The following is a 110,251-nucleotide window of genomic DNA, read 5'->3' on the forward strand; positions in this document are numbered from 1 at the left end:
CCACGAACATCACCCACAGCGGCACGCTCACCCACAGCGCCGCGACTGCCAGCGATGCGACCGACACCAGGGCCACGCCGCGCAGCCAGGTACGGAAGGAAGGTGTCACCGACAGCGCCGTGCAGGCGCTGACCGCATAGCCGATGCCGACCGGATTGACCTGCCACAGTCCCAGCCCCAGCACGGCCATGCCGGTCACGTACCAGGCCAGACGCCGTGACGGCCCGAAATACACCTGCGAGTGCAGATAGAGGAATACCGGGATGCTCAGCGCGGTAGGCGCGAACCACGACCAGGCGAAACCGCTCGCGCTCAACGGCACCAGCGGCAGCAGCACGATCCAAAGCGTCTGGCCAAGCGCCGCGCGCAGCACGAAGGCCGGCGAGCGCAGCTGGCTGTACAGCGAATCCGACGTGGGCTTGAATGGCAGGCGCATCACACGTTCGACGCGAGCTTCGGCGTGGTCGTTTCATTCGCCATGGGGGCCTGCGGCTTCGACTGCGGCAACGGCGCCGTGACCAGCAGCACCGTGCCGCGCCCGCGCGGCGACTCGATGCTCAGATGTCCACCGAGCGCGCGCACGCGCTCGCGCATGCCGCACAACCCGTTGCCGTCCGAGACGACGCCCCCGCGGCCATCGTCGCTCACGCGCAGACGCACCGAATGCACGTCGCGCTCGATTTCGATCCGCGCCTTGCTTGCCTCCGCATGGCGAGCGATGTTGGTCGCGGCCTCGCGCAACACCAGCGACAGGCCGCGCTCAATCTCGATCGGCAGGTCCGGCGGAGGTGCCGAGTACTCCAGATGCACGCGGGTGGACTCCAGCAACAGGCGCGCCGACGCCAGCTCGGCAGCCAGATCGGTGGCGCGGATGCCCGTCACGGCCGAACGCACCTCCGCCAGCGCGTGGCGCGCCACGCGCTCGGCCTCCGTCACTTCTCGCCTGGCTGCCTCCGCATCGCGGTCGAACAGTTTGCGCGACAGCTCCAGTTTCAAGGTGATCAGCGACAATGTATGCCCGAGCAGGTCGTGCAGATCGCGGCCGATGCGCTCGCGCTCGGCGGTGGCGGCGAGGCGACGCACTTCTTCCTGCGAGAGCTTCAGCGCCGCATCCCTTTCGTGGGCCAGGCCTTCGACGTAAGTCACGGTGGCGATGATGATGGTCATGCACGGCACCGCGACCAACACTTGCCAGGGATAGCCGACGTACTTCGCTACCGACATGTACATGACATTGAGCACCGCCAGCCGGATCAGCAGCGGCGCGAACCGCGTCTTGCTGGCCACGCTGTACGACACGCAGCCGTAGATGAAATACGCCATGCCGCTCGGATACCAGGGCGCCAGGGCGGTGCTCAGGATCGCCTGCGCCAGGGCGTAGCGCGGCGCGATGCGCCGCGACGCCAGCATCGCCTTCGCGAACAGCAGCAGGAACAGCGGATAGGAAACCAGCGTGATCAGTATCCAGGTCCGGCTATAGCCACCGCCCATGAGCGGCGTGATGAAGACCCATACCGACCACAGCAGGTGCACGCCTTCGGCGCGCACCGATTTGCCCTGCTGCTGAATCGCAGCCACGCGCGAATCCGGCGCCGGCGTGAGCCAGGAGCGGAGCAGACTGAACATGGCGGTGACCCTCCCCACAGGTCGCGTGACAGCCGGCATGCTACTTCAACCGTACCGGCGCAGGCGGCGCGCGGCGATGGCCAGGAAACCGGCTGTGAAAGCCGCCAGTACGGCCAGATGCGACCAGATGGCGCCCTGCCCCAATCCCACCGCGGTCAAAGCCAACTGGTTAAGGTGATACGCCGGTATCAGGGATGCGATCTGCTGTACCAGCTTGGGCATGAGCGACAGCGGGAACCACAGGCCCGACAGGAAGGCCATCGGCAGGTAGATCAGATTGACGATGCCCGGCGCGCCGCTGCCCTTGATCAGGGTGCCCAGCATCAGGCCCATCGCACAGAACGGTAGCGAACCCAGCAGATTGGTGGCGAACAGCGCGGCCATCTGGGTCGGCGTCAGCGCCACGTGCGCAACCAGCGTCGCCAGCAGCAACAGGATGCAGGACACCACCGTCGCCGCCATCATGGCCATCACGACCTTGCCCATCAGATAGGCACCGGGCGGCATCGGCAAGGCGCGCTTGAGCGTGAGCAGTCCGTTGTCGCGTTCCATCGACAGGGCGAGGCCGAAACCGAACAGGCCCGGCGACATCACGCCGAACGTGCCGTAAGCGGCGAGCAGGTAGCGTGGCGCGTCGGCACCGTTGGCGTGGCCGAGCAGGATACCGAACATCAGGTAGAACGCGGTCGGCAAGATCAAGGTGGGAATCATGAAGCCCGGGTTGCGCAGGTAGCGCAGGCACTCGGCGCGCGCTTCCTGCAGGTAGGCGCCGAGAATGCGGTTGCGATCCATCACACGGGCGGCCGGCACAGCAGGCACGGCGGTACTCGAAGAGAGGGCGTTCATCAGGCGGCCTCGCGGGTTTCGTTGGGCGCCTCAGCGGCGCGGGTGAGTTCGGTGAAGGCTTCGGCGAGGCCGGCGCGCTGCACTTCCAGCTCGCGCAGCTGCGCATCGGCATCGAACAGGCGGCGCACCAGCGCTTCCGCGCGGTCGGTGGAAAGCCACAGGCGTTCGCCTTCGTCGCGCGCTTCGGTCACTTCCGGCCAGGCGGCGACATCGGCCGCGCGCAGATGCGTCGCGCAGCGCACGCGCTTGAGCGCCACGCGCGCGCGCAGGTCGTCCACGCTGCCTTCGCTCAGCACGCGTCCGCGCGCCATCACGCAGACGCGATCGGCCAGCGCTTCGGCTTCCTCCAGGTAATGCGTGGTCAGCACCACGCCGGCGCCCTCGGCCACCAGGTGGCGGATCGCGCTCCACAGTTTCTGCCGCGCTTCGATGTCCATGCCCACCGTGGGTTCGTCCAGGAACAGCAGCTCGGGCCGGCCGCACAGCGCGAGTGCGAATTGCACGCGGCGCTGCTGCCCGCCCGAAAGCGCCGCGTAAGGACGCCGCAGCAGGTCGGCCACGCCGGCCAGTTCGGCGCTCTCCTGTTCATCGCGCGGCGCAGGGTAGTAGCTGGACGTCAGCCGCAGCAGTTCGCCGACGCGCAGCGTAGGCGGCAGCGCCGCCGATTGCAGCATCACACCGATGCGGCGGCGCGCCACGATCCGCTGCGGATCTTCGCCGAACAGTTCGACGCGACCGGCATCCGGCCGCGTCAGGCCGAGCAACATGGAAATGGTGGTGCTCTTGCCGGCCCCGTTGGGACCGAGCAGCGCGAAAATTTCGCCGCGATGCAGCATCAGATCCAGGCCGTCGACGGCGGTGTGATTGCCATAACGTTTGACGACCGACGACAGCTGCGCGATGAGTGAAGCGTTCGTGAGCATGGTCTTTCCTCCTTTGCCGCCATGCTAGGCAGGGCAACGCTTATCGGGCATTCGCGCGCGTCAGCCAGCGCAGGTGACAGGCGTCACCCCCGGGGTTACGGCGCCGTCGAAGGCGCGTTATCCTCGGTGAATCGTCGACGCACCGTTGCGGTACGCGACAGGCACGATTGAGCGGGAACTTGCGGATCGCCACCGGCGAATCGTCGCCGGCGCCCGCCAGGCATTCATCGCGATGTTGGCAGGCGCGCCATTTCCCCATGGCCCTGCGTACCTTGAGGAGGAACCATCATGGGTGTGATCGATCAGCTGCGCGAACTGCGCGATTTCGGCGGCGCGCCGCAGACCACCGGCCTGGACGACGCCACGATCGTGCAATTCGCCGCCAGCCAGCCGGAACTGGCACAGGCGATCGGCGAGGCGGTGGAACAGCATCGCGCGCTGCGCACCGAGCTGGGCGATTTCCTCAAGCTCGACGAAGCCGAGCAGCTGCGCCAGGCGCAGAAGGGCTTCGTGAATTTCTATCCCGACGACGGCATCAACCCCTATCTTCCCGCGGCCGCGCGCGGCCCGTGGATCGTCACGCTCAAAGGCGCGGTGATCCACGACAACGGCGGCTACGGCATGCTTGGTTTCGGTCACAACAACGAGGCCATCCGCCTCGCCATGAGCCGTCCGCAGGTGATGGCCAACGTGATGACGCCCAGCGTTTCGCAGATGCGCCTGGCGCAGGCTCTGGATCGCGAACTGGGCCGCAACCGCGGCGGCAATCCATACGCACGTTACCTGTGCCTCAACTCCGGCTCCGAGTCGGTCTCGCTGGCGTGCCGCATCGCCGACGTCAACGCCAAGGCGATGACCGAACCGGGCGCGCGCTATGCCGGCCGCACGATCAAGCGCATCGCGGTGAAGGGCGCGTTCCATGGCCGCACCGAGAAACCGGCGCTGTACTCCGACTCCACCCGCAAGACCTACCAGCAGCACCTGGCCAGCTATCGCCACGAAGACACGCTGATCACCGTGGCGCCTTATGACGTGGCGCAGCTGGAAGCAGCCTTCGCCGACGCCGACAAGCACGGCTGGTTCATCGAGGCGATGTTCCTCGAGCCGGTGATGGGCGAAGGCGACCCGGGCCGCGCGGTGACGCCGGCGTTCTACAAGGCCGCGCGCGAGCTCACCGAAGCGCACGGCTCGATGCTGCTGATCGACTCGATCCAGGCCGGCCTGCGTGCACACGGCGTGCTGTCACTCACTGACTACCCCGGCTTCGAGCAGCTGCCGGCGCCGGATATGGAAACCTTCTCCAAGGCCCTCAACGCCGGCCAGTACCCGCTGTCGGTGCTGGCGGTGAACGAGCGCGCCGCCGGCCTGTATCGCAAGGGCATCTACGGCAACACCATGACGGCCAACCCGCGCGCGCTCGACGTCGCGCTGGCCACCCTGCACGAACTCACCGACGAGGTCCGCGCCAACATCCGCGAGCGCGGCAAGGAGTTCGTCGACAAGCTCAACGCGCTGAAGGGCGAACTCGGCGGCCTCATCACCAAGGTGCAGGGCACCGGCCTGCTGTTCTCGTGCGAGCTGTCCGGCGACTTCAAGTGCTACGGCGCGGGCTCGATCGAGGAGTACATGCGCGAACGCGGCGTGGGCGTGATCCACGGCGGCGTCAACTCGTTGCGCTTCACCCCTCACTTCAAGGTGACCAGCGCCGAGGTGGACCTGGTGGTCGCGCACGTGCGCCAGGCCTTGCTGAAGGGACCGCGCAAGGCCAAAGCCGAGGCGGCCTGAGCGCCGGCCGGGCGGCGCCTTCGCGGCGCCGTCCTTAACGCCGGGCCAGCGGATCCGCCCTCCCCCCTGGCGAAGTTTTGTGACCGGCATAGACTTGCGGCGCCGGCACTCGCCGGTCACTCCAGGAGGGTACCCGCATGTTTTCGCGTTTCAGCCTGATCGCCGCCAGCGCCGCCCTGGCCCTCGCCGTCTCCACCGCCGCCGCTGCCGCACCGCAGGCCAAGAAGGAACTGACGCCGCAACAGCAGCGCATGGCCGACTGCAACAAACAGGCCACTGGCAAGAAGGGTGACGAGCGCAAGGCCTTCATGAGCAGCTGCCTCAAGGGCGAAGCTGCCGCGCCGGCCAAGATGACCCAGCAGGAAAAGATGAAAGCCTGCAATGCGGACCCGAAAGCCAAGACGCTCAAGGGCGACGACCGCAAGAAGTTCATGAGCTCGTGTCTGAGCGACCACGGCACCGCAGCCAGCCCGTAACACGTTCACGGACCCGCTGCCGCAAGGCGCCGCTTCGCCGAAGCGGCGCCTTTTCTTTTGGGCGCTGCGCTCCTGAGCGACAATCCGCCGTCGCCCATTGCGCAGGAACGCCCATGAAGCTCGTCGAAGTCCGCCATCCCCTCATCCAGCACAAGCTCGGCCTGATGCGTCGCGCTGGCATCAGCACCAAAGAGTTCCGCGAGCTGGCCTCCGAAGTCGCCGCCCTGCTCACCTACGAGGCGACCAAGGATCTGGAAACGGTGGACAAGCACATCGACGGCTGGGCCGGTCCGCTGACGGTGCATCAGATCAAGGGCAAGAAGATCACCATCGTGCCGATCCTGCGTGCGGGCCTGGGCATGCTGCCCGGCGTGCTGGACCTGATCCCGGCCGCCAAGGTCAGCGTGGTGGGCCTGCAGCGCGACGAGGAAACGCTCAAGCCGATCGCCTACTACGAGAAGCTGACCGGCCGCATGGACGAGCGCATCGCGCTGATCGTCGACCCGATGCTGGCCACCGCCGGCACCCTGGTCGCCACGGTGGACATGCTCAAGGCAGCTGGCTGCAAGCGCATCAAGGGGCTGTTCCTGGTGGCAGCGCCGGAAGGCCTCAAGCGCATCGAGGCGGCCCATCCGGACATCGAGATCTACACCGCCGCCATCGACGAGCGGCTCAACGAACACGGCTACATCCTGCCGGGCCTGGGCGACGCGGGCGACAAGATCTTCGGCACCAAGCAGCTGCCGGGCGGCTGAGGAAACGCTTAGTCGCACCCCGGTGCACACCTGAAGCGCACCGGGGTGCGAACCCACTTCGCAAATCTGTCGCAAATACTTGCTAGCCTCCGCCGACGAAGGATCCGTTCGGATCCCATCGAGGGAGTGGGTCAATGGAAGTCAAACATGCCCGGCGCGCCCTTTGGGCCGCGCTGCTAGGAATCGTGTCGATCGCCTCCGTGCAGGCAGCGGATCTCAGCATCAGCCAGTTCCGCGTGCGCGGCCCGTCAGGCGGCAACGACGAATTCGTGGAGCTGTTCAACGCAGGCGCCACGTCGCTGGACCTGTCCGGCTACAAGTTCAATGCCTCCAATAACGCCGGCACCACCGGCACGCGCCTGACCTTCCCAAGCGGCACGTCGATCGCGCCGGGCTGCCACCTGCTGCTGACCAACAGCGCGAGCGGCGGCTATTCCGGCAGCGTCGCGGGCGATCTCAAGTACAGCACCGGCGTCACCGACGATGGTGGCCTGGCGCTCCTGGATGCCAGCGGGCAGCTGGTGGACCAGGTCGGCCTCTCTGCCGGCTCGGCCTACAAGGCCGGCACGCCGCTGACCTCGCTGGGCAGCACCAATGCGGACAAGGGCTACGGCCGCAAGCTCAATGGCGCCGGCCTGCCGCAGAACACCGGCGACAACCAGACCGATTTCGTGGTGGTGACGCCGACCGCGCCGCACAACGCCGCCAGCGCCTGCGCGGTGATGAATCTGTCGCTGTCGATCGCCGACGCCACCGCCACCGTGCACGGCGCCGCCAACATCACCATGCCGTTCACCGTCACGCTCAATCAGCCGGCTCCGGCCGGTGGCGTGAGCGTGCACGTCGCTACCCAGGACGACACCGCCACGGTCGCCGCCGACGACTACGAAGCGGCGGACACCACCCTGACCATCGCCGCGGGCCAAACCCAGGCCAGTTTCAATGTGGTCGTGCACGGCCGCACCACGGGCACCGCTGACAAGGCCTTCCTGGTCAAGCTGGACCAGCCGACCGGTGGCGCCACGCTGGCCCGCGACAGCGCGATCGGCGCGATCCTGTACGACATCCCGGTCGCCGCCGAGATATGGCAGATCCAGGGTCGCGAGCAGACCTCGCCGCTGCTGGGCAAGTCGGTCACCACCACCGGCAATATCGTCACCGCGGTGGGTCCGGCGGGCTTCACCATGCAGACGCCGGACAGTCGCGCCGATGCCGATCCGCTCACCTCCAACGGCGTGTACGTGTTCACCTCGTCCAAGCCGGCGGTCGCCATCGGCGACGTGGTGGACGTGGATGCGAAGGTCGACAACTACTACCACCTGACGGAACTGAAGAACGCCAAGGTCACCGTGACCGCGCACGGCGCGACGCTGCCGAAGGCCGTGGTGTTCGGTGCCGGCACGCCGTCGACCGATCCGAACGCGCTGTCCTGCGGCGCTACCAACTTCCAGTGCTTCGTGGGCATGCGCGTAGTGATCGAGCACGGCATGATCAACACGGGCAACAAGCGCTTCAGCACCCAGCCGTTCGCCGAGGTGAGCATCACCGCCAACGGCAAGCGCTCCTTGCGCCAGCCGGGCGTGCGCTTCGGCGTGCCGGTGCCGGCCGGCGTGGATCTGCCCAACTGGAGCGGCAATCCGGAAGTGTTCAAGATGAACACCGCCGACTTCGGCGCGGTGCCGGCCAATACGCCGTTCGTCGCGGGCACCACGTTCCGCGCCGAGGGCGTCATCTCGTATGACTTCGGCGCCTACACCTTCATCCCGACCAAGTTCGAGGTGAAGTACGCCGCACCGATGCCTCGCGCGGTGTCGCCGACGCCGCCGCTCGCCTTGCGCATCGGCGCCTTCAACACCGAGCGCTTCTGCGACAGCGAGTTCAACACCACCTTCACCTGCTCGGGCGACAGCAAGGAGCCCACGCCGGAGCAGGTGGCGCTGAAGACCCGCCGCCTGTCCGCGTATATCGGCAGCGTGCTGAAGCTGCCGGACGTGCTGTCGGTCGAAGAAGTGAAGAGCCTCGCCGTGCTGCAGGGCCTGGCCAAGCAGCTGGGCGACGACTATCCGGTGAAGTACGACGCCTATCTGGTGCCGGGCCATGACCCGAGCGGCATCAACGTAGGCTTCCTCGTGCGCAGCGATCGCGTGCGCGTGCGTTCGGTGCAGCAGCTGGCGGCGGACGAAACCTGGAACGACAACGGCAACACCGCGTTCGTCCACGACCATCCGCCGCTGCTGCTGACGGCCGAAGTGCGCGGCATGCGCTTCCACGTCATCTCGGTGCACCCGAAGGCCCGCACCAACGTGGACAAGGACAACGCCAGCGCCGTGCGCGATCGCCAGAAGCGCTTCACCCAGGCGGTGTCGCTGGCCAGGCAGGTGCAGGATCTGCAGAGCCGCTACCCCTCGCAGCCGCTGCTGGTGGTGGGCGATTTCAATGCCTACCAGTTCAGCGATGGCTGGGTGGACGTGGTCGGCCTGGTGTCGGGCAAGTACAAGGACAGCGAGAACCTGCTCAAGCTCGGCCAGAACATCGTGCGCCCGTCGCTGTGGAACGCGGTGGAGTCGGTGCCGGAGAACGACCGCTACTCGTTCCTGTTCACCGAGAACTTCGGCGAGATCCAGGGCTATACGCAGGCGGGCAGCGGCAATTCGGGCCGCCAGGTACCGACTGTGCAGGTGCTCGACCATGCCCTGCTCAACCGCGCCGCCGCCCACCGCTTCCTGCGCATGCAGTACGGCCGCGCCGACATCGATGCGCCGGCGCAGACCGAGGCTGATGCTGCCAATGCCACGGACTGGACGAAGGCGATCGGCGCTTCCGACCACGATGGCTTCGTGGTGGATCTGTTCGCCCCGGCGTTCTTCGATCCGCACGGCGAGCACGATCGCGGGCATGACGACGAGCATGGCCACAACGGGAAGGGCATCGGAAACGGCAAGGGGCACTGATCCCTGCCCGCAGTAACGAAAAGGCCGCGCCCGGCAACGGGCGCGGCCTTTTTCATGCGTCGATGCGCAGGTTGAGGTGAGCGCAGCGAACCCAATCTACGCGGCGGCCGGAAAACCGCGCTCAGCGGAAACGGTCGGTCGCTTCCAGCAACTCGTACGCGATGCCGGGCTCCAGCGCGGAGTGGCCGGCGTCCTGCACGATGCGCAGGTCCGCTTCCGGCCAGGCACGATGCAGATCCCATGCGCTGCGCATCGGGCAGACCACGTCGTAGCGGCCTTGCACGATCACCGCGGGAATCTTGCGGATGCGCTCGACGTTGCGCAGCAGCTGGTCGTCATGCTCGAAAAAGCCGCCATGCACGAAGTAATGGCATTCGATACGCGCGAAGGCGAGCGCGAACTCGTCCTCGCCGCTGGACGCTATGTGATCCGGATCTTGATAGAGATGGCTGGTGGCGCCTTCCCACACCGACCACGCACGGGCCGCGTCCACACGCACCTTCGGGTCCGTGCTGGTGAGGCGGCGATAGTAGGCGCTCATCATGTCGCCGCGCTCGGCTTCCGGAATCGCCGCGAGATAGGTCTCCCACGCATCCGGATACAGCGCGTCGCAGCCCTTCTGGTAGAACCACTCCAGCTCCCAGCGCCGCAGCATGAAGATGCCGCGCAGCACCAGTTCGGTGACCTTGTCCGGATGAGTCTGCGCATAGGCCAGCGCCAGCGTCGAACCCCATGACCCGCCGAACACCTGCCAGCGCGCGATGCCCAGGTGCTCGCGGATGCGCTCGATGTCGGCGACGAGATCCCAGGTGGTGTTGCCGCTCAGCTCCGCGTGTGGGGTCGACTTGCCGCAGCCACGCTGATCGAACAGCACGATGCGGTAGGCCTTCGGATCAAAGAAGCGCCGGTAATTCGCATTGATGCCGCCGCCCGGGCCGCCGTGCAGGAACACCACCGGCTTGCCGTCGGGATTGCCGCACTGCTCGTAATAGACCGTGTGCAGCTCCGACACCTTGAGCATGCCGGTGTCGAACGGCTCGATTTCGGGGTACAGCGTGCGGCGTTCCTGGGCCATGGCGGCGTCTCCGGCAAGGGAATCAAAGCGCGAAGGCTAGCACGCCCCCGCCGCGCCGCCGCCCCGCCCGCTAGAGCAGCTTGCCCGGGTTGAGCAGCCCCTTGGGATCGAACACCTGCTTCACCCCGCGCATCAGCGCGATCTCGGCGGCGCTGCGCGTACTGCCCAGATAGGGCCGCTTGACGAGACCGATGCCGTGTTCGGCGGAAATGCTGCCGCCGTGGCGCTGCAGCGTATCGGCCAGCAGCTTGGTGACGTGTTCGCACTGCGCGATGAAATCGGCGTCGGCCATGTCCGCCGGCTTGAGCACATTGATGTGCAGATTGCCGTCGCCGATATGGCCGAACCACACCACTTCGATATGCGGATACCCGTCCGCCAGCAACGCCTGGATCTCCGCCAGGAATGCCGGCAGCGCGGCGATACGCAGGGAGATGTCGTTCTTGTATGGCTTGTGCGGGGCGAGGCTTTCGGTGATGCCCTCGCGCAGGCGCCACAGCGCCGCCGCCTGCGCTTCGCTCTGCGCGATCGCGCCGTCGCTGATCCAGCCTTCGGCGACGCCCTGCTCGAAAGCGGCCAGGGCGGCATCCTGCGCGGCCTCGTCCGCCGCGTCGAATTCGGTGACGACATAGAACGGATGCTCGCCGTCGAGTGCGCGCTGCGCGCCGTGCGCCAGCACGTGGCGCAACGCCACGTCGGTGAAGAACTCGAACGCCTGCAACGACAGCCGCGCGCGGAACAGCGCGAATACCTGCATCAGCGCGCCCATGTCCGGCAACGCCAGCAGCATCACCTGCGACGGCGGCGGCGGATCGGTCAGCTTCAGCGTCGCCTCCACTACCACGCCTAGCGTGCCTTCGGAGCCGATCAGCAGCTGGCGGAAGTCATAGCCGCTGGAATTCTTGATCAGGCCGCGGTTGAGCTCGAGCAGTTCGCCGTTGCCTGCCACCACTTTCAACCCGGCGATCCACTCGCGCGTGTTGCCGTAGCGAATCACGCGGATGCCGCCGGCATTGGTGGCGATGTTGCCGCCGATCGAACAGGAACCGCGCGCGGCGAAATCCACCGGATAGAGCAGCCCATGCGTGCGCGCGGCCTCGTGTGCGGCTTGCAGGGTGATGCCGGCCTGCACGGTGAGCGTGCGGTCGATCGCGTCGAAGTCGAGCACGCGGTTCATGCGCTCCAGGCTCAGCACCAGCTCGCCGTTGGCCGCGACGGCGCCGCCGGAAAGACCGGTGCGGCCACCCGAGGGCACCACGGCCACCGCGTGTTCGTTGGCCCAGCGTACGATCGCCTGCACGTCGTCGACGCTGCCCGGCAAGGCGATGGCGAGCGGTGCCGGCGTCCATCGGCGAGTCCAGTCGCGCCCGTAATGTTCCAGATCCGACGGCTCGGTGAGCAGGCGCAGGGACGGCAGGCGGGCGGCCAATTCGGCCAGGGCGGCGAGAGGCGAAGCCGGGGTGGGCGCGGTCATGGCGACTCCGTGAGCGAGTCGTCCAGCCTGCCAGTACGAGCCGTTGCGGTCCAGTGCTGCGGTGCCGCATAGTGCGGCCTTGCGAACCTCGTCCGGCGACCCATGAAAACCTCGTTCCCGAAAGAAGACATCAAGGTCCTCCTGCTGGAGGGCGTCAGCCAGAGCGCCGTGGAAACCTTCCGCCGCGCCGGCTACAGCCAGATCGAGTTCCATGAGAAATCCCTGCCCGAGGCCGAACTGAAGGCGCGTATCGCCGAGGCACACATCGTGGGCATCCGCTCGCGCAGCCACCTCACCGCCGACGTGCTGGAGCACGCGCGTCGCCTGATCGCGGTGGGCTGTTTCTGCATCGGCACCAACCAGGTCGACCTGGAGGCCGCACGGTTGCAAGGCGTGCCGGTGTTCAACGCGCCCTACTCCAACACGCGCAGCGTGGCCGAGCTGGTGATCGCCGAGGCGATCATGCTGTTGCGCGGCATTCCGCAGAAGAACGCGCTGTGCCACCGCGGCGGCTGGACCAAATCGGCGGCGGGCAGCTTCGAGGCACGCGACAAGGTGCTCGGCATCGTCGGTTATGGCCATATCGGCACCCAGGTCGGCGTGCTGGCCGAGGCGCTGGGCATGCGCGTGATTTTCCACGACATCGAGACCAAGCTGTCGCTGGGCAACGCGCGCGCCGCCGGCAGCCTGGACGACCTGCTCGAACGCGCCGACGTCGTCACCCTGCACGTGCCCGAAACGCCGGCCACGCGACTGATGATCGGCGCCACCGAGCTGGCCAAGATGCGCCAGGGCTCGGTGCTGATCAATGCCTCGCGCGGCACGGTGGTGGACATCGATGCGCTGGCCGCTGCGCTGAGCGCCAACCACATCGCCGGTGCGGCGGTGGACGTATTCCCGCTCGAGCCCAAAGGCAACGACGATCCGTTCGTGTCGCCGCTGGTCGGCATGGACAACGTCATCCTCACGCCGCACATCGGCGGCAGCACGCTGGAAGCGCAGGACAACATCGGCATCGAAGTGGCCAGCAAGCTGGTGCGTTACAGCGACAACGGCTCCACCCTGTCGGCGGTGAACTTCCCCGAGGTGACCCTGCCCGAGCATCCGAACAGCCGCCGCCTGCTGCACATCCACCGCAACGTGCCGGGCGTGCTGTCGCGCATCAACGAGCTGTTCTCCGCCGGCAACATCAATATCGATGCGCAGTTCCTGCAGACCGATTCGCAGGTCGGCTACGTGGTGATCGACGTGTCCGCCGACAAGCAGCAGGCGGCTGCGCTGAAGGATCAGCTGGCGGCGATCACCGGCACGCTGCGCAGCCGCGTACTGTATTGAGCTCGCCTCTTATCGAAGCGGCCGCGCCCACGGCGGCGGCTTCGTCGATACGCCTCCTTCACCGCCTCCGGAGTTACCGTGGCGCCGCAGGGAGCCACCGCCAAGCGAACCTCGCAGGGGCCGCGCCATGAGCAAAGTCGTCGTGCCGGACCGCATGATCGAGATCGAGATCGTCTCCCCCGGCGGGCCGGAGGCGCTGCAGCCGCGCACCGTCCCGGTGCCGGCGCCGACGTTGGGCGAAGTACTGATCAAGGTCGCCGCGGCGGGCGTGAACCGGCCGGATGTGATCCAGCGGCAGGGCCGCTACCCCATGCCGCCCGGTGCGCATCCGACACCCGGCCTCGAGGTGGCCGGCGAGGTGGTGGCATTGGGGCAGGACACGAAAGGCTTCGCGCTGGGCGACCGCGTCTGCGCGCTCACCAACGGCGGCGGCTACGCCGAATATTGCGTCGTGCCGGCGGGACAGACGCTGCCGATACCCGATGGCATCGACGCGGTCCATGCCGCCGCGATCCCCGAGACCTTCTTCACCGTGTGGGCCAACCTGTTCCGCATCGGCCGCGCCACCAAGGGCGAGCGCGTACTGATTCATGGCGGCACCAGCGGCATCGGCACCACGGCATTGATGCTATGCCGGGAATTCGGCATCACCGCTTTCGCTACCGCCGGCAGCGAGCACAAATGCGCGGTGGTGCGGCATCTCGGCGCGGAAGCCATCAACTACCACCACGAGAATTTCGCGCTCGCCGTGCTCAGCAAGACCGACGGACACGGCGTGGACGTAATCCTGGACATCATGGGTGGCTCGTATTTCGAGCGGAATCTGGCGGCACTGGCCCGCGACGGCCGCCTGGTGGTGATCGGTTTCCTCGGCGGTACGCGCGCGGACGAAGTGGACCTGCAGGCGCTGGTGCTCAAGCGCGCCACGGTGACCGGCTCCACCATGCGCGCGCGCAGCACGGCCGAAAAGGCCGAGATCGCCGCCGACCTGCGGACCCGCGTGTGGCCGGTGCTCGCCGCCGGCCGTTGCCTGCCGATGATCCATGAGGTCTTCTCGCTCGCCCGCGCGTCCGATGCGCACCGGCTGATGGAAAGCGGCGAACACATCGGCAAGATCGTGCTCAAGGTGGCTTAGCCGAGCACCGCACGCAGCAGCGCCAGCCAGGCCTCGGGCGCAGCGAACGCGAGATAGAGCGCCAGCGCCTGTCCGGCCATCACGCATGGCAGGCCGATCCGATAGACGCGATGCACGCGGCCGTCCACCACCAGGTCGCGCAGCAAGCCCAGGCCGATCAGCACATCCACATAGGCGTACCAGGTATTGGCCGGCACCAGCGCGCGCGGGAAGCGCGCGAACGCGGCAACGGTCAACCCACAGGTGGCGATCAGGAGCAGCCGCCGGTGGAGATCCGGCTGCCTGCGCCAGCGCAGTGCGAGGCCGAACGCCACCGCGAAGCTCAGCATGTCGTTGAAGGAAATGGCCAGGAAGGCATCGTGGACCGGTCCCTGGCGCACATGCCACTGGCGCATCGCCAGCGCGGTCGCCACGCCCAGCACCGGCAACGCCGCACCCAGGCTCGCGCCGAACATGCCCAGCCGCCGATGCAGGCGCAGCGCGCGCCCGCGCACCAGTCCGGACTGCATCAGGAACAGCAGCACCCAGCCGGAGAACACCAGTGCGTGCACGTGCAGGATCCACGGCAGCGGCTCGGCTCGATGCAGCAGCCGATCGCCCAGCCCGCGGCCGAATCCGTATCCGACGACGGCCAGGATCAACCAGGCCATGCCGAAATAGAACCAACGGTCCAGGACCTTGCGCAGGCGGCAGGCGGCGCTGCCGCCAAAACCGACGGATGGATTGGCGGCGATCGGAGCAGGAGTCTTCATGTAGCCTCGCGAAGATCGGGGATGCCGCACCCTCGCCAGGCCATGCGCTCAAGTCCTGAAACGGGCCTGAAATCGCCTTGAAGAACTCTGAAAGCGCACGACACCGACACCGCATTCGACCAAGGAGAACGCGATGAAAGCCAGCTGCAGCCATCTCGATGGCATCCGCGATGTCATACCCAGCGCCGCCGGGTGCGAGGAATGCCTGAAGACCGGCAGCCCCTGGGTTCATCTGCGCATCTGCCGCACCTGCGGCCATGTCGGCTGCTGCGACGACTCGCCGGGCAAGCACGCGACGGCACATTTCCACGCGACCAGGCATCCGATCATCGAGGGTTACGACCCGCCGGAAGGATGGGGCTGGTGCTACGTCGACGAGGTGATGTTCGATCTCTCGGACCGCAAGACGCCGCACCCAGGGCCAATACCGCGCTACGTATGACCACCGCGCTCCCGGCGAGCGTCGTGCGCGCAAAAAGAAAGGCGCCACATGGGCGCCTTTCGAAAACATCACCGTAATTGGTCGGGGCGGCCGGATTCGAACCGACGACCCTTTGCCCCCCAGGCATCAATGCTGACGTGCCTATCTTGCTGATTTATCGAAAGAATAGGCATTTCTATGCGCCAGAAAAGTCATCCAACGCGATCTAATCCGATCAATGGGTTGCAATGCGATAGGGTGCAAGCCTCACGCCGCCAACCGATGCTCGTAATACGGTCGCGGCCTGTCGTCGAGGATGTCGTAGAGCGCCTGGAGGTCGCGCGGATCCGGGTTCAGCCAAGCGTCCAGGTGCTCGGCCTTGATGGGGATGATGCAGCGGTCGTGGCCGGCGGCCAGAACTTCCGGCGGCGGATCGTCGGTGATCGCCGCGAAGGACCATAGCTCCCCGCCCGGCCCCTTGGTGTGCGACCAGAGGCACGCCACCAGCATCTCCTGCGGCGGGTTCGGGGTGAACTCCAGAACGGCGTTCTTCCCGTCGCGATCCACGTTCTCATAGAACTTGGTCACGATCATGATGCCGTGGTGGTAGCCGAAGAGCTTGCCCCAGGATTCCTCGAGCTTGTCGCGGCGCGCGTTGTACGTCCCGGGGTACTTGCGCTCGATCGCCTCCGTCCAGCCAGGCAGCCGGCACTGGTAACGCATGGGGATGACGCGGCGCTGGCCGGTCTTGGCGTCAGCGATCAGCACCGGGGCATAGCTGCCCGGGTAGATGCGGGAATCCTTCGGATCGGGCTCCGTGCGCCGCAGGTCCTCCAGGTTGCGCTGTGCGGCCTTCACCTTGTTGCCGGCGATGCGCTGGTCCTCTGCGGCCTTCTTGGTCGGCTTCGGGCCGGCCAGTACCGCCTCGGCCTTGGCCAGGCGCTCCTGTTGGGCGGCCAATTCCGCCTCCAGCTTCGCCCCCAGATCCCGGTCTCCCTCGGCGACGATCTTGGCCAGCTCGAACCCTTCCTCGCCTGCAGGCTTCCGGAAGGAATCGCGCATGGCCTTGGGCAGCTTCGTCCAGCCGCCGTCCTCGCGCTTCTCCCAGAAAAGCCGGACGAACTCGTGGATATCGATGACGGCGCCGAACTCCCGGACGAACTTGCCGTAGTCGGCTTTGATTTGGGCTGAGTAGCACATGGTGCGTGCGCAGGCAGGAGCGGAGCCATCAGGCTACACCCGGCATTAGCCCCGCGGAATCGTCTGCCAGTGGGATGTCGCCCATCGCTTAGCGGCCGCCATGGGCTTGGCCCGGTCGAAGCCGTAGCGGTGGATGCTGTATGGCGCGTCGATGCCCAAGCCCTTGGGGCAATGCCACAGGCTCCAGCCACCATCGAGGCGTTTCACGACCTTCACAAACTGGACGGTGCGGACGGGGCGGATCAGCCGGCCAACGATGGTGCCGGTATCTTGCAGCCCGCACCCAACCGTTTCCCACTCGATTTCGACTTCAGGCGCCATCGGCCCAGGCTACGCCGGCACCGTCTCAGCACCCGAGAGGGGCGCCCCGGTCATCGGCTACCGCGCCCTTCCCTGGGCGCCGCCTGGACTCGCGAGGCGGGATGAGTGTCGCTGGAGCGCCTCACGGCGTGCCATAGGACGATCCTGAAAGCGCTCGCTTAGAGCAGGCTTGCCAGGTTGTCGACATCGCCAGCGCAGTTTGTGGCGGTAATGGCGTGGCGGATGCTGACGTTGGCCAGGAAATTGGCATCCCAGGGGATCATGGGGATAGTCTCCCCGGTCTGGCCGCCGGGAACGGGCACCTGGGTGAGCGGCTCGCCAAGAACGGCGAGGACGTGTTCCTTGGCTAAAGCGTCGGCGCCATGCGCCGTGATCTCGGCCTGCGTGCTGTTGTGCCGGAACTCGATCACGATCTCCTTGCCGGCTACGCAAAGCTTGGTGCTGCCGTCGGCGTTGGTCAGTCGCGCGGACGTGTAGTACGTCAGCCCGGCGTTGTTCTCCTGCCATGTGCGCTCGACGTAGACCGCGACGTACTCGCCTGTATCAAGCTGCACCGCAAGCTCGCATGGGTACAGTCCAGGAGCCGAGATGTCGGTGGAGTTGGGGTCGCGAAGCGGTGGCTGCGGATTCACTTTCGTGTATGCCATGTCGTTCCCTCAAGTCGGTTTCAGGTTGTGATGGCCGATATAGCGCCCGCGCTCACGGCCGGCGAGGAACACGCTGTCCTCGCAGGTAATGTGGATCACTTCGCGCTCGCCGAGATCCTCCACCGCCACAACACGCTCGTGACGGTGATCACCAAAGTCACTAACAGGAATGATGCGACCGGATAGCTCTTGCGCCCACACCAGCGTTTCGTCGCTGCAAAGGATCGGCGCGCTCGTCGAGCAGTCCAGTGAAATTCCGCTCTCGGTAATGATGCGGACGCACGGAGCCAGCTTCCTCACCGCATAGGTAACCATGCCGGCGCGGCGCCGGAAAGTAGCGGCATCCTCTACCAGTTCAAGCATGTCGCCCACGGCGATCGAACCGGCCTCGCCATGTCCGGGCAACCAGCTGTCGACGGTAACGCAGTTTCCGCCCCCTGATCCGCCGCCAGTTCCGCTTGTCGGATACGTCACCGACGCTTTCCCAAGATATAGGCGTCCATTATTTGCTAATGCGGTGATGTTGCTTGTCGTCGCCTGAAGCGTCTGGCTACCGCCCGTCAGAAGCGGGTCGTCGTAGTACAGGTAGTACGAGACTGTCGTCCCAGCTGAACCCGATACCGTAACGCTTGATGCGTTGTACGAAACAGTGTTGCTTCCAGCCTGAAGGGTAGAAGCCGATGCGCTTATCGTGGCTGACGTAGTCGTCGACGTGTAGCTAAAGCTGAGACCAACCCACCCGCTGCCGTAGTTTGCAAAGCTCACCACTGGCATGTTTCGCTGATCGCCGATCTGGGCACCGCTGCCAGGTACGCGCGTATCGTTGACGGTCACTGCTACGCCATTGAAGCTTCCGTAGGTGCTAGCCCCGGTTACATGAAGCGTCAGGATGGCCGTAATTGCATTGGATGGAACCGTCCCTGATGCAACTACGCCAGTCCAACTCGCAGCAGACGATGAAGCGCTTAGCGACGTGATGTAGCTTCCGTTTCCATCCACAAAATCGATATTGATGCTGCAAGTCGTGCCGCTGTTGGCGTAGATCATCGCAAATAGGGATAGCTTATCGCCGGCCTTCACCGCAAACGCTCGATTGGACTGCACATATCCATTGCCAGACGCGTTATTGAATATCTGCACGCATTGCTTGCCGTAGATCGGCGTCGGGCTGGTGACAAGAGAGAAATTCGATGGACTCGAAACAGGAGACCATCCTGGAATCGCTCCCGATGACGTCAGCGGAAGGTTGAACATCGAGTTGTCGATGTTCCATTCCGCGCCAGTTCCTTGCGGCTGCATGGATCGAATAAACGTCGCGCCGTCTGGCACCTCATCGACCGAAGAAGGCTGCGCGTTCCACTGCACATTGTCGAATGTGTAATAGCCGATGTTTCCCGTTTTGTATCCGACGCCAGGATTTATCTGGCAAAACGCGGCATTCGAAGGCGCCACACCCGAGACCGTAAGGACGACATTTCCGTTTCCGACAAGCGTCTGCCCGATGGTTGACGTGATGTCGTTTCCGCTCACGTCCTGCCACAGCAGGCGCACGCAAGCCGTGCCCGTCGGTGAGCCGACGCCGCGGCACTGAAGCGAGCCCTTAATCACCTGCCCAGGCGCCACAGGGCAGCGATAAGCATTGCGAAGGAAGCTCGTTAACGTGCTGTCCTTATGGACCATGTAGTTGGACGTCCCACCGGTCGGGCCATTGCCTCCCGTCTCCGCATACCAGTTCGCGGCGTCCGGGGAGTTGTCGCACGTCCACCCTGTCATGCCCTGCTCAAACTGCGGATTGACGATTCCGACAAGCGTCTGCGTTGCGGTAACGTCGGCGCCTGCCTGTGCTGGCTTCAAAGAATCGACAGACTGACCGCTGCTGTAATTGACTTGGTTGGCAGCAGTTACGAACAAGCCATTCAGCTTATCGAACCTGGCCGACCAACTATTCAAAGTTACAGGCGAAGACGAGCTGGTATTAGTCGCGATGAGAAGGACGTAAGCAAGCGCGTAACTGGTGCCAGCTGGCACGGCGACTTGGTTGAGAGCGAGTCCAGAGTATGCGCCCGTCGCAGTATTCGGGCCTGTCGAAGACATGCCATTCGAAACATCGCCGCCGGTAACCACCGCGCCTGCCGAGTTGTAGAACAGTAGTCCGATAGCCTGCGTCCATCCGACCGTGCTGCCATTGCCTCCGACGGTGTCCGTACGCACATCGCCGCTGATGGAAAGAAGTTGTCCAGGCGCCACGTATATGGGGGAAGATACGATGCGGCAACCCACGGTGAAGCCCGCAGCCAATGAATAGCCCTGCTTTACGCTGATCGTCAGGTCGTTCGATCCGACATCCGGAAGCGTTGAGTCACGACCAGCGACAAAAAAGTTGCTGTCGTTCTGCAACATGTACCAGCTATCGCAAACAGGCTGCCCAGTCGAAGTAACAACCGACGGAGCATTGATGTTGTTCAACTCGAAGGAAGGGTTGGGAACAAAATTCGATCCGGACGCCGGGGATGCGTATTGCCCTGCCAACTGGTCGTACAGCTTAGGAGGCGCCAGAACGTCTGACGCACCAAGCACATGGCTGTATGCAGTGACGGAGGCCAGGCTCTCCATCGCTCCGCCGAATACGTTGAAGCTCAGGAACTTGAAATAGACGGTGTTGCCGCGCTTACCCTGGTCGTATGGAAGCCGAAAGATCGCCTCATCAATGCGCACGAAAACATCGTTCGATACATGAGCCTGATTCGTCGACCCATAACCGCCGCGGCGCAGATAGCTCAACTGGTAGGACAGCGTTCCGGTAAGCGTGGCGGTTTGAAAGGCGATGAATTCGCCACCGGACGCACCGCCGACGAATGCGAGTTGTCGCCAGTTATCAGCATCGGCCGTGGTGCCGCTGACCAGCTGGCCACGCAGCAACGAGACACGCGCCGTGTTCGTGGTATCTGGATCTGCCCCTGCAGGAAGAGATGCGGTCAGGGCGCCATATCGTGCCGCTCCAGTGATTCTGCCAACCCTTTGGTAGGTCGTGTTGTCCTCGGATACCCATACGTCGCAGCCTCCCCAGAACTGACCGATACCAGCGACGGCTATCCAAGTCTCGAATCCGTTAGGGGTGAGCATGCCTGGGGCATTAAAGATGACAGGCGTCGATACGCTACCTGGCGATACATTGTAGTCCTGCGAATACCCGCCACTGTTCTGCGGCGCGTACTGCGGCGCGTGCGCGATGCCGATAGGAAGCTCCTCGGCCTCGAACTCCATGAAATCGTCCTGCTCCGTGACGCTAGTAATGCGGACCAACTCGCGATTAAGGCCGACATTCGCGTCCGTCAGCGTGACGATATCCATTGGCTCCAGCAGCATGTACCGCATGTCGGTGCGGAAGTGGTACTGCTTGCGGATGTAGAGGTCGCGCTGCAGGGTGAGCTGCGCCACATCTCGAGCGACCTGCGCGCTGGTGATGCCGTTGACCGAAATGCTTGACATCGGGAAGGCGCCGCGCGCGTCGATATCAGCTTGGTCCTTAGCTTCCTGCGAGACGGTGTTGTAGCTGTTGTTGCGGTCGTTGTATTCGATGCGGACAGAGTTATGGCACTGCTCCAGCTCTTTCTGGTCCAGCTCCACGCCGCACTCGCTTCCGTCCTCGTATAGGAAGTCGTTCGGGCCGAGGTCATAGATAGGCGTCACGTTCGGCGTGTAGGTGCCGTAGGTGCCCGTGATGGCTGTGTCGCCGTACGGCAGCAGCATGAGCTGGTTGTAGCTCCACACCGGCGCGAAGTTGCACCACTTCGCCATGTCGTTGACGAAGTCCGCCGCAGTGCGCTGCTGATCCTCGATCGGCGATAGGAAGAGTCCTCGCGCCAGGCAGTAAGCACGCAGCTGGGCCGTGCTTCCGAGGTAGCCTCCGAAGCCGGCGCCGTGAACGGAGTCGGTCAGGTAGTCGGTGAGGATGTCGCTTGGCAGTGCGTCGTCCACCACGCCGGGGTTGTAAAGCTGAAGGCCCTTCACCTCGAAATTGAGGTTGGGCAGGCCCGTGCTGCTGCCGAGCTGGAGCGACGACGCGGCGGCATAGGCGATGCCGTTGTAGGCGATAGCCTGGGACGAGTTGTAGCTCGTCAGCCACGTCCAGGGCGCCTGCGGCGTGGTGCCGTTGAACAGCGTGAACCCAAGGTCGCTCAGGCTGTGCAGCTCCTTGTCTTTCCACACGGTGCCGACGCCGTTGATCGGCCCCTCGGCCAGCAGAAGGATGACGCCCGTGGCGTAGGTGTAGCTGGTGGATGTCTGGCTGCCGCCGCCGCCCTTACCGCCGCTGGACTGCTTCTCCGTGTGCGCGGTGGCGACCCAGTTGCCATACCAGCCCAAATTGCCGGCGACGCGGTTCTTGCCGTAGATGAGCGGCAGGACCGGCCCAAAGGTGCTTGTCTGCACCTGAAGGGCGGATACTGCCTTGGTGCCCTGGCTCTTGGCTTTCTTTCCGCCGAACAATCCGCTCACGGTTCAATGCTCCAGTAGGAATGCAGGCGATCGGCGTAGCTGGTGATGTCCTCCTCCCAGCAGCCTGTCTGGATGTAGGCGTGGACCATCGTGGTGGGCGACGTGAGGATGCCGCTGTGGCTCACGGTGCGGCCGAAGCGAAACAGGACGATGTCGCCGGCTCGCGGCGCCTCCTGGGGATGTGCCCAGGTTTCGAAGTTGAGCAGGTAGCGTTCCTCGGAGCGATGCAGATGCCACTCCACTGGATACGGCCGCGGGTCCGGCACCTCGAACAGCCCAAGGTCGTGGAAGACACGCCACGTCAGCATCGCGCAGTCCACGCCCACGCCTTTGATGTCGCCCAGATGGTGATAGGGCGTTCCGCACCAGCTGCGGGCCTCGGCGACGACGCGCTCGCGCCAGTCAGGAGTTCTGGTAGGTGCCAAGGCCGCGCTTCGCTGTGGTAGAGGATCCGCTGATCGAAACGCCCGTGCTGCCGCTATCCGACGAACTGCCGGCGACGCCTGGGCCGCCCTCCAGCGCCGTCTCGGCGACCGGCACGTAGGGCATACCCTTGAAATGGCTCTGGTTGCCGTAGGCGGTGCATGCAGCCTGCGTGCGCAGGCATCCCTGGGAGACGTTGAACGTGTCGCCACTGGCGGGGACGTTGGGCAGCGGGTACGCCAGATAGATCACGCCACTCACGTTCTGCTTGATGGAGCGTGTCACGCCCGCATTGGCACCGGTCAGGAACTTGATCTTGCCCAGGTCGAACTGGTGATCTGTCAGCCCCGATGCCGTTGGCTGCAGCTGCGTGCCGCCCGTGCAGGTGCCCGAGAAGGTCACCGAGGCGACGTTGAAGCCGCAGCCCCCGTCGCCAAACGCGTTGTTGCATTGCGGCTGGATGATCGTGCGCGGCATCGCGATGGCGAGCTTGCCAACCATGCTCTTCACGGTCAGCGTGACCTTCCCTGCTATCGACTTCGGCATGGACACGTAGCCCAAGAACCAGCCGCAGATGCCCGGCGAGGTATCGCCCCAGGTCGACATGACTAGCTTGTCGATCTGCACCGTGGCTCCGTTGAAGATGCCGGCGGCGACAGCGGTCACCAGGTTCGCGCCGTAGAACGAAGTCGACCCATCGTCATACAGCTCGATGTCGATCTGGTCAGGCATCGTGCCCGTCTTCTGCGATGTGCCGAGGCGCGACCACTTCTGCGTGTGGCTGTAGGTGTTCCCGCCGTACGTGATGTCGACATCCGCCGACGTGAATCGGTACACGACGCCCACGGGCGTGGTGATTGTAAGCAAGTCGGCGCGCAAGATCGGTCCGCCGCCGAAGAGGATGTTCTGGAAGGCGGTGGAGACCTGTTTCATCAGAGCTTCACCGACTGGAACGACAGGGATTTCATGGACCACATGTTGATGTGCTCCTGGCCGAACTCCGGGTTGTCCTGAAGCATCCGGCAGAGGAAATAGAAGGTGCCCGACCACGCCAGCGCGGCGCCTGATGCAGGCGCCGTCGTGAACTGGATGACTCCGTTACTGCCCAGCGTGTACGCCGATGTAGGCGTTCCTGCGACCGTCACCTGGCTGATGGCATTGGGCTGCTGCACCGGCTCGCTATAACCACCATAAGACCGCACGAGCTGGAAGTTCTTGGTGCTGCCATCGCCCGTGCCGAATCCCTGGCTATTGGCCGTGTTGTCCTCGGCGTCCGTATACAGAAACGGGAGCGCCATGCCCTGAAGCGAGTTGAGGAAGCCCATCATCTGGGCTACCTCGGTGAAGCCGCCAAAGCTGCGCAGGACGTTGATGTCCACCGACCAGTTGTAGAGCGGGTAGCTCATATAGGCGATGCGCGTCTCCTTGCCGGAGAGCGTCGATTGCACGCCGGTACGCCACACGGGTTTCCGCTTCGTCGCGATGGCAAGGCCCGGGAAATTTGGGAAGATGGGATAGGTCATCGCATCACATCCTGGTCACGGCGGAGTTTTTCGTAGCGCCGTTGGCATACCGAGCCAAGGTCGCGCCGCCACCTCGGCGCAGCCATTGCTCCAGCGAGCGACCATCGAGAGCGCTGATGTTCCAATGGTGCTCATGGACGACTTGCTGTCCGCCACCAGAAGCCGTCACCCCCTGCGGAGACGCTGCGCCACTGCGGACGAAGTCAGCGATGTGCGCAGGCAGCACCATTTCGTCCTTGTGAATCTGCGCGATCTGGTCGGCGGGAACGCGGTCCCAGCCGCCGGCTGCCGAAGCCATCGGCGCGTAGCTCAGGGCGGTGGCCATCATTTGCGCACCGAATGCCGGCGCCCCCATATCGACAGGCCATGGGGCGCCAGAGAAGGACGCCGTGCCCTGAGCGCCAGCAACGCCTGCCGCGCGCGCGACAGACGCAGCGTTTGCCGTGGCCTCCGCGATCGAGTTCGCCGTGCGCTGCGCCTCTTCGGCCGCCGACATGGTCGCCTGCGTATTGAGCGATATGGACAGCTTCTCCGCCTCAGCGGTCACCCAGCGTTTCAGCGGCTCCTCGATCGCCACCTGGATCATCGTGGATCCGATGCCCTCAGCGATGTTCAACATGCCGCTGCGCAGCGTCTGGCCCTGGAAGAGCATTCCACGGACCGCGCCAGTCAAGGAGCTGGCCATATGGTTGGCCGTCTGCGTCCATTCCCGCTGCACGTTGGCGTGGTACTGCTTGTCCATCTGGTCAAGCTGCGCGGTCGCCTGCTGCTTGGCCCGTACGATCTCGGCATCAACCTTGGCCTGCGCCACGGCGTCCTGCGCATCGAGCGAGCGCTTCGCCTGCAAGTACTGCAAGTCGATGGCCAGCTTCTGGGTGATGAGGTTGCGCTGGATTCCCAGAAGCTGCTGGGCGTTGATGTTGCCCTCCTGGTACTCCAGCTCGGCGGTGCGCCGCCCTTCCTCAATGGCTCCCGTCTGCTGAGTGCGCTCATCAGCCAGCTGCTGCACGCGCAGCTCGCGCATGCGTGTGTTGAACTCTCGCGTATCCGTTTCCTTCTGGCGAAGCGCGGCGGTGTAGCGCGAGGAGTCCTCCCCGTACAATTCTTTCGCGCGCTCGACGATCTGCTCATCCAGCTGCAGGCGCTGCTGGCTGTACTGCTGGGTCTGCGCGCGCTTCTGGGCGAGTTGATTCATCTCTCCAGCGGCCTCCTCCTTGGCCTCCTTCGCCGCCTCTCGCTGCTCGCGACGGGCCTCCGCGTCAGCAGCGCGCTGAGCGCGAGTGGTCGTATCCATGTCCTGATACTTCTTGTCGATCTCGGCCAGCAGCTCGGCCAAGCGCTCGCCACCGACAACGGCTCCGCTGAACGGGTCGAACTCGACACCTTGGACGCGCGAATCGCTCGGGTTGGCCTTGTGGATCGCCGCAAGTTCGTTTTCCAACTCGATCGTCTTCTGCAGGCGCAACTGCTGCTTGTCCAGGCCGCCGAAATCCGCGTCATATTTCCGCGATGCGTCCTTGCCCTCTTGCTGAGTGCGCTGGCGATCGGCTTCGGCTTGGGCCGCTGCTGACTCCTTCTGCATGTCATTCCGCATAGAGGCCAGCTTCGCCTTGAGCTGCGTCTCCTGCTCCTCCAGCTTTTTCAGGAAGGCGCCTCCGCCTGCCTCTCCCCAGGTCGCACGCTCGCCCGCAATCTGGTCCTGGACATCGGTCAACTGCTTCAGGAGATCGTCATAGTTGCTTTGCAGCGTCGCCTTGCGCCCAATGCCGCTGATGGCATCCCACATGAACGACGCGTCCTCGCGTACGGTCTTCATGATGCGATCCAGCGTGCCCAGGTTGTCCTCGACCTGCTGCGCGCGCTCGTGCATCGTGTCCGCGTACATCTTCATGGCCTGAGCTGCAGCGCCTTGCGCGTCCCCCTGCTTCTCCAGCTGCTCGATCTCATCCAGCTGTGACAGAGTCAGGAAGTGGTACTGCTCGTCTAGCTGTTGAATTGCCTTGACCGGGTTCTCCTGCAGCTTGACGATGGCCTCGACGCATTTGTCCATGCTCTGGCCGGTGACAGTTGCCATGTCTGCCGCCGCCTGACCCGCCTCCATGAGCTGGGCGCCGGAGAATCGACCGGTCTCAGCGAAGCGCATGAGGGCCTCGCGCGACTGTCCATAGGTGACGTCGACCCCGGCCAGCGAGTTTGCCATCGCATCGAACTCGCCCTGGGTAACGCCGAGATAGCCACCCGTGGCGACCAGCGTCTTATAGAACGCCTCGCTCTGCTGCTCACCCTCCAGGATCGCCTTGCCGAACTCATAGACCAGTGCGCCGGCGCCGATGGCCGCGAGGCCCGTAGCGCTGAAGGCGTACTGCAGGAGGTTCATGCGATTGGCGAGGGTTATCGTTGACCCTTCCAGACGCGTCCAGTTGCCGCGCGCAGCCTCGCCGGCCAAGACACCCATCTCGCGCGCGACGGCGCCCGTCATGACGCCTAGGCGACCCGTGGCGGCGGTCTGCTCGTTGGTGGCAATGGTGGTGGCCTCGGCCGCCGTCGCGGCGGTCGCTTCGGCACCGATGAACTCGGACATCTGGACCATCTGCGCGTTCTGCGCGGCAACGGTCTCGGCGATGGATTTCGTGGCCCGACCGGACGCGGCAGCCATGGCATCCGTGGCCGCGGCGGATTCCACCGTGGCGCGCGCGGTGGCGTTCATCGCCTCCTGCTGCGCAAGACTCTCCTGGACCATGGCGTGGATGCGCGCCGACGCCTCCTGTGCGCTCTCTCCAATGGCCTTGGCTGCCGCTGATACCGCCTCCCCTGCCTTCTCGGCGGCGTCACGTTCTGGCGCAGCAGTGGCGCCACCGAGTTCGCTGTGGAACCCTGGAGCACCTTGTTGGTGATGTTGTTCTGCTCCTGGGAGTTCACCAGGATGACGCTGGGCGACAGGCGGTAGTTGTCCCACATGGACTTGAGCATCACGTCGATCTCGTTGACCGTGCCGCGGCCGGACGAGGTGAACACCGCACCGTTGAGGTTCTTCACGTACGCGCCGCTGGACGGCTTCAGCGCGGTCGTGAGCAGGCCATCGTACGCAGTGTTCTGGTTGCGGCTGCTGTCCGCAGTCACGGCCGTGGCCGCCTGGTTGCCGGACGACAGCGCGGACGAGAACGACGCGCTCGGAACGGTGGTGATGGTCTGCAAGGTCTCGCTGCCGGCAGCGCCCACGTACCAGGCATAGGCCACCGCGCCGTTGACGGCAGCGACGGAGGCGGTCAGCGTCTGTCCCGAGGTCACAGCCTGGGTCGCGTTGGCGGACTTGTTCGAGCTGCCACCGTTCAGAGTGAAGGTCTGGCCGTCCTGGCCGGTCACCGTCTTGCTGGTGGCAACGCCGCCGGCCGGGCTCGAGTTGAGGTAGCCCTCCAGCGTCAGCGCCACCACAATCACGCTGTACGTGGCCGCCGGCAGAGAGGCGCCAGTGCCCGAGGCACTCAGCGTCGGCGTCGGCGCGGTGCCGAGAGCCAGCGAGGCGTTGCCGCCCAAGATCGCCGCCTCTTCCTTCAGCATCGCCTTCTGGAGCACGCGCACCGAGGTGCGGGAGCGCTCATCCTCGAAGTTCTCCGAAGCACTGGACGCTTCGAAGGTCAGCGCGCCTTCCTCGCCCATCGTGGCGTAGGTGGCCGCGGCGTTGTTGGTCGAGATCTGCATCACGCCGGCGCGCTGGCCCTCCGGCACCCAGCCCGAGCTGTCCCAGCCGGAACCGATGATGCCGCTGACGACCTTCCAGTTCGTCGCGGTGCCGCCCTTGCCGCGCACGCGCGGGATGCGATTGCCCAGGATGGTGATGACCGGATACAGGTTCTTCGCCGGCGCCTGGAGGTCGTAGTTGACCAGGCCGGCGGCCGTGGTCACGGTGTTGCCGGCCTTGGCCAGCGGGTTGCCGTAGCTGCCCTTCAGCAGCGAGAGGGTTTCGTCGTTCATGCCCATGGGTCAGCTCCAATAAAAAAGCCCGCGGATGCGGGCTTGGGGTAAAGAAAAGCCGCCCAGGGGCGGCGCGGTGTCGTCGGGATCAGTGGCCGATGCGTGGACTCGCGTACGCCGCCTTGGCCAGCTTCTGCGCCGTGGCAACGTGATCGATCGAGCCGTCGGCCTTCTTCACCGGCTCGTTGTCGAGGTTGGCGGGGGCTTCTGCGAGGCCGACCGACTTCTCAACCGGCACGACCTTCGCGACGCCCTTGACCGCGGCGGGCTGTTTCAGCCAGTCCGCGTACTGCTTGGTCAGTTCGGCCATCTTGGCGAGCGCATCGTCGCGCTCGGCCGTCATCTTGGTGAGCGACTCGGACGCGGTGGCCAAGTCGCCCTGGGCCTTCGCAAGATCGGCGGCAAGCCCGGCCACCTTCTCCATGGCGCCCGCGCTGTCAGCGATGCCCAGCGCCTTCGCGAGGTCGCCGCTGGCCGCCAACTCGAGAACGATCACCTCCTCGGTGTCCGGCTGGATCGCCTCGGCGACCTCTTCGGCGGCCATCGCCAGGAAGGCGTCAGCCACGGGCTTCAGTGCGGCGCGCAGCTGCGCCGGCACCTTGCTGCCATCGCCCTCCCACGCAGCCTCGTCCTCGGCGCAGTCGGCGATGTTCGCCAGGGTCTGCAACGTGCATGCGAAGTCCGCGACGGACCACAGGCCTTTGCCCAGCGGCTCCTGGCCTAGAAGCACCTTGATGACGTTGCCGGCGGTCTCCGCGGCTTCGTTCTTGGCGAGACGCTCGGCCTGCGCGGTGAAGTCCTTGGCGACCGGATCCGCAGCGGCGGACGGCGGCGCGAGCTTCTCCAGAACCGCGGCTCGCTCCGCCTCGGTCAGGTCGGCGGCCCATTTCGCCAGCGCCTCGCTGTTGTCCACGGTGGTCTCGAACTTGCGCAGCTCTTCGGCGCCGTCGGCTTTGATAACGGTGAAGTTCGCCGACGGGCCGCACGGAAGATCCACCAAACTGATCTCGTTCGGTTCGGCGGTGTAGCGCTTGATGCCCTTCTGGACGGAATCGTCCCACTTGTTGGCGTAGCGACCGCCGATACTGAAGCCGGTGTAGACGACGTCCTTGTCCGGATCGACGTGCGAGACCGACCATTGCAGCGAGGCCATCTGGTCCTTGCGGGTCTCCACCGCCAGGCGCACCAAGTCGCAGTTGTCCGCCAGCGCACGCAGCTGGGCGAAGCTGGTCAGCTCCTGCCCGCGCGGCGTGTAGTACAGGTTGTAGCCGACCGGGTAGTCCTTGTTCCGGCCGAAGGCCTCCTGAGCCACCGGGCTTACCGGCTGGTTCGGAGACATCCAAGTATCGGGCGCCACGCCGCTGATGAAATAGCGCGCAGCCGCGGTGAGTCGCCCCCACGGGCTATCGCCGCGCATCTGCGCCGCCTGCTGCGACAGGTCGCGCGTTTTCGCTCCGTCGGTCAGCTTCGGCATGCGTTAGGTCTCTTTGGCGCGCAGGGCATCGACCTGCTCGCGATAGAAGTCGAGGATTCCGGTACTGCTCGGCGCATGGAAGGAGGCGAATGCTCTGCTCAGGCAATCCACCTGGTCGTCATGCTTGCCGTTCGGAAAGACGCGCATCTCGTCGATGACCGCCTGATTCCATGGGCCGCGCACCATGAGGACGTTGCCCACGTTTACCTGTGCCGCCAGGGGCTCGGCGCGGAGCGTCTTGCTGCCTGTCTCAGGGCTGCTCTTCACGCTGTAGCCAGCCAGCTTGCGCGTCAGGTACTGCACCTGCGACTTGCCGGCCTGGCCGGGATCCTGCGGCAGATGCACCTCCGTTTCGAAGCCATCACGCGACGCCGTCGCCGTGATCGTGGCCTCCACGTCTTCCGCGGATAGCTGGTCGCGCACCATGTCGCCGATAACGAAACGACCGTCCGTAAGCTGCCCAAGCAATCCGCCGGCAGTGGGATCGCCACCGTCCGCCGTTGCGCCCAAGTCCCAGCCGCGCGCCCAGGTAACTCCCGCTGGCGCGGCTTCAATCACCTGGATGCGGTCAGGCTTGAACAAGCCGCCGGACAACGGCGCCGGCCGCTGCTGGTACAGGGCCGACCATTCACGCTCGCCAACGGTGCGTTGAATCTGCTGAAGCACCTGCACGTCGTACTTCTGCGGCCATAGAGCCTCGCCGCGTGCTCGATGCGGCTCGTCCTCCTCCGCAATGGCCGGAAGGCTGAGCACACGCCAGTCCTCGCCCGTCGCCAAGCAGCGGCCGACGAGGTCGTCCTCGTGCCATCGCGTCATGATGATGACGACCGCGCCGTTCTTCTCCAGGCGCGTGTAGGCCGTGGATCGGAACCAGTCCCATACGCGATCCCGCATGACCTGCGATTCGGCTTCCTCGCGATTCTTGTGCGGGTCGTCGATGAGCAGTATGTCGGCGCCGCGGCCGGTCAGCGGGCCGCCAACGCCGACGGCGTAGTAACTGCCACCGGACACGGTCTGCCACCGGCTGACAGCGCGGTTGTCCTGCGCCAGTCGCGATTTCGGCCAGAGCTGCTGATAGATCGGCATCTCCAGTACGGCGCGGGCCTTGCGGCCCAGGTCGTCGGCGAAGTCACCCGAATACGTGGCCGATATGACAGAGGCGGTGGGCCGCTGCGTCAGCAGCCACGGGGCGAACCGAACCGACGCCAGCTCGCTTTTCCCGTGCCGCGGCGGCATTGAGATGATGAGCAGCCGGCATTGCCCTGTCGCCACATCACCCAACGCGTCCGCTATCTGCCTGTGGTGCCAGCTCGCGGCGTAAGTCTGGTGAGTCAATGTGGCAAAGGCCACCAGCGAACTCATTGCCGCAAGTCGCAGCGCCTGGACGGGCAAGCTCACGGCTTGGAGTCCTTGCCCAGCAGCGCCTGCATACCCTCACGCAAAACAGCGGCGGCTCGCTCGGCCGACAGGTCTTCGTGCTTGATCGGACCACCATCGCCACCCGTCAGTGCCATGCGGTCGCCGTACTCCTTCGGGTGCCATTTCGCCAGCAGCTTGAGACGCGTCTCCACCCGCAACTTGCGATGGCCGAGCATGTCGCCGTGGCGAATCTCGCTCTGCCCGTTGCGCTCGACGATCTCGACGCCTTCCTCCGGCGTATCGGCAATCGTCAGGCACTCCTGAGCAAGCTTGTCGGCGCCGGCCGCGCGCGCCTCGTCCATCAGGTCGGCGATAGTCTCGTCTTCCTGCCACCAGTTCCGCACGGTGTACCGTGAGATGCCTAGCTCGCGGCAGATGACCGTCAGTGGGACGCCATCGGCCAGGCGGTCGCAGATCTGCGGCACCAGCGTGGCGCGGTCGTGTTGCTGAACGCCGGGCATCGGTTACTTCCCCAGCCCCCGAATTTCGCCCAGCTGCCGGTTGCACTGCTCGAGCGCGTCCTTGCGCGCCTTGGCGACGCGGACGGCTTCGGCCACGGTGCGTAGCTTCGGCTGCTCGATAGGGCACGGCGCGGTCAGTTCGTCCGGCACAGCCACGTACTTCGTGACGGTCTGAGTCACGACGCGCGGCGTCACCACGGCGGGCTTGGTCGGCGCACAGGCAGAAATGGCGCCAAAGATCACGACACACGCGCACAGGGCCGCACTACCTATGGTGAAGCACTTGATGAACTCGATCAGTAGTCGGAAAGCGCGGGGCATAGCTCCTCCTCGGCCGCCTTGCAGGCCGGCGTATTGAGCGCGGCCTGGTAACGTGCCTGCCAGTTGGCGGCTTCCTGCTTGGCCTGGGCGGCCTGCTTCTGGATCAGCTCCACGGCCGCGTCGACTTGCCCCTGGATGACGGCCGCTTTCATCGCCTCGATGTGGGCGTTGGCGTCGATCTGCTTCAGCGCGGCGGCGGACTCGTCGACCTGCGCGATGGCGGCGGCGCGGTTCTCCATGGCTTGCGAGATCAGCACCTGATCCTTGGCGGACTGGTGCGCCTCGCCGCGGCTGTAGGCGTACCAGCCGCCACCGAGCAGGAGGCCGGCCAGCACCAGCATCGCGGCGCCGTAGGCGTAGAGGCGAACCGGGATCACTGCGCACCGTCCTTGTTCGCCGGCGCGGTGACGGTTATTGCCGTCGGCTGGAGGCTGTCCTGCTGCACCACGCGCGCCGCCGCCGCCGCCGTGGACGACAGGAGCGCCCCCATAGCCATGCTGAGCTTCAGCCAGGCCGGGATCGACGGCAGCCAGTCCGCCGGCAGCCCGACATACGCCGTGGTGAGCGCGCCGAATGCGGCCGACAGGATGGCGAAACGAATCGACCAGAGCCGATGCCACTGGCTGGCGTTGCTGATGAGCTTCACTTGAGCCTCCGCACCTGTTGCATCTCGTGGATGTCCTGCGCGTTGCGCTCGGTCTGCACTTTCAGTTCCGCCATCTGGCGCGTCAGGCTCGGCACGTCGGCGAGCTGGGCGTTCAGCGTCTGGAGCTGGGAATTCGTGACTGCCTGCTTTTCCTTCAGGTCGTTGAGGAGAGTCGTCTGGTCCTTGATGGCCTGGCCCTGTTCCGCCTGCTGGCCGGTGACGGACCGGAAGATCCAGGTCAGTGACCCCAAGAGCGCGGCAGCACACGCAATCACCACCCACCGCTCGATCGGACCGAGCCGGAAGTGGATGTGCCCGTTGTTGCCGCGGCTCAGGTCCATGTCGCTCACGACACCACCGCTGACCGCGCGGATGCGTAGCCGCCTGCCCCCATGCGACGACACCACCAATAGCCATTCCAGTAGCGCATACGTGGTTTCATGCCTGCACCCTCAGGTAGTCCATGATCATCACCCGTGCCATCTCCCAGCCATGGCACACCACGGCGTGGTAGCGGTTCGCGCGCAGCTCGGCGATCCACGACTTCTGCTCGTCGCTGACCGTCGCGCCTTTGCGCCGCTTCAACTCGATGTACAAGCCACAGAAGGGGCCGCGTGGAACTGGCAGGCACAGATCAGGCACGCCCGACTTAACGCCCTCGGCCTTGAGCTTTCTCGCCACCACCACGTTGCGCATGCCGCCGTTCGGGATCGCATACAGCAACCGAAGCTCGGGCATCTGTCCCGAAGCCATCGATGCCCACCGCATCAGCGCCACCTGCTCAGCGTGCTCGGTCGGCGTCGTGTTCCGACGCGCGCGCGCGATCTGGGCCGTCATCGGGCGTTCCTCCACGCGTACACCGCGAATGCGACCAGTACGAGCGGCCAGAAGATCGACAGGATGATCGATACGCCGATGCTCGGTTGTACCCCTCGCATGGCGGTCTCGATGTCCATGGACAGATACCAGATGAGAATGACGACCGATGTCACGGCGTAGATGGTAAGTAGCACGCTCATACCTCCACCTCCACCACCACCGTCATGGCCTTGGGCTCGGCCGGCGGGTCGAGCTTTTGGAGTTGCCAGTCGAATGCGGCGAGCCATGCGCCATCGGCGAACTCGACCTCATAGTCCACTGTGCGTCCTTCGATCACCCTGACAGCACCGGCGCGCACTACCTCGCATTGCTGGCCGACGCGTGACTGGCAGGCTGGATGCCACGGCACCACGTAGATGGCCAACTCCCCCACCTTGAACCGCAGCCCGCTCATACCGCACCTCGCGCAGCTTTCCACGCGGATAACCAGCGGTACGCAGTCGCGCGGTTCACGCGAAATGCCCTGACGACCTCGCGCCACGTTGGGCGACTCGACCGCGCATCGCACCAGTCGGCGAAACGGATCGCCATCTCGAAGTTGGATTGCGCGCCGGAGCGAAGCTCAAGGACTTTCATGGTTTACCTCTGCGCTTGTGCCGAGCATGTCCGCGATCTCGTCGAGGTGCTTGCGCGCAACATGCTCCGGCGCCGGTGCTGGCTTGGCCGGCTTCTCCTGCTCGATCGTGCCGGCGATGGGCTCCGGCAGGCGGCCGCCGCGCATCACGTACTCGGCGGCCAGGTCGTACGCCTCGCGCAGCATGCGGTCCGCCTTGGTCTGCTCAGCTCGAGCGAAGAGGTAGCCGTCGAGGAACGCCCAGACTTGGCGGGTGAACGGCGAGCGCTCGGCCGACGGGTGGCGGATCTCATGGCGCACCCTGGCCATGCTCGGGATGCCGAAGGCCAGCGCACGGAACCGCGGCGCGCTCGGCGGCCACTCCGCGCCGGTCTCGACGGTGGCGCTCAGCCCTGCCGCGATCTGCGCCGGCGTCAGCCCGGCGAGTGCCGCGGACCACGTATCGCCCGCGCTGCCTGCAGGGTCGCTGCCGTACTGGCTCACCCAGGTGTGCCCGAACATGTGCGCCATCCGCAGCCAGAACTGGTCAAGGACTGACGGCGACGTACGTGCCTTCGATGACGTCGCCTCCGGCGTGCTGCTCGCGTTCTTCGCGGGCGCGGCGCTCGAGGATGCGCTGCTCGACCTGTTCAGCAACGCTGAGTTTGCGGCCTGTGCTGCGGTTTGCATGGGTGGCTCCGTTGAGCGGCTGGGCGCTTTCTGCGTGCCGGCTTCGTGCCGTCGCAATGGCCCAGGCAAAGGGTTTGGTTTTGCCGGCGGCGATGCCTTCGGCGGCCGTGTCGGCGAGTGCCTCCGGTGTGACGCCTTCGGCCAGTGCGGCGAGAAGGTCCGGATGGCTGGGGTTCGAGTGCGCACACCCGGCTTGGCGCATCAGCAGGCACGCGCGCCCCGCGTCGGTTCGGCCTGTAGCAACCTGCGTGCTTGCCTCAGTACTACCTACGTAGTTATTGGGGTATGGGGTTTGGGGAGCTTTCGCGCTGGGTTCTTGTTGGGTTTCTTCCTGGAAACCCAGTGGGTTTTTTTCCTGAAACCCACTGGGTTTTTCTTTGCGCGGCCTTCCGCCCCTCTTTCCGTTCTCCCTGGCGGCGTCGATCTTGGGTGCTGCCTTGACCAGTTCCTTCTCGATCCGGTCATGGACCCAGGCGCCATTGCGCAGGTCGAAGAACTCGCGCAGGACGAAGTCCACGGCATCGCGCTCCCGCTTCGACTGGCAGCGCCCGACGGTGTAACGCTTGTCGTCCGGAATCGCCCGCTCCTCGGCGTAGTACCAGTCCATGAGGCGCGTGTAGGCGCCGTCCTGCTCAAGCGTGAGCAGTAGCGTCTTGGCCAGGTAGTGCGCCGGGTAGCGGTTGTAGTAGTTCATGGAGGGGATGTGGCGCCCTAGGCCACACTCCCCCCGAACACCATGGACCGCCACAGCGGCGTGGGGCTCAGATGGCGGCGCCTACTGGTGCCATAGCCGATGCGCTGGATGATGTTGTTGCGGGCTGCGCGCTGGAAAACAGGACCCCAGGCGCGATCATCGGCCGGCGAGCCGTATCCCATCCGGTCAGCCTCGGCCGTCGCGTCCTCGCTGATGAACTCCTCGTGGGTACGTGCGTACCGGCACAGGAAGACGTAGGCCAGTTCCGGCCACGCGTCGTCCACATGTTCCGCGTGGGTGATGGCTCGCTGCATGCCCGCGTCACGCTCGGCGCGCGCGGCGGCAAAGTCGATCGGTTGCATGTTCTGCTCCTCGCGCTGCTGCGCGATCTGCTTGCGGATGGCACCGACCACGGGCTGCCAGCCGGTGAGGTCCAGCTCCAGCGGAGGCAGGTCGTGGTCGTTGATGCGGGTCATGCCGCTACCTGCAACGCGGCGTTGCGGTCCATGCGGGCCTGGATGGCTGCCATGGTCTTGACCGCGGCGATGTACTCGCGCTGCAACTGGGCGGCTTCGTCTTCCGGGGAGATGGGCTGCGGGTCGGCATAGCCGGCGTCGCGCATCTCATAGGAGGCCAGGATGTGGATGCCGGCCTTGCGAGACTCGCGCCGAATGAGGCGCAGCTCGCCGAGGTCGAGCTTCTCGCGCTTCTCGGTGTTGAGGCAGGCGGAGAGCTTGCGGCCGGCGTCGTCGGCAGGCATCGCGGGCCACAGCATGCTGCCCACCTTCTTGTAGCCGCCGAGCGCCATCACGGTGTCGCGGATGGCATCCTCGTAGGTGTCGTGGAACAGCGACGGTTGCGCTGGAATCATGGGTTTACACCTCGTTCCCACAGCGTGGGACTGCGTGGGACAAGCTCGTCAGGGCAAAAAAGGGGGCATGAACCGTGAGCGAAAAAGACGAACCGATGCCCGACAAGCCGAAGCCGCCGGAACCACTGGTATGGGAGTCGGTGCCCGCGAACGATCCCGAGTGGGTCGCGGACGTGGTGCCGCTGCAGAGGCAGGAAGCCGAGCCGATGGACGACAGCGCGCCCACGGACTAAGCCGCCCTCGCCCGGCGCCGGCGCTCGATCGCAACGCCAAGGAGTCCGCAAGTCACGCAGACGAAAACCTGGAGGGCAACAAAGGTCCGGAAGTAGTAGACGGAGTACGCGAGCAAGCCGTAGCAACAGACCAGGCTTGCTTTCCAGGCTCCGTCAAGAAAAGCGCCGATGTCGGCGTGCGTCTCTGGGCTCATTCAGGCCGCCCTCTTCCGCGACTTCGTCTCTGGCCGCACCCAAACCAGCAGCATCGGGTCGAGCTCTGGATCGGCTTTCGCCATGCGGTCGGCCAGGTCGCGCCCGATGCCGCGATTGCCATTGCAGATGCCGGCAATCGTTGAGTACGGGATGCCCAGCTCATCAGCGACCTTTGCCGGACCGCCCTTGCGGTCCACGTAGTTCTGCCAGTACGCGCGGGGGTCCGAGGTGCTCATGTCCAACCTATGCGATTCGAATTGCTACGTACTATGCGCTTCGCATAACGGCATTGCAAGCCCTTCCGTACGCTCGGAGACATGCTCAGAAACAAGGCGTAGCAACGTGTCTCAATCCGTGAATAGGGTGCAGGCGAATCTCAGGGCGCGGCGAGACAAGCTGGGCCTATCGATCGATGACATCGTGTCCGAGCTAGCCTCCCGCGGGATCGTGAGGGCCTACCCCACGGTCGCGGGCTGGTTCAACGGATCGCGGGGGAATCGCTGGAATATGGACGAGCTGAAGGCGCTGCTGGATGTCCTGCAAACCGATCTCGACTCCATTACGGAGGGCGAGGTCGAACTTGTGGAGGAAAAGATCCCGGCGGCAACCGCCCGCGCGATGCGTGGGCTCACTGAAGAGCAGCAACAGGCAATCTTGGCGATGGTCAAGACCATGCAGCAGCAGAAGTAAGGCCCGCGACGGCGCTGCGGGTAGTCTTGCGCCAAACCAGCGAGGGGGAATCATGAAGCGAATCATGTTCGGGCCACTGCTTGTGGCGATGCTTGCCGGATGCGTGACAGCTGGCACCAAGGTGGATCCCAATGTCGTGGCCGGATTCAAGCCAGGCGTGACCACGCTAGCGGATGCACGCGCCGCGCTCGGTCCAGCTAACAACACGACCACCCTGCCCGACGGTGGCACGGTCCTGATCTATGCCTGGACGCACGCAGCGGCCAACGGCGCGAGCTACATCCCGATTGCCGGGCCGTTCGTCGGCAAGTCGAACGCGCAGACGCAGTCCGCCACGTTGTTCTTCGACAAGGACGGGAAATTCGTGCGCGAGACGCACTCCGAGGGCCAGACGACGGCCTCAATGCACTGACAGGAAGACCAAGAGACCCCGCGTCGGCGGGGTACACCAGGCCCGCTCCGGCGGGCCTTTTTTTGTCCACGAAGCTTAACGTCAGTTAACTGAACTACGCGCATCGCATAATTTCCTTGCGGAAGCTATGCAAATCGCATTGACAGGTAGTTATGCGAAGCGCATAGTCACCCCATCGCACACCGCAGGGGTGAACACGATGAGCCAGACCTTCCAGCAACGCCGCGCCATCCGGGCCTACTGCGCCCACCAGCGCACCGTACGCTCTGAGCACCGCTCCAACGCCAACGGCACGGTAGTCACTTTCCCGACAGCGCCGGGCATCCCAGGCAGCGAGCCGCAGCCCGCGCAGCTGGTGAACTCCATCCCCTTCCTGCTCGTCGCCGCGATCTTCGCCGGCTTCGTGCTTGGCCTGCGCATCGCGGGGTGGCTGTGATGAGCGTTGATTACGCCCGCGCTTATTACGAGGGACTGGCAGCTCAGGCGGCTGGACGTTCGACAAGCGCCCTCATCGAGACCCGCGTGTCATGCGATAGCGACCTGCGCGAGCTGGAGTACGTCGAGCGCCAAGAGCAGCTCATGGACTCCGACCGCATGGTCGAGCTGATCGAGGCCGAGTTGGCCGAGGTCGATGCGGCAGAGATTCGCGAGCGCTACTACCAGCTGGTCGCGACGCTGTGCCGCGCGGAGTGGTCGCTCAACGCGATTGCCGCAGGCTCCGATCCGCGCGCCCTGCTTCCGCGCAGCCGCGACGCCTTCCGCAACCTGCTCCGGCAGACACGCGAGGCCGGGCAACTGATGGAGCGCGCCGTCGAGGAGGAGTTGCGGTCATGAGCTGCCTCGCCATCTCCGAGCTTCCCGCCGCCGAACAGATCGCGATTTACCGCGCGAGCGTCGAGAAGACCATGCGCTGGATCGATTCCCTTTCCATGCCGGCCGACGCGGGTGAAACGACCCCCTGCGCGGAATCTGCAGAGGCCGGCGCCTTTTCTGTGGAGGAAGTGGCATGAGTTTTCAGCCGATATCAGAGCGCATGATCCATGGCGGAGTGCAGCGGCGCTACAAGTTCGCCAATGGCTACGGCGCAAGCGTCGTGCGCCACATGTACTCGTATGGTGGTGGAGAGGGCCTGTGGGAGCTGGCCGTCACCGACCGCGATGGCAATCTCTGCTACTCGACGCCCATCACCGATGACGTTCTCGGCTACCTGAGCGACGCCAAAGTCGATGAATGCTTGGCGCGTATCGACGCACTTCCGGAGGCTCCGACGTGACCCTCCCCATCATCACCCGCACGCGCCGCCACAGCTGGCAGGGCTGCCAGCCCAAGACCAAAGACGAGCGCCGCGCCGCCTGGGCTGCGAAGTACTACGCCCACGGCTACCACCACCGCATCCCCGAGCCGCGCATCCGCGCGAAGACGGGCAACTGACACCAACACCGCGCACGCCGGGTTTCAGCGTGCAGAGGATTCCGATGGAAACGTCCCTGATTCCCCTTGAATCAGTCAATGCGCTGGAGCTTTTCACTGGAGGAAATTCGCTCGACGACCTGCTGGCGCGCATCCGGCAGGAGACGGCAACCATTGTCCCGGATGTATCCACGGACAAGGGCCGCAAGGAGATCGCGTCCCTGGCTTACAAGGTGGCGCGCAGCAAGACAACGATCGATGACGCCGGCAAGACGCTGGTAGCGGAATGGAAAGCCAAGTCCGCTCAGGTAGATGCCTCACGCAAGAAGGCTCGCGACTACCTGGATGCGCTCAAGGATGAGGTGCGCAAGCCTCTGGACGAATGGGAGGCTGAACAGGAACGCATCAAGCAGGAAGCCATCGAGGCCGAACGAAAGGCCATCGAGCAGGCGGAGGCCGAGCGCCGCGCCGAGATCGAGCGCCGCGAAGCGGAATTGCGCGCCCGTGAGGAAGCCATTGCCGCCAAGGAGCGCGCCGAGGCCGAGCGCATCGCCAAGGAAAAGGCCGAGGCTGAGCGCAGGGCGCACGAGGAGCGCATCCGCAAGGAAGCTGAGGAGCGCGCCAAGCGCGAGGTGCAGGAGGCTATCGAGCGCGCGGCTCGGGAGGCTGAGGAAGCCAAGGAAGCGGCACGCCTCGCTGCCGAGAAGGCCGAAGCGGATCGCCTTGCCGCCATCGAGCACGGGAAGGCTATGGAAGCCGCGGCCGCCGAACGCGAGCGTTTGGCCGCCGAGCGCGCCGAACGCGAGAAACAGGAGGCCATCCGCCAAGCCGAGGAACGTGCGCGCCGTGAAGCCGAGCAGCGCGAGCAGGCCCGCCTCGCCGAGGAAGCACGCCTGCGTGCTGAGGAGGAGCGCAAGACCAGGAATCGCGCACACCGGGCAAAGATCAACAACGAAGTGATGCAGGCCTTCGTCAAGGCTGGCGTCGATGAGGAGTCTGCCAAGGCTCTCGTGATCGCCATCGCTGGCGGCTCCGTTCCCCACGTCACGATCAACTACTGAGGCCGCCATGAATCAGCAGATTTCCCGCGTCGATCCGATGAAGCAGCAGGCTGTTGTTATCAACGGTGACCGCAGTCTTACTGCCGCAGATCTACGCACCCAGGTCAACCTGATTCAAGACGTTATGCGCTCCATCATGCGGCCCGACGTGCATTACGGAATCATCCCCGGCACGAAGAAGCCATCGCTGTACAAGCCGGGTGCAGAGGTTCTATGCGTCACCTTTCGCATTGCCGACAAGTACGAGATCGAGGATCTGTCGGCCGAAGGCATTGCCCACTATCGAGTTCGGTGCGTTGCCATCCATCAGCCATCCGGCATGGTACTTGGTGAGGGCATGGGCGAATGTTTCTCTCACGAAGAAAAGTACAAATGGCGCCGCGCCGTCTGTAAAGAGGAGTTTGAAGCGACGCCGGAGAACATGCGTCGCATCAAATTCAGCAAGTACCAGGGCAAGGTCGAGAAGCAGGAGCAAATTCGCACAGAGGCTGCCGATCAAGGGAACACGGTTCTCAAGATGGCCTGCAAGCGCGCCAAAATCGCAATGGTGCTGAATGTCACCGCGGCATCCGACATCTTCACCCAGGACATCGAAGACTTGCCCGAGGAGCTGCGCGAGCAGGTTGCCGATGGGGCACGCGCACGCGCCACGCATGGAGCACGCGCTGCTCAGCAGGCCGTCCCCGAAGATAGCCCGGAGCGCGACGCAGCCATCGCAGAATGTCGCGCTGCCGCCGCCAAGGGCACGGCGCATTTCCGCGCATGGTGGAAGGACACCTTCCCCAAGGAAAAGCGCGCACTAGTGTCGGACAAGGTTTCCGACTTCCAGGCCATCGCGCAATCGGCTGATGACATGACAAGCGACGCGGAGATCGAATAATGGAACAGGGCAGCATCGAGTGGCTGGCGCTTCGCGCTGGAAAGTTCACCGGATCGCGGTTCGCAGACCTGATGGCGACGACGCGCAGCGGGCCATCCGCCAGCCGCGCAAACCTGATCGTCACGCTAGCACTGGAAATACTGACCGGCGAGCCTGAGCAGACGTTCCAGAACGACGCCATGCGACGCGGCACCGAGCTGGAGCCGTTCGCGCGCGGCGCGTACGAGGCGCACACCGGCGAGCTGGTCGAGCAGGTCGCTTTCGTCGAGCACCCGACAATGCCTTACGTTGGCGTCTCGCCGGATGGTTTGCTGGGCAGCGACGGCGTTATCGAGATCAAATGCCCCGCCAGTCAAGCGAAGCACTTAGCTGCACTCCGTGATGGATCGCACGCCAGGGAATATCACTGGCAGATCCAAGGACAGCTATGGGTAACGGGACGCCAATGGTGCGATGCCGTGAGCTACGACCCGCGCTTTCCGGAAGGCCTGCAACTGACAATCCATCGCGTCCAACGCGACGAGAAGTCGATCAAGGAATTGCAGGACGCTTGCATAGCCGGACACGTCGAGGTGCAGGCCATCGTAGCTGAACTGCGTGCCATGAAGATGGCGGCCTAACCCATGAAACCCATCACGCCAACCGACTGGCAACTCCAGGGCAAAGGTCGCATGACCGATGGCCAGCGGCGCCTGTTCAACGCGGCGTGCGGCGACCTGGAGCAGATCGCGTGGCACGGCAATCGGCTGAGCAAGGACGACTGGCGCCACCTGATTTCCGGAACGGTGCTTGGCTGGCGAGTGCTGCCTGGCATTGACCTTGGGACCGGTCCGCGTGGGCTGGTGATGCTTGGCGGTTCGAGCCTGGAGCTGACGCGCAGCCAAGCCACTGACGCCATCGTGATGGCCTTCCACATCGGCGACGTGCCGAGCGACCAAGGGCTCAACTGTAACCCCGTCCACTGGTCCACCGTCGTGCGGATGGCGCGCGGGATCAGGGCTAGCGATGACAAGTGGGCCGATCAGTACGCGGCCTGACAACAACCAAAGAGGACGCACCATGACCGAGAAGAACGAAGAAGCCCTGGCCGCCGCTGTCGAAATGGCCGCCGAGACCATGACCGGCGATCTGCTGGCCGCGTGCGTCGACGAGCTGAAGATTCAACGCGACGTCTGGCCGAAGCTCGGCGAGGAAGAGCAGCAGGAGGCGATCTACCGCCTGACCGCTCGCATCACTGAGAACGTGCGCCAGGCCGTCGAGATCATCGCCAGCGCCAACCGCCCAACCATCGTCGCCACTGTCGAAAGCGTGACCGTGAAGGATGGCATCAAGGCCGTGCTGACGTTGCAGAAGCACGACGAGCATCGGCACGAGCTGGTGGATGCGGCCGGCACATCCGTGCTTCTGATTGTCGGCGGTGCCAGCGATTACTACGGTGGCATCGACAAGGTAAAGCCTGATCCCGACCAGAAGACGCTCAATGGGTTCGGCGAAGGCGAAGAGCCGATGAAGGATGCCGCCTGACCCCCACGGCCGGCGCCTTCGACGAGGGCGCCTTCCGAGTGGCACAGACGCACCGCCATGGAATGCCGCAAGCGCGGCGCACCATCAACGCGAACATTCGTGATACCCACCATGATCAAGATCTTCACGTTCCTGCTTGTCGTCGCCTTCGGCGTCGTAGCGCATGCGGATACATCCGTGACTATCGCCTTCTACGGCGATTCCACGACGTATGGCGCGCAGACTAACAACGGCCAGACTGCCCAGACGCCGCTCAATGAGCCGAGTGTCGTCCAGTCGATGCTGCAGATGTACTTCGGTCCTCGCCGGATCATTGCCATCAATCAGGGGGTTGGAGGCACCCAGGCGTCCCAGCTGCTCTATGGCACTGATGGAAGGCACCAGGCCTTCGATGCGGAAATGGCCGCCAGCCCCGCCGATATCGTCGTCTTCAATTTCGCGCTCAACGATTTCTATTACAACGCCGCGCCACAGCCTGGCTATATCCGCGAGGGCGTCGACGACTACTGGTTCTACATGGCCGAGTTGTGCCAGATCGCTCGTGACCACGGAAAGATTTGCGTCTTCCAGGAGCCGAATCCGGTTCTCGGCGTGGGACAAACATGGAGGCCACAGTACAACCCTTCCATCTACAGCTACGTCTACGTGTTGCGCCAGGTCGCGCAACAGATGAACGCGCCCATCGTTCACCAGTTCGACACGTATCAGCGCCTCCCGCAGTGGGATACGGCGTGGCTATCGGATGACCACACGCATCCGACCGATGCGGGCTACGCCTTCAAGGCAGCAAACACCGCCGCAGTCTTGCGCCCGCTTGTGGCCAAGGTCCTTGGCGTTGCGCCCTGACCGGCCCCGCCACCCTATAGGAGGTTGATATGGAAAACCCGAATCTTGGTTATCTGTGCGGTCGGCTGCTGTGCTTCGACGAGAACGGTCAGGGCGACACAACCAGCGAAGAAAATTGGCTTCAGATCGAAGTTGTCGACTACGGCGATGGCTTCGTCGAAATCGCCTTCGATGACCGCAACGAACGCTGCTTTGTAGCGTTCCGAATCAGCGATCTACTGCGCGCGGTGAAAGAGCGCTCCCAGAAAGAGGCGGGAGGTTGAGATGAGCGAGATGAAGCATACGCCGGGTCCGTGGACGATCAATTACTCGGCCATGGGCTATCCATATCAGATCGTTGCCTCCAATGAGGACGGCACAAGGCCAGGCAAAGTTGGAAAAAGCATTACGCGATGGGGTGCAATTTCACTTCCATCGAGTGCGGAGGGGCTTGCCAACGCCAACCTCATCGCCGCCGCGCCTGATCTGTTGGTGGCCCTCCACGCATGTATCACGCAGATCACCGCTCTGTGCAGTCGCGACGATGTGCCAGATCAGGCATTCGCAGCCATCGCCAAAGCCCAAGGCCATGCCCATGACTAACGCCGCAGCTGAGCAACCGTTTGTGAATCTGTGCGTCTACGAGCGCCGCCACGGAACGTTCGCCACGCTAGGCAACCGCGTACTGTTCGGGCCTTTTGTCTCGCCGACAGGCGCACCGTCTCGTACGTACAAGATCAGCATCAAGTCGTTGCGCGAAATCATCGAACACGCAGAGCGCACGGGAGAGCCGGAATGACTAACCCCACGAGTTACACGGATGAGCAGGTGCTTGTCCGCGCGCAGATTGTTTGGGACACAGGGCATAACGATACGAGTGAGATGCTTCGATCCCTTCTCGCCGCCCGCCAGCGCATGCAAGCGGATTGCATCACTTATTGGAATCATGTCGCCGAATTACAGGCAAAAGTAGCTGGCCTGCAAGCGGAAGTGGAGGCGTATCGGGCTGATGCGGAGCGCTATCGGTGGCTACGGGATGAATCGCAAAATATTCCCCGTCCAGTTCCACAAGTGGAGCTTCCTTACAGCATGTATCAGGACGATGGTTCATGCCTTCTTTTCGGTGAAGAGTTGGATGAAGCCATCGACGCCGCCCGCGCCACTCCCAACGAAACCAAGGAGACCGGACATGGCAATGACGCTTGATATCGCAATCAAGAACATTGAACGCACATTGCCGTCTATCGCCTTCAGCGATTCATGGAAGTGCATCAAAGCCCACCTCTCCGCGCAGGCAAAGGTGCGGGTGACGGATAACCATATTCAGCGTGCGCTGAATGCGGAAGTCGAAGGCGGAAACTGTGTACGCGATTATCTCCCTGGTCGATACACCGACGAACTTGTAAACACCATCATGCGAACCGCCCTAGAATCCTTCGCCGCCCGTCTATCGCAGGGCGTGCAGGGTGAGGCGGTCTATCAAATGCGCCAGACCGATGAATGTCAATGGCAGGAAGTGTCCGAGCGTTTTTACAACAACGGGACATATGCGGGTTGGCAGCACCGAACGCTCTACACGCACCCCGCCGAGCGCGCGGCCGTGCCGGATGGTCTTAGCCGTTTTGTCGCCATGATCGAGGCGAAACCGTTGCGTGGCAGTGATCCGGATGTCATCTATGCGATTCATACGGGCACCGAGTACGCCGCAGAAATTCGCCTGTCGGATCTGAAAGCGCTCACCGCCGCCCCTCAGCCTCCCGAAGGTGCGCGGGTGGTGGATGGCTTGCCGCGCACTTGGCGTACATCCATCCAGTTCGCGCGCGATATCGTCGATGCTGAGCGCGATTGCCGCGCGCCTGTAGGCAACGAGCGAGCCAAGTTCACCAATGCACTCGCCACGCTGGATGCACTGCTCGCCGCCCCGACGCTCGCCGGGAAGGAGGGTTGAGATGGGCGCCAGGCCGATGATTGCGGTTTGGTTTTCCTGTGGAGCGGCCAGTGCTGTTGCCGCCAAGCTGACGCTTGAGCGATTCGGCGACACGCACGATGTTCGCATCGTAAACAACCCCGTGGCTGAAGAAGACGAAGACAACCGACGATTCGCCAGGGACGTGCAGGACTGGCTCGGCGTGACCATTGAAACGGCGGTCAACTCGAAGTTTCCAAATGCATCGGCGGCCGAGGTGTGGCGGCACGAGAAGTTCATGTCCGGCCCGGAGGGCGCACCTTGCACTAAGTTCCTTAAGAAGCACGCCAGGCAACAGTGGGAGCTGATAAACAAGCCGGACTTCCATGTGCTTGGCTTCACGGCCGAAGAGCGCGGTAGGCACGCCAGGTTCGTCCTTACAGAGCGCGATAACGTAAGCCCGGTGCTGATCGATGCCGGCCTGACGAAGGGCAATTGCTACCAGCGGCTGCTTAGGGACGGCATTTCGCCACCAAGGGTCTATGGCATGGGTTACCCCAATGCAAATTGCATCGGGTGCGTAAAGGCGACATCGCCCACGTACTGGAACCATGTCCGCAAATGCCATCCAAATGTCTTCGAAGAGCGCACCGTTCAATCGCGCGAGATCGGGGCCAAGTTGGTTCGCGTGCGTGGCGAGCGCATTTTCCTCGATCAGCTGAAGGTCACCGACGTTGGACGCCCCATGAAGAACCTAGATTTCGACTGCGGCATCTTTTGCGAAGAGCGCCAGGTTACCGAACAGGAGGATGCCGCGTGACCGCCAACAACGACGAGCTGAGGGAGTGCCGGGAGGTGTTCGAGGCGTGGTGCGATATTAACGGACACGCACACAGTGCCGAATGGAGCGCCGCAAAACTCTCTTACACGGCAGAATACGTGCAAGACATGTGGGAAGGCTGGCAAGCCGCCTGGAACACCCGCGCCAATGAGGCCAAAGGTGGGGAGGCGGTGGCGTTTAGCGACACTGATCGATCATTAAGCGAACTGACGATTGGTGATATAGCCTTCAACGCGTGGCGAAAGGCGGAAGGTAAACCTCCGCGCGAACGATGGGATGAGGCGGCCAAGTCGGCTGTCAACGCGCACTGCGCCGATCCCTCTCGCGTAGTGGACGAACTAGCCGCGCGCTTCCCGCTCGTCGTAGTGGCTAAACACATAAACGCCGCATTGCCCGGAATCATCAATTTCGTCGCATCGCTGTCTATTGTCGACACCTCACCACGCGCCGCGGCGGAGGATGTGAGGGATGCGGAGAGGTATCGGTGGCTGAGAAACATCGATCACGAAGATTGGCCCGCCGTTCGCGTCCCGTGTTCATGCCCTGACAACATCAAACATTGCCGCACGAAACATACGGAGCCTAAGCGCGGATTGGCATTGGACGTAGCCATCGACCAAGCCATTGCCGGCAAGCGGGGAGAGGCGTGATGGGATTTGACCTCTATGCAAGAAATAAGAAGGTCCCGTCGTTCTCGATGGGCGCATTCTCTTGGACATGGATGCTCGAACAAGGCGTGGGCCTCGTGGTTGGCCATGGCAAGGGCATCGAGCCAGCGTCTTTCATCTATGCGCTGCGTCCCGATGGACTTTCTATTGGCTACAACGACGGAGCCAGAGTGACAGCAAAGGAGGCCAGGCAGATGGCCTTCATCGCGCGGCTAGTCGCCGACCACCAAGATCGCATGCATAACGAGTGGGAAAAGCTCAGCGAACAGCGCCGACAAATGATCATCGACGACCGTTTCGGGACCTTCAACGTTCCAGTGCGCAAGGACTTCATCGAGAAGACGCGGGCTTTCGCTGCGTTCGCAGATATCTCAGGTGGCTTCCGTGTTAGGTAGCCCCGCACAGCGTAATGAAGGCGGCTTGACCTCTTTCGTAATCCGCAATCCACCGGCTACAGCCATCGGTTTCGCGAGAAATTCGGCGCGAGCCAGCGCAGCTTCGATAGCAGCATCGCGCGTTGGAAACGATTCCGGCACATCGTATGAATGGTCGTTGGCACCTTCAATCGAAAGTTCGAAGTGGCCCATCCACGTTCCAGCCATGGTTCTCGTTGCCGAGACGACGGCCCGCAAGGTGTCGATGTTGTCAGCCATGTGTGATTCCTCATCAATCTTTCGGTGTTTCCAGCATACGGAAAACCCGCCTTTACATGGACGCGACAAAGGATTGACATCGGTTTCTTGTGCGTCGCTCAGTCAGGTGCCGTTTCACGATCGAGACTTGCCGCGACGGCAACGCCATCGCCCCGCAAGCGGCAGCAGTCTTTATCATCGCCTTCGCCGAAGCGCGAGGGTTAGACCTAGGCAGCGTCAGGGAGGCGGCGCGAAAACGTCAATGAAGCGCCTTGAAGCTCACATAGAGCGATGCAAGCGCGGTAATCAAGCTGAGAGCCGCAATGAAAATCGAGACGTTAGCGACCTTCGATTGCGATTCCGCCTGCTCCTTCGCCAGAAGGATGTCCAGGGGCACGCGCATCATCTGCTGAGCTATAGCCATATGCTCTGGGTAAGTGATGGTCGTGTCTTCGCGATAGCGAAGCATCGCCACCGCCATAACTGCGGCAGAAGGCTTGGCCTCCTCCACCGCTTTAAGTATGCGCTGCCCTACCGTTGCGAGATCATCATTGGAAATGATCTGCGTCATGCGGGCCGCCAGGTCCTTCGCGGCCTTCTCGTCGCCAGGAAACCATCCCATGCGTGAATCCCCCATCCTGTTCAGTGCGGTAATCGTCGCGCCCGGGACGTCAGGTCGCAAGTCGGAGGTGCGGTGATGCCTATCAAGCCCGAGAACCGCGCTCGCTACCCGGACAACTGGGCAACCGAAATTCGCCCCTCGATTCTCGCCCGCGCGCACAACTGCTGCGAGAAGTGCAAGGCACCGAACGGCGAGACGATCTGCCGCGAGATGAGCGGTGCGACCTACATGACGATGAACGGCATGGTGTTCGACGCCGAGACCGGTGAAGCCTATGGCTACGCGCGCGGCAGCGAATACCCGGCCGGCCGCTTCGTCACCGTGGTGCTGACGATCGCGCATCTTGACCATCAGCCGGAGAACTGCGACCCGGAGAACCTCCGCGCCTGGTGCCAACGCTGCCACCTCCGGTACGACCAGGAGCACCACCAGGCGAACGCCACGGCAACCCGGCGTGCGAAGAAGGCCGGCGGCGACCTGTTTGAGCAGGAGGCGCGCACATGCACCTGATGGCTCCTCAGCAGTGGGCAGAGAAGTATTTCGATGAGAACAGCCGGCCGGCCGAGGTCACGCTGCGCCGCTGGCTGACGGACGGAAAGATCCCCGGCAGGAAGATCGGCGGCTCCTGGTTCGTCGATGAGGACGCATGGCGCGCCGATGGCGACGATCTGGTGCAGCGGGTTCTGGAAGGGAGGTAAGGTCCAATGATGGGACGCGTTCGATCCAAGGCCCGGGCCGGCTGGCCGCCCAACCTGTACCCCAATCGGGACGGGTTCAAGTACCGGCACCCGGTCACGAAGAAAGAGACCTGGATGGGGAAGGACAAGGCGCGGGCCTTTGAGGCGGCCAGGAAGCTGAACGCGTTGCTGGCCAAGGGCAACGATCTCGTGGAACGGGTGGTGGCCAAGGGCGAGACCATTGCCGACGCCATCAGGGTATTCCGTGCGGAGGACATGCCCGGGCGCACCTGGGCACCGTCGACGGCCTCGGTCTACGAGAGCGTTCTGTCGCGTATCGAGAAGGGGATCGGTGACAAGGAGGTGGCCGCATTCACCGTTCGGGACTGTGCCGACTTCATCAAGGAGGTCACCGACTCGCCGCGCTCGCGGCAGCAGTTCCGCCTGGTGCTGTCGTGGGTCTTCGCCTGTGCCGTGGAGGATGGCTGGATCGAGGCCAATCCTGCCCTGCTAACTCGAAAGGCGGTCCACAAGCGGAAACGCCAGCGCCTGACCTGGGCAGTCTATGAGGCGATCTGGTCGAAGGCCGAGCCGTGGCTTCAGAACGCGATGGATGCCAGCCTAGTCACCCTGTTGCGGCGCGAGGATGTCGTCACGATCCGCTTCACCGACATCCGCGAGGGTGCGCTGTGGGTTGTGCCCAGCAAAACCGAGGGCACCACGGGCGTCCGGATGAAGATCAAGATGAGCCCCACGCTGGAGGCGATCGTGGCGCGGTGCCGGGACAATGTGGTGTCGCCCTTCCTGATCCATCGCCTGCCAGAGCGTGCGCGCGCGAAGGAGAATCGGGCAAAGGATCGCCAGCACCACACCCAGGTGCTCCCCGAGCAGCTGACCCGGGCCTTCGCCGATGCGCGCGATGAGGCGGCCAAGGAGCGGACGGAAATCGACGCTGATAGCCCGCCGACCTTCCACGAGATCCGCAGCCTAGGCGCGGCGATGCTACGTGAGGCTGGGTGGTCGAAGAAGCAGGTGCAGGAGCTGCTGACGCACACGGATGAGGCGATGACGGACCTCTATCTCGGCGGCCACGATGTGCCGTGGACCGATGTCGAAGTGGGACTTTCGCTCAAAAGATAGGGTGAGATTAGGGTGGTAATAGGGTGGAAAGCTTCAATACAGCTTTCCACCAACCACAACTCACTGATTAGATGGCCGAATTGGTCGGGGCGGCCGGATTCGAACCGACGACCCTTTGCCCCCCAGGCAAATGCGCTACCAGGCTGCGCTACGCCCCGACGCTACGGCAAGTTGGCAAGTCTAGCAGCTAGGGCAGGACTTGCGAAAGACAAGACGCCTGCGCGCTCAGCGGCGCAGCAGGCTCAGGACTTCTTCCAGCTCCATGCGCACCTGGCGCACGATCTGGTGGGAGATGCTCGATTCCATGCGCGCCTGCGGGCCTTCCAGCCGGGCGCGGGCGCCGGTGATGGTGAAGCCTTCGTCGTACAGGAGCGCACGGATCTGCCGGATCATCAGCACGTCGTGGCGCTGGTAGTAACGGCGGTTGCCGCGACGCTTGACCGGATTGAGCGCGGGAAACTCCTGCTCCCAGTAGCGCAGCACGTGCGGCTTCACGCCGCACAGCTCGCTGACCTCACCGATGGTGAAGTAACGCTTGGCCGGGATGGCCGGGAGCTCGGTGTTATTCCCTTGGTCCAGCATAGCTCTCCACTCTCACCTTGAGTTTCTGCCCCGGCCGGAACGTCACCACGCGACGGGCGGAGATCGGAATCTCCTCGCCGGTCTTCGGGTTGCGTCCCGGGCGCTGGTTCTTCTGACGCAGGTCGAAGTTGCCGAAACCCGACAGCTTCACCTGCTCGCCCTTTTCCAACGCCTCGCGGACTACCTCGAAGTAGGCATCCACGAATTCTTTCGCCTCGCGCTTGTTGAGGCCCACCTCGAGAAAGAGGCGCTCGGCCATCTCCGCCTTGGTCAGCGCCATGTCATCCTCGCAATCTTGCCTTGCATGAAGTCTCCAACGCAGCGACTGCCTCTCGCACGCAGCGATCCGCGTCGTCGTCGGTAAGCGTGCGTGAAGCGTCCTGCAAAATCAAGCCCATAGCGAGACTCTTTCGGCCGGTCTCTACCCCTTTTCCGCTGTAGCGATCGAACAGCCGCAGCTCCTTCAGGAGCGCCCCGAGGGCACCACGAACGCTCTGCTCGACCTCCGCCCAGGCCACCGCTTCGGGCAGGTCTACCGCGATGTCGCGGCGCACGGACGGGAAGCGCGGGACCGGGACCGCCTTGGGCAGTCGGTGGGCCAGCAGCGGCTCCAGCGCGAGCTCCAGGACGTGCACGTCCGGGCCAAGGTCCAGGGCCTTGGCGAGCTGGGGATGCAGCGCGCCAAGGTAGCCGACAGTGCGGCCGTCGCGAACGACACGCGCTCCGCGCCCCGGATGCAGCCAGCCCGGCAAGCCATCGGCATGCACCGACCAGCGCTGCGGCTCGCCGCCCCACGCGAGGATGGCATCCAGCTCGCCCTTGAGATCGTAGAAATCCAGCAGCCGGCCCGCCTCGCCCCATTGCTCGGCGCGCGCCGGCCCGCAGGCCGCGATGGCCAGGCTGGGCGTCTCCACCGGCGGATCGCCGGCACCGAACACGCGAGCCAGCTCGAACAGGCGCACGCGCTCCTGCTGGCGCGCGCGATTGTGGCGCAAAGCCTCGACCAGCCCCGGCAGCAGCGACGGTCGCATCACCGCAAGGTCGGCCGACAGCGGATTGGCCAGCGGCACCAGGTTCTCCACGAGCCCCCAGCGCGCGAGCAGCTCGGCGGAAAGGAACGAAAGGTTGACCGCCTCGTAGTAGCCGCGCGACGCCAGCTGTTCGCGCAGCGCAAGCTCGGGAATGCGCGCTTCGGCCTCGGTGGCCAGCCTCAGCGCGCCGGCGGGCGTATGTGTGGGAACGTGATCGTAGCCGTAGATGCGGGCGACCTCTTCGATCAGGTCTTCCTCGCGCTCGATGTCGAAACGGCTGGTCGGCGCCGTGATGCGCCAGCCATCGGCGATGGACTCCACCGCCATGCCGAGCGCACCGAAGATGCGCGCAACTTCGGCGTCGGCGACCTCCAGGCCGAGCACGCGCTTCAGTCGCGTACGGCGCAGCACCACCGGCACCGGCGTCGGCAGGTCGGCAGGATTCTCCGCCGCCAGCACCGGACCGGCCTTGCCCCCGGCGATCGACAACAGCAGTTCCGAGGCACGCTCCAGCGCGCGATGCGGCAAGGCCGGGTCGACGCCGCGCTCGAAGCGATGCGAAGCGTCGGTATGCATGCCCAGCTTGCGCGCACGCCCCATGATCGCCGCCGGCGCGAAATGCGCGGCTTCCAGGAAGATGTTGCGGGTGTCGTCGGTGACGCGAGAATCGAAACCGCCCATCACGCCCGCCACTGCCAGCGCCTTGTGCTCGTCGGCAATCAGCAGGAAGCCGGCATCGAGCTTGGCCTCCGAGCCGTCAAGCAGCTTGAGTGCTTCGCCGTCGCGCGCGTGGCGCACCACGATGTCGCCTTCGAGCTTGTCGTTATCGAAGGCATGCAGCGGCTGGCCCAGCTCAAGCATCACGTAATTGGTGACGTCCACGATCGCGCTGATCGGGCGCAGGCCCGCGCGGCGCAGGCGTTCGGCCATCCACAGCGGCGTGCGCGCCTTGGGGTCCACGCCTTCGATGATGCGGCCGAGATAGCGCGGCGCATCCGCGCCGGCCTCGAGCCGGATGCCGCGACGCGCCTCGCCCGTCACCAGCGCGTCGGCCTGCGCGGGCACGCGAACGTGGCTGCCGAACAGCGCGGCGACGTCATGCGCAAGGCCGACCAGGCCGAGGCAATCCGGGCGATTGGGCGTGAGCTTCAGCTCGATGCTGGCATCGGGCAGCCCCAGATAGCTGGCCAGCGGCTGGCCCACCGGCGCATCCGCCGGCAGTTCGAGCAAGCCGGACGCATCAGCGTCGATACCAAGCTCCTTCGCCGAGCAGAGCATGCCCAACGACTCCACTCCGCGCAGCTTCGCGGCCTTGATCTTGATATCGCCCGGCAGTTCGGCGCCCACCATGGCGAGCGGCACCTTGATGCCGACGCGGGCATTCGGCGCGCCGCACACGATCTGCAGCGGCTCGCCCTGCCCCGCATCTACGCGACACACCTGCAGCCGGTCAGCTTCCGGGTGCTTCTCGGCGCCGACGATCTCGGCCACCACTACGCTGGCCAGGTGCTCGCCCAGCGGCGTGAGTTCTTCCACTTCCAGCCCGGCCATGGTCAGCGCATGGGCCAGGGCGGCGCGGTCGGCCTTGATGTCGACCAGTTCGCGCAGCCAGTTCTCGGAGAATTTCATGGTTTGATCCGGGAATAGGAAATCGGGAATAAGGAATCGGAAAAGCGCATGGCAATAACCGGGAGGACTTGGCCAAGGAGAGCGACGCGAATGGCCGCCCTTCACATTGCCTGTTCCCGATGCCTTGTTCTTAAGCGAACTGCTTGAGGAAGCGCAGATCGTTCTCGAAGAACGCGCGCAAGTCCGACACGCCGTAGCGCAGCATCGCGAAGCGCTCCACGCCCAGGCCGAAGGCGAAGCCGGTATAGCGCTCCGGATCGATGCCGCAGTTCTTCAGCACGTTCGGGTGCACCATGCCGCAGCCGAGCACTTCCAGCCAGCGCGTGCTGCCGTCCTCGGCGTCCCAGCGGATGTCCACCTCGGCCGAGGGTTCCGTGAAGGGGAAGTAGCTGGGACGAAAGCGCATCTCGAAATCGCGCTCGAAGAACGCGCGGATGAACTCCGCCAGCGTGCCCTTGAGGTCGGCGAAGCTGGAGGTCTCATCGACCAGCAGGCCTTCGATCTGGTGGAACATCGGCGAGTGCGTCTGGTCCGAATCGCTGCGGTACACCTTGCCCGGCGCGATGATGCGGATCGGCGGCTGGCGTCCCTGCATCGCGCGGATCTGCACCGGCGAGGTATGCGTGCGCAGCAGGCGGCCGTCACCGAAATAGAAGGTGTCGTGCATCGCGCGCGCCGGGTGATGCGGCGGGAAGTTCAGCGCCTCGAAGTTGTGCCAGTCGTCCTCGATCTCCGGTCCGTCGGCACGCTGGTAACCCAGGCGACCGAAGATGGCGGCGATGCGCTCCAGCGCGCGGGTGATCGGATGGATGCCGCCACGCTCGCCGTCGCGGCCCGGCAGGGTGATGTCGAGCGTTTCGGACGCCAGACGGCGATCCAGCTCGGCCTGCTCCAGCACCTGCTTGCGCGCGGCCAGGGCGTCGGCGAGGCGCTCCTTGATGCGGTTCACTTCCGCGCCGCGCGCCTTCTTTTCTTCCGGCGGCAGCGCGCCGAGCGTCTTCAGCGCCGCGGTGACGATGCCGCTCTTGCCCAGCAGGCCCACGCGCAGCGCTTCGAGCGCCTCGAGCGTGTCGGCTCCATCGATATCGGCCTGGGCTTGCGCGGCCCGGGTCTCCAGGTCGTCCATCGGTGCGGTTCCTGTGTGTACGGCAGGGACAAACGAAAACGGGGAGGAGGCGTTCAGGCCTCCTCCCCGCGGATGTTCGCTCTTCTTGAAGAGTGCGGCCATGGATGACCGCTCCTTGATCTTGGCGATCAAGGATGAGCGCACAAATTATGCCGCCAGACTGGCCTTCGCCTTTTCCGCGATGGCGCCAAAAGCCTTGATGTCGTGCACGGCGATGTCGGCCAGCACCTTGCGGTCGACCGTGATGCCGGCCTTGCTCAGGCCATTGATCAGGCGGCTGTACGACAGGCCGAACTGACGGGCGGCGGCATTGATACGCACGATCCACAGGGCGCGGAACTGGCGCTTCTTCTGCTTGCGGCCGATGTAGGCGTACTGGCCGGCCTTGATGACGGCCTGGTTAGCTACGCGGAATACCTTGCGACGGGCGTTGTAGTAGCCCTTCGCACGGCCGATGATCTTCTTATGACGACGACGGGCGGTAACGCCACGCTTGACACGAGCCATGGTTCAGTCCTCCGCCTTAGACGTACGGCAACATGCGAGCGACGCCCTTGGTGTCGCAAGCTTTGACGTGATTGGTGGCGCGCAGGTTGCGCTTACGCTTGGTCGACTTCTTGGTCAGGATGTGCGACTTGAAGGCGTGACCGGCCTTGAACTTGCCCGAAGCGGTCTTGCGAAAACGCTTCGCCGCCGCCCGGTTGGTCTTGATCTTGGGCATGGAAATGCTCCGTATCTTAAGTTTCTGACTGATCTGGCGGCGGCCTGAAGCCGCTCTTTCCGTCCTGCCACGATCGGTTCACGGCCCTTCCTGGCGGGCCGAACGGGCGAGTATAGCCAGGACACCGGGAAAACGCCAGCGCCGCAGCGCCCGGGAAGCGAGGCCAGCCTGCCCTGCACCGCCCCTGGCGCCCCTGGCTCGCCCGGCAAAAGAAACGGCGGCCCGGAGGCCGCCGTTTCCGACCGCGAACCCGCCCCTCAGGACTTCTTCTTGGGGCCGATCATCATGACCATCTGGCGGCCTTCCAGGCGGGGGAAGGACTCCACCACGCCGTTCTCGCCGACATCTTCCTGGATCTTCTTGGCCAGGTTCTGGCCCAGGTCCTGGTGCGACATTTCGCGGCCGCGGAAGCGGATGGTGACCTTGACCTTGTCGCCCTCTTCCAGGAAGCGAAGCATGTTGCGCAGCTTGATCTGGTAGTCGCCCACGTCCGTGACCGGACGGAACTTCACTTCCTTGATCTCGACCTGCTTCTGCTTCTTCTTGGCCGCCTGGGCCTTCTTCTGGGCTTCGAACTTGAACTTGCCGTAATCCATGATGCGGCAGACCGGCGGGTCGCCGTTGGGCTGGATCTCGACCAGGTCCAACCCGGCCTCCTCCGCCATGCGCAGGGCTTCGTCGCGCGTCAGAATGCCCAACTGCTCCGAATCCGGCCCGATCACGCGCACGCGCGGAACGCGGATCTCATGGTTACGGCGGTTGCCCTTAGTGTCGGTGGTAGCGATACCACTATCCTCCAGAAGAATTGAAAGTTGGCCGGACGGCGCGTTCAGCGCCGCGTCTCGGCCTCCAGGCGCTCGATGAAGGCGGCCAGCGGCATGCTGCCCAGGTCTTCACCGGCACGTGTACGCACGGAAACAGCCCCTGCTTCCTTCTCACGGTCGCCGACCACGAGCAGGTACGGGACCTTCTGCAACGTATGCTCGCGGATTTTATAGCCGACCTTTTCGTTGCGCAAATCGGCCTTGACCCGGAAACCTTTGTCGACAAGGGCTTGCGTCACCTCGCGAACGTAGTCAGCCTGGGCGTCCGTAATGCTGAACACCTGGGCCTGCACCGGGGCCAGCCAGGCCGGCAGGTTACCGGCATGATGCTCGATCAGGATGCCGATGAAACGCTCCATGGAGCCGACGATGGCCCGGTGCAGCATCACCGGGTGGCGCCGCTGGCTGTGCTCGTCCACGTACTCGGCGCCCAGGCGCTCGGGCATCATGAAATCCACCTGCATGGTGCCGACCTGCCAGCCGCGACCGATCGAATCGCGCATGTGGTACTCGATCTTGGGGCCGTAGAAGGCGCCCTCGCCGGGTAGCTCTTCCCACCGGACGCCGGCCGAACGCAGCGCGGCGCGCAGGGCATCTTCCGCGCGGTCCCACACGGCGTCGCTGCCGATGCGCTTGTCCGGGCGCAACGCGATCTTGAGCGCGATGTCCTCGAAGCCGAAGTCCCCGTACACCTTCATCGCCTGCTGATGGAAGGCCGTGACCTCCGATTCAATCTGCTCTTCCGTGCAGAAGATGTGACCGTCGTCCTGGGTGAAGGCGCGCACGCGCATGATCCCGTGCAGCGCGCCGGAGGGTTCGTTGCGGTGGCAGCCGCCGAATTCGCCGTAGCGCACCGGCAGATCGCGGTAGCTGTGCAAGCTGGTGTTGAAGATCTGCACGTGGCCCGGGCAGTTCATCGGCTTGAGCGCGTAGGTGCGCTTCTCCGACTCGGTGAAGAACATGTTCTCCTGGTAGTTGTCCCAATGGCCGGACTTCTTCCACAGGCTCACATCCATGATCTGCGGACCACGGACCTCCTGATAGCCGCTGGAGCGGTACACGCCGCGCACGTACTGCTCCACCGCCTGCCAGATGGCCCAGCCGTTGGGATGCCAGAACACCATGCCCGGCGCTTCTTCCTGCTGGTGGAACAAGTCCAGCGCCTTGCCGATCTTGCGGTGGTCGCGCTTCTCCGCCTCTTCCAACTGGTGCAAGTAGGCCTTCAGATCCTTGTCGTTGAGCCAGGCCGTGCCGTAGACACGCGTCAGCATCGCGTTGTTGGAATCGCCGCGCCAATAGGCGCCGGCCACCTTCATCAGCTTGAACGCGCGCAGCTTGCCGGTGTTGGGCACGTGCGGGCCGCGGCACAGGTCGGTGAACTCGCCCTGCGTATACAGGGAGAGTTCCTCGTTCGCAGGAATGCTCTCGATGATCTCGGCCTTGTACTCCTCACCGATGCCGCGGAAGAACGACACGGCGTCGTCGCGCGACTTGACGCTGCGCGTCACCGGCAGCGCTTCGCCGACGATCTTGTGCATCTCTTCCTCGATCTTCGCCAGATCGTCGGGCGTGAAGGGACGCTCATACGCGAAGTCGTAGTAGAAGCCGTTGTCGATCACCGGACCGATCGTGACCTGCGCGCCCGGATACAGGCGCTGCACAGCCTGCGCCAGCAAGTGCGCGGTGGAGTGGCGCAGGATCTCCAGCGCCTCGGGGCTCTTCTCGGTGACGATCTCGAGGCTGGCGTCATGGTCGATGGCGTAGCCGGCATCGACCAGCTTGCCATCCACTTTGCCGGCCAGGGTGGCCTTGGCCAGGCCGGCGCCGATGGAGGCGGCCACGTCCTGCACCGTGACGGGGTGGTCGAAGGGGCGCTTGCTGCCGTCGGGTAGCGTGATTTCGATCATGGGGAATACCTGGTGGCAGTACCTGAGAGAGGGCCTGCTTTTATTGAGAAGTCTGGCCATGGATGGCCGGTTTTGCTCTTGCCCGCCCTGACGGCGGGCAAAAATAAAGGCGCCACGCGCCCTTTTGCGGAATTCACAAGGCGTGGCGGGATCAGTGATGGCGCTTGGTAGTTGTCATGTCGCACGCTCGGCCGGCGCTGTGGACGCGGGCCACCTTGTTTCCGATCGACGGGAAGGACGAAACGCTAGTTTAGCGCCGCGCCGGTGTCAATTCAGCGGGCGCCCGAAACGCCGCTGCCGATAGAATTCGCGCGATTCCTTCCGAGTACCGCCCCATGCGCATCCTGGTCACCGGCACCGCCGGCTTCGTCGGCGCCGCCCTCGCCGAGCGCCTTCTCGCCCGCGGCGACGAGGTCTACGGCATCGACAATCACAACGACTACTACGACCCCGCCCTCAAGGAAGCCCGGCTGGCCCGCTTCGCCGCACATCCGGGCTATACCCATCTGCGCGGCGACCTGGCCGACGCCGGCGCTCTCAACCGCGCCTTCGAAATCTTCCAGCCGCAGCGCGTGGTCAACCTGGCCGCCCAGGCCGGCGTGCGCTATTCGCTGCAGAATCCCGAGGCCTACGTGCAGAGCAACCTGGTCGGCTTCACACACATCCTCGAGGCCTGCCGGCATCACCGCGTCGAGCATCTGGTCTACGCCTCGTCCAGCTCGGTCTACGGCGCCAACCGCAAGTTGCCGTTCGCCGTGGAGGACCCGGTGGATCACCCGGTCAGTCTCTACGCCGCCAGCAAGAAGGCCAACGAGCTGATGGCGCACACCTACAGCCACCTGTTCGGCCTGCCGACCACGGGCCTGCGCTTCTTCACCGTCTATGGCCCCTGGGGCCGCCCGGACATGTCGCCGATGCTGTTCGCCGACCGCATCAGCCGCGGCGAGCCGATCGATGTGTTCAACTTCGGCAACCACAGCCGCGATTTCACCTACATCGACGACATTGTGGAGGGCGTGATCCGCACCCTGGACCACGTCGCGCAGCCCGATCCGTCGTACGACCCGCAGCATCCCCATCCCGGCACCTCGCAGGCGCCCTACCGCGTCTACAACATCGGCAACGACCAGCCGGTGCAGCTGCTGCGCTTCATCGAGCTGATGGAGCAGCACCTGGGCCGCACGGTGGAAAAGCGCCTGCTGCCGATGCAGCCGGGCGACGTGCCCGATACCTGGGCGGATGTTTCCGCGCTGCGCCGGGACGTGGGCTATGCGCCAGGCACGTCGATCGAAGAAGGAGTCAAACGCTTCGTGGCCTGGTACCGCCAGTACCACGGCCTCGCCTGATCCCCAGGATCACATTGGTCGGGGTGAGCACAGCGAACCCCAACAGCCGAAGCAGCTTCCGTCAGAACGGCTTGGCGATCACCAGGAAGATGATCCCCAGCAGCACGAATACCGGCAGCTCGTTCATGATGCGCAGGGCGCGCGTACCGGGCAGCGTGCCGCCCTTGGCGCTGCGCTTTACCAGCCGGCCGGTCCACACGTAATAGACCAGCAGCAGTACGACCAGGGTCAGCTTGGCATGCAGCCATGCGGCTTCGCCGAAGTTGGGCAGCGTCCCGGGGAACAGGCGCCAGCCCTGCCACAGCGTCACGCCGAACAGCACCGCCATGCCGAACATGCTGTGGCCGAACCGGTACAGGCGCAGCCCCATCAGCTCGAGCCGCGCGCGAACCGCCTCGTCGTCGCCCGCTTCGGCGATGTTCACCAGTATCCGCGGCAAGTAGAACACTGCCGCGACGAAGGCCATCACGAACAGCACGTGCAGACTCTTGATCCACATATAGGCCATGACGACTCCAGAGTGATCGGCGGGGATGCCGGCGGGGATGAGAACGATCGCGGGATGTTACGTCGATCGCGCGCCCGCGTCAGCGACTCCCATGACGTCCGCGTCAATCCGCCCGCGCGGCGCCAACCAGCGCCGACTCGACCTCGCTCGGCCTGACCACGCGCGCCAGGATCGATGTGCCGGTCGCGTCGTTGCGCACGCGCACCGTCGCGCCGCTATCGCCTTTCTGCATGGCCGTGCCCGCCATGGCCACTTCGAAGCCGCTGCGCTGCGACACGATTCGCACCGCCTGTCCCCGTCGGACGCCCTCGCCAGCGGTGAGGAAGCGCGTCTGCGCCACCTGCCCCGCACGCAGCGGACGCTGGCTGGCCTGCCCGACGGCGTCGGCGACATCGCGCACGGCATCCGGCGTCAAGGCGACATCCGCATCGACACGCCGCAGCTCGCCTTCGCCGATCGCACGCCCTGCCGCGATCGCCGTCGATGCCGCGTAAATCTTGGCGTGCACTGTCGCGCGAACCGTGTAGGTTTCCGTCGCCCCGTTGAGGCAGCGCCGCGAAGCGCAGGCGCAATGGCTGCGAGGTATCGACCGCAGCGACCTTCATTGCCTGGCCGCACCGCGGCGCCGGGCGCCTGTTCGGGAACACCGATACGTCGATCCGCGCGTCGTCCAATCGGCGAGCCAGGCGCGTGCGGCTCGCGCCACCAGCGCCTCGGCGTCGCCGGCCACGGCGCCGTGCACGCGGCGAGCACCGAAACGATCAGCGGCGTATGTATGTGCGTGTATACGCGAGAACGCCGTGGACTCTCCGAAGACTTTCCGTCGAACAGGCCACGCAGTATAGAAGTCGCCCACACGCGCAGAGGCTCAGGTTCCTTTTTGATTCCTCAAGCGCCGCAAACGCGCTGCGTACCATCCGCCCGGCCGAAAACTCAACCAGGCACGTCGCACCGATGGGAATGCATCTCTCCGAGGCCCTGGGCGTCCATCCCGCCGGGCTGCAGCTGCGCGCCGAACGGACCCGCGTCCCCGCCTCCAATCTCGCCAACGACAGCACGCCGGGCTACCAGGCGCGCGACATCGATTTCCGCGCCAGCCTGCGAGAGATGAATGGCCAGGCGCAGGGCCCGCCCTTTACATCCGATCGCGTGCAGTACCGCGTGTCGCACCGCGTCGCGCCGCGCAGGACGGCAACACCGTGGAGCTGGGCGTGGAGCAGGCGGAGTTCGCGCAGGACGCCGTGGATTTTCAGACCAGCCTGTCCTTTCTCAACATGAAGCTCAGAAGGCCTCGCCGGAACCATCAAGGGAGGCACCCGATCATGAGCTTCAAAGGCATTGCCCAGATCGCCGGCTCCGCCATGAGCGCGCAGACGGTACGTCTCAATACCGTCGCCAGCAACCTTGCCAACGCCGGTACCGCCGGCACGGAAGAAAGTGCCTATCGCGCGCGTGCAGGTGCTGGACGTGACCGAGAGGACGAACAACCTGCATACCGTGATCGAGCTGCGCAAGGGTAAGCTCACTCTGCCCGGCGTGGGCGAGATCATCGCCTGGACGAAGCTTGTCGCGACGCCGGCTTCGACGTTCGCGGCACGCGCAAAGTCCGCGGCCGCATCGGGACGCACGGCCAGCATGACTTCGAGCATCGGACTGGACAGTTCGATCTTCATGACGCACCCGGGAGTCGTTGAGACGGGTGCGCATTGTCCCGGCGAAGTCACCGGGCCATAAGCAATCTCGAGTCAATCTCGACGGATCGGCCGCCCAGGCCAGGCGGGAGGCGGAGGTGCGGAACGCCATGAACGAAAAACGGCGCTGGTCGAAGACCAGCGCCGTTCTCGAGGATTGGTGGGCGGTACAAGGATCGAACTTGTGACCCCTACCATGTCAAGGTAGTGCTCTACCGCTGAGCTAACCGCCCGAAGCTCGCACGGGTCACCCGTGCGAGCCGCGCAGTATACGCGAGTACCCGGGATGCCACAACTCCCGGCCGCCGGTCAGCGCAGAGCCTTTTCCCGCAGCTGGTGGATCTGGTCGCGCAGGCGGGCGGCATCCTCGAACTCCAGATTTTCGGCGTGCTTGTGCATCTGCGCCTCCAGCCGCTTGATCATCGCGCTGGCCTGGTCGGCGGTCAGGGCCTGGTAGTCCGCGCCCTGCTCCGCCACCGCCGCCTTGCCCCGGGCGCCCTTGCCGCCGCGGGCGCGGGAGCCCGGTTCGCTGCGCGCGCCCTCCATGATGTCGGCGATGCGGCGCACCACCGATTGCGGCGTGATGCCGTGCGCCTCGTTGTAGGCGACCTGCTTTTCGCGGCGACGCGCCGTTTCGTCCATCGCCGCCTGCATGGAGCGGGTGATCTTGTCGGCGTAGAGAATCGCCTTGCCGCGCACGTTGCGGGCGGCGCGGCCGATGGTCTGGATCAGCGAGCCGGTCGAACGCAGGAAGCCTTCCTTGTCGGCATCCAGGATCGCCACCAGCGAGACCTCCGGCATGTCCAGGCCTTCGCGCAGCAGGTTGATGCCCACCAGCACGTCGAACTCGCCCAGGCGCAGGTCGCGGATGATCTCCACGCGCTCGACCGTCTCGATGTCCGAATGGAGGTAGCGCACCTTCACACCGTGTTCGCCGAGGTATTCGGTGAGGTTCTCGGCCATGCGCTTGGTCAGCGTGGTCACCAGCACGCGGTCGCCCATGGCGACGCGCTTGTGGATCTCGCCGAGCAGATCGTCTACCTGCGTGCGCACCGGACGCACCTCGACTTCCGGATCGATCAGGCCGGTCGGCCGCACCACCAGTTCCACCACCGCATCGCCGGACTTCTCCAGCTCGTATTTGGCCGGCGTGGCGGAAACGAAGATGGTACGCGGCGCGCGACGCTCCCATTCCTCGAAGCGCAGCGGACGGTTGTCCATCGCCGAAGGCAGACGGAAGCCGAATTCCACCAGCGTCTCCTTGCGCGAGCGGTCACCCTTGTACATCGCGCCGAGCTGCGGAATGGTGACGTGCGATTCGTCGACCACCAGCAGTGCATCCGGCGGCAGATAATCAAACAGGGTCGGCGGCGGCTCGCCCGGCGCACGGCGGGTGAGGTGGCGCGAGTAGTTTTCGATGCCCTGGCAGTAGCCGACCTCGGCCATCATCTCCACGTCGAAGCGCGTGCGCTGATCCAGGCGCTGCGCCTCGACCAGCTTGTTTTCCTTGTACAGGTATTCTAGGCGGTCCTTCAGTTCGACCTTGACGGTCTCGATCGCGTTAAGCACGCTTTCGCGCGTGCTCGCATAGTGGGTACGCGGATACACCGTATAGCGCGGCACCTTGCGCAGGGTTTCGCCGGTGAGCGGATCGAACAGCGAGAGGTTTTCCACCTCGCCGTCGAACAGCTCGATGCGCAGCGCCTCTGTCTCCGATTCCGCCGGGAACACGTCGATGATCTCGCCGCGCACGCGGTAGGTACCGCGCTTGAGCTCCATCTCGTTGCGCGTGTATTGCAGCTCGGTGAGCTGGCGGATCAGCGCGCGCTGCTCGATACGCTCGCCGCGCGCCAGGATCAGGCGCAGCGACAGGTAGTCTTCCGGATCGCCCAGGCCGTAGATCGCCGACACCGTGGCGACGATGAGCGAATCCTTGCGCGACAGCAGCGCCTTGGTCGCGGCCAGACGCATCTGCTCGATGTGTTCGTTGATGGACGCGTCCTTCTCGATGAAGGTGTCGGACGCGACCACGTAGGCCTCGGGCTGGTAGTAGTCGTAGTAGCTGACGAAGTACTCCACCGCGTTGTTCGGGAAGAACTCCTTGAACTCGCCGTACAGCTGCGCGGCCAGCGTCTTGTTGTGCGCAAGCACGATGGTCGGCCGCTGGATCTTCTCGATCACGTTGGCAATGGTGAAAGTCTTGCCCGAGCCGGTGACGCCGAGCAGCGTCTGTGCGGCCAGGCCAGCCTCGAAACCCTCGACGAGGCGCTGGATGGCTTGAGGCTGGTCGCCGGCGGGCTGATAGGGGGAGGCAAGCTCGAAACGGTCAGTCATGGTGCTCACATGCGGTCGTTTCCGACATTTTAAATTGGGGCTGCTGACAGCACTTGTCAGCAGGTTCGCACAAGGCGGCGCGCCGGGCACTGGCAGGCGCCTGTCCTCGTCCTGCCTAGCATGGAACGCGGGCCATACAGGACTTCCCGCTTGCCTTCCCCGCTTTCACGCCACTTCTGCGGCCGCCAGCCCGGCCTCACGCTGATCGAACAGATCGTGGTCATCGCCATCGCGGCCGTGCTCGCCGGGCTCGCCCTGCCCTCGCTCAAGCGCCTGCTTGCCAGCAACCAGACGCGCATCGCCCAGACCGACCTGATGAGCGTGCTCAACCGCGCCCGAGCACTGGCCGTGGAAGCGGGCCGGACCACGGTCGCCTGTCCGACCGGCGACGCCACGCAGTGCAGCGACGAATCGAGCTGGAACCGAGGCTGGCTGGTGGGTTTCCGGGGCGAGCGATCCGGCCAGATCGATGGCCCGCCGAGCCTTTACCGCGAGAACCGCTCCAGCGGCGTCGCGATCTTCAGCACGCAGGGACGCCGCAGCGTGCAGTTCCAGCCCGATGGCTCGGCGGGCGGCAGCAACCTGACATTGCTGATCTGTCGCAGGCGCGGCGACGGCGACCATGCGCTGCATGTCACCGTCTCGAATGCTGGCCGCGTGCGCGGCGGCCAGGCTTCGGCGGATCAGGCTAAGGCATGCGCCGAGGCAGATTGAACGCCGACGCGCCACACCCGCCGAAAGCGGAAGGGCCGCCCTGAGGCGGCCCTTCGCTTCACACCCGTTCGAGCTCTTCGTTCTCGAAAACTTCGGCGTAGAACTTCGACTCGTGCCACCAGCGGCATTCGACCTTGCTGCCGGGATGCATGCTCGACGTCCACTGCGGATCGATCACCGCCATCTTGGGCCCGCCCGACTTGTGACGCACGGTATCGCCCTTGTTGAATCCGCTCATGTCCGCTCCTTGGCGCGTGGGTTAAGCCAGCAATTGTACGCAACGGGCACATCCGGCGTTCGTGAAAACGACAGCCGGCAGCTGAACGGTGGGCAGAAAAAAACAAGGCCCTGCATCGCTGCAAGGCCTTGTCAGAAGATGGCGCCCGAAGTTGGACTCGAACCAACGACCCCCTGATTAACAGTCAAGTGCTCTAACCGGCTGAGCTATTCGGGCGGGGTGAGTCGCGTAGTTTGAATTGGCTCAACCGGACTGTCAAGCCTGATCGCCCGGCTCCGGCGCCCGCCCCGCTCAGCTCGTGATCACACGGTAACAGGGCACATAGGCGGCACCGCCGGGCAGCTTCATGCGGTGCTGCTCGACGAAGGCCTTCAACAGGTCGTCCAGAGCCCGCATGATGTCCGCCTCGCCATCGATGTCGAAGGGGCCATGCTGCTCGATGGCACGCACGCCTTCCTCCTTCACATTGCCGGCCACGATGCCCGAGAACGCGCGGCGCAGATCCGCCGCCAGTTCGTGGCGTGGACGGTCGCGATGAATCACCAACCCGCGCATCGCCTCGTGCGTCGGGCGGAACGGCACCTGGAAGGCGTAAGGGACATTGAGCGCCCAGTTGAAGAAGAACGCGTCCTTGTTGTCCAGGCGGTGGTTGCGCACCTTGTCGATGCCGCGAACCATCGCGTGCGCGACGGCGGCAGGATCGTCGACGACGATCTGGTAATGCTGCGCCACGCTGTCGCCCAGGGTCAGGCGCAGGAAGCGGTCGATCTGCTCGAAGTACGCGGCCGACTGGCGCGGCCCCGTGAAGATCAGCGGGAACGGGATGCCGGCGTTATCCGGGTGCAGCAGGATGCCCAGCAGGTAAAGGATCTCCTCCGCCGTGCCCACGCCGCCAGGGAACACGATGATGCCGTGGCCGATGCGCACGAAGCCTTCGAGACGCTTCTCGATGTCCGGCATGATCACCAGGTGATTCACGATCGGGTTCGGCGACTCGGCCGCGATGATGCCCGGCTCGGTCACGCCGATATAGCGGTTGTGGCGCCGCCGCTGCTTGGCATGGGCGATGGTGGCGCCCTTCATCGGGCCCTTCATCGCACCCGGGCCGCAACCCGTGCAGATGTCCATCGCGCGCAGGCCGAGCTGATAGCCCACCTGCTTGGTGTATTCGTATTCCTCGCGCGAGATCGAGTGACCGCCCCAGCACACCACCAGGTTCGGGTCGATCTGGGCCTTGAGGATGCGCGCGTTGCGCAGGATCTCGAACACCGCGTGAGTGATGCCCACCGAGTCGTCGAGATCGAAACCGCCCTGCTCCAGCTGCGTCGACACGTAGACGATGTCGCGCACCACGGCCACCAGCAGCTCATTGATGCCGCGGATGATCTGGCCATCCACGAAAGCCTGGGCCGGCGCATTCTGCAGTTCGATCTTGATGCCGCGATCCTGCTGCAGCACCTGAATGTCGAAATGGGGGAACTGCTCGAACATCGAACGCGGGTCGTCGCTGATATTCCCCGACGTCAACACCGCCAGCGCGCAGCGGCGCAGCAGCGCATGCAGGCCCGAACCGCTGGCGTCGCGCAACCGCGCCACCTCGTTGCGGGACAGGATATCCAGGCCGCCGGCGGGCGAAATGCGCGCGCTGACGGTCTGCTTGCCGGCCTTGCCGGACTGAACATCGTTCATCGAATCTCCTTCGGCCGCGTCGTCCGCGGCAAAACGCCGGCCCGGGCCAGGGCCGGCCGACTAGCTTGGCGCCGGGAAACGGCGCGGGTCAACCTCTCCCATAAAAAAAAACCGGCGCCCCGAGGGACGCCGGTTTCCTGTTGCAAAGTACTGCGACGGCTTAGAACGTGTAGCGCAGGCTCAGCATTGCCGACCAACGCGAGGCCGGGTTGACCTTGGTGGCGCTGTTGTCGGTGGAGCTGTCGTACGCCTGCTTCTGGCCCGGCTGGTAGTTGCCGTTGGCATCCGTCGGCAGGCTGTAGATGTACTTGCCCGTGGCCGGATCGACGCCCGCGTAGTTGGCCAGCGTACGGATGTAGGGGAAGCCGATGTAGTTCTGCTGGCCCCACTTGTCGTTCACCAGGTTCAGGAAGTTGTAGATGTCCAGGCGGATCTCGCCCTTGTTGCCCTTGAAGATGCCGGGCACTTCCTGGCTGAAGCTCAGGTCGAGCTGGTTGACCCAGGCCGACTTGGCGCCATTGCGACGGGCCACCTTGCCCTGGTGGTCACGCAGGTAGTCGTCGCTCTGGATGTACGAGTAGAACTGCTGTTCCAACTGTGCGGACTGAGCAGCGGTCGGCGCCTTGATGATCACCTGGCCCGGACGCGGGATATAGACCAGGTCGCGAGAGTAGGAGTCGCCATTGGCGTCGTTGCCGAACACCCAGCTGTACGGCATGCCGGTGTGGCCGTCGTAGAACGCGCTGATGGTGGTGGCGTAGTTGCCGAAGAAGTTGTGTGACCAGGCGACCGAGGCATTCACGCGCAGCGGTACGTTGGTGTTCGAGGTCGAGGCGACGTCTTCGTTCGGGTTGTACCAGGCGCTGTTGCTGTAGTTGGAGGTGGCCTGGCTGGAGGTACCCGGATTCACTTCCGTCGCATGCGAGCCGGTCACCGAGAAGCTGGCAGCCCAGCTATTGGAGAACGCCTTGCTCAGCGACAGCGTGAGCGAGTCGGCCTTGCCCTTGCCGGTGTTCGTCAGCAGGGTCACGCCCTGGGCGAAGCGATTGTCGGCGCGGAAGCGGGTGTTGTTGCCGTTGACCGCATCACCCTGCTTGTTGTTGTTGGCGCAGGTACCCGCGGGGCCGTTCAGCGGTGTGGCACCGCCAATGCAGCTGTAGTACGTGAAGCGACCGTCGGGCAGGACGCCCGTCGGCGCGCCGAGGTTGAGATTCTTGTAGAAGATGCCGTCGCGCGTTTCGAGATGCTGATATTCCGCGGTGGCGATCACGCCCCAGAACGGCAGCTCCTTATCGAACGCCAACGAGGCCTTCCACACGCTCGGCAGCTGGAAGTTTGGATCGACGGTATCCACCGCCATCTGCGGGCGCGTGCCCGAACCGGTGCCCGTAGGCTGATTGTGCGGGTCGGCGCTGAAGGTCGGGCAGGTAACGTTCACACCGCTGAAACGGCACTGGCCATTGCCCTGACGATCAAACTGATAGGTGACGATGTTGATACCGTTGTTCTGGTACGGGTTCGTCATCCACACGGTCGGCGGGCTGGACTGGAACAGGCCCACGCCGCCGCGCAACTGGGTCTTCAGCTCGGTGTCGAAGGTGTAGTTGAACGACAGGCGCGGCTGCACCAGGGTGCTGCCGTTGATGGTGGAAGCGTTGCTGAAGCCGTAGGCCTGCTGGAACGTGGCGTTGTACAGCGGCTTGTCGTCGGTCAGGTACTTGTTGACGCGGAAGCCGTACTGCACGGACAGGTTGTTGTTGACCTGCCAGGTATCCTGCAGGAAGAACGTGCGGGAATTCAGCTGCCACTTCGCAGCGATGTCGTTGAGCGAATAGCCCGGCGCTGGCTGATACAGGTTGTAACCCGAATAGGCTGCCTGCTCGAACGCACCGATGCTGTTGAAGGTATAGGCGCCGAATTCGGTACGACCGAACAGGTTATAGATACGGTCGCGGCTCAGCTCGAAACCGCCCTTCACCGTGTGGTCGCCCAGGTACAGCGTGCCGGCCCAGAACGCGGTCAGGTTCTTTACCTTGGCCACGTTGTAGTGACTGAACTGGTCTTCGCCCAGATTGACCGTCGGACCGGTGGGCGTGTTCGTGTTGTTCACACGCACGGTGATCATCGGCTGCTGCGCCGAGACGGTGCGCTGCAGTGCGAAGTCGCTGTAGGAGACCTTCGCTTCACTGGAGAAGATGTCGGTCCAGTCGTCGAACAGCTGGACGGTGTAGTTCTTGTTGTTGGTCGCGACGTTGTACCAGTAGCTGCTCAGACCGATGCTGGAGGCGCCGTTACCCTGCGGGTTCGGCTTGAACTCCTTGGTCTGCTGATAAGCGAAGCTGGCGCGATGGCGATCGGTGATATTCCAGTCGATCTTGGCCTGATAGCGCTTATCCGTCAGCGTGCCAGCGTTCGCGCCGAGCGTGCCTGGCGTCAGGCCAAGCTTGTTCGCTGCCGCGATGATACGGTTCAGATCGTTCTGCGACACCTTATTGCCGGTCGAGTTGACGAGGCTGGTGTCGAGGCCGTTCGCGGCGCCCGAGCTCAGGCCGGTCACTTCTTCCTTCTCGAAGCTGCCGAAGAAGAACAGCTTGTCCTTGATGATCGGACCGCCGAAGGTCGCACCCGCCTTCCAGTTGGTATCGAACTCGGTGTAGTCGCGGTTGGTCTTCAGCCAGCCCGCCTTGCCGACCATGTCGTCGGTGTTCTTGTACGTGTAGTACACCGAACCATGGAAATCATTGGTACCGCTCTTGGTGACGGCGTTGATTTCCGCGCCGACCGAGTCGGAGGTCACGTCGTAGTTGGCGGTGGAGATCGAGTATTCCTCGATGGTGTCCATCGCGATCGGCGAGCCGACGGTCGGCAGGCCGCTGCCGTTCAGACCGAACGGGTCGCCCACGCCCAGGCCATCGACCTTGATGCTGTTGAGGCGGGCGTTCTGGCCGTTGGCCGAGATCGCGCCGGTGACGTGATCCACGTTCACGCGAGGATCGAGGCGAGCGATGTCGGCGATATTGCCGCTCGGCGCCGGGGTCATCTTCAGCTGGCGCGACGACACGTTGGTCGACAGGCCCTTGTTCTCGGAAGTGAACAGCTGCGAGCCGGCGGTGGCGGAAACCGTCACGCCTTCGAGGTTCTTCGCGGCAGCCGCGGCGCCAACGGTGAGGTTCACCGCGGTGTCCTGCGACAGCTGCAGGTAGACGTTGTCCTGCTCGGTCGTCTGACCGTCCTTGTTCACCTTCACATCGAACGGACCGCCCACGCGCAGACCCTGCGCGGCGTAACGGCCGTTGTTGTCGGTGGTGGTCGTCTTGGTGGTACCCGACGGCTCATGCACGATCTGCACGGTGGCGCCGGCGACCGGCTGACCGTTGGCGTCCAGCACGCGACCGCTGATGGAGGAGGAGGTGTCCTGGGCAATGGCCGGGACCGACATCGCAAGCAGCGATGCGATCGCAAACGGCAGAACCTTGGCTCGAATTCGGCTATTCACTATTAACCCCTTGGGCGAGCAACGTAAAAACTAACGAAGCGGAAACCAAAAATGCCGATGCCCGGCTCTAGCCAGGCAGGTGTCCGTAGCAGATTGATTTCCCCGGAATATTCTTGCTGTCCGAGCTTTCCTAGCGACGGGGCCGCCCCGCCTGCCAACAAAGTGTTAAATGGACTTTAACGGCATTGTATGACACTGATGTAACAGATTCACGTAGTTTTTATCTCATGAGGCGCCATACCACTTAGCTGGCACGCCACGCAAGTCGCGCGAAAACAGCCACTTGGCGCCAGAGGTGCAAGCGACCGCCTCTGCCGAGCATCGCCTGCGCAGCGCCCCCTCGGCGCCCCTGGCAAACGAATACTTAAGTCAGGCTAGCAGCCTGACTTGTCACATTGGATAGGAAATTTCCCTAGGATTTTCCGAGGTAGCGCGCACGCTTCGCGGGTTTCAGCGTCGCCAGATCCAGCATCACCAGGCCGTCGACGCAGCCGGAGAAACCGGGGTCTTCGCCGAAGTCGAGGAACTGCACGCCTTCCGGTTCGACCAGGTCGACATACTGCCGGTACAGCACGGGCAGGCTCACGCCGAGCGCGTCGAGATGGTGCTTGAGCTTGCCGAGCCCCGCGGCGGGGTCGAGCCCCTCCAGTGCGGCGCGCACCATGTCGATCACGGCAGGAGAGATCACGAACGGCTGGCGTGCGGCTGCCAGGCCGGTGACGCCGAAGTAATGCTGGTGGGCCGCGGCAATCCATTCGCGCGCCTCACGCGGCAGGCTCACCGACATGCTCACAGGGCCGAACAGGTAGCGCAGCTCCGGATGGCGCTGCAGATACAGGCCGATGCCCTGCCACAGCTGATCCAGCGCGCGCGAACGCCAGTACGCCGGCGCGATGAAGCTGCGCCCCAGCTCCAGGCCCTGAGCCAGGCGCGACTCGAGCGCCGGCGAGTAATTGAACAGGCTGGAGGTGTAGAGACCCTTCATGCCGCGCTCGGCGATGATCTTGCCGCCATGGCCGAAACGGTACGAACCGACGATGCGCAGCGCCTTGGGATCCCATAGCACCAGGTGTTCGTAGTGCGGATCGTAGACGTCCAGGTCGCGCCGTGCACCGGTGCCCTCGCCCACCTTGCGGAAGGTCAGCTCGCGCAGGCGGCCGATCTCGCGCAGCGCGGAGCTGTCGGTGGCGCCCTGCAGCAGCAATACCTGCTTGCCGTCGTTGAGGTCGGCCAGCTTCTCGGCACGCGCCGCGAGGTCCGCGACGACGCGTTCGGTCAGCTCCGGATGCGCGATCGGCGACTGGCCGCCGAAGATCAGGCCGCGGCGGCGACCGACGCGATAGATATGTCGCCGCATCAGCTTGGCGGCGCGCGTGGTCGAGCCCCCGCTGCGCTGTTCCAGCTCGTCGGCGCCCACCAGGGCGCCCACGTTGAATCCGATGCGGCGCGGCTTGGCCGAGGCCACCGCCTCGCGCGGCAGCATGGCGGTGCTGAGCGGCTTGGCCAGCATCGACAGACCGTAGAACACGGCCGAGTTGCGCGCCGCGACGTGGATCGGCAGCACCGGCGTCTTGCTGCGGAACGCCAGCCGCGCGAAACCGTCGGACCAGCGCCCGTCGCGCACGCCGCCCGGGCGCACGCGTGACACTTCACCGGCGGGGAAGACGATCACCGCTTCGCCGCGATCCATGGTGCGATAGATCTCGCGCATGCGCGATGCCGCGCCCTTGCCGAACACGTCCACGTGAAGCAGCAGCCGGTTCAGCTGCGGAATCGACGCCAGCCAGTCGTTGCCGAGAATTTTGACGTCGTCGCGCACCGAGCCGACCAGCTGCAAGAGCGCGAGGGCATCGAGCATCCCCAGCGGGTGGTTGGCGACGACCAGCACCCCGCCTTCGACGGGGATGTTCTCGCGCTCGCGCGGATTGACGTAGTAGCTGACGCCCAGGATGTCGAGCGCGCGTTCGACGAAGTCGAAGCCTTCGGCCTCACCGATGCGGTCCAGCGTGCGATTGAAGCCTTCCTCGTCCGCGAGGCGCCCGAGCATGCCGGCGATAGGCCGCAGAAGACCGGGATGCTGAGCCAGCCATGGCAGACGTTCATTGAGAGTCTGTTCGACGCTTAGCATGATCGTCTCCTTAACGACTTCACCCATGCTCGCCGCGGATTATGACAGCAAGGTGATCGCACGAGGGCAAGTCCCATCCGGCCCTTCCGTTTCAAACGAGACCTGGCCCCGACCGGGATCAGACAGCGAGATGCAGGTAGGCCGCCACGCCGCCGAGGAACATCTGCACGGATAGCGCGATCAGCAGCATGCCCATCACCCGCTCCAATGCGGTCAGCACGCTTTCGCCCAGCCAGCGGAACAGATAGGTGGCGCACAGCAGGATCACCGCCGTGGCCAGCCAGGCGCCGAGCAGCGCGATCGCCCAGTCGGCGGTGCGGCCGGGCTGGGTATTGGTGAGCAGCAGCAGCGCCGCCATCGCGGACGGGCCGGCCACACCGGGGATCGCCATGGGCACGATGAAAGGCTCGCCTTCGCCCGGCTTGCCGAAGATGCCGCCTCCGTCCGCCGGCGGGAACACCATGCGGATGCCGATCAGGAACAGCACGATGCCGCCGGCGATGCTGATCGACTCCTGCTTGAGCTGCAGCAGCTTGAGGATGTGCTGGCCGCCGATCAGGAAGCCCAGCAGCACGCCGAGCGCGATCAGCAGCTCGCGCACCATGACGCGGCGCCGACGCTTCGGTGGCACGTCCTTGAGCAGGCTGAGGAAGATCGGGATATTGCCGAGCGGATCCATGATCAGGAACAACAGGATCGCCGCCGACAACGTGGTCATCTGCGTTTCCATGTCAGTCCCCCTGACCGGTCATGTGGAACGTCGTAGGCATGCCGCGCTCAGCCTTAGCGCAGATCGAGCAGCGCGCCGCGCGCGGCGACGCCCTGCGGGCCGAGCAGGTACACGGCCGCTTCCGCCGCCACGTCGGGCAGCGGCAGCTTGCTGGTGTCTTCGCCGAAATAGGCCTGGCGGCGCAGCGCCGTACGCATCGGCGCCGGCAGCAGCGCATGTGTGCGCAGCGGCGTGGTGTCGGTTTCCTGGTGGAGGATCTCCACGAAGCGCTCGATCGCCGCCTTGGACACGCCATACGCGCCCCAGTGCGCCTTGCGCACCAGTTCGGGGTTGTCCAGTACGAAGACCACAGCGCTGTCCGGCGCCGCGGTGAGCAATGGCATGCAGGCCTGGGTGAGCGCGAATGGCGCGGACACGTTCACGTGCAATGCGCGCAGCCACTCGTCGGGCTTGTGCATCGCGACCGGCGTGAGGCCATCGAAACTGGCCGCGGCATGCACGATACCGTCCAGGCGGCCGAAGTCGCGGGCCAGGCCCTCGGCGACCGCCTGGTAATCGTTGGGCGTGGCGGCTTCGAGATCGAGCGGATGGATCACCGGTTCCGGCAGCTGCTCGGCCAGCATGGCGTCGTAAAGCTGCTCGAGCTGGCGCCGGCGGCGCCCGGTGATGACCACCGTGGCGCCCGCGCACGCGGCGGCCCGCGCCACTGCGGTGCCCAATCCGCCACACGCACCGGTGACCAGGATCACGCGGCCGGCGAGCGTATCTGGAGTGGACGCCCAGGCGTCCGGAAGACGATGGCTCGCCAGCGTCATGCGAGCGGCGCTCCGCTCACGTCGGACACCATCCGCGCCAGCTCGCCGGCGACCTTGAGGTCCTCGACGATGTCGCAGCCGCCGATCAGCTCGCCCTGGATGAACAGCTGCGGGAACGTCGGCCAGTTCGCGTAATGCGGGAGCGCGGCGCGCACCTCGGCATCGGCCAGCACATTGACGGCGTGGAAATCGGCGCCCGCCTCCTTCAGCGCCTGCGCGGCGCGGCCGGAGAAACCGCACATCGGAAACTGCGGCGTGCCCTTCATGAAGAGCACGATCGCGTGCTCGGCCAGCACGGCCTTGATTCGCTCGTTAACGTCCATAGCTCGACATTTCATCATTACAATGCGATGAGATCGGTAGTGTATCAGTCGTGCACCGGCCCGCCCGCCGGCGCCGGCCCGACTTTCCTCAGCCAACGCCCAGGAGCCTCAACCATGGCGATCGAACTCCCCCCCCTGCCCTACGAAAAGAACGCGCTGGAACCCAACATCTCGGCCGAGACGCTGGATTTCCACTACGGCAAGCATCACCAGGCCTATGTGACCAACCTCAACAACCTGATCAAGGGCACGGAGTTCGAGAACGCGGCGCTGGAGGACATCATCAAGAAGTCGTCCGGTGGCGTGTTCAACAACGCCGCGCAGATCTGGAACCACACCTTCTACTGGAAATCGATGCGCAAGCCGCTCGAGAGCAACGCACCGACCGGCAAGCTCGCCGATGCGATCACCAAGGCCTTCGGCTCGTTCGACAAGTTCAAGGAGGAGTTCACCAAGTCGGCCGTGGGCAATTTCGGTTCCGGCTGGACCTGGCTGGTGCAGCGTCCGGACGGTTCGCTGGGCATCGTCAACACCTCCAATGCCGCCACGCCGATCACCGGCAGCGACAAGCCGCTGTTCACGATCGACGTGTGGGAGCACGCCTACTACATCGATTACCGCAACGCTCGCCCGAAGTACGTCGAGTCGTTCTGGAACCTGGTGAACTGGGACTTCGCGGCCGGCAACCTGGCCTGATCGCGCCCTCCCGGGACACAAGAAAACGGAGCCGGCGACGGCTCCGTTTTTCTTTTCCGCTTCGCCGACCGCTCAGCCGAGGCGCTGCACCGCCGGCGCAGCCTGGGCTTCCCGCCCGAGCACTGCGGCGACAGCGCTCAGGCGCGAAGCCAACCGGGCCGCATCCGGCGCGCAAACCGTTGCGTGTCCGACCTTGCGGCCAGGGCGCGGCTGTTTGCCGTAGTCGTGCCAGTGTGCGTCGACCGACGCGAGCAGCGGCGCTGCGTCGGGCAGGTTCCCGATCCAATTGAACATGGCCGACAGGCCCCGCGCGGAGGTATCGCCCAGCGGCATGCCCAGCACCGCGCGCACGTGATTCTCGAACTGGCTGGTCACCGCACCCTCGATGGTCCAGTGCCCGGAGTTGTGCACGCGCGGAGCCATTTCGTTGCCGAGCAGCTCGCCGTCCTTCACGAACAGCTCCAGCGCGAACACGCCCACGTACTCCAGGCGCTCGGCCAGCGTGCGCGCCAGCCGGGTGGCGCGCTCCTGCAGGGCGCCGACATCCGGTGCAGGCGCCAGGCTTAGCGACAGCACGCCGTCGGTGTGCCAATTCTGAGTCAGCGGCCAGGTACGGAAATCGCCATCGCGTCCACGAACGGCGACCACCGACAGCTCGCGCTCGAACGGCACGAAGGCTTCCAGGATCAGTCCATGCGCGGCGGCCTGCGCGCCCAATGCCGCCCATGCGGCATCGGCGTCGGCCAGGGTCCGAATGCGGAATTGGCCTTTGCCGTCGTAGCCAAGACGCCGCGTCTTCAGGATGGCGGGAGCGCCGACCGTCGCCAGCGCGCGATCCAGGTCGGCGCGCGTGTCGACGGCCATGAAGGCCGGCGTATCCAGTCCGCATTCGCGGAACAGGGTCTTCTCGGCGAGGCGGTCCTGCGCCACCGCCAGCGCGCGCGGCGCCGGAAAGACTGCCACGCGTTCGGCCAGCCAGTGCGCGGTCTCGGCGGGCACGTTTTCGAAGTCGAACGTGACCACGTCGACCTGGCGGGCGAAGTGCTCCAGCGCGGCGTAGTCCGTCCAGTCCGCGGCGAGCAGTGGCGCGACTTGGGCGGCGCAGGCATCGGGTGCGCTGTCCACCACCAGCGTCTTCACGCCCAGCGGCGCGGCCGCCAGCGCCAGCATGCGGGCGAGCTGGCCGCCGCCGAGGATGCCCAGCACGGGTTGGCGTCGGTCCGTCACTGGCGTGGATCCGGGTGATCGAGCACGGTCTGGGTCTGGCGGGCGCGATAGGCGTCCAGCGCGCCCGCCAGGGCGGGATCGTTCAGCGCCAGCACGGCGGTCGCGAGCAAACCCGCGTTGACGGCGCCCGCCCGACCGATCGCCAGGGTGCCGACCGGAATCCCCGCCGGCATCTGCGCGATCGAAAGCAGAGAATCCATGCCGTTGAGCGCCTTGGACTGCACCGGCACGCCGAATACCGGCAATCGCGTCTTGGCCGCCAGCATGCCCGGCAGGTGCGCGGCGCCGCCGGCGCCGGCGACGATCACCTGGATACCGCGTCCAACGGCCTCTTCCGCGTAACGGAACAGCAAGTCCGGCGTGCGGTGCGCGGAGACCACCTGCACCTCGTGGGGCACGCCCAGTTCGGTCAGCACGCTGGCCGCATGCTCCATGGTCTCCCAGTCGGAACGGGAGCCCATCACTACGCCGACGAGCGGCGGCTTGGCTGTCGAAGTCATGGTCCGGCCATCCAAAAGGGGCTATTGTACGGACCTTTCCGCGTCACCACACGACCTGCACCTCATGGACAAGCGCCTGCTCGATATCCTTTGCTGTCCGGTCAGCAAGACTCCGCTGAGGCCGCTCGGCAAGAGCGAACTGGATGCCATCAACGCCGCGATCGCCCGAGGCCAGGTCGACACGGTGGCCGGCACCCGGGTGGAAGCCCAGCTGCAGGAAGGGCTGATCACAGTCGACCGCAAGGTTGTCTACCGGATCGACGAAGGCATCCCGGTGATGCTGCCGGAAGAAGGCATCGGGACCACCCAGCTGCGGGATTTCCCGGCAGCCGCCTGAGTCCGGCCCTAGGCCATCCAGCCGGCTTGAGGCATCCGGGCGATGTCCCCAGATGCCAACTTGTGCATGACAGCATCCTGATTTTTCGCGTAAGGTGTGGGCTTATGCGGTCCGCGTAACCGCCATCGCGCGACGGCAAACCACAGGGGTGTGGCGAGATGAAAGACGCCAGTGAACCATCCAATATCGTCAGCCTGAGCCAGCGCCTGGACCCCTCCAGCGAGCGCGGTGGCGCACTGCTGAATACCGTGCGCGACATCGCCTCGCGTCGGCTGCAGCTGCTGACCAACGGCATGTTCGAGCATGTGGATGACGCCCTGTTCGACCTGGCCGAGAAGGCCGAGAACAATGCCGCGCAGATGCATTACTTCGATGGCATGCGCGAGGTGCGCAAGCGCCGTCCGGCGGTGGAGCGTGCCTTCCTGACCACTGTCTCGCGAGGCATCACCGATTTCGCCACGCAGCAGCGCGCCAGCACGGGCGGTATCTCGCTTCCGATGGGGGCGGTCGAACTGACCCTGGTGGCCGACAACGAGCTGGAAGAGTCGCTCGCGATCACCAGCATGATCGGCAAGAACGAGACGCGCCTGACCCGTGACCTGTTCGGCGTGAACCAGCGCCTGTCGGTGATCTATGGCGGGATCGGCGTCGAGGACTCGAACAACCCGGTGGCGCCGGCGGCGCTGACCCAGGCGTTCCGCCAGGCCATGCGCGAGCTGTCGGCGGAAATGCGCGTCAAACTGATCATCTACAAGCTGTTCGACCGCTACGTGCTGGCCTCGCTGGACGAGCTGTATCAGGAGGTCAATGCCGAGCTCGTGCGAGCAGGGGTGCTGCCTCAGTTGCGTCACGAGGTGCTGCGCAGCGGTGCAGCCACCGGCGCCGCAGCCCCTACGGCCGCCGCCGCGGCGGCCGGCGCCGCCCAAGGCACGGAAGCACTGGCCGACGACACCGCTTCCGGCGAGCTGCTGCAGACCCTGCGCGCGCTGTTCAGTGCCCGCCGCGGCGGCATGCCGGAGAACCTGCCGATCGGCGGCCCGCTGCAGGTGCCTACGGTCAACGAGCTGATCGGCGCGCTGAGCGTGCTGCAGAGCCAGGCGGCAGCGGTGGGCAGCCCCCTGCCGCTGCGCGGGGGGCAGTCGACCGTCTCGGTGATGCAGGAGGTCGCGCACCTCAAGGAGCAGCTGCTGGCGCAGATCGGCGCGCTGCGCGGCGAGCGTCCCGGTCAGGTCGCCACCATGGACGAGGACACCATCGACCTCGTCGGGATGCTGTTCGAGTTCATCCTCGAAGACCGCAACCTGCCCACCGAGATGCAGGTACTGCTCGCACGGCTGCAGATCCCCTATCTCAAGGCGGCGATCCTCGACCGTCGCCTGTTCGCACACCGCCAGCATCCAGCACGCCGCCTGCTGGACAGCCTGGCGGACGCCGCCAAGGGCTGGTCGCCCGAGTCGGATCGCGACCACCGCCTGCACGACAAGATCAAGACGATCGTCGATGCCCTCCTGCAGGAATTCGACGACGACCTGAGCATCTTCGACCGGCTCAGCCTCGACCTGCAGGAATTCCAGGACCAGAGCCGCCGCCGCGCCGAACTGGCCGAGCAGCGCGTGGCCGAGTCCACCCGCGGCCGCGAGAAACTCGAGCAGGCGCGCCGCCGCGCAGCGCGGGAGATCCTTTCGCGCATCGGCGATCATGCGCTGCCGCCACTGATTCACGGCATCCTGTCGCGCGCCTGGGCGAACTACATGGTGCTGACCATCCTGCGCCAGGGCGAGGAGTCTTCCGAGTTCCGCGATTCGCTGCGCTTCGTCAACGACTTCATCGCCAGCACGCGCCCCGCCCGCTCGATCGACGAACGCCGCATGCTGCGCCAGATGCTGCCGGGCATCGAGCGCTCGCTGCGGCGTGGCCTGGCCAACGTGGCCTTCCAGGAAAACGACATCGAACGCTTGCTGGCCCAGCTGCACACCTATTACCGGCATCAGCTCGGCGAACAGGTACCCGTCGAAGAGGTCCAGGCCGCCGAAGAAGCCGCAAGCCTGCCGATCCCGGAAAGCATCCAGCCGATCGCCGAGAGCGAGGCCGCACTGCAACCGGCGGAAGCCGACGCGGAGCCGGAGGAAGACCTGCCAGAGCTGCACGCCGTGGCCGAATTGAAGCCGGGCACGTGGCTGGAGTTCGCGGCTGACGGCGACACGATCGAGCGTGCCAAGCTGTCCTGGATCAGCCCCATGAGCGGCCGCTATCTGTTCGTCAACCGGCGCGGCCTCAAAGTGGCCGACTATTCGCCACACGAACTGGCCCGCGAGCTGGCCGCCGGCCGCGCGCGCGTGCTCGAATCGTCGGCCTTGTTCGATCGCGCGCTGGATGCCATCGTTGGACGCCTGAGCCAACCGTCGACCACCTCCGCATGACCTACCAGAACCTGCTTGCCCCGCCGTCGGCCGAACTCGTGCTGGCGGATGTCGGCCGCGCCTTCGCCGAGGACATCGGCGAAGGCGACGCTACCGCCGAACTACTGCCCGCCGGCGCCCGCGCACGGGCCACGCTGACCTGCCGCGAGGATGCGGTCATCGCTGGCGTACCGTGGTTCGATGCCTGCTTCCGTCGGCTCGACCCCGACGTGCGCATCGATTGGCAGACCGCCGACGGCATGCACGTCAGCGCGGGCTCCGTGATCTGTCGTCTCGAGGGCATGGCACGCGCACTGGTGAGCGCGGAACGCTCGGCACTGAACTTCCTGCAATTGCTTTCCGGTACCGCCACCGCCACCGCAGCCTATGTGAAGGCCGTGGCCGGGACTTCGGTACGGGTGCTCGATACGCGCAAGACCGTGCCCGGCCTGCGCATCGCGCAGAAATATGCGGTGCGCTGCGGTGGCGGCCACAATCACCGTGTGGGGCTGTACGACGCCATCCTGGTCAAGGAGAACCACATCATCGCCGCCGGCGGCATCGCGAACGCGGTCGAGGCGGCGCGGCGACTGCATCCGCGCCTGCTGCTCGAAGTGGAAGTCGAGAATCTGGATGAACTGCGCCAGGCGCTGGATGCCGGCGTGGATCGCATCATGCTCGACAATTTCACGCCACCTCTGATGCGCGAAGCCGTCGCCGTCACCGCCGGCAGGGTGCCGCTGGAGGTATCCGGCAACGTCGATCTGACCACCATCCGCGAGTACGCGCAGACGGGCATCGACTTCATTTCGGTAGGCGCACTGACCAAGCACGTGCGCGCGGTGGACCTTTCGTTTCGGCTCCAGCTCGATTAAGGGATTCGCCACCGCGGCGGCTAATGATGCCGGGCGAATCGCGCCGCTTGCGCGATCGCACCTTGCGAGTGGCCACGAGCGACCACACACTGCCCGCATGAGCCGATTCACCGACCTGTTCCTGCTGCTTGCCCTGCTGGGCGTCGTCGGGCTCTGGCTCAAGCTCAGCCGAGCACGCGAACTGGCGATCGACGAGGCGCGCCGGCAATGCGAACGGCATGGCTTGCAGCTGCTCGATGAAACCGTCGGCCTGCGCAGCATCGGCCTGCGGCAGCTGGATGGACACCGCCTGATCGAACGCAGCTACAGCTTCGAGGTGAGCATCGACGGCAACGACCGTGAGCCGGGACGCCTGTGGCTCGCCGCCGGACGCCTCACCCGCCTCAGCCTGCCCACCATCGAGACGCGCATTCCCGAGCGGCACACCCAAACATCCGGCTCCGACAATGTCGTGCCGCTGCGCCCCCGCCTCAACGGCAAGAGCGCGGACGATACGCGTCTTCACTAGAAAGGCCGCCCGGCTGGCGGCCCCGGGACTTACTTCACCACGCGCAAGAACGGCGCGCCCTTGCGCGGCTTTTCCCCGGCATCGGCACTGTCGGAGGGTGGCGTGTCGTCGGGTGACGACTCCGGCGGCGAGGGCGGCGGGTCGCCGTCTTCTTCGGCGGGGAACATCATGCCCTGCCCGTTCTCCTGCGCATAAAGCGCCAGCACCGCGTTCACCGGAATCAGGATGGAGTGGCTGACGCCGGAGAAGCGCGCCTGGAAGCTGATCCACTCATTGCCCAGATCCAGATTGGCGACCGCGCGCATCGCCAGGTTCAGCACCACCTGGCCGTTCTTCACCACCTGCGGCGGCACGCGTACGCCTTCCCGCATGGCATCCAGCAGGATGTACGGGGTGAGGTTGTTGTCGGTGATCCAGTCGTAGATCGCCCGCAGCAGATAGGGGCGATTGGATGTCATCGGAATGTGTTGATCGTTACTGCTCATCTTCTGGGACGCGTACTCAAGGGCGCATGGCCTTTTCTTCGGGCGTCATACTGCGCGCAAAACCCTGGCTATGGAACAGGCGTTCACCGTAATCCACGATCGGCTTGCCTTCCCGGCCCAGGTCCACGCCCAGCCAGGGCAGACGCCACACCACCGGTGCCACCAGGCAATCCACCAGGCTCATTTCCGGATTCAGGAAGAACTTGGACGCCTTGAACAGCGGCAGCGACGCCAGCAGGTGCTCGCGCAGGCGCTTGCGCGCCGCATCGGCAGGCCGACCGCCGGCGCGGATGGTGTTCACTTCGGGCAGCCAATCCAGTTCGATCCGCAGCGAGGCCAGGCGCAGCCGCGCGCGCGACAGCGGGTCGATCGGCATCAGCGGCGGATGGGGATAGCGCTCGTCCAGGTACTCGCACACGACCGAGGTGCCGTAGAGCGTAAGGTCACGGTCCACCAGCGTGGGCGTGGTGCCGTAGGGGTTGAGATCCAGCAGGTCTTCCGGCGGCTTGCTCGGATCGACGATCACCCTGTCGTAGCTGACACCTTTGGCCGCGAGCACCAGACGCGTGCGGTGGCACTGGATGTCATCCGCGGTCGAGTACAGGGCCAGTACGGATCGCGAACGTGCGCTTTGAACCATGCGCGGTCTCCCCATCGACTATGCGCATGCGGCGGCCAGGGCCGCCGCATGCAGGGCCAAGGAGCGACGTCTTAGTGGACGTCCTTCCAATATTCCTTCTTGAGCGCGTACGCCAGCAAGGTGAACCCGGCCAGGAACAGCAGCACCCAGATGCCGTAGCGCTGCCGCTGCAGGGCCGCCGGCTCCGCCACGTACTCCAGGAACGTGGTCAGGTCGCGGGTGGCCTGCTGAAACTGCGCCGGGGTGAGCTTGCCCGGCCGGCTCAGCTCGAGCTTCTCGACCGCCTCGTCGCCATCCACCTTGTGCATCACCGCGGTCTGCAGTCCCTGCAGCTCCCACAGCGGATTGGGCATGGAGGCGTTCGGGAACACCGTGTTGTTCCAGCCCACCGGGCGAGTCGGATCGAGGTAGAACGAGTTCAGGTACCCGTATACCCAGTCCGCCCCCTTGGCGCGCACTTCCAGCGAGAGATCCGGCGGTGCCTTGCCGAAGAAGGTGGCTGCCGACTCTTCCGGCATGTGCGAGACCACCGGATCACCGAACTTCGCGCCGGTGAAGTTGAGGTTGTTCATCACTTCCTGCTCGCTCAGGCCCAGATCCTCGGCCACGCGCGAATAGCGGACGAACTTCAGCGAATGGCAGCCGACGCAGTAGTTGAAGAACAGCTTGGCGCCGCGCTGCAGGGCTGCCTGGTCTCGCACGTTGGTGCCGGCCGAGGGCAGCGAGCCTTCTTCCGAGGCCATGACGGAAGTGCTGCCCACCAGGAGGCCGGCGGCAAGGGCGATCGAAGAGAGAGTGCGCTTCATCAGGGATTGCCGCTCAGTCATGGTCATACACCACCCGCTCGGGGACCGGCTTGGTCTTCTCGCGGTTACCGCGCGTGTATACCCAGAGGAACACGAAGTAGCCGAAATAGACCAGCGTCATCACGCGACCGAACAAGTTCTCCCAGAACGTCACGTCGATGTGGCTGCCGAACCAGGCCGGGATGACTTCCGCCACCACGCCCGCGCCGACCGCGCCCAGCGCGATGAAAGAGACCACGAACAGCCCCAGGGCGACCTTGAAGCCCGTACCGCGGTAACGGATCGAACGCACCTTGCCGGCATCGATCCACGGCAGCAGGAACAGCAGCACGATCGCTCCGAACATGCCCAGCACGCCCCAGATCGCCGTGCTGAAGAATGACGGGATCATGCGCAGGATCGCGTAGAAGGGAGTGAAGTACCACACCGGCTTGATGTGGGTCGGGGTCACCAGGTTGTTCGCCGGCACGAAGTTGTCGTGCTCGAGGAACCAGCCACCGAACGTCGGCGCGAAGAAGATGATGAAGGCCGCGATGATCAGGAAGAAACCCACGCCGGCCAGATCCTTCACCGTGTAGTACGGATGGAAGGGAATGCCGTCGGCCGGCTTCTCGGGATTCCAGCGATTGCCCTTGGGCCCCTTCTTGATCTCGACGCCGTCCGGGTTGTTCGAACCCACTTCATGCAGCGCGGCAAGGTGCAGCACCACCAGCAGCAACAGCACCAGCGGCAGCGCGATCACGTGCAGCGCGAAGAAGCGGTTGAGCGTGGCGTCCGCCGGCAGGTAGTCGCCCATGATCCACTCCACCAGGGAGTTGCCGATCACGGGAATGGTGCCGAACAGCGAGATAATCACCTTGGCGCCCCAGAACGACATGTTGCCCCACGGCAGCACGTAGCCCATGAAGGCCTCGGCCATCAGCACCAGGAAGATCAGCATGCCCAGCAGCCACACCAGTTCGCGCGGCTTCTGGTACGAGCCGTACATCAGGCCGCGGAACATGTGCAGGAACACCACGACGAAGAACAGCGAGGCGCCGGTGGAGTGCATGTAGCGGATCAGCCAGCCCCACTCCACGTCGCGCATGATGTACTCGACCGACGCGAACGCTTCCGCGGCGCTGGTCTTGTAATTCATGGTGAGGAAGATGCCGGTGACGATCTGGTTGACCAGCACCAGCAGGGCGAGCGAGCCGAAGTAGTACCAAAGATTGAAGTTCTTCGGCGCGTAGTACTCGGTCATGTGCTTGCGATAGGTCGGCGCCAGGTTCGGCGCGCGCTCGTTGACCCAATCGCCGATGCGCGAGAACACAGTAGCCATCAGCCGGCCTCCTTCGGATCCACGCCAATCTGGATGTGCGTGTCATCCACGAAGTGGTACGGGGGGATGAGCATGTTCTTCGGCGCGGGCACGCCGGCGTACACGCGGCCGGCCATGTCGTAGCGCGACTTGTGGCACGGGCAGTAGAAGCCGCCCTTCCATTCCGGATCGAACGGCTCGGGCTTCATCACCGGCACGAAGTCCGGCACGCAGCCGAGGTGGGTGCACAAGGCGACCATCACCAGCCACTCGGGCTTGATCGAGCGGGTTTCGTTCTGCGCGTACTTGGGCTGCTGCTCGGCCGAGCTGCCGCTCGACTTGGCGTCCACCAGGCGGGCATCCTGGCTGGGCAGAGCGTCCAGCTGGTCCTTGGTGCGATTGACGACGAATACCGGGAGACCGCGCCAGGGGTAGGTCACCTTCTGACCCGCCTCGATCTTGCTGATGTCGACCGTGACGGGAGCACCGGCGGATTTGGCTCGTGCGCTGGGCTCCCACGACTTGATGAAGGGCACGGCTGCCGCGATGACTCCCGCTCCACCGACCACGGCCGTGGTCGCTGTGAGGAACCGTCGGCGGCCATGATCGACGACTTCGTTCGCCATCAGGCTCTCCGGTACTTGTGCCATTGAGGTGCGACTCTTTGGGAGCCGCAAAAATCGCGTTAGTGTAGCGTCAGCCCCTGCCTCGTACAATAAAAGAGGACTGGCGTCCGCGTCGATCCACACCCACCGTCCAGTGCGTTGCCACAGCTCACTTTTCCTCATGAAACAAGCCGTCGGCACGCTCGCCTTCATCGCCCGCTTCGTGGTCCTCGGATTGGCCCTCGCCTTCGTGGTCAGCCTGATCTGGCCAGGTATAGGCGACCGCCTGCGGGCAGGCGTCGGCCTGCACAGCACGCAGCCTGGCGCGCCAGCCCCCGCCCCGACCATCCCGGGTCGCTCGAGCGGACCTGTCTCCTACGCCGACGCGGTGGCCAAGGCGGCGCCGTCCGTGGTCAACATCTACGCCAACAAGATGGTCACCGAGCAAGGAGTCCAGATGTATTCGGACCCGGTGCTGCAACGCCTGTTCGGCGGCCGGCCCGCCATCTACAAGCGGCGCGAGCAGAGCCTGGGCTCCGGCGTGATCGTCAGCAACCAGGGCTACGTGCTCACCAACAACCACGTGATCGCCAAGGCAGACGACATCCAGGTGCTGCTCTACGACGGGCGCGTGGCCAAGGCCCAGCTGGTGGGCGCGGACGTCGAGACCGACCTGGCCGTACTGAAGATCGACGTATCCAGCCCACCGGTGATTCCCTTCGCCGATGAGCATCCGGCCCGCACGGGCGACGTCGTGCTCGCGATCGGCAACCCGCTCGGCCTCAACCAGACCGTGACCATGGGCATCATCAGCGCGATCGGCCGCCAGCTGAGCAGCTCCAGCCCGGAGGATTTCATCCAGACCGACGCGGCCATCAACCTCGGCAACTCCGGCGGCGCCCTGGTCAACACCGACGGCGAACTGGTCGGCATCAATACATTGCTGATCGGCAAGGCGGCCAACGCCGAAGGCATCAGCTTCGCCATTCCCGTCAGCAGCGCCCGCAAGGTGCTGGAGCAGATCATCGCCACCGGCCACGTGGTGCGCGGCTGGCTTGGCACGGAGTACACCTTTGTCCCGGTGGCCGCCGACAGCGGCCTGCCCGCGGCGGCGCGCGGCGCCCAGGTAACCGATGTCTATCCCGGAGGCCCTGCCGCGCAGGCCGGCATCCAGCCGCACGACATCCTGCTGCGCGTCGGCAAGGACGACATCGTCGATCCGGCCGATCTGCGCCGTCGCGAAGCGGCACTGCAGCCTGGCAGCAAAGTCGAAGTCTCGGGCCTGCGCAACGGCACGCCCTTCCATACCGACGTCACGCTGACCCAGCGGCCGCCGCTGACGCCCACGGCCACGCTCGACAACTGAAGTCAGCCGCGCCCGGGTCCCGGCGTCTGCGCCGCGGCCACCGGCGGCCGAACTGCCTGGCCATAGCGCTTGCGCAACGTTCCCACGCGCTCGACGTAAACCTGCGTTTCCGCATAGGGCGGCACGCCGCTGTAGCGCTGCACCGCGCCGGGGCCCGCGTTGTAGGCGGCGGTAGCCAGGCGTTCGTCGCCGTTGAAGTTCTTCAGCAGCAGAGCGAGGTAGCGCGCGCCGCCGCGGATGTTCTGGTCGGCATCGAACGCGTCGCGCACACCCATATCGCTGGCCGTAGACGGCATCAGCTGCATCAGTCCTTGCGCCCCCTTGAGCGACAGCGCGCGCGGGTTGTAGGCGCTCTCGGCATGGATGATCGCGCGCAGGAAAGCCTCGTCCAACCCGAACTCGCTGCTGGCCAGGCGAATCGTGTCGGCATACGCGGTGAGGTTGAGCTCCACGCTGTTCCAGCGGATCGGCGAGTGCAGATTGCAGGCCACGCAGGTGGATATATAGGTAAAGAGCATAGTCACGGCATGCGTGCCCGGCCCGGCCGGCTTCATGTTGGTGTACTCGACCGTGCCGTCCGGCCGCGTCACCCGGTACACCGCGCCCCGCAGCACGCGATCGCCCGCCGGGACCGGCGCCGCCGCGGCTACCGTATCGGCCGCCTCCGCGGCCGTTTTCGATTCGCTGTAGCTCCACTGGCCGGGCTTGCCGGCCGGCGATGCCGGAGGCGCCGGCAGAGCGCGTGCCGTGGTAGCCACATCGCCGTGGACCCCGACCAGCGATGGATCGAGCAACACCTGCGCGGAGGTCTGCACACGCCCCTGCACCCACGCCAGCGAAGCGACCGGTGGCGCGGGAGTCGTCGCCTTGGGTTTGCCTGCCGCGGGCCGCGGCGCATCGGCCATGGTCGTGATCTTCTGGCAGCCCTGGTAGCCGGCGGTACTGTTGCTGTAGACAGTTTCGCCCGCCGAGCCGACGCAGCGGTACAGCCCGGCCGCCTGGGCCGGCGCGAACCAGAGCAGACCGCCGAGCAGCGCGCACGCCCCCGCCAGCCGGCGCGCCGCCGGGCCGGAACGGAAAGCCCGCGAAGACGAGCCGATGCTTTCCCCTTGTCGCTCGGCGTCAGACATGGCGCGCAGTGTGCCCCCGCCCGAAGGGCAAGCCAAGCGCGGGCTCGCCGTTTCGTGCGCGCCGGCAAACTTGCCGTCCGGGTGGCCGGCAAGGAGCTTGCAAGTCACTGATCGCACAAGACCTTCGCTGGAATCTGTCCGGCCGGACGCGTAAACTGTGCGGTTCGGCGCCCCGCGCCCCTCTCCTACCGGTACCTGCGCCATGAGCGGCAAGCTTTTCATCAAGACCCACGGCTGCCAGATGAACGAGTACGACTCGGCCAAGATGGCCGATGTGCTCAAGGCGTCGCACGGCCTGGAGCTGACCAGCGACGAGTCCGAGGCGGACGTGATCCTGGTCAACACCTGCTCGATCCGCGAGAAGGCGCAGGAGAAGGTCTTCAGCCAGCTCGGCCGCTGGAAGGAGCACAAGCAAGGCGGCAAGCCCGTGCTGATCGGCGTGGGCGGCTGCGTCGCCTCGCAGGAAGGCGAGGCCATCATCAAGCGCGCCCCGTTCGTCGACCTGGTCTTCGGCCCGCAGACCCTGCATCGCCTGCCCGAGCTGATCGAGGCCAAGCGCGCGACAGGCAAGCCGCAGATCGACATCAGCTTCCCCGAGATCGAGAAATTCGACCGCCTGCCGGAACCGCGCGCCGAAGGCCCCACCGCCTTCGTGTCGATCATGGAAGGCTGTTCCAAGTACTGCTCGTACTGCGTGGTGCCTTACACCCGCGGCGAGGAGATCAGCCGCCCGTTCGACGACGTCGTGGTCGAGGTGGCGCAGCTCGCCGCGCAAGGCGTGCGCGAGGTGAACCTGCTGGGACAGAACGTCAATGCCTACCGCGGCGCCACCCACGACGGCGGCACCGCCGACCTCGCCGTGCTCATCCACGCGATCGCGCAGATCGACGGTATCGGCCGTATCCGCTTCACCACCTCGCACCCGCTGGAGTTCTCCGACTCGCTGGTCGAGGCCTACGCCAACGTGCCGCAGCTGGCCAACTACCTGCACCTGCCGGTGCAGGCCGGTTCCGACCGCATCCTCACCGCGATGAAGCGCGGCTACACCGCGCTGGAGTTCAAGCAGAAGATCCGCAAGCTGCGTGCGGTGCGCCCCGACATCTGCATCTCTTCCGACTTCATCGTCGGCTTCCCCGGCGAGACCGACGAAGATTTCGAGAAGACCATGAAGCTGATCGAGGACGTCGGCTTCGACCAGAGCTTCTCCTTCATCTTCTCTTCCCGCCCCGGCACGCCAGCCGCCAACCTGGCCGACGACACGCCGATGGCGATCAAGCACCAGCGCCTGGAGCGCCTGCAGGCCGCGATCAACACCAACGCCAAGCGCATCAACGAGGCGATGGTCGGCACGGTGCAGCGCGTACTGGTCGAAAAGCCCAGCAAGAAGGACCCGAACGAGCTCACCGGCCGCACCGAGAATATGCGCTATGTGAACTTCGCCGCCCCCGCCCGCCTGATCGGCCAGTTCGTGGACGTGCTGATCACCGAGGCGATGAGCAACTCCCTGCGCGGCCGCGTACACATCGCCGGCGACCAGCAAGCCGCCTGAAAGAAGTCTGCAGACTGGGATGAGCGCAGCGAACCCCAGCGCCAACGGCCCGCTCCGCCATATCAATCCAGCCGCTTGCGGAACCGCAGAATCGCCGCGGTCATCATCACCGCGGTAAACGCGAGCAGCGCCGCCATCTCCCGCCACAACTCCCCCAGCCCGGCGCCGCGCAGCATGATCCCGCGGATCAGCCGCAAGAAATGCGTGAGCGGCAGCACCTCCGCCAGCCACTGCGCCGCCTTCGGCATTCCCGCGAACGGGAACATGAAGCCCGACAGCAGGATCGATGGAAGAAATACGAAGAACGTCATCTGCATCGCCTGGAACTGCGACTGCGCCCGTGTGGAAATCAGCAGCCCCATGGTGAGGTTGGCGAGGATCAGCAGCATCGCGGCGAGATAGACGTCCAGCAGGCTGCCATGGATGGGCACCTGAAACAGCCAGCGCCCGAGCGCCAGGATCACCGTCGTCTGGATCAGGCCGATGCCGATGTACGGCAGCACTTTGCCGACCATCAGCTCGGCGCTGGTGAGCGGTGTGACGATCAACAGTTCCATATTGCCCCGCTCCCGCTCGCGCACGATCGCAATGCCGGTGAACAACACCATCGTCATCGTCAGGATCACGCCGATCAGCCCCGGCACGATGTTGACCGCCGAGCGCCGCTGCGGGTTGTAGAAGCTCACGATGCTGATCGGACCGGCCACCGGCGTGCTCACCAGCGGTGCGCGCGTATCTGGCGCGCCGCCATCCACCGGCACCTGTGCCAGCTGTGCGGCAGCGCTCTGCACGACGTTGTCGCTGCCGTCCACCATGATTTGCGCGACCTGCCGGCCGTCGTAGCGACGCCGCTCGAAATCTGGCGGCACCGCCACACCGATGCTGATCTCGCCTCGACGCAGCATCGCCACCAGTTCCTCCGGCGTATCGGCGTGCGCCACCGGGGCGATCACGCCGGTAGCCAGCATATCCATCACCAGTGCACGCGAACCGGCGGTATTGGCCTGATCTGCAATGCCAGCATCGAGACCGCGCAGGTTGGTATTGATGGCATAGCCGAACAGCACCAGCTGGATGACCGGTATGCCGACGATCATCGCCAGCGTAATCCGGTCGCGGCTGAGTTGTCGCAACTCCTTGACGACGATCGCCCATAGCCGGCGCCAGCTCACGCGGTGCGCTCCTGCGCCGAACGCTGCTGGCGCGTGACCGCGACGAAGACGTCTTCCAGATTCGGCTGCACCGACACGACTCGGGCGCCGCCTTCCAACGCTTTCTGCAGATGCGCCACCGCGTCGTCGCCCGTCGCCCCGCCTTCGCGCACCAGCACGCGCAATTCGTTGCCCACCTGGGCGGCCCCGAGCACTTCGGGTACGTCGACCAGCCGCCGTTGCGCCTGGCGCGCGTCGCCGCCGGTAACCACGAAGGTGCGCCCGTCCAGCCTGCCGGTCAGCTCGGCGGGCGTGCCGTCCGCGACCAGCGCGCCGCGATCGAGCACGGCCAGCCGATGGCAGCGTTCGGCCTCGTCCATCAGGTGAGTCGATACCAGCAGCGTGGTGCCTTCGTCGGCCAGTTCGAAGAGCTTCTCCCAGAAATCACGCCGCGACTCCGGATCCACCGCGCTGGTCGGCTCGTCGAGAAACAGCAGCTCCGGGGCATGGATGACGGCGCAAGCCAGGGCAAGCCGCTGCTTCTGTCCACCACTCATGGTGCCGGCCAGCTGTTTCTGACGATCACCGAAGTGGTACTGCTCGATCAGCTCGTCGACACGCGCGCCCGTGCGCGCCTTCGGCACGCCCTGCACTGCCGCCATGAACTCGAGGTTCTCGCGCACGCTCAGGTCTTCGAACAACGAGAAGCGCTGCGTCATGTAGCCGATGCGCTTGCGCAGCGCCTCTGCCTCGCGCGGAATGCTCAGGCCAAGCACATCGATCTCGCCGCCGCTCGGCGTGAGCAGACCACACAGCATGCGGATAGTGGTCGACTTGCCGGAGCCGTTCGGTCCGAGAAAGCCGTAGACATGCCGCACGGGCACGTCGAGGTCGACGTGATCGACCGCGGTGAGGTCGCCGAAGCGCTTGGTCAATCCGCGCGCGCGGATCGCTGCGTCCTGGCCATCGGCGCTCACGGCTTCGCCTCGGGATAATCCACGCGCACCGGCAGCCCCACCGGCAGATCGGCGGCGTCCGGCCCCAGCGTCACTTCGGCCAGGTAGCTCAGGCGTGCGGCGTCTTCGCCAACCAGCGCGTAGTACGGCGTGAACTCCGGCTCGCTGCGGATCAGGCGCACCTTGCCGAGATAGACCTTGTCGCGCCCGTCCACGTGGACGCGGACGGTGTCGCCCACGCGCAGGCGGGCGCGCAGCGGCTCTTGCAGATAGATACGTGCATAAGGCGCATCGCCGGCAAGCAACACGGCCAGCGGCGCGCCCACGGGCGCCTGGTCGCCCAGCTTGTAGGGAAGGCTGTCTACCCGGCCCGCGCGTGGTGCCACCAGGTCCAGCTTGCCCAGCAAGACCTTCTGCGCCTCCGCCTGCGACTGCGCGGCTGTCAGCGCCGCCTCGGCCTGCGCGATCTGCTCGGGACGCGTGCCGTGCACGAGGGCATCGAGCTGCGCCCGCGCGGCCGCCACCAGCCCATCTGCGTTGCCCGCCGCCGCACGGGCGCGATCGATATCGGCGGCCGCCGCATAGTTGTCCTTCTGCAACGGCAACAGGCGCTGGTAGTAGGCGCGCGCATCGCGCGCCTGCGCCTCGGCGGCGGCCAGATCGGCGCGTGCCTTGGCGATGTCTTCCTGGCGTGGCCCCACACGGAGCTCCAGCAACGCAGCTTGCTGCTGCCGCGCCTGTGCCTGGGCTGCTGCGAGCTCGGCTTGCGTATGCGCGGGATCGAGCTTGAGCAGCGGCTGTCCGGCCTTGACCGTATCGCCTTCATGCACGCTGACGGCAACGACGCGCTCCGCTACCGGCGCGGGCATGCCGATACGGTCGTACTCCAGCGTGCCGAGCGCTTGCGGAGGTGCCTTGCCACAGCCGGCAAGAACACCCGCAGCGAGCCACGCAACGCCGAACATGACAGATCGTTTCATGAGGAGGCTCCAGACAAAGGCGGTGCCAGTCCACCGGCGAGCAGAGCCAAGGTGTGGTCGCGCAGGGCCTCCGGACCCAGGTCATCGGCCTGGAACACGCGCTGCCAGATCGGCGCGCCGGCGACCGGAAACAGCGTCAAGCCGACCAGCGACACCACCAGTAACCGGGGATCCAACGCGGGATTGAGCGTTCCTGCCTGCTGAGCCGCCGCGAATCGTTGCGCGAGCAGTTGCGGCAGGCTCGGCAGCAGGTGGTGGAACAGCACTTCGCGCAATTCCCCACCTTCGCACAGCACCTCGCGCACCCACAGCGGCGGCAGCCACGGATGCCGGGCCACCACCTCGCCGATGCCGCGGACAAAGGTCTCGACCAGCACCATCGGATCGCCGCCGACCTGCGCCAACCGCTCACGCATCGGCAGCAACGCCGGCAGCAGCCGCTCCTCGATCACCGCCTGCTTCAACTGCGCCTTGTCGCCGAAGTAATAGTGGAGCATCGCCGGCGTCACCCCCGCGTCGGTGGCAATGGCGCGCAGCGGCGTCGCGCCGATACCGTCACGGGCAAAGCGCGCCAGTGCGACGTCGAGCAGATGCGCACGCAGGTCGCGGTCGTCACGAGCGGGGCGGCCGGCGGCGCGGCGAGGAGCGGAGGGCTTGGTTCGGGACATGCCGGATAAATTAATTAATTGGTTAATTACCCGCAAGGGCCGCCACTGGGCTTGATCAGGCCGCTCCCCCGACTTATTCCCCCGGTAGCCCTCCTGCCTCCCCCGCGCTACTCTCGCGCGCCTATGACTGAGCTCAATCAGCGCGACTTCGCGCTCGACCCCGAAGACAACGCCCGCCTCGCCAATCTCTGCGGCCCGTTCGACGAACATCTCCGCCAGATCGAACTGCGCCTCGGCGTGGAAATCGACCATCGCGGCAACCTGTTCCAGGTGATCGGCGAGGACGCCGCCACGCGCGTGGCGGAAAAAGTGCTGCGCGCGCTGTACGACAGCACCGAGCACGAGACCCTCACCGGCCCGCGCATCAACCTGCACCTGGCCGAGTCGGGCATCGACGCGCTGACCGCCGAAGCGGCCGAGAGCGCGCAGGAAGTCGTGATCAAGGTCAAGCGCGGCGTGATCAAGGGGCGCGGCCCCAACCAGGCGCGCTACCTGCACGCCATCACCACGCACGACATCAGTTTCGGCGTCGGCCCGGCCGGCACCGGCAAGACCTACCTGGCGGTGGCCAGCGCGGTGGAAGCGCTGGAAGCCAATCGCGTGCAGCGTCTGCTGCTGGTGCGCCCGGCGGTCGAGGCCGGCGAAAAGCTCGGCTTCCTGCCTGGCGACCTGTCGCAGAAGGTCGATCCTTATCTGCGCCCGCTGTACGACGCGCTGTACGAAATGCTTGGCTTCGAAAAAGTCGCCAAGCTGATCGAACGCAACGTGATCGAGATCGCGCCGCTGGCGTATATGCGCGGCCGCACGCTCAACGATTCGTACGTGATTCTCGACGAAGCGCAGAACACGACGGTCGAACAGATGAAGATGTTCCTCACCCGCATCGGCTTCGGCTCGGTGGCGGTGATTACCGGTGACGTCAGCCAGGTCGACCTGCCGCGCAACGTGCGCTCGGGCCTGCGCCATGCCATCGAAGTGCTGCGCGGCGTGGACGGCATCAGCTTCACCTTCTTCACCTCGCGCGACGTGGTACGCCACCCGCTGGTGGCCAAGATCGTGCGCGCCTACGAGAGCTTTGAGCAGAAGACGGAAGACAACCGATGAGCCGCGCCAAGGCCAACGCGGCCGCGGCGGCCACGTCGAACCTGAGCCTCTCCGTCGGCTACGCCGCACCGCGTGCAGGCGTGCCCTCGCCGGCCAGCTTCCGCCGCTGGGCCGAAGCGGCGCTGCGCGGCGCGCGGCGGCGCAAGGCCACCGAGCTGTCGATCCGCATCGTCGACAGTGCCGAAGGACGCGCCCTCAACCGCGACTACCGCGGCAAGGACTACGCCACCAACGTGCTGTCTTTTCCGGCCGAACTGCCACCGGGCGTCGCCCTGCCCCTGATCGGCGACCTGGCGATCTGCGCCCCGGTCGTCGCCCGCGAAGCGGCCGAGCAAGGCAAGGCACCTCGCGATCACTGGGCCCACATGACCGTGCATGGCGTGCTTCACCTGCTGGGCTACGACCATATCGAGGACGCCGAAGCCGAGGCCATGGAGGCCCTGGAAACCCGCATCCTGGCCGGCCTGGGCATCGCCGATCCATATGCCTGAAGGGCCCGATAGCGCGGCTTGCGCCCTGAATTGTCACGAGTTTTAGGCTAGACTGGGTTTTCCGCCCGCCATCCGGGCATACCCGCAAGCGTAATGAACGAGGACCCTGGCAGTACCAACGGCCCGGCCCACCGCAAATGGTGGGATCGACTGGGCCATCTGTTTTCCGGCGAGCCGCGCAATCGCGAAGAGCTGATTGAAGAGCTCCGCTCCGCCCAGGCCAACGGCCTGATGTCCAACGACACCCTCACCATGGTCGAGGGCGCGATCAAGGTCACCGAGCTGAGCGTCGACGACGTGATGGTGCCGCGCGCGCAGATCGTGATGCTCTCCGCCGAAGCGCCGCTGCGCGAGATCCTCGACACCGTCGTGGAATCCGGCCACTCCCGCTTCCCCGTGCACGGCGAGGACAAGGACGAGATCCTCGGCATCCTGCTGGCCAAGGACCTGCTCCGCTTCGCGGGCAAGGACCAGGATTTCAGCATCACGACGATCCTGCGTCCGGCCGTGCTGATTCCCGAGGCGATGCGCCTCAACGTGCTGCTCGCCGAGTTCCGCCACACCCGCAACCACATGGCACTGGTGGTGGATGAATACGGCGGCGTCGCCGGCCTCATCACCATCGAGGACGTTCTGGAGCAGATCGTCGGCGAGATCGACGACGAGCACGACGACGAGGAAGAACCCCAGCTGATGCACGAGCAGGCCGGCGGCGGCTGGCTGGTCAGCGCGCTCACCCCGATCGCCGATTTCAACGAGCAGGCCGGCGCGGCGTTCTCCGACGAGGAGTTCGATACCGTCGGCGGCATGGCCACGTCCGAATTCGGCCATCTGCCCGAGGTGGGCGAGGAAGTCGCCATCGGCAATTACCTGTTCCACGTCACCGAGGCGGACGACCGCCGCGTGCAGCAGTTCCGCGTGACCCGCCTCGCCGAAGGCTGAGGCCATCCCCCCCCACTCCCAGGAAACGCCCGCCGATGAGCCTGATCGCTCGCACCCTCCTGTTGTTCGCACTGCTCGGAGGCGTGTTCGCCCAGGCTCACGCGGGCGTCGTCGACGCCCCCGGCGCCAACCTGGAAGTGGCGTTGATCACCTACGGTCCCGGCGAGACCTATTGGGAACGCTTCGGCCACGACGCCATCCAGGTGCGCGACACGGTCAGCGGCGAGTCGTTCAACTTCAACTACGGCGTGTTCGATTTCGACGAGAGCGGCTTCCTGCTCAACTTCGCGCGCGGCCGCATGCATTACCTGATGGATGCCGCGCCGACCGAAGTGGACCAGCGCTACTACGTCGAGTCAGGCCGCTCCGTCACCCGCCAGCCGCTCGCCCTGACGGCCGAGCACGCCGCGGCACTGCGCGACTTCCTGCTGTGGAACTTGCGTCCGGAAAACGCGCGCTACGACTACGATTACTACGCCGACAACTGCACCACGCGCGTGCGCGATGCGCTCGACCGCGCCCTCGGCGGCATGATCCGCAAGCAACTGGAAGCGCGCCCAGGCGGCATGACCTATCGCCAGCAGACCGCGCGCCTGATGAGCGCGCAGCCATGGCTGATGCTGATCCTGGATCTGGGCCTCGGCCCGTATGCCGACCAGCCGCTCAGCGCCTGGCAGGAGAGCTTCCTGCCGATGGTGCTCGAGCGCGAGCTCGCGCAAGTAAAGGTCGATGACGGCGCGGGTGGCACTCGCATGCTGGCGGCACCAGCCAAGGTACTTTCGCCGAACCGCCTGGACGTGCCGCCGGACCAGGCACCCGACCTGCGCTTCCCGCTCGCCATCGCCGGCCTCGTCTTCGCCGCACTGCTCGTCGCCAGCGCCCGCCGCTGGCCCACCGGCCTGGCCCTGCTCGGCACGCTTTACCTGACGGCTGCCGGCATCGTCGGCCTCCTGCTGCTGGTGCTGTGGACCCTCACCACCCACCACTCCGCCTGGGCCAACGCAAATCTGCTGCTGTTCAATCCGCTCGCCTTCCTGCTGCTGCCTTCACTATGGCGCGCGCGCCGCGGCCTCGCCGCCTCGCGCCTGGCCGACCGCATCCTCCTGCTGCAGCTGATCGCCCTGGTCGTCGCCATCGCCATGCACCTGCTCCCGAGCACGGTGCAACAGAACCAGCCGTGGCTGCTGTTCGCGCTGCCGTGCTGGCTGGCGCTGTCGTGGAGTCTGCGGCGCGGCTTGCGGCGGCTGGTCTGACCGGATTCAGCCCCTCGCTATTGAAGGCGTAACAAGGCCCTGGGCATCATGCGCCCATGCCTACGAACACGCTCGCCGCTCCGGCCACCGATACCGCCACGCCCGCCATGGTGGTCAACTGCGTCGCCTACAACACCCGCGACGGCAAGCGCATCGGCGATATCACGCTCGATGCCATCAGCGATGTGCTGAAGGAGCCGGATACCTTCGTATGGGTGGGGCTGCATGAGCCGGACGAATCGCTGCTGTTGAAACTGCAGGAAGAGTTCGATTTGCACGACCTGGCGATCGAGGACGCGCAGCACGCGCACCAGCGCACCAAGATCGAGGCCTACGGCGATTCGCTGTTCATCGTGGTGCAAACCGCGCAACTGGTGAACGGGCACATCGCCTTCGGCGAGACGCATATCTTCTTGGGGGCGCGTTATCTGGTCACCGTACGGCACGGCGCTTCGCTTTCCTATGCGCCGGCCCGACGCGCCTGCGAGCACACCCCGGATCTGCTGGCGCTCGGCCCCAGCTATGGCCTCTACGGCGTGCTCGACTTCATCGTCGACAACCTGCTGCCGATCGTGCGCGAGTTCAAGGAAGAGCTGCAGGAGCTGGAGCAGGACATCTTCGGCGACACCTTCAAGCGCCGCACGGTACGCCGCCTCTACGACATGCAGCGCGACCTGATGACCCTGCGCCTGGCCGTGGCGCCATTGCAGGACATCATCAGCCAGCTGGTGCGCATGCATCCGCACCTGATCCAGGACGAGCTGCGCGCGTACTTCCGCGATGTGTACGACCACGTGTTCCGCGTCAACGAGTCCATCAGCGCGATGCGCGAAATGCTCGCCGCGGCGATCAACATCAACCTCTCCCTGGTGACCTTCAACCAGAACGAGGTGATGAAGAAACTTGCCGGCTGGGCGGCGATGCTCGCCGCACCGACGCTGATCACCAGCTGGTACGGCATGAACTTCCATCACATGCCCGAGCTCGATCAGACCTGGGCTTATCCCACGATGATCTGCCTGGTTATCGGCGTAGTCGGCGGCATTTATTTCTGGCTGAAGCGCTCGCGCTGGCTTTGAAAAGGTTGCGCGCGCGGGCATAAAAAAGGCGACCCGAGGGTCGCCTTTTTTCGTTGCATCGGGAGGATTACTTGCCGCTCTTCTTGCCGGCATCCTTCACCGTCCACTGCTTCAGCCAGGCATTGACCGTCTCGTGCCACTGCACGCTGTTCTGCGGCTTGAGCACCCAATGGTTCTCGTCCGGGAAATGCAGGAACTGGCTGGGAATGCCGCGGCGCTGCATGGCGGTAAACGCGCCAAGGCCCTGCACGTCCGGAATGCGGAAATCCTTGCCGCCGTGGATGACCAGCATCGGCACACGCCAGTCCTTCACATGGTTCAGCGGATTGAACTTCTCGTAGTTTTCCGGGTGGTCGTACTGCGTGCCGCCGTTCTCCTTCTCCTCGAACCACAGCTCTTCGGTGCTGTAGTACATCGAGCGAGCGTCGAACACGCCATCGTGGTCGACCAGGCACTTCCACGGCTCGTTCCACACGCCGGCGATCCAGTACACCATGTAGCCGCCATAGCTGGCGCCCAGCGCGCAGGCGCGATCGCCATCCAGGAAGCTGTATTTGGAGAGCGCAGCCTTCCAGCCGGCCTTCAGGTCATCCAGCGGCTTGCCGCCCCAATCGCCCGAGATCGAATCGGTGAAGGCCTGACCATAGCCGGTGGAGCCATGGAAATTGATGGTGACCACCGCAAAGCCCTGGCCCGCATACGTCTGCGGATTCCAGCGGTAGCTCCACGCATTGCTCATCGCGCCCTGCGGGCCGCCATGGATGATGAAGGCCACCGGATACTTGCGCCCGGATTTGTAGTTGGCCGGCTTGACCACGTAGCCCTGCACCGACTCGTTGTTCCAGCCCTTGAAGGTGAAGAACTCCGCGTCGCCCATCTGCGTGTTCTTAAGGCGCTGCGCGTTGAAGTGCGTGACCTGTTTCAGGCCTTTGCCCTGAAGATCCGCCACGTACAGGTCGGCCGGATGCTTGAGGTCATCGCGCTGCAGCAGCAGGCGCGACTTGCCCAGCGCATAACCGCCAACGGAGCCATCGGTTACCACGGTGCGGACCTTGCCCGTCGCCACATCGACGGCGAACAGCGGATGCTGGCCGTGATCGTCGGCCGTGGCATATAGCGTCTTGCCGTCGCCGGAAATCTGCAGACTGCCAGCCGAGCGATCCCAGTCCGGCGCGACTTCGCGCTTCTGCCCGCTGTCCAGGTCCAGCGCCATGATAGCGAAGCGATCGGCCTCGAAGCCTGGCTCCTTCATCGCCAGGTAATACAGCGTCTTGCCATCCGGCGAAGCGACCGGCGACGCATCCCAGGCGAGATTGGCGGCGGTGAGGTTCTTCGGCGCGACAGAGCCGTCCGCCGGCACGCTGTAGACGTCGAAGTTGGTCGACCAGGGCTCGCTCTTGCCGGCGATGCGCGCACCGAAGTACACCGTGCGGCCATCAGGCGAGAAGCTGAACTCGTCGTCGCCGCCGAAAGGCTTGCTCGGTACGTCGCCATCGATATCGCGACTGAGCAGGCGCGGCATCTCCGCGGCATTGCCGAGATCCGCGATGTACAGCTGCGCGCGACGGCCATCCGCCCAGGTATCCCAATGGCGCACGAACACCTTGTCGTAGACCGTGCCCGTCGCCTTGTCCGCTTCGCGGCCGTCCAGCCGCTCCTTGGTGCAGGCCAGGTCGGCGCAGTCGGTGAAGACCTCGAAGCTCAGCAGCGCCTGCTTGCCGTCCGGCGACAGCTTGAACGCATTGACGTCAATGGGCGCATGCGTCACCGGCGCCGGCGTGCCGGCCGAGGCGCCGAGCGGGGCGCGCCAAAGCTGCGCCACGCCGTCCTTCGCGGCAACGTAATAGAACGACGCACCATCCGGCGCCCAGCGCGGCGACGAACCCTTGTCCACCAGCTTGCGCGGCTGGCCGCCCTGCTGCAGGTCCAGCACATAGATGGCGGTGACGCCCTTGTTCGCGGCGTAATCGGTGCTGCGCAGGGTGTACAGCGCATAGCGCCCGTCCGGCGACAGCTGCGGATCGCCCGCGCGGTCCATCATCACCAGATCGCGGATATTGAACGGATGCGGTGAGCGGTTCTCGACCTCGGCGGCGATGGCCGACGTGGTCGCCAGCGCCAGCGCCAGGGCGGCGAGCAGCGGTTTCATGGCGGGATTCCCTCGACAGACGTAAAGCACGAACGGTAAAAGCCTGCGCCACGGGGCGCAAGGAATGGCGCAGCAAGCGGACTCCGGCTCCGGCCGTGCCATCGCTATACTCGCCGCTTTTGCAGTCGGGCCCGCCCATGGACCAAGCCACCCTCGCCGCCGGACCCGCGGCCCCCGCCCACTCGGATGAGCTGTTCGGCCACCCGAAAGGGCTGTACGTGTGCTTCTTCACTGAGATGTGGGAGCGGTTCTCGTTCTACGGCATGAAGGCGCTGCTGGCGCTGTACCTGATCAAGCACCATGGCTTCAGCGACGCCGAAAGCCTCTCCGTGCTCGGAGCCTATGGTGGTCTGGTCTACGCCACGCCCGTGCTCGGCGGCCTGCTGGCCGATCGCTACCTCGGCATGCGCAAGGCGGTAGTGCTCGGCGGTGTGCTGCTGTGCCTGGGCCACCTGGGCATGGCGGTGGAAGGCCATGCAGCGACCATCGGACCGGACGGCGTCGTGCACCGGGACCTGGTCGCGCTCAGCGTGTTTTATCTGTCGCTTGCCCTGATCATCAGCGGGGTCGGCTTCCTCAAGCCGAACATCTCCACCGTGGTGGGCAAGCTGTACGCGGAAGACGATCCGCGGCTGGATTCCGGCTTCACCTTGTTCTACGCGGGCATCAATGTCGGCGCGCTGTTCTCGGCGCTGATCTGCGGCTATCTCGGCGAGCGCTTCGGCTGGGGCTACGGCTTCGGCGCCGCAGGCATCGGCATGCTGGCGGGCCTGGCCGTGTTCCTTACCGGACAGAAGTATCTGCAAGGTCACGCCGAACCGCCGAATCCACCAGCACTGAAGCGCCGCCTGCTCGGCCCCTTGAATGTCGAATGGACCATCTACCTCTGTGCCGCGCTGGCGCTACCGGGGCTGTGGGCGCTGATGCAGCTGGGCACTGCCGTGCTGTGGCTGCAGGTGGCGACGATGGCCGCATGGCTGGGCTGGCTGGCCTGGTATGTCACTGCGCGCTGTAACCGCGTGCAGCGCCAGCAGATGCTGGCCTGCGTGTTCTTCGTCGGCGTGTGCCTGCTGTTCTTCACCCTGTACGAGCAGACTTACGGCTCGTGGGTGCTGTTCAACGACCGCATGCTGACCAAGGACCTGTTTCCCTCGCTGGTCATCCGCGACGGTCATCCGGTGCCCTGGTCCACCCTGCCGCTGGTACTGAGCCCCATCCTCGTCGCCATCGCCCTGCGCCTGCGCAGCGGCCGCTTGCCCGGCCTGCTGCTGGGCGGACTCACGGTGATGGGCATCGTCTGCATCGTGCGCGATTGCATCGTGCTGCCGCAGAGTGCCAGCTCGCTCACCTACCTGGGTGCGCTGTTCATCGTGCTGCTCTCGCCGATCGCCGCATGGCTGTGGCCGCTCCTCGACCGGATGGGCCTCAATCCCTCCAAGCCGGCCAAGAGCGCCATCGGCCTGGCCTTCGCAGGGCTGTCGTTCCTACCGCTGATCGCAGGCAACCCCGAAGGCGCCGGCACGGCGCTTGGGAGCGTCTGGTGGATCGTGCTGGCCTATTTGCTGATCGAGATCGGCGAAGTGGCGCTGTCGCCGATCGGGTTATCGGCGGTGACGCAGCTCTCGGTGCCGCAGGTGGCTGGCCTGATGATGGGGGCGTGGTGGCTGGGGACGTCGTTCTCAGAGCAGCTGGCGTCGATCCTGGGCAAGCTCGCCGCGCTGGACGTGCCAGCGGATGGGCAGATCGATATGGCGATGGCGGCCGCGAAGTACGGGGAGTTGTTCCGACATATGGTCTGGCTGGGGCTGGGGACTGCCGTTCTTGCGCTGGTTTTGACGCCGGTGGTCAGGCGGTGGATGCATGGGGTGAGGTGAGGTCTCGGCTCCAAAGCCATGGGCGTGTAAATCGTGTGCCGTCGGTCACGAAATGCACAATCCTAACGGGCGCCCCATGTACCGACCGGCACCGGTAACGCTCTTGGTACAAAACATGCCTTTCCCGGGATGTAGACACCCAGGGGACCATCCATGTCGCACCACCGCCTTGCCAAAGGTTTTACGCTGATCGAGCTGATGATCGTTGTCGCGATCATCGCCATTCTTGCGGCCATCGCCATTCCTGCTTATCAGGACTATGTGATCCGCGCCGAAGTAACAGAGGGCGTAAGCCTTTCGACCGGTGCAAAGTCCGCCGTATGGGACTTCATTTCCAATACCGGCCGCTTTCCCCCGAACAACAGCTCGGCGGGACTCGCTTCGAGTGTTTCCATCAATGGCAGCTATGTCTCCAAAGTGGATGCATCGGGCGGACACGTCAACGTCGAGTTCAAAGGACCGAAAGCCAACAAGGCTATCGCCAATTTCAGCCTTGTTCTCTCGCCGGTTACGCACGCAGGCAGCATTACGTGGACGTGTGCCGGGAGCAGTTTGCCGAGCCGATACCTGCCCGCTATCTGCCGCAGCTGACGTTGAAAGAACACGCCAAAATGCCGATTTTGGTCACTACGTGACGCAATTGGGCAGCCTTATTTGCTTGTCAGCCGCATCACGTTTTCGCGAAATCAATGGCTCGAAATCCTTGCTTGTCAAGCTTCCGTGATGACGTGCACAATCTCCGCGGCTACCGATATGCGGAAATATCTCGGCGTCATTAGTGGCATGCAAACTGCTTCTTTTGGCGCGAGCTTCCTGGTCATTCCTGACCGCAAGTTATGGGGACCAATCCCGCCTAGGGGGATTAGGGACTGGGGCTCAGGGGGCATCAACTACGGTTAGCTAACCAAGACAGAGGAACGACTGTGAAGAAGAACATGCAGAAGGGCTTTACCCTTATCGAACTGATGATCGTCGTTGCGATCATCGCCATCCTGGCCGCCATCGCGATTCCTGCCTATCAGGACTATGTGATCCGCTCGCAGGTGTCCGAGGGCATGACCCTGGCGGACGGCTCGAAGACCGCGCTGGCTGAGTTCTATAGCAATAAGGGCGACTTTCCGACCAGCCAAGTGTCTGCGGGCCTTGCCACTGCCGGCAGCATCAACGGCAATTACGTCCTTAGCGTCGATGCCACTTCCAACAAAGGCAAGATCACCGTGACGATGGGCAACAAGGCCAACTCCAAGATCACGGCTTCCGGCGCCAACACGCTGGTTCTGTCGGCTGTCACTTCCGCTGGCAGCACCTCTTGGCACTGCAATGCTGCTGCTGGTACCACGATTGCTTCGAAGTACCTGCCGACCGCATGCCGCTAATCGGTCAAGCACCGAATGGAAAAGAAGCCGCCTCACGGCGGCTTCTTTTTTGGACGGACGCCCGTTTTTTTTTCTGGCTCTTCCTCGCAGCCCTCCTGCTTATTACCGCGCTGATCTATGCCCCAGGCCTGAAGGGCGGCTTCCTTTTCGACGATTACGCCAACCTCCCCAACCTCGGGAGCATGGGGCCCATCGATAACTGGCAGGCTTTCTGGCGCTATGTAACTTCGGGCGCCGCCGACCCCACTGGAAGGCCGGTGTCGCTGATCACTTTCCTGCTGGATGCCCACGACTGGCCCGCCGAACCATGGCCATTCAAGCGAACGAATTTGCTTTTGCACCTTCTCAACGGGCTCCTGCTAGCCACGCTGCTACGGAAGCTCGGCCAAGCCCTGCCAGCCGCACAGGAACATCCTCTGCGTGTCAACGCCGCAGCCGTCTTGGGCGCCTCCATGTGGCTCCTGCACCCATTACTGGTCTCCACCACGCTATATATCGTGCAGCGTGAGGCTATCCTACCAACCACGTTCACGCTTGTCGGTCTACTGTCGTGGCTTCAAGCCCGCGTCGCGTTCCGATACGGCGCAACTGTCCGTGGCTGGATATGGGCCACACTCGGCTTTGGCCTCTCTACTCTTCTTGCCACTTTGAGCAAGGCCAACGGCTTGCTTCTGCCAGCTCTCATGGGAGCTGTCGAGTATTTCTTTCTCAGAAATGCAGCGGCAACGCCCTCATCACCTACGCCCTCACTGGGTAGACATTACCGTGTCGCCCTTATCCTCTTGATAATCGTGCCAACGCTCGCCATAGCGTCGTTCCTCTTGCACGAAGGCTGGCGCGGCATGGCGCATGGAATTTCATCGATCCGTCCCTGGACGCTGGGCCAAAGACTTCTCACCGAGCCACGCGTACTTGTGGACTACCTCAAATTGCTATGGTTCCCGCACCCCTATACCACCGGACTTTTCAACGATCAGTACCGGGCGTCCACTTCGCTTTGGACCCCAACCAGCACATGGCTTGCGATCCTTGCCATTGCAGGATTACTGGTATCGGCCTGGATGCTTCGAAACAAAAAACCAGTCCTGGCCGTTGCCATCGCCTTCTTCTTCGTAGGCCATGCGATGGAATCGACGACTGTCGCGCTTGAGCTCTATTTCGAGCATCGAAATTACCTGCCGGCCATGCTGCTGTTCTGGCCACTAGCCCAGTGGCTCTGCGGCGCGCCGTCCACACTCTCGCCGAGCAGAACTTACCCGCCCCCGAATGAAGCATTAGCGCTAAAAATCGGCCTGATGCTTGTCATCCTGAGCGGACTTGCCGGCATGTCGTATGCGCGCGCTGACCTATGGGGCAACACGCGCGACCAAGCCTTGCTCTGGGCAAAAATCAATCCACACTCGCCAAGGGCCCAGGCTTATGCGGCACAAGCGGAAATACAAGCCGGAAAACCAGCATTGGCAGTCGCACGTCTCGCGCCAGCCCTGGCCCGCAATCCTGATCAGATCCAGCTCGCCCTAAATCTGCTGGCTGCACGTTGCCAACAGGGCAACCTCACGAATATCGATCTCGAACAGGCTACGACTGCACTGCGTACGACTCGCGATGCCGGCACCCTGCTGTCGAATTGGTTCGGCCGTGCCATCGACAACGCCCATTCGCCCGCGTGCCCCGAAATGACGACAGCAACCATCGGCCGGCTTCTCGAGGCGGCAATGGAGAACCCTCTGCTGATGAGCACCGAAGGGCGACGCCAGGACCTTTACCACCTGCAAGGCCGCCTTGCGCTGGTACGTGATATGCCTGAGGAGGCGTTAGCCAGCTTCAACCTTGCTTTGGATCAGCAAGTCCGTATCTCCGCGGCACTCAAGCAGGCAGCGATACTTGGCGCCGCAGGCCATCCAGCGCAAGGACTTGCTCATCTGGCCCGCTACGATGCTGAACGGAGCAAAGAAGCCAAACCCGAAATCGGAATGCCACAAATCCATGCCTGGATACTTACCCGCCAGAACTACTGGGATCGGGAACTGGTACGTTTAAGGCAGACCCTGCAAGACGACGCCATGCGCCAACGGCAACTTCCCCATTCAGCATGACCATTAAACGCTTTCCACCCCTTTCCAGTCTGGTCCTGCTGACCTTCCTGGCCGTGACCATACTGATCTACTGGCCAGGCCTGGCCGGAGGCTGGCTTTTCGACGACTACCCCAACATCGTCGATAACCACAGCGTGCAGCCGGAGAATGCCAGCCCTTCGACGCTGATCCGCGCAGCGCTGTCTTCTCCGGCGAGCGAATTCAAGCGTCCGCTGGCTTCATTGAGCTTTGCAATCAACTACCTGCTTTCAGGGCTCAATCCCTATTGGATGAAGCTGACCAATCTGGGAATCCACTTGCTCAATAGCTGTCTGGTCTTCCTGCTATCCAGAAGGATCCTTCGCATCGCGTCATCGCTCAGCGGAGCCTCGAATGCCAGGCCGCATGCAGCATCTCACGAAGGCATCACTGCCGCGGTAATTGCGGGCGCATGGCTGCTGCTGCCAATCAATCTCACAGCGGTCCTTTATGTAGTGCAGCGCATGGAGAGTCTCGCCAATCTGTTTGTCCTCGCCGGACTGATAGGCTATCTAGCCGGCCGCCAACGAATGCTGAGGGGGGGACAATACAAGACTGGTTTCGTCCTTTGTGCCGCTAGCGTAGCAGTCGGCACGATGGCAGGCTTGCTCGCCAAGGAAACCGCCATCATGCTCCCGCTTTACGCCGCCGCCTCCGAATGGACCTTGTTTGGGTTTCGGCAGGCGAACGGACGGCGTGACATATCGGTCATCACCGCGTTTCTGTTCCTGCTCGCCCTGCCGCTAGTCCTGGGCCTCGCCTGGCTTCTGCCTGGCTTGCTGCAACCGGGTACCTGGGCCAATCGCGACTTCACGCTCGGCACTCGATTGCTCAGCGAAGCGCGTATCGTTTCGACTTATGTGCTTTGGACGCTGCTCCCGACAATGGGGGAGCTGAGCTTCTATCACGACGACTTCGCCAATTCGTCTGGCCTCCTGTCTCCCTGGACGACCCTTGCTGGAATTGCGTTTCTTATTTTGCTCGCTGCGGCGGCAATACGCCTGCGCAAAACAGCGCCGATAGCCTCGCTGGGCCTTCTGCTCTTTCTCGGCTGCCACCTGCTGACAGGCACCGTCCTGCCGCTCGAGCTCATCTATGAGCATCGAAATTACTTCGCGAGTTTCGGCCTTCTGCTCGTGGTCGTGCCCCCGCTGGCTGGCGTGATACCGGCTGGCAACCAGACGCTGCTTCTGCCCCGGCGCGTCCTGCTCGGCGGGCTGATCCTTATGTGGGCAAGCCTGACCGCCATGACTGCTCACGCCTGGAGTAATCCGCTCAATCTCGCGGAAGAGTTGGCGGCAAGAGCGCCCGGATCTCCTCGGGCTCAATATGAACTGGGTCGCGTCTACATCATCTATTCGCACTACGAACCGCTGTCGCCTTTCACGCGCATGGCCTACGAGCCACTCGAACGCGCCGCGGCCATGTCGAAGTCGTCGATCCTTCCGCAGCAAGCGCTGATATTCATGAACTCGCGTATGCATCTGCCGCTTAAGGATGCCTGGTGGGAAACCATGATCGTGAAGCTGAAATCCCGCAAGCCTGGAGTACAGGACGAAAGCTCATTGGCCGCGCTCACGCAATGCGCGCGCCAGAAAACCTGTGAATTGCCCGAAGACCGCATGATCCAGGCATTCCTCGCGGCATTAGATCATCCGGCACCAGCTCCGCGCTTACTAGCGACATACGGAGACTACGCGTGGAACGTACTGGATGACCGCTCATTGGCCCTGAGCATGACTCGCGAAGCCGCCGAGAAAGCTCCTGGCGAATCTGCCTACTGGATCACCTTGGCACGCATGCTCGCAGCGAGCGATCAGCCTAATGAAGCCCGTCGCGCCATAGCGCACCTCAAGACACTCAATGTTGGAGGAAGTCTGGATACTACCTTGACCGAGCTGTCGCATCTGCCCGGCATTCGCTGAGGAGCTCCTAATGAGGCCTCAACTCCTTCCAATTCCGCGCTCTTTCACCATGAGGTGCGCCTTGATCGAAAGCGGCATGCGCTGAGCATGGACCGTACGATCTGGCAAAACACGGCGGCCCTGCTGACCATTCAGGCGGCCAGCTGGCTATTCCCACTGATCACTTTCCCATACCTCGTCCGCTGCCTCGGCGCCGCACAGTTTGGCTCGATGATGTTTGCGCAGGCCGTCGTTACTTATGTACTGCTAGTTTCCGAGTATGGTTTCAATTGGTCCGCCACGCATATCGCTTCTGTGCGTCGAGACGAGCCGACCGTCCTTTCGCGTCACTTTGCCAACGTCACGGCAGCGAAATGTCTTCTAGCCATGGGCGGCACGCTCATACTGGCCATCCTGTGCGAGGCCATTCCGCCTCTTAAACAGAACAGAACTCTCATACTCGCCAACCTGCCTGCGGTCGCGGGAGCCATTCTCATCCCACAATGGCTCTACCAGGGCATGGAAAACGTACGCCCGATAGCGATATCTATGGTTCTAGGACGAATGGCTGTCGTGCCAATGATCTTTCTGTTCGTGCATCACCCGGGAGATACAGCCATTGCCTCATTAATCAGCAGCTCCGGCGGTTTACTGTCCGGCCTCATCGTTCAAGCACACCTGCGGCGTTGGGGCATCGTACGTTATCGCCTTCCCGACCTGGCCGGTCTGCGCGCCACACTCATGTCAGGTTGGCATGTTTTTCTCTCGACCGCCTCGATCAGCCTTTACACCACCGCCAACAATGTCGTGCTCGGCCTTGTCTCAGGCCCGGCAGCGGTAGGCCAGTTCGCTGCTGCCGATAAGTTCCGCTTTGTTGCCCAGAATTTGCTCGAACCGCTATCAGGAGCGACGTACCCCCGCATTGGCCCTTTGGTGCAGAAGAGAGACCCCGAGGGATTCGCGCTCATCAGGCGGCTATTCATACTGCAAATCCCGGCAAGCGCGCTGCTCGGAGTAGCTCTGTGCATCTTTGCTCCCCAACTTGTCAGATTGGTTCTCGGCCCGGGATATGCCGAAGCGGTGCCCATACTGCGCATGCTTGCGTTTATCCCGCTGCTGGTCAGAGTCTCCGGGATCTTCGGTGTCCAGATGATGATACCGATGGGCATGACGCGGACCTTCAGCCATATACTGTTCGCTGCGGGTCTCTCTAACATCATGCTGATGCTTCCGCTGGCCGCGCGCTACCGGGGAATGGGGGCCGCGATGGCCGTTTTCGTGACGGAATTGATCATTACTCTGGCCATGGGCGTCGCCCTCAGCCGGACGGGGGCATTGCAGGATATTTTCCGCCATTGCCCGGAGCGAGTTCGATGAACGAGACGTCTACCGCGAGGCGTTCCGGCGGCTACATTCCGGTAGATCGCCTAGTGCTCTCAGTCATTACCCTCATGGCTGCACCCTACCTGGTGCTCTACGCGGGCATCAGCAGCTTCGGATGGATTGCCGCCATCGCGGCAGCCCTGTTAATTGTACTCGCGGCAGCATTACGTCACCGCGCTGCCGATTCAACACTTGAACAGATCAGTTGGAAGATTCTGTTTCTGTATTTCTCCGTCTCGATACTGTTATTCGCCCTAGGCGGGGAAGGGGGCTTCTTCTACGCCAACCCGGACTGGATCGTCCGCAATGCCACCCTTGCCGATCTTGTCCAGCAACCCTGGCTGCCGACCTACACCGACAATGGACAAACGCTTGTCATGCGGGCGCCTATCGGCATGTACATGTTGCCCGCCATCTTCGGCAAGCTTTTTGGTCTACGCATCGCCCATCTTGCCCTGCTCATTCAAAACAGCGTTTTTTTTACCTTACTATTGGCCCTTGCCGGCTCAGTCGTTACGGGCACGAAGCGTCGCTTCGTATTTCTTGTGGTCTTCGTCGCCTTTAGCGGACTGGATATCGTCCCCCACATCGTCAGTGCACTGATTGACCACCATCCCATTCCATCCCATCTGGAGTGGTGGAATCGAGAACTCCAGTACTCTTCTACCATCACGTTGCTGTTCTGGGCGCCACCACACGCATTGCCGGCCTGGGCATTCGCTGTCTTCGTGCTCGCCAGGCTCAGGAACGGCCTGGCGCTCGCCGATCTGCTTATCCTGTTCGCCTTACTACCACTCTGGTCACCGTTCGCTTTCATCGGGGCCGCACCTTTTGCACTCTTCTTCTTCCTGAGCGCGCCGGATCGCGCTCCCTTGGGCCGGATCCTTATCACGATAGCGTTCGCAGGACTGACCGTCCTTCCGGCAATCTACTATCTGCATGCGGACTCGGGGGCTTTCGCGCTGCATGTTGTAAAAGTGGATGGCCCATTCCTTCTTAAATACCTGGCATTCTGTATCGTCGAGCTTGGCTCCGCCCTATGGATCTGTAGTCAGTCTGCCTGCTCGTTATTGCCAAAATCGCTCATGACCACGGTCGTACTGATGCTTTTCGCCTTGCCATTCTTCGCTCTCGGCGACAGCAAGGATCTCGTCATGCGGTCTTCCGTGCCAGCTCTTGCTCTGCTCGCATTCGCCTGCGGTCACGCAATGGCAAGCGGAGACATCAAAGCGCAGCCCCTGAGACTTGCTATCTGCTTGCTCATTCTCGGTTCCTTTACTGGGCTGTTCGAGATCCGGCGCTCGCTGGTGACGCCTCCTCAGCCGATTTCCAACCGAAACATGCTCGACGCATGGATCTGCACGCCATTCCAGACGGCAGACAGGCGCAGTTATCTTGCTCGCGCAGAGACACTCCCCGATTGGGCGGCCGGCGATCGTAAGCCTTCGGTTATTCCATTCAAGCGCTAATACGCCACCCATTCACTCGCATAGCACAAACATGAAAGTCACCATCGTCGTAGTGACATACAACCGCAAGAAATTACTACTCGAAGCGCTCGAACGGATCGCCGCGCAAACCGCCCAGCCAGCCAGCATATTAGTCGTGGACAACGCCTCCAGCGACGGCACTCAAGAGGCGCTCCGCCAGGCTGGCTGGCTAAGCCGTCCTGGCTTCAAAGTATTGACACTTGACCAGAACACTGGTGGTGCTGGCGGCTTCGCCGCCGGCATGCGCAAAGCGGTCGATGAAGGAGCCGACTGGATCTGGATCATGGACGATGATGCTATGCCCGAGCCGGATGCTCTACGCGAACTCATCGCGGTCGCCACAGATCAAGATCACCTTTATGGCTCCGTTGCATTGCAAAACGACAAGCTGTCATGGCCCATGGTGCGCGTGGGAGGCGGACCCAATGACACCATCTATGACCATGCCAGACTTCCTGAACTTCTGGATGTCAGTTTCATTCCGTTCCTGGGCTTGCTCGTGAGCGCTAGAATCATCGAGAAAATCGGCCTGCCAGACGCTGATTACTTCATCGCCGCGGACGATGTCGAGTATTGCCTGCGCGCTCGAACCACCGGCGCGCGTGTCCTTCTCGTCAAGAAGAGCAGGCTCCAACATCCTGCCGCAGAGAATGACGTCATTCAGCTAGGCTGGCGCCCCTTCAGCGCACTGCGACTCCCGCCCTGGAAGCGCTACTACGACACTAGGAACAGGCTCCTCACGGCGAAAAGACATTACGGCGCGGCACTTTACTATTCGACCATTCCTGGATCTTTTCTACGTTACTTCATCACGTTGGCGCGCCAAAAAGGTCGCTGGAAACAAACCGTCGCTTTCTTCGGCGGCATGGTCGACGGGCTCGCCGGCCGCAAGGGGCGCCGTCACGAACGATGGGGCCTCACGCCGTAAACCTTCATTTCGCTGATGATTCTTTGAGACTTTCATGTCATTCAATCTGAGTTCCGTACTAGTCGTGGGAGCAGGGTTCGCTGGCTCGGTAGTCGCTCGCGAACTAGCCGATGCGGGACATCGCGTACGTGTGATCGACAAGCGTCCACATATCGCAGGCAACGCCTACGACGAAGTGGATTCGCATGGAATCCTCGTCCACCGATATGGCCCCCATATTTTTCATACCAATGGTGAGCGTATCTTCCAGTATCTCTCGCGCTTTACCGAATGGCGCCCCTATGAACATCGTG

The 110,251-nt window shown here is 64.4% G+C and carries 121 protein-coding genes and 3 tRNA genes (2 of these 124 only partly in view); 57 read left to right on the plus strand and 67 right to left on the minus strand.

Annotated features, from left to right (window positions below; all coding sequences use genetic code 11):
* The 4 genes in view from ACNR9O_RS15025 to ACNR9O_RS15040 are tightly spaced (at most 45 nt apart) and all read right to left on the minus strand, a layout consistent with a single transcriptional unit that may run on beyond the window.
* A protein-coding gene (locus ACNR9O_RS15025; RefSeq protein ID WP_473687434.1) for a sensor histidine kinase crosses the window boundary here: on the minus strand, positions 1–436 show its start. The gene continues 725 nt to the left of window position 1, outside the view; the window shows 436 of its 1,161 coding nt (coding positions 1–436); its start codon is at positions 434–436; the stop codon falls past the left edge of the window.
* Positions 436–1,626: a sensor histidine kinase gene (locus ACNR9O_RS15030; RefSeq protein ID WP_473687431.1), complete on the minus strand. Its 1,191-nt coding sequence runs from the start codon at positions 1,624–1,626 to the stop codon at positions 436–438. The genes ACNR9O_RS15025 and ACNR9O_RS15030 overlap by 1 nt, the downstream gene beginning before the upstream one ends.
* Positions 1,627–1,671: 45 nt before the next feature.
* The gene (locus tag ACNR9O_RS15035) at positions 1,672–2,472 is read right to left on the minus strand and encodes an ABC transporter permease (protein ID WP_473687429.1); all 801 of its coding nucleotides are present in this window, start codon (positions 2,470–2,472) and stop codon (positions 1,672–1,674) included.
* A complete protein-coding gene (locus ACNR9O_RS15040) occupies positions 2,472–3,395 on the minus strand; it encodes an ABC transporter ATP-binding protein (RefSeq protein ID WP_473687427.1) in 924 nt (307 codons plus the stop codon). The genes ACNR9O_RS15035 and ACNR9O_RS15040 overlap by 1 nt, the downstream gene beginning before the upstream one ends.
* 288 nt (positions 3,396–3,683) lie before the next feature.
* Between ACNR9O_RS15040 and ACNR9O_RS15045 the strand changes: the two genes are divergently transcribed.
* The 4 genes from ACNR9O_RS15045 to ACNR9O_RS15060 all read left to right on the plus strand — a co-directional run bounded on the left by ACNR9O_RS15045 (position 3,684) and on the right by ACNR9O_RS15060 (position 9,362).
* The gene (locus ACNR9O_RS15045; protein WP_473687425.1) at positions 3,684–5,180 is read left to right on the plus strand and encodes an aminotransferase class III-fold pyridoxal phosphate-dependent enzyme; all 1,497 of its coding nucleotides are present in this window, start codon (positions 3,684–3,686) and stop codon (positions 5,178–5,180) included.
* A gap of 137 nt (positions 5,181–5,317) precedes the next feature.
* Entirely contained in the window at positions 5,318–5,656 is a 339-nt protein-coding gene (locus ACNR9O_RS15050) for a PsiF family protein (RefSeq protein WP_473687423.1), read from the plus strand.
* 113 nt (positions 5,657–5,769) lie between these two features.
* Positions 5,770–6,411 carry a uracil phosphoribosyltransferase gene (upp, locus tag ACNR9O_RS15055; protein ID WP_473687421.1) on the plus strand — a complete coding sequence of 214 codons (642 nt, stop codon included), beginning with the start codon at positions 5,770–5,772 and terminating at the stop codon, positions 6,409–6,411.
* Between the two features lie 185 nt (positions 6,412–6,596).
* Positions 6,597–9,362: a lamin tail domain-containing protein gene (locus tag ACNR9O_RS15060; protein WP_473687419.1), complete on the plus strand. Its 2,766-nt coding sequence runs from the start codon at positions 6,597–6,599 to the stop codon at positions 9,360–9,362.
* Positions 9,363–9,483: 121 nt separating this feature from the next.
* Here the strand turns inward: ACNR9O_RS15060 and pip are convergent, their stop codons facing one another.
* Complete coding sequence (gene pip / locus ACNR9O_RS15065; protein WP_473687417.1) at positions 9,484–10,437, minus strand: prolyl aminopeptidase; 954 nt, start codon at positions 10,435–10,437, stop codon at positions 9,484–9,486.
* 70 nt (positions 10,438–10,507) lie between these two features.
* Complete coding sequence (locus ACNR9O_RS15070) at positions 10,508–11,911, minus strand: FAD-binding oxidoreductase (protein WP_473687415.1); 1,404 nt, start codon at positions 11,909–11,911, stop codon at positions 10,508–10,510.
* A 102-nt stretch (positions 11,912–12,013) separates the two neighbouring features.
* On the opposite strand from ACNR9O_RS15070, the gene serA reads away from it, so the two are divergent.
* Both serA and ACNR9O_RS15080 read left to right on the plus strand, forming a co-directional pair.
* Positions 12,014–13,246 (plus strand): phosphoglycerate dehydrogenase, encoded by a 1,233-nt coding sequence (gene serA, locus ACNR9O_RS15075; protein ID WP_473687413.1) that lies wholly within the window; start codon positions 12,014–12,016, stop codon positions 13,244–13,246.
* A 127-nt stretch (positions 13,247–13,373) separates the two neighbouring features.
* Positions 13,374–14,381: an NAD(P)H-quinone oxidoreductase gene (locus ACNR9O_RS15080; protein WP_473687411.1), complete on the plus strand. Its 1,008-nt coding sequence runs from the start codon at positions 13,374–13,376 to the stop codon at positions 14,379–14,381.
* On the opposite strand, the gene ACNR9O_RS15085 is transcribed toward ACNR9O_RS15080, so the two are convergent.
* A complete protein-coding gene (locus ACNR9O_RS15085) occupies positions 14,378–15,133 on the minus strand; it encodes a hypothetical protein (protein ID WP_473687409.1) in 756 nt (251 codons plus the stop codon). The genes ACNR9O_RS15080 and ACNR9O_RS15085 overlap by 4 nt on opposite strands.
* A 133-nt stretch (positions 15,134–15,266) precedes the next feature.
* Here ACNR9O_RS15085 and ACNR9O_RS15090 point away from each other — a divergent pair, with 133 nt between their 5' ends.
* Positions 15,267–15,575 carry a UBP-type zinc finger domain-containing protein gene (locus ACNR9O_RS15090; protein WP_473687407.1) on the plus strand — a complete coding sequence of 103 codons (309 nt, stop codon included), beginning with the start codon at positions 15,267–15,269 and terminating at the stop codon, positions 15,573–15,575.
* A gap of 246 nt (positions 15,576–15,821) precedes the next feature.
* On the opposite strand, the gene ACNR9O_RS15095 is transcribed toward ACNR9O_RS15090, so the two are convergent.
* From ACNR9O_RS15095 to ACNR9O_RS15205, 23 genes are all read right to left on the minus strand, one after another.
* The gene (locus tag ACNR9O_RS15095; RefSeq protein ID WP_473687405.1) at positions 15,822–16,754 is read right to left on the minus strand and encodes an SOS response-associated peptidase family protein; all 933 of its coding nucleotides are present in this window, start codon (positions 16,752–16,754) and stop codon (positions 15,822–15,824) included.
* 45 nt (positions 16,755–16,799) lie between these two features.
* On the minus strand, positions 16,800–17,075 hold the full coding sequence (locus ACNR9O_RS15100; RefSeq protein WP_473687403.1) for a hypothetical protein: 276 nt from the start codon (positions 17,073–17,075) through the stop codon (positions 16,800–16,802).
* Positions 17,076–17,233: 158 nt separating this feature from the next.
* Positions 17,234–17,722, minus strand: coding sequence for a hypothetical protein (locus ACNR9O_RS15105; protein ID WP_473687401.1), 489 nt, complete (start codon positions 17,720–17,722; stop codon positions 17,234–17,236).
* Between the two features lie 9 nt (positions 17,723–17,731).
* A complete protein-coding gene (locus tag ACNR9O_RS15110) occupies positions 17,732–22,219 on the minus strand; it encodes a phage tail protein (RefSeq protein WP_473687399.1) in 4,488 nt (1,495 codons plus the stop codon).
* Positions 22,216–22,644, minus strand: a complete 429-nt coding sequence (locus ACNR9O_RS15115) for an NlpC/P60 family protein (RefSeq protein ID WP_473687397.1) — start codon at positions 22,642–22,644, stop codon at positions 22,216–22,218. The genes ACNR9O_RS15110 and ACNR9O_RS15115 overlap by 4 nt, the downstream gene beginning before the upstream one ends.
* Complete coding sequence (locus tag ACNR9O_RS15120) at positions 22,622–23,575, minus strand: DUF2163 domain-containing protein (protein WP_473687395.1); 954 nt, start codon at positions 23,573–23,575, stop codon at positions 22,622–22,624. Before ACNR9O_RS15120 ends, ACNR9O_RS15115 begins: the two co-directional genes overlap by 23 nt.
* Positions 23,575–24,165: a DUF2460 domain-containing protein gene (locus ACNR9O_RS15125; RefSeq protein WP_473687393.1), complete on the minus strand. Its 591-nt coding sequence runs from the start codon at positions 24,163–24,165 to the stop codon at positions 23,575–23,577. Before ACNR9O_RS15125 ends, ACNR9O_RS15120 begins: the two co-directional genes overlap by 1 nt.
* Before the next feature lie 4 nt (positions 24,166–24,169).
* Positions 24,170–26,872, minus strand: coding sequence for a phage tail length tape measure family protein (locus tag ACNR9O_RS15130; RefSeq protein WP_473687391.1), 2,703 nt, complete (start codon positions 26,870–26,872; stop codon positions 24,170–24,172).
* A complete protein-coding gene (locus ACNR9O_RS15135; protein WP_473687389.1) occupies positions 26,869–28,143 on the minus strand; it encodes a hypothetical protein in 1,275 nt (424 codons plus the stop codon). The genes ACNR9O_RS15130 and ACNR9O_RS15135 overlap by 4 nt, the downstream gene beginning before the upstream one ends.
* A gap of 82 nt (positions 28,144–28,225) precedes the next feature.
* Positions 28,226–29,611, minus strand: coding sequence for a hypothetical protein (locus ACNR9O_RS15140; protein ID WP_473687387.1), 1,386 nt, complete (start codon positions 29,609–29,611; stop codon positions 28,226–28,228).
* A 3-nt stretch (positions 29,612–29,614) separates the two neighbouring features.
* The gene (gene terL / locus ACNR9O_RS15145; protein ID WP_473687385.1) at positions 29,615–31,009 is read right to left on the minus strand and encodes a phage terminase large subunit; all 1,395 of its coding nucleotides are present in this window, start codon (positions 31,007–31,009) and stop codon (positions 29,615–29,617) included.
* A complete protein-coding gene (locus ACNR9O_RS15150; RefSeq protein ID WP_473687383.1) occupies positions 31,006–31,491 on the minus strand; it encodes a terminase small subunit-like protein in 486 nt (161 codons plus the stop codon). Before ACNR9O_RS15150 ends, terL begins: the two co-directional genes overlap by 4 nt.
* A 3-nt stretch (positions 31,492–31,494) precedes the next feature.
* Complete coding sequence (gene lysC, locus ACNR9O_RS15155; protein ID WP_473687381.1) at positions 31,495–31,812, minus strand: Rz1-like lysis system protein LysC; 318 nt, start codon at positions 31,810–31,812, stop codon at positions 31,495–31,497.
* A complete protein-coding gene (locus ACNR9O_RS15160; protein ID WP_473687379.1) occupies positions 31,788–32,189 on the minus strand; it encodes a hypothetical protein in 402 nt (133 codons plus the stop codon). The genes lysC and ACNR9O_RS15160 overlap by 25 nt, the downstream gene beginning before the upstream one ends.
* Positions 32,186–32,458 carry a DUF7940 domain-containing protein gene (locus ACNR9O_RS15165; RefSeq protein ID WP_473687377.1) on the minus strand — a complete coding sequence of 91 codons (273 nt, stop codon included), beginning with the start codon at positions 32,456–32,458 and terminating at the stop codon, positions 32,186–32,188. Before ACNR9O_RS15165 ends, ACNR9O_RS15160 begins: the two co-directional genes overlap by 4 nt.
* The gene (locus tag ACNR9O_RS15170; RefSeq protein WP_473687375.1) at positions 32,455–32,808 is read right to left on the minus strand and encodes a hypothetical protein; all 354 of its coding nucleotides are present in this window, start codon (positions 32,806–32,808) and stop codon (positions 32,455–32,457) included. The genes ACNR9O_RS15165 and ACNR9O_RS15170 overlap by 4 nt, the downstream gene beginning before the upstream one ends.
* Before the next feature lie 88 nt (positions 32,809–32,896).
* Positions 32,897–33,295, minus strand: coding sequence for a VRR-NUC domain-containing protein (locus ACNR9O_RS15175; RefSeq protein ID WP_473687373.1), 399 nt, complete (start codon positions 33,293–33,295; stop codon positions 32,897–32,899).
* Positions 33,292–33,477 carry a hypothetical protein gene (locus ACNR9O_RS15180; protein WP_473687371.1) on the minus strand — a complete coding sequence of 62 codons (186 nt, stop codon included), beginning with the start codon at positions 33,475–33,477 and terminating at the stop codon, positions 33,292–33,294. Before ACNR9O_RS15180 ends, ACNR9O_RS15175 begins: the two co-directional genes overlap by 4 nt.
* Complete coding sequence (locus ACNR9O_RS15185) at positions 33,474–33,731, minus strand: hypothetical protein (RefSeq protein ID WP_473687369.1); 258 nt, start codon at positions 33,729–33,731, stop codon at positions 33,474–33,476. Before ACNR9O_RS15185 ends, ACNR9O_RS15180 begins: the two co-directional genes overlap by 4 nt.
* A gap of 168 nt (positions 33,732–33,899) precedes the next feature.
* Positions 33,900–34,412, minus strand: a complete 513-nt coding sequence (locus ACNR9O_RS15190; RefSeq protein WP_473687367.1) for a hypothetical protein — start codon at positions 34,410–34,412, stop codon at positions 33,900–33,902.
* 25 nt (positions 34,413–34,437) lie between these two features.
* Entirely contained in the window at positions 34,438–35,274 is an 837-nt protein-coding gene (locus tag ACNR9O_RS15195) for a YdaU family protein (RefSeq protein ID WP_473687365.1), read from the minus strand.
* A 17-nt stretch (positions 35,275–35,291) separates the two neighbouring features.
* Positions 35,292–35,750 carry a hypothetical protein gene (locus tag ACNR9O_RS15200; protein ID WP_473687363.1) on the minus strand — a complete coding sequence of 153 codons (459 nt, stop codon included), beginning with the start codon at positions 35,748–35,750 and terminating at the stop codon, positions 35,292–35,294.
* A complete protein-coding gene (locus ACNR9O_RS15205; RefSeq protein WP_473687361.1) occupies positions 35,747–36,145 on the minus strand; it encodes a hypothetical protein in 399 nt (132 codons plus the stop codon). Before ACNR9O_RS15205 ends, ACNR9O_RS15200 begins: the two co-directional genes overlap by 4 nt.
* Positions 36,146–36,219: 74 nt before the next feature.
* On the opposite strand from ACNR9O_RS15205, the gene ACNR9O_RS15210 reads away from it, so the two are divergent.
* Complete coding sequence (locus ACNR9O_RS15210; protein ID WP_473687359.1) at positions 36,220–36,378, plus strand: hypothetical protein; 159 nt, start codon at positions 36,220–36,222, stop codon at positions 36,376–36,378.
* A gap of 194 nt (positions 36,379–36,572) precedes the next feature.
* Here the strand turns inward: ACNR9O_RS15210 and ACNR9O_RS15215 are convergent, their stop codons facing one another.
* A complete protein-coding gene (locus tag ACNR9O_RS15215) occupies positions 36,573–36,809 on the minus strand; it encodes a hypothetical protein (protein ID WP_473687357.1) in 237 nt (78 codons plus the stop codon).
* 106 nt (positions 36,810–36,915) lie between these two features.
* On the opposite strand from ACNR9O_RS15215, the gene ACNR9O_RS15220 reads away from it, so the two are divergent.
* The 21 genes from ACNR9O_RS15220 to ACNR9O_RS15320 all read left to right on the plus strand — a co-directional run bounded on the left by ACNR9O_RS15220 (position 36,916) and on the right by ACNR9O_RS15320 (position 47,185).
* On the plus strand, positions 36,916–37,263 hold the full coding sequence (locus tag ACNR9O_RS15220) for a hypothetical protein (protein ID WP_473687355.1): 348 nt from the start codon (positions 36,916–36,918) through the stop codon (positions 37,261–37,263).
* Between the two features lie 52 nt (positions 37,264–37,315).
* Positions 37,316–37,675, plus strand: a complete 360-nt coding sequence (locus tag ACNR9O_RS15225; protein WP_473687353.1) for a hypothetical protein — start codon at positions 37,316–37,318, stop codon at positions 37,673–37,675.
* A 199-nt stretch (positions 37,676–37,874) separates the two neighbouring features.
* Complete coding sequence (locus ACNR9O_RS15230) at positions 37,875–38,111, plus strand: hypothetical protein (RefSeq protein WP_473687351.1); 237 nt, start codon at positions 37,875–37,877, stop codon at positions 38,109–38,111.
* Entirely contained in the window at positions 38,111–38,509 is a 399-nt protein-coding gene (locus tag ACNR9O_RS15235; RefSeq protein WP_473687349.1) for a DUF222 domain-containing protein, read from the plus strand. The genes ACNR9O_RS15230 and ACNR9O_RS15235 overlap by 1 nt, the downstream gene beginning before the upstream one ends.
* Positions 38,506–38,685, plus strand: coding sequence for a hypothetical protein (locus ACNR9O_RS15240; protein ID WP_473687347.1), 180 nt, complete (start codon positions 38,506–38,508; stop codon positions 38,683–38,685). Before ACNR9O_RS15235 ends, ACNR9O_RS15240 begins: the two co-directional genes overlap by 4 nt.
* Complete coding sequence (locus ACNR9O_RS15245; protein WP_473687345.1) at positions 38,682–38,948, plus strand: hypothetical protein; 267 nt, start codon at positions 38,682–38,684, stop codon at positions 38,946–38,948. Before ACNR9O_RS15240 ends, ACNR9O_RS15245 begins: the two co-directional genes overlap by 4 nt.
* Positions 38,945–39,106, plus strand: a complete 162-nt coding sequence (locus tag ACNR9O_RS15250; RefSeq protein WP_473687343.1) for a hypothetical protein — start codon at positions 38,945–38,947, stop codon at positions 39,104–39,106. The genes ACNR9O_RS15245 and ACNR9O_RS15250 overlap by 4 nt, the downstream gene beginning before the upstream one ends.
* 44 nt (positions 39,107–39,150) lie before the next feature.
* Positions 39,151–40,146: a hypothetical protein gene (locus ACNR9O_RS15255; RefSeq protein ID WP_473687341.1), complete on the plus strand. Its 996-nt coding sequence runs from the start codon at positions 39,151–39,153 to the stop codon at positions 40,144–40,146.
* 7 nt (positions 40,147–40,153) lie between these two features.
* Positions 40,154–41,026 (plus strand): hypothetical protein, encoded by an 873-nt coding sequence (locus tag ACNR9O_RS15260; RefSeq protein ID WP_473687339.1) that lies wholly within the window; start codon positions 40,154–40,156, stop codon positions 41,024–41,026.
* The gene (locus ACNR9O_RS15265; protein WP_473687337.1) at positions 41,026–41,646 is read left to right on the plus strand and encodes a lambda exonuclease family protein; all 621 of its coding nucleotides are present in this window, start codon (positions 41,026–41,028) and stop codon (positions 41,644–41,646) included. Before ACNR9O_RS15260 ends, ACNR9O_RS15265 begins: the two co-directional genes overlap by 1 nt.
* A 3-nt stretch (positions 41,647–41,649) precedes the next feature.
* Complete coding sequence (locus ACNR9O_RS15270) at positions 41,650–42,063, plus strand: recombination protein NinB (RefSeq protein WP_473687335.1); 414 nt, start codon at positions 41,650–41,652, stop codon at positions 42,061–42,063.
* A gap of 22 nt (positions 42,064–42,085) precedes the next feature.
* Positions 42,086–42,550: a hypothetical protein gene (locus ACNR9O_RS15275; RefSeq protein ID WP_473687333.1), complete on the plus strand. Its 465-nt coding sequence runs from the start codon at positions 42,086–42,088 to the stop codon at positions 42,548–42,550.
* A gap of 111 nt (positions 42,551–42,661) precedes the next feature.
* A complete protein-coding gene (locus ACNR9O_RS15280) occupies positions 42,662–43,396 on the plus strand; it encodes an SGNH/GDSL hydrolase family protein (RefSeq protein WP_473687332.1) in 735 nt (244 codons plus the stop codon).
* Positions 43,397–43,425: 29 nt separating this feature from the next.
* Positions 43,426–43,659: a hypothetical protein gene (locus ACNR9O_RS15285; protein ID WP_473687330.1), complete on the plus strand. Its 234-nt coding sequence runs from the start codon at positions 43,426–43,428 to the stop codon at positions 43,657–43,659.
* A gap of 1 nt (position 43,660) precedes the next feature.
* A complete protein-coding gene (locus ACNR9O_RS15290; protein WP_473687328.1) occupies positions 43,661–43,978 on the plus strand; it encodes a hypothetical protein in 318 nt (105 codons plus the stop codon).
* Positions 43,971–44,174: a hypothetical protein gene (locus tag ACNR9O_RS15295; RefSeq protein WP_473687326.1), complete on the plus strand. Its 204-nt coding sequence runs from the start codon at positions 43,971–43,973 to the stop codon at positions 44,172–44,174. Before ACNR9O_RS15290 ends, ACNR9O_RS15295 begins: the two co-directional genes overlap by 8 nt.
* Positions 44,171–44,581: a hypothetical protein gene (locus tag ACNR9O_RS15300; protein WP_473687324.1), complete on the plus strand. Its 411-nt coding sequence runs from the start codon at positions 44,171–44,173 to the stop codon at positions 44,579–44,581. Before ACNR9O_RS15295 ends, ACNR9O_RS15300 begins: the two co-directional genes overlap by 4 nt.
* Complete coding sequence (locus tag ACNR9O_RS15305) at positions 44,565–45,323, plus strand: hypothetical protein (protein WP_473681986.1); 759 nt, start codon at positions 44,565–44,567, stop codon at positions 45,321–45,323. Before ACNR9O_RS15300 ends, ACNR9O_RS15305 begins: the two co-directional genes overlap by 17 nt.
* 1 nt (position 45,324) lies before the next feature.
* Entirely contained in the window at positions 45,325–46,101 is a 777-nt protein-coding gene (locus ACNR9O_RS15310) for a hypothetical protein (protein ID WP_473681987.1), read from the plus strand.
* Positions 46,098–46,772 (plus strand): hypothetical protein, encoded by a 675-nt coding sequence (locus ACNR9O_RS15315; protein WP_473700651.1) that lies wholly within the window; start codon positions 46,098–46,100, stop codon positions 46,770–46,772. The genes ACNR9O_RS15310 and ACNR9O_RS15315 overlap by 4 nt, the downstream gene beginning before the upstream one ends.
* Positions 46,772–47,185, plus strand: coding sequence for a hypothetical protein (locus ACNR9O_RS15320; RefSeq protein ID WP_473687320.1), 414 nt, complete (start codon positions 46,772–46,774; stop codon positions 47,183–47,185). Before ACNR9O_RS15315 ends, ACNR9O_RS15320 begins: the two co-directional genes overlap by 1 nt.
* Here ACNR9O_RS15320 and ACNR9O_RS15325 read toward each other — a convergent pair.
* Both ACNR9O_RS15325 and ACNR9O_RS15330 read right to left on the minus strand, forming a co-directional pair.
* Complete coding sequence (locus ACNR9O_RS15325; RefSeq protein WP_473687318.1) at positions 47,162–47,443, minus strand: hypothetical protein; 282 nt, start codon at positions 47,441–47,443, stop codon at positions 47,162–47,164. The genes ACNR9O_RS15320 and ACNR9O_RS15325 overlap by 24 nt on opposite strands.
* Positions 47,444–47,681: 238 nt before the next feature.
* Positions 47,682–48,044 carry a hypothetical protein gene (locus tag ACNR9O_RS15330; protein ID WP_473687316.1) on the minus strand — a complete coding sequence of 121 codons (363 nt, stop codon included), beginning with the start codon at positions 48,042–48,044 and terminating at the stop codon, positions 47,682–47,684.
* Between the two features lie 75 nt (positions 48,045–48,119).
* Between ACNR9O_RS15330 and ACNR9O_RS15335 the strand changes: the two genes are divergently transcribed.
* Genes ACNR9O_RS15335 through ACNR9O_RS15345 form a run of 3 tightly spaced genes read left to right on the plus strand, consistent with a single transcriptional unit; the run spans position 48,120 to position 49,861 of the window.
* On the plus strand, positions 48,120–48,554 hold the full coding sequence (locus ACNR9O_RS15335; protein WP_473687314.1) for a hypothetical protein: 435 nt from the start codon (positions 48,120–48,122) through the stop codon (positions 48,552–48,554).
* Complete coding sequence (locus tag ACNR9O_RS15340; RefSeq protein ID WP_473687312.1) at positions 48,545–48,742, plus strand: hypothetical protein; 198 nt, start codon at positions 48,545–48,547, stop codon at positions 48,740–48,742. Before ACNR9O_RS15335 ends, ACNR9O_RS15340 begins: the two co-directional genes overlap by 10 nt.
* Before the next feature lie 6 nt (positions 48,743–48,748).
* The gene (locus tag ACNR9O_RS15345) at positions 48,749–49,861 is read left to right on the plus strand and encodes a tyrosine-type recombinase/integrase (protein WP_473687310.1); all 1,113 of its coding nucleotides are present in this window, start codon (positions 48,749–48,751) and stop codon (positions 49,859–49,861) included.
* Between the two features lie 81 nt (positions 49,862–49,942).
* Here ACNR9O_RS15345 and ACNR9O_RS15350 read toward each other — a convergent pair.
* The 9 genes from ACNR9O_RS15350 to thrS all read right to left on the minus strand — a co-directional run bounded on the left by ACNR9O_RS15350 (position 49,943) and on the right by thrS (position 57,681).
* A tRNA-Pro gene (locus tag ACNR9O_RS15350) sits at positions 49,943–50,019 on the minus strand.
* 67 nt (positions 50,020–50,086) lie between these two features.
* On the minus strand, positions 50,087–50,443 hold the full coding sequence (locus ACNR9O_RS15355) for a MerR family transcriptional regulator (protein ID WP_026635112.1): 357 nt from the start codon (positions 50,441–50,443) through the stop codon (positions 50,087–50,089).
* Positions 50,424–50,723, minus strand: coding sequence for an integration host factor subunit alpha (ihfA, locus tag ACNR9O_RS15360; RefSeq protein WP_026635111.1), 300 nt, complete (start codon positions 50,721–50,723; stop codon positions 50,424–50,426). The genes ACNR9O_RS15355 and ihfA overlap by 20 nt, the downstream gene beginning before the upstream one ends.
* Position 50,724: 1 nt before the next feature.
* Complete coding sequence (gene pheT / locus ACNR9O_RS15365; RefSeq protein WP_473687308.1) at positions 50,725–53,103, minus strand: phenylalanine--tRNA ligase subunit beta; 2,379 nt, start codon at positions 53,101–53,103, stop codon at positions 50,725–50,727.
* 130 nt (positions 53,104–53,233) lie between these two features.
* A complete protein-coding gene (pheS, locus tag ACNR9O_RS15370; RefSeq protein ID WP_473687306.1) occupies positions 53,234–54,229 on the minus strand; it encodes a phenylalanine--tRNA ligase subunit alpha in 996 nt (331 codons plus the stop codon).
* 147 nt (positions 54,230–54,376) lie between these two features.
* Entirely contained in the window at positions 54,377–54,736 is a 360-nt protein-coding gene (gene rplT, locus ACNR9O_RS15375; protein ID WP_026635108.1) for a 50S ribosomal protein L20, read from the minus strand.
* A 16-nt stretch (positions 54,737–54,752) separates the two neighbouring features.
* Positions 54,753–54,950, minus strand: a complete 198-nt coding sequence (gene rpmI, locus ACNR9O_RS15380; protein ID WP_026635107.1) for a 50S ribosomal protein L35 — start codon at positions 54,948–54,950, stop codon at positions 54,753–54,755.
* 257 nt (positions 54,951–55,207) lie between these two features.
* Positions 55,208–55,735, minus strand: a complete 528-nt coding sequence (gene infC / locus ACNR9O_RS15385; protein WP_473700790.1) for a translation initiation factor IF-3 — start codon at positions 55,733–55,735, stop codon at positions 55,208–55,210.
* Positions 55,736–55,779: 44 nt separating this feature from the next.
* The gene (gene thrS / locus ACNR9O_RS15390) at positions 55,780–57,681 is read right to left on the minus strand and encodes a threonine--tRNA ligase (protein ID WP_473687303.1); all 1,902 of its coding nucleotides are present in this window, start codon (positions 57,679–57,681) and stop codon (positions 55,780–55,782) included.
* 335 nt (positions 57,682–58,016) lie between these two features.
* Here thrS and ACNR9O_RS15395 point away from each other — a divergent pair, with 335 nt between their 5' ends.
* A complete protein-coding gene (locus ACNR9O_RS15395) occupies positions 58,017–59,027 on the plus strand; it encodes an NAD-dependent epimerase (protein WP_473687301.1) in 1,011 nt (336 codons plus the stop codon).
* A gap of 61 nt (positions 59,028–59,088) precedes the next feature.
* On the opposite strand, the gene ACNR9O_RS15400 is transcribed toward ACNR9O_RS15395, so the two are convergent.
* Both ACNR9O_RS15400 and flgA read right to left on the minus strand, forming a co-directional pair.
* Positions 59,089–59,535, minus strand: a complete 447-nt coding sequence (locus ACNR9O_RS15400; protein ID WP_473687299.1) for a CopD family protein — start codon at positions 59,533–59,535, stop codon at positions 59,089–59,091.
* Positions 59,536–59,638: 103 nt separating this feature from the next.
* Positions 59,639–60,130: a flagellar basal body P-ring formation chaperone FlgA gene (gene flgA / locus ACNR9O_RS15405; protein WP_473700791.1), complete on the minus strand. Its 492-nt coding sequence runs from the start codon at positions 60,128–60,130 to the stop codon at positions 59,639–59,641.
* 766 nt (positions 60,131–60,896) lie between these two features.
* Here flgA and ACNR9O_RS15410 point away from each other — a divergent pair.
* Both ACNR9O_RS15410 and ACNR9O_RS15415 read left to right on the plus strand, forming a co-directional pair.
* Positions 60,897–61,055, plus strand: coding sequence for a flagellar basal body protein (locus ACNR9O_RS15410; RefSeq protein ID WP_473700792.1), 159 nt, complete (start codon positions 60,897–60,899; stop codon positions 61,053–61,055).
* Positions 61,033–61,269: a hypothetical protein gene (locus ACNR9O_RS15415; protein WP_473687297.1), complete on the plus strand. Its 237-nt coding sequence runs from the start codon at positions 61,033–61,035 to the stop codon at positions 61,267–61,269. The genes ACNR9O_RS15410 and ACNR9O_RS15415 overlap by 23 nt, the downstream gene beginning before the upstream one ends.
* 115 nt (positions 61,270–61,384) lie before the next feature.
* On the opposite strand, the gene ACNR9O_RS15420 is transcribed toward ACNR9O_RS15415, so the two are convergent.
* A tRNA-Val gene (locus ACNR9O_RS15420) sits at positions 61,385–61,459 on the minus strand.
* A 76-nt stretch (positions 61,460–61,535) separates the two neighbouring features.
* Complete coding sequence (uvrB, locus tag ACNR9O_RS15425) at positions 61,536–63,560, minus strand: excinuclease ABC subunit UvrB (RefSeq protein ID WP_473687295.1); 2,025 nt, start codon at positions 63,558–63,560, stop codon at positions 61,536–61,538.
* A gap of 150 nt (positions 63,561–63,710) precedes the next feature.
* On the opposite strand from uvrB, the gene ACNR9O_RS15430 reads away from it, so the two are divergent.
* Complete coding sequence (locus ACNR9O_RS15430; protein WP_473687293.1) at positions 63,711–64,274, plus strand: GspH/FimT family pseudopilin; 564 nt, start codon at positions 63,711–63,713, stop codon at positions 64,272–64,274.
* Between the two features lie 58 nt (positions 64,275–64,332).
* Here ACNR9O_RS15430 and ACNR9O_RS15435 read toward each other — a convergent pair whose 3' ends face one another.
* The 8 genes from ACNR9O_RS15435 to grxD all read right to left on the minus strand — a co-directional run bounded on the left by ACNR9O_RS15435 (position 64,333) and on the right by grxD (position 73,693).
* Positions 64,333–64,512, minus strand: coding sequence for a DUF2158 domain-containing protein (locus ACNR9O_RS15435; RefSeq protein ID WP_473687291.1), 180 nt, complete (start codon positions 64,510–64,512; stop codon positions 64,333–64,335).
* A 139-nt stretch (positions 64,513–64,651) separates the two neighbouring features.
* Positions 64,652–64,728, minus strand: a tRNA-Asn gene (locus ACNR9O_RS15440).
* 75 nt (positions 64,729–64,803) lie between these two features.
* On the minus strand, positions 64,804–66,201 hold the full coding sequence (ppnN, locus tag ACNR9O_RS15445) for a nucleotide 5'-monophosphate nucleosidase PpnN (protein ID WP_473687289.1): 1,398 nt from the start codon (positions 66,199–66,201) through the stop codon (positions 64,804–64,806).
* Between the two features lie 160 nt (positions 66,202–66,361).
* Complete coding sequence (locus ACNR9O_RS15450; protein WP_473687287.1) at positions 66,362–69,697, minus strand: TonB-dependent receptor; 3,336 nt, start codon at positions 69,695–69,697, stop codon at positions 66,362–66,364.
* 412 nt (positions 69,698–70,109) lie between these two features.
* Entirely contained in the window at positions 70,110–71,825 is a 1,716-nt protein-coding gene (gene olsF, locus ACNR9O_RS15455) for a bifunctional ornithine lipid synthase OlsF (RefSeq protein ID WP_473687285.1), read from the minus strand.
* A gap of 118 nt (positions 71,826–71,943) precedes the next feature.
* Positions 71,944–72,543: a YhgN family NAAT transporter gene (locus ACNR9O_RS15460; RefSeq protein ID WP_473700793.1), complete on the minus strand. Its 600-nt coding sequence runs from the start codon at positions 72,541–72,543 to the stop codon at positions 71,944–71,946.
* Between the two features lie 65 nt (positions 72,544–72,608).
* Positions 72,609–73,370: an SDR family NAD(P)-dependent oxidoreductase gene (locus ACNR9O_RS15465; protein ID WP_473687281.1), complete on the minus strand. Its 762-nt coding sequence runs from the start codon at positions 73,368–73,370 to the stop codon at positions 72,609–72,611.
* Positions 73,367–73,693: a Grx4 family monothiol glutaredoxin gene (gene grxD, locus ACNR9O_RS15470; RefSeq protein ID WP_473687279.1), complete on the minus strand. Its 327-nt coding sequence runs from the start codon at positions 73,691–73,693 to the stop codon at positions 73,367–73,369. The genes ACNR9O_RS15465 and grxD overlap by 4 nt, the downstream gene beginning before the upstream one ends.
* 114 nt (positions 73,694–73,807) lie before the next feature.
* Here grxD and ACNR9O_RS15475 point away from each other — a divergent pair, with 114 nt between their 5' ends.
* Positions 73,808–74,389: a superoxide dismutase gene (locus ACNR9O_RS15475; RefSeq protein ID WP_473687278.1), complete on the plus strand. Its 582-nt coding sequence runs from the start codon at positions 73,808–73,810 to the stop codon at positions 74,387–74,389.
* Between the two features lie 72 nt (positions 74,390–74,461).
* On the opposite strand, the gene ACNR9O_RS15480 is transcribed toward ACNR9O_RS15475, so the two are convergent.
* Both ACNR9O_RS15480 and purE read right to left on the minus strand, forming a co-directional pair.
* Positions 74,462–75,616 (minus strand): 5-(carboxyamino)imidazole ribonucleotide synthase, encoded by a 1,155-nt coding sequence (locus ACNR9O_RS15480; RefSeq protein ID WP_473687276.1) that lies wholly within the window; start codon positions 75,614–75,616, stop codon positions 74,462–74,464.
* Positions 75,613–76,116 carry a 5-(carboxyamino)imidazole ribonucleotide mutase gene (gene purE, locus ACNR9O_RS15485; protein ID WP_473687274.1) on the minus strand — a complete coding sequence of 168 codons (504 nt, stop codon included), beginning with the start codon at positions 76,114–76,116 and terminating at the stop codon, positions 75,613–75,615. The genes ACNR9O_RS15480 and purE overlap by 4 nt, the downstream gene beginning before the upstream one ends.
* A 64-nt stretch (positions 76,117–76,180) precedes the next feature.
* On the opposite strand from purE, the gene ACNR9O_RS15490 reads away from it, so the two are divergent.
* The 4 genes from ACNR9O_RS15490 (at position 76,181) to ACNR9O_RS15505 (ending at position 80,235) form a co-directional block, all read left to right on the plus strand.
* On the plus strand, positions 76,181–76,453 hold the full coding sequence (locus ACNR9O_RS15490) for a Trm112 family protein (protein WP_473687272.1): 273 nt from the start codon (positions 76,181–76,183) through the stop codon (positions 76,451–76,453).
* 158 nt (positions 76,454–76,611) lie between these two features.
* Positions 76,612–78,873 (plus strand): DUF1631 domain-containing protein, encoded by a 2,262-nt coding sequence (locus tag ACNR9O_RS15495; RefSeq protein WP_473687270.1) that lies wholly within the window; start codon positions 76,612–76,614, stop codon positions 78,871–78,873.
* Positions 78,870–79,727, plus strand: a complete 858-nt coding sequence (gene nadC, locus ACNR9O_RS15500) for a carboxylating nicotinate-nucleotide diphosphorylase (protein WP_473687268.1) — start codon at positions 78,870–78,872, stop codon at positions 79,725–79,727. Before ACNR9O_RS15495 ends, nadC begins: the two co-directional genes overlap by 4 nt.
* A gap of 97 nt (positions 79,728–79,824) precedes the next feature.
* Positions 79,825–80,235: a DUF3301 domain-containing protein gene (locus tag ACNR9O_RS15505; RefSeq protein WP_473687266.1), complete on the plus strand. Its 411-nt coding sequence runs from the start codon at positions 79,825–79,827 to the stop codon at positions 80,233–80,235.
* A gap of 29 nt (positions 80,236–80,264) precedes the next feature.
* Here the strand turns inward: ACNR9O_RS15505 and ACNR9O_RS15510 are convergent, their stop codons facing one another.
* The 5 genes from ACNR9O_RS15510 to petA all read right to left on the minus strand — a co-directional run bounded on the left by ACNR9O_RS15510 (position 80,265) and on the right by petA (position 84,092).
* Positions 80,265–80,693, minus strand: a complete 429-nt coding sequence (locus ACNR9O_RS15510; RefSeq protein ID WP_473687264.1) for a ClpXP protease specificity-enhancing factor — start codon at positions 80,691–80,693, stop codon at positions 80,265–80,267.
* 43 nt (positions 80,694–80,736) lie between these two features.
* Entirely contained in the window at positions 80,737–81,360 is a 624-nt protein-coding gene (locus ACNR9O_RS15515) for a glutathione S-transferase N-terminal domain-containing protein (protein WP_473687262.1), read from the minus strand.
* A 71-nt stretch (positions 81,361–81,431) separates the two neighbouring features.
* Complete coding sequence (locus ACNR9O_RS15520; protein WP_473687260.1) at positions 81,432–82,166, minus strand: cytochrome c1; 735 nt, start codon at positions 82,164–82,166, stop codon at positions 81,432–81,434.
* Between the two features lie 13 nt (positions 82,167–82,179).
* Entirely contained in the window at positions 82,180–83,487 is a 1,308-nt protein-coding gene (locus ACNR9O_RS15525; protein WP_473687258.1) for a cytochrome b, read from the minus strand.
* Entirely contained in the window at positions 83,487–84,092 is a 606-nt protein-coding gene (gene petA, locus ACNR9O_RS15530; protein WP_473687256.1) for a ubiquinol-cytochrome c reductase iron-sulfur subunit, read from the minus strand. Before petA ends, ACNR9O_RS15525 begins: the two co-directional genes overlap by 1 nt.
* A gap of 160 nt (positions 84,093–84,252) precedes the next feature.
* Here petA and ACNR9O_RS15535 point away from each other — a divergent pair, with 160 nt between their 5' ends.
* The gene (locus ACNR9O_RS15535; RefSeq protein WP_473687254.1) at positions 84,253–85,437 is read left to right on the plus strand and encodes a S1C family serine protease; all 1,185 of its coding nucleotides are present in this window, start codon (positions 84,253–84,255) and stop codon (positions 85,435–85,437) included.
* 2 nt (positions 85,438–85,439) lie between these two features.
* Here the strand turns inward: ACNR9O_RS15535 and ACNR9O_RS15540 are convergent, their stop codons facing one another.
* Positions 85,440–86,567: a transglycosylase SLT domain-containing protein gene (locus ACNR9O_RS15540; RefSeq protein WP_473687252.1), complete on the minus strand. Its 1,128-nt coding sequence runs from the start codon at positions 86,565–86,567 to the stop codon at positions 85,440–85,442.
* A gap of 202 nt (positions 86,568–86,769) precedes the next feature.
* Between ACNR9O_RS15540 and miaB the strand changes: the two genes are divergently transcribed.
* The gene (miaB, locus tag ACNR9O_RS15545) at positions 86,770–88,116 is read left to right on the plus strand and encodes a tRNA (N6-isopentenyl adenosine(37)-C2)-methylthiotransferase MiaB (protein WP_473687250.1); all 1,347 of its coding nucleotides are present in this window, start codon (positions 86,770–86,772) and stop codon (positions 88,114–88,116) included.
* Between the two features lie 62 nt (positions 88,117–88,178).
* Here the strand turns inward: miaB and ACNR9O_RS15550 are convergent, their stop codons facing one another.
* The 4 genes from ACNR9O_RS15550 to ACNR9O_RS15565 are packed head-to-tail and all read right to left on the minus strand — an operon-like array spanning position 88,179 to position 91,871.
* On the minus strand, positions 88,179–89,288 hold the full coding sequence (locus ACNR9O_RS15550; protein ID WP_473687248.1) for an ABC transporter permease: 1,110 nt from the start codon (positions 89,286–89,288) through the stop codon (positions 88,179–88,181).
* Positions 89,285–90,217, minus strand: coding sequence for an ABC transporter ATP-binding protein (locus tag ACNR9O_RS15555; RefSeq protein ID WP_473700794.1), 933 nt, complete (start codon positions 90,215–90,217; stop codon positions 89,285–89,287). The genes ACNR9O_RS15550 and ACNR9O_RS15555 overlap by 4 nt, the downstream gene beginning before the upstream one ends.
* 23 nt (positions 90,218–90,240) lie before the next feature.
* On the minus strand, positions 90,241–91,203 hold the full coding sequence (locus ACNR9O_RS15560) for an HlyD family secretion protein (protein ID WP_473687244.1): 963 nt from the start codon (positions 91,201–91,203) through the stop codon (positions 90,241–90,243).
* Positions 91,200–91,871, minus strand: a complete 672-nt coding sequence (locus ACNR9O_RS15565) for a TetR/AcrR family transcriptional regulator (protein ID WP_473687242.1) — start codon at positions 91,869–91,871, stop codon at positions 91,200–91,202. The genes ACNR9O_RS15560 and ACNR9O_RS15565 overlap by 4 nt, the downstream gene beginning before the upstream one ends.
* A 123-nt stretch (positions 91,872–91,994) precedes the next feature.
* Between ACNR9O_RS15565 and ACNR9O_RS15570 the strand changes: the two genes are divergently transcribed.
* The 5 genes from ACNR9O_RS15570 to corA all read left to right on the plus strand — a co-directional run bounded on the left by ACNR9O_RS15570 (position 91,995) and on the right by corA (position 96,740).
* Complete coding sequence (locus ACNR9O_RS15570) at positions 91,995–92,975, plus strand: PhoH family protein (protein WP_473687240.1); 981 nt, start codon at positions 91,995–91,997, stop codon at positions 92,973–92,975.
* Positions 92,972–93,466 (plus strand): rRNA maturation RNase YbeY, encoded by a 495-nt coding sequence (ybeY, locus tag ACNR9O_RS15575; protein WP_473687238.1) that lies wholly within the window; start codon positions 92,972–92,974, stop codon positions 93,464–93,466. Before ACNR9O_RS15570 ends, ybeY begins: the two co-directional genes overlap by 4 nt.
* A 93-nt stretch (positions 93,467–93,559) precedes the next feature.
* Positions 93,560–94,408: an HlyC/CorC family transporter gene (locus tag ACNR9O_RS15580; protein ID WP_473687236.1), complete on the plus strand. Its 849-nt coding sequence runs from the start codon at positions 93,560–93,562 to the stop codon at positions 94,406–94,408.
* A gap of 35 nt (positions 94,409–94,443) precedes the next feature.
* The gene (locus tag ACNR9O_RS15585) at positions 94,444–95,661 is read left to right on the plus strand and encodes a lipoprotein N-acyltransferase Lnb domain-containing protein (protein ID WP_473687234.1); all 1,218 of its coding nucleotides are present in this window, start codon (positions 94,444–94,446) and stop codon (positions 95,659–95,661) included.
* Positions 95,662–95,717: 56 nt separating this feature from the next.
* A complete protein-coding gene (gene corA, locus ACNR9O_RS15590; RefSeq protein ID WP_473687232.1) occupies positions 95,718–96,740 on the plus strand; it encodes a magnesium/cobalt transporter CorA in 1,023 nt (340 codons plus the stop codon).
* Between the two features lie 67 nt (positions 96,741–96,807).
* On the opposite strand, the gene ACNR9O_RS15595 is transcribed toward corA, so the two are convergent.
* Positions 96,808–98,889: a prolyl oligopeptidase family serine peptidase gene (locus ACNR9O_RS15595; RefSeq protein ID WP_473687230.1), complete on the minus strand. Its 2,082-nt coding sequence runs from the start codon at positions 98,887–98,889 to the stop codon at positions 96,808–96,810.
* Between the two features lie 137 nt (positions 98,890–99,026).
* Here ACNR9O_RS15595 and ACNR9O_RS15600 point away from each other — a divergent pair, with 137 nt between their 5' ends.
* The 9 genes from ACNR9O_RS15600 to glf all read left to right on the plus strand — a co-directional run.
* The gene (locus tag ACNR9O_RS15600; RefSeq protein WP_473687228.1) at positions 99,027–100,763 is read left to right on the plus strand and encodes a peptide MFS transporter; all 1,737 of its coding nucleotides are present in this window, start codon (positions 99,027–99,029) and stop codon (positions 100,761–100,763) included.
* Between the two features lie 153 nt (positions 100,764–100,916).
* Positions 100,917–101,354 (plus strand): pilin, encoded by a 438-nt coding sequence (locus ACNR9O_RS15605; RefSeq protein ID WP_473687226.1) that lies wholly within the window; start codon positions 100,917–100,919, stop codon positions 101,352–101,354.
* Between the two features lie 344 nt (positions 101,355–101,698).
* Entirely contained in the window at positions 101,699–102,139 is a 441-nt protein-coding gene (locus tag ACNR9O_RS15610; protein WP_473700795.1) for a pilin, read from the plus strand.
* Complete coding sequence (locus ACNR9O_RS15615; RefSeq protein ID WP_473687222.1) at positions 102,073–104,235, plus strand: glycosyltransferase family protein; 2,163 nt, start codon at positions 102,073–102,075, stop codon at positions 104,233–104,235. The genes ACNR9O_RS15610 and ACNR9O_RS15615 overlap by 67 nt, the downstream gene beginning before the upstream one ends.
* Complete coding sequence (locus tag ACNR9O_RS15620; protein ID WP_473687220.1) at positions 104,232–106,178, plus strand: hypothetical protein; 1,947 nt, start codon at positions 104,232–104,234, stop codon at positions 106,176–106,178. The genes ACNR9O_RS15615 and ACNR9O_RS15620 overlap by 4 nt, the downstream gene beginning before the upstream one ends.
* Positions 106,179–106,265: 87 nt before the next feature.
* Entirely contained in the window at positions 106,266–107,534 is a 1,269-nt protein-coding gene (locus tag ACNR9O_RS15625; protein WP_473687218.1) for a flippase, read from the plus strand.
* Positions 107,531–109,009, plus strand: coding sequence for a hypothetical protein (locus tag ACNR9O_RS15630; RefSeq protein WP_473687216.1), 1,479 nt, complete (start codon positions 107,531–107,533; stop codon positions 109,007–109,009). The genes ACNR9O_RS15625 and ACNR9O_RS15630 overlap by 4 nt, the downstream gene beginning before the upstream one ends.
* Before the next feature lie 31 nt (positions 109,010–109,040).
* Positions 109,041–109,958 (plus strand): glycosyltransferase, encoded by a 918-nt coding sequence (locus ACNR9O_RS15635; RefSeq protein WP_473687214.1) that lies wholly within the window; start codon positions 109,041–109,043, stop codon positions 109,956–109,958.
* Between the two features lie 34 nt (positions 109,959–109,992).
* A protein-coding gene (glf, locus tag ACNR9O_RS15640) for a UDP-galactopyranose mutase (RefSeq protein WP_473687212.1) crosses the window boundary here: on the plus strand, positions 109,993–110,251 show its 5' portion. Its footprint extends 839 nt past the window's final position; 259 of the gene's 1,098 nt are visible here — the first part of the coding sequence; its start codon is at positions 109,993–109,995; its stop codon lies off the right edge, out of view.

It is taken from the genome of Dyella sp. CR10, from assembly GCF_055814425.1.

Bases quoted from the DNA above. Each gene is read 5' to 3' on its own strand.
- ACNR9O_RS15510 (WP_473687264.1), bottom strand. From the start codon at position 80,693: ATGACATCCAATCGCCCCTATCTGCTGCGGGCGATCTACGACTGGATC.
- ACNR9O_RS15230 (WP_473687351.1), top strand. From the start codon at position 37,875: ATGAGCCAGACCTTCCAGCAACGCCGCGCCATCCGGGCCTACTGCGCC.
- ACNR9O_RS15320 (WP_473687320.1), top strand. From the start codon at position 46,772: ATGGGATTTGACCTCTATGCAAGAAATAAGAAGGTCCCGTCGTTCTCG.
- ACNR9O_RS15280 (WP_473687332.1), top strand. From the start codon at position 42,662: ATGATCAAGATCTTCACGTTCCTGCTTGTCGTCGCCTTCGGCGTCGTA.
- ACNR9O_RS15040 (WP_473687427.1), bottom strand. From the start codon at position 3,395: ATGCTCACGAACGCTTCACTCATCGCGCAGCTGTCGTCGGTCGTCAAA.
- ACNR9O_RS15600 (WP_473687228.1), top strand. From the start codon at position 99,027: ATGGACCAAGCCACCCTCGCCGCCGGACCCGCGGCCCCCGCCCACTCG.
- ACNR9O_RS15395 (WP_473687301.1), top strand. From the start codon at position 58,017: ATGCGCATCCTGGTCACCGGCACCGCCGGCTTCGTCGGCGCCGCCCTC.
- ACNR9O_RS15135 (WP_473687389.1), bottom strand. From the start codon at position 28,143: ATGGGCATGAACGACGAAACCCTCTCGCTGCTGAAGGGCAGCTACGGC.
- ACNR9O_RS15305 (WP_473681986.1), top strand. From the start codon at position 44,565: ATGGCAATGACGCTTGATATCGCAATCAAGAACATTGAACGCACATTG.
- ACNR9O_RS15625 (WP_473687218.1), top strand. From the start codon at position 106,266: ATGGACCGTACGATCTGGCAAAACACGGCGGCCCTGCTGACCATTCAG.
- ACNR9O_RS15400 (WP_473687299.1), bottom strand. From the start codon at position 59,535: ATGGCCTATATGTGGATCAAGAGTCTGCACGTGCTGTTCGTGATGGCC.
- ACNR9O_RS15585 (WP_473687234.1), top strand. From the start codon at position 94,444: ATGAGCCTGATCGCTCGCACCCTCCTGTTGTTCGCACTGCTCGGAGGC.
- ACNR9O_RS15070 (WP_473687415.1), bottom strand. From the start codon at position 11,911: ATGACCGCGCCCACCCCGGCTTCGCCTCTCGCCGCCCTGGCCGAATTG.
- ACNR9O_RS15295 (WP_473687326.1), top strand. From the start codon at position 43,971: ATGACTAACGCCGCAGCTGAGCAACCGTTTGTGAATCTGTGCGTCTAC.
- ACNR9O_RS15435 (WP_473687291.1), bottom strand. From the start codon at position 64,512: ATGAGCGGATTCAACAAGGGCGATACCGTGCGTCACAAGTCGGGCGGG.
- ACNR9O_RS15410 (WP_473700792.1), top strand. From the start codon at position 60,897: ATGAGCGCGCAGACGGTACGTCTCAATACCGTCGCCAGCAACCTTGCC.
- ACNR9O_RS15270 (WP_473687335.1), top strand. From the start codon at position 41,650: ATGAAACCCATCACGCCAACCGACTGGCAACTCCAGGGCAAAGGTCGC.
- ACNR9O_RS15245 (WP_473687345.1), top strand. From the start codon at position 38,682: ATGAGTTTTCAGCCGATATCAGAGCGCATGATCCATGGCGGAGTGCAG.
- ACNR9O_RS15180 (WP_473687371.1), bottom strand. From the start codon at position 33,477: ATGAGCGTGCTACTTACCATCTACGCCGTGACATCGGTCGTCATTCTC.
- ACNR9O_RS15495 (WP_473687270.1), top strand. From the start codon at position 76,612: ATGAAAGACGCCAGTGAACCATCCAATATCGTCAGCCTGAGCCAGCGC.
- ACNR9O_RS15140 (WP_473687387.1), bottom strand. From the start codon at position 29,611: ATGCCGAAGCTGACCGACGGAGCGAAAACGCGCGACCTGTCGCAGCAG.
- ACNR9O_RS15285 (WP_473687330.1), top strand. From the start codon at position 43,426: ATGGAAAACCCGAATCTTGGTTATCTGTGCGGTCGGCTGCTGTGCTTC.
- rplT (WP_026635108.1), bottom strand. From the start codon at position 54,736: ATGGCTCGTGTCAAGCGTGGCGTTACCGCCCGTCGTCGTCATAAGAAG.
- ACNR9O_RS15195 (WP_473687365.1), bottom strand. From the start codon at position 35,274: ATGAACTACTACAACCGCTACCCGGCGCACTACCTGGCCAAGACGCTA.
- nadC (WP_473687268.1), top strand. From the start codon at position 78,870: ATGACCTACCAGAACCTGCTTGCCCCGCCGTCGGCCGAACTCGTGCTG.
- ACNR9O_RS15310 (WP_473681987.1), top strand. From the start codon at position 45,325: ATGGGCGCCAGGCCGATGATTGCGGTTTGGTTTTCCTGTGGAGCGGCC.
- ACNR9O_RS15200 (WP_473687363.1), bottom strand. From the start codon at position 35,750: ATGACCCGCATCAACGACCACGACCTGCCTCCGCTGGAGCTGGACCTC.
- ACNR9O_RS15275 (WP_473687333.1), top strand. From the start codon at position 42,086: ATGACCGAGAAGAACGAAGAAGCCCTGGCCGCCGCTGTCGAAATGGCC.
- rpmI (WP_026635107.1), bottom strand. From the start codon at position 54,950: ATGCCCAAGATCAAGACCAACCGGGCGGCGGCGAAGCGTTTTCGCAAG.
- ACNR9O_RS15515 (WP_473687262.1), bottom strand. From the start codon at position 81,360: ATGGTTCAAAGCGCACGTTCGCGATCCGTACTGGCCCTGTACTCGACC.
- ACNR9O_RS15125 (WP_473687393.1), bottom strand. From the start codon at position 24,165: ATGACCTATCCCATCTTCCCAAATTTCCCGGGCCTTGCCATCGCGACG.
- ACNR9O_RS15150 (WP_473687383.1), bottom strand. From the start codon at position 31,491: ATGCCCGGCGTTCAGCAACACGACCGCGCCACGCTGGTGCCGCAGATC.
- ACNR9O_RS15235 (WP_473687349.1), top strand. From the start codon at position 38,111: ATGAGCGTTGATTACGCCCGCGCTTATTACGAGGGACTGGCAGCTCAG.
- ACNR9O_RS15345 (WP_473687310.1), top strand. From the start codon at position 48,749: ATGATGGGACGCGTTCGATCCAAGGCCCGGGCCGGCTGGCCGCCCAAC.
- serA (WP_473687413.1), top strand. From the start codon at position 12,014: ATGAAAACCTCGTTCCCGAAAGAAGACATCAAGGTCCTCCTGCTGGAG.
- miaB (WP_473687250.1), top strand. From the start codon at position 86,770: ATGAGCGGCAAGCTTTTCATCAAGACCCACGGCTGCCAGATGAACGAG.
- ACNR9O_RS15035 (WP_473687429.1), bottom strand. From the start codon at position 2,472: ATGAACGCCCTCTCTTCGAGTACCGCCGTGCCTGCTGTGCCGGCCGCC.
- ACNR9O_RS15240 (WP_473687347.1), top strand. From the start codon at position 38,506: ATGAGCTGCCTCGCCATCTCCGAGCTTCCCGCCGCCGAACAGATCGCG.
- ihfA (WP_026635111.1), bottom strand. From the start codon at position 50,723: ATGGCGCTGACCAAGGCGGAGATGGCCGAGCGCCTCTTTCTCGAGGTG.
- ACNR9O_RS15610 (WP_473700795.1), top strand. From the start codon at position 101,699: ATGCAGAAGGGCTTTACCCTTATCGAACTGATGATCGTCGTTGCGATC.
- pip (WP_473687417.1), bottom strand. From the start codon at position 10,437: ATGGCCCAGGAACGCCGCACGCTGTACCCCGAAATCGAGCCGTTCGAC.
- ACNR9O_RS15580 (WP_473687236.1), top strand. From the start codon at position 93,560: ATGAACGAGGACCCTGGCAGTACCAACGGCCCGGCCCACCGCAAATGG.
- ACNR9O_RS15190 (WP_473687367.1), bottom strand. From the start codon at position 34,412: ATGTTCGGGCACACCTGGGTGAGCCAGTACGGCAGCGACCCTGCAGGC.
- ACNR9O_RS15355 (WP_026635112.1), bottom strand. From the start codon at position 50,443: ATGCTGGACCAAGGGAATAACACCGAGCTCCCGGCCATCCCGGCCAAG.
- ACNR9O_RS15560 (WP_473687244.1), bottom strand. From the start codon at position 91,203: ATGAAACGATCTGTCATGTTCGGCGTTGCGTGGCTCGCTGCGGGTGTT.
- ACNR9O_RS15080 (WP_473687411.1), top strand. From the start codon at position 13,374: ATGAGCAAAGTCGTCGTGCCGGACCGCATGATCGAGATCGAGATCGTC.
- ACNR9O_RS15205 (WP_473687361.1), bottom strand. From the start codon at position 36,145: ATGATTCCAGCGCAACCGTCGCTGTTCCACGACACCTACGAGGATGCC.
- ACNR9O_RS15630 (WP_473687216.1), top strand. From the start codon at position 107,531: ATGAACGAGACGTCTACCGCGAGGCGTTCCGGCGGCTACATTCCGGTA.
- petA (WP_473687256.1), bottom strand. From the start codon at position 84,092: ATGGCGAACGAAGTCGTCGATCATGGCCGCCGACGGTTCCTCACAGCG.
- ACNR9O_RS15050 (WP_473687423.1), top strand. From the start codon at position 5,318: ATGTTTTCGCGTTTCAGCCTGATCGCCGCCAGCGCCGCCCTGGCCCTC.
- ACNR9O_RS15185 (WP_473687369.1), bottom strand. From the start codon at position 33,731: ATGAGCGGGCTGCGGTTCAAGGTGGGGGAGTTGGCCATCTACGTGGTG.
- ACNR9O_RS15175 (WP_473687373.1), bottom strand. From the start codon at position 33,295: ATGACGGCCCAGATCGCGCGCGCGCGTCGGAACACGACGCCGACCGAG.
- ACNR9O_RS15620 (WP_473687220.1), top strand. From the start codon at position 104,232: ATGACCATTAAACGCTTTCCACCCCTTTCCAGTCTGGTCCTGCTGACC.
- ACNR9O_RS15120 (WP_473687395.1), bottom strand. From the start codon at position 23,575: ATGAAACAGGTCTCCACCGCCTTCCAGAACATCCTCTTCGGCGGCGGA.
- ACNR9O_RS15300 (WP_473687324.1), top strand. From the start codon at position 44,171: ATGACTAACCCCACGAGTTACACGGATGAGCAGGTGCTTGTCCGCGCG.
- pheS (WP_473687306.1), bottom strand. From the start codon at position 54,229: ATGGACGACCTGGAGACCCGGGCCGCGCAAGCCCAGGCCGATATCGAT.
- ACNR9O_RS15325 (WP_473687318.1), bottom strand. From the start codon at position 47,443: ATGGCTGACAACATCGACACCTTGCGGGCCGTCGTCTCGGCAACGAGA.
- upp (WP_473687421.1), top strand. From the start codon at position 5,770: ATGAAGCTCGTCGAAGTCCGCCATCCCCTCATCCAGCACAAGCTCGGC.
- ACNR9O_RS15090 (WP_473687407.1), top strand. From the start codon at position 15,267: ATGAAAGCCAGCTGCAGCCATCTCGATGGCATCCGCGATGTCATACCC.
- pheT (WP_473687308.1), bottom strand. From the start codon at position 53,103: ATGAAATTCTCCGAGAACTGGCTGCGCGAACTGGTCGACATCAAGGCC.
- ACNR9O_RS15255 (WP_473687341.1), top strand. From the start codon at position 39,151: ATGGAAACGTCCCTGATTCCCCTTGAATCAGTCAATGCGCTGGAGCTT.
- ACNR9O_RS15565 (WP_473687242.1), bottom strand. From the start codon at position 91,871: ATGTCCCGAACCAAGCCCTCCGCTCCTCGCCGCGCCGCCGGCCGCCCC.
- ACNR9O_RS15100 (WP_473687403.1), bottom strand. From the start codon at position 17,075: ATGGCGCCTGAAGTCGAAATCGAGTGGGAAACGGTTGGGTGCGGGCTG.
- ACNR9O_RS15465 (WP_473687281.1), bottom strand. From the start codon at position 73,370: ATGACGCTGGCGAGCCATCGTCTTCCGGACGCCTGGGCGTCCACTCCA.
- ACNR9O_RS15085 (WP_473687409.1), bottom strand. From the start codon at position 15,133: ATGAAGACTCCTGCTCCGATCGCCGCCAATCCATCCGTCGGTTTTGGC.
- ACNR9O_RS15265 (WP_473687337.1), top strand. From the start codon at position 41,026: ATGGAACAGGGCAGCATCGAGTGGCTGGCGCTTCGCGCTGGAAAGTTC.
- ACNR9O_RS15475 (WP_473687278.1), top strand. From the start codon at position 73,808: ATGGCGATCGAACTCCCCCCCCTGCCCTACGAAAAGAACGCGCTGGAA.
- ACNR9O_RS15520 (WP_473687260.1), bottom strand. From the start codon at position 82,166: ATGAAGCGCACTCTCTCTTCGATCGCCCTTGCCGCCGGCCTCCTGGTG.
- ACNR9O_RS15340 (WP_473687312.1), top strand. From the start codon at position 48,545: ATGCACCTGATGGCTCCTCAGCAGTGGGCAGAGAAGTATTTCGATGAG.
- purE (WP_473687274.1), bottom strand. From the start codon at position 76,116: ATGACTTCGACAGCCAAGCCGCCGCTCGTCGGCGTAGTGATGGGCTCC.
- ACNR9O_RS15215 (WP_473687357.1), bottom strand. From the start codon at position 36,809: ATGAGCACCTCGGACCCCCGCGCGTACTGGCAGAACTACGTGGACCGC.
- ppnN (WP_473687289.1), bottom strand. From the start codon at position 66,201: ATGAACGATGTTCAGTCCGGCAAGGCCGGCAAGCAGACCGTCAGCGCG.
- ACNR9O_RS15095 (WP_473687405.1), bottom strand. From the start codon at position 16,754: ATGTGCTACTCAGCCCAAATCAAAGCCGACTACGGCAAGTTCGTCCGG.
- ACNR9O_RS15030 (WP_473687431.1), bottom strand. From the start codon at position 1,626: ATGTTCAGTCTGCTCCGCTCCTGGCTCACGCCGGCGCCGGATTCGCGC.
- ACNR9O_RS15505 (WP_473687266.1), top strand. From the start codon at position 79,825: ATGAGCCGATTCACCGACCTGTTCCTGCTGCTTGCCCTGCTGGGCGTC.
- corA (WP_473687232.1), top strand. From the start codon at position 95,718: ATGCCTACGAACACGCTCGCCGCTCCGGCCACCGATACCGCCACGCCC.
- ACNR9O_RS15130 (WP_473687391.1), bottom strand. From the start codon at position 26,872: ATGAACGCCACCGCGCGCGCCACGGTGGAATCCGCCGCGGCCACGGAT.
- olsF (WP_473687285.1), bottom strand. From the start codon at position 71,825: ATGCTAAGCGTCGAACAGACTCTCAATGAACGTCTGCCATGGCTGGCT.
- ACNR9O_RS15490 (WP_473687272.1), top strand. From the start codon at position 76,181: ATGGACAAGCGCCTGCTCGATATCCTTTGCTGTCCGGTCAGCAAGACT.
- ACNR9O_RS15290 (WP_473687328.1), top strand. From the start codon at position 43,661: ATGAGCGAGATGAAGCATACGCCGGGTCCGTGGACGATCAATTACTCG.
- ACNR9O_RS15540 (WP_473687252.1), bottom strand. From the start codon at position 86,567: ATGTCTGACGCCGAGCGACAAGGGGAAAGCATCGGCTCGTCTTCGCGG.
- ACNR9O_RS15635 (WP_473687214.1), top strand. From the start codon at position 109,041: ATGAAAGTCACCATCGTCGTAGTGACATACAACCGCAAGAAATTACTA.
- ACNR9O_RS15570 (WP_473687240.1), top strand. From the start codon at position 91,995: ATGACTGAGCTCAATCAGCGCGACTTCGCGCTCGACCCCGAAGACAAC.
- ACNR9O_RS15260 (WP_473687339.1), top strand. From the start codon at position 40,154: ATGAATCAGCAGATTTCCCGCGTCGATCCGATGAAGCAGCAGGCTGTT.
- ACNR9O_RS15225 (WP_473687353.1), top strand. From the start codon at position 37,316: ATGAAGCGAATCATGTTCGGGCCACTGCTTGTGGCGATGCTTGCCGGA.
- ACNR9O_RS15330 (WP_473687316.1), bottom strand. From the start codon at position 48,044: ATGGGATGGTTTCCTGGCGACGAGAAGGCCGCGAAGGACCTGGCGGCC.
- uvrB (WP_473687295.1), bottom strand. From the start codon at position 63,560: ATGACTGACCGTTTCGAGCTTGCCTCCCCCTATCAGCCCGCCGGCGAC.
- ACNR9O_RS15105 (WP_473687401.1), bottom strand. From the start codon at position 17,722: ATGGCATACACGAAAGTGAATCCGCAGCCACCGCTTCGCGACCCCAAC.
- ACNR9O_RS15595 (WP_473687230.1), bottom strand. From the start codon at position 98,889: ATGAAACCGCTGCTCGCCGCCCTGGCGCTGGCGCTGGCGACCACGTCG.
- grxD (WP_473687279.1), bottom strand. From the start codon at position 73,693: ATGGACGTTAACGAGCGAATCAAGGCCGTGCTGGCCGAGCACGCGATC.
- ACNR9O_RS15605 (WP_473687226.1), top strand. From the start codon at position 100,917: ATGTCGCACCACCGCCTTGCCAAAGGTTTTACGCTGATCGAGCTGATG.
- ACNR9O_RS15535 (WP_473687254.1), top strand. From the start codon at position 84,253: ATGAAACAAGCCGTCGGCACGCTCGCCTTCATCGCCCGCTTCGTGGTC.
- lysC (WP_473687381.1), bottom strand. From the start codon at position 31,812: ATGCCCCGCGCTTTCCGACTACTGATCGAGTTCATCAAGTGCTTCACC.
- ybeY (WP_473687238.1), top strand. From the start codon at position 92,972: ATGAGCCGCGCCAAGGCCAACGCGGCCGCGGCGGCCACGTCGAACCTG.
- ACNR9O_RS15525 (WP_473687258.1), bottom strand. From the start codon at position 83,487: ATGGCTACTGTGTTCTCGCGCATCGGCGATTGGGTCAACGAGCGCGCG.
- ACNR9O_RS15335 (WP_473687314.1), top strand. From the start codon at position 48,120: ATGCCTATCAAGCCCGAGAACCGCGCTCGCTACCCGGACAACTGGGCA.
- ACNR9O_RS15460 (WP_473700793.1), bottom strand. From the start codon at position 72,543: ATGACCACGTTGTCGGCGGCGATCCTGTTGTTCCTGATCATGGATCCG.
- thrS (WP_473687303.1), bottom strand. From the start codon at position 57,681: ATGATCGAAATCACGCTACCCGACGGCAGCAAGCGCCCCTTCGACCAC.
- ACNR9O_RS15045 (WP_473687425.1), top strand. From the start codon at position 3,684: ATGGGTGTGATCGATCAGCTGCGCGAACTGCGCGATTTCGGCGGCGCG.